The sequence below is a fragment of the Polaromonas sp. CG_23.6 genome (genome assembly GCF_029892315.1).
Taxonomy (GTDB): domain Bacteria; phylum Pseudomonadota; class Gammaproteobacteria; order Burkholderiales; family Burkholderiaceae_C; genus Polaromonas.
In genome coordinates, this window is sequence record NZ_JARXUY010000003.1 from 56,944 (window position 1) to 150,258 (window position 93,315).

At 57.4% G+C, this 93,315-nt stretch carries 85 protein-coding genes and 19 pseudogenes; 44 read left to right on the forward strand and 60 right to left on the reverse strand.

Features of this window, described 5'->3' with window-relative positions; translation table 11 throughout:
• Positions 1-157 precede the first annotated feature (157 nt).
• A complete protein-coding gene (locus H4V98_RS20720) occupies positions 158-3,142 on the reverse strand; it encodes a Tn3 family transposase (protein WP_280757965.1) in 2,985 nt (994 codons plus the stop codon).
• Positions 3,143-3,261: 119 nt separating this feature from the next.
• On the opposite strand from H4V98_RS20720, the gene H4V98_RS20725 reads away from it, so the two are divergent.
• From H4V98_RS20725 to H4V98_RS20735, 3 genes are all read left to right on the forward strand, one after another.
• The gene (locus H4V98_RS20725; protein WP_280757966.1) at positions 3,262-3,882 is read left to right on the forward strand and encodes a recombinase family protein; all 621 of its coding nucleotides are present in this window, start codon (positions 3,262-3,264) and stop codon (positions 3,880-3,882) included.
• A gap of 212 nt (positions 3,883-4,094) precedes the next feature.
• Positions 4,095-5,150: a site-specific integrase gene (locus H4V98_RS20730; RefSeq protein ID WP_280757967.1), complete on the forward strand. Its 1,056-nt coding sequence runs from the start codon at positions 4,095-4,097 to the stop codon at positions 5,148-5,150.
• 10 nt (positions 5,151-5,160) lie between these two features.
• A complete protein-coding gene (locus H4V98_RS20735; protein WP_280757968.1) occupies positions 5,161-6,231 on the forward strand; it encodes a hypothetical protein in 1,071 nt (356 codons plus the stop codon).
• A gap of 175 nt (positions 6,232-6,406) precedes the next feature.
• Here H4V98_RS20735 and H4V98_RS20740 read toward each other — a convergent pair whose 3' ends face one another.
• Positions 6,407-6,598, reverse strand: a complete 192-nt coding sequence (locus H4V98_RS20740; RefSeq protein WP_280757969.1) for a hypothetical protein — start codon at positions 6,596-6,598, stop codon at positions 6,407-6,409.
• A 111-nt stretch (positions 6,599-6,709) separates the two neighbouring features.
• Here H4V98_RS20740 and H4V98_RS20745 point away from each other — a divergent pair, with 111 nt between their 5' ends.
• Entirely contained in the window at positions 6,710-8,176 is a 1,467-nt protein-coding gene (locus tag H4V98_RS20745) for an MFS transporter (protein WP_280757970.1), read from the forward strand.
• 7 nt (positions 8,177-8,183) lie between these two features.
• On the opposite strand, the pseudogene H4V98_RS20750 reads toward H4V98_RS20745, so the two are convergent.
• Positions 8,184-8,636: pseudogene (locus tag H4V98_RS20750) on the reverse strand (IS630 family transposase); the annotation flags it as partial.
• 65 nt (positions 8,637-8,701) lie between these two features.
• On the opposite strand from H4V98_RS20750, the gene H4V98_RS20755 reads away from it, so the two are divergent.
• The 4 genes from H4V98_RS20755 to H4V98_RS20770 are packed head-to-tail and all read left to right on the forward strand — an operon-like array spanning position 8,702 to position 10,839.
• Positions 8,702-9,259 (forward strand): transposase, encoded by a 558-nt coding sequence (locus H4V98_RS20755; protein ID WP_280757971.1) that lies wholly within the window; start codon positions 8,702-8,704, stop codon positions 9,257-9,259.
• The gene (locus H4V98_RS20760) at positions 9,216-10,289 is read left to right on the forward strand and encodes an IS3 family transposase (RefSeq protein WP_280757972.1); all 1,074 of its coding nucleotides are present in this window, start codon (positions 9,216-9,218) and stop codon (positions 10,287-10,289) included. Before H4V98_RS20755 ends, H4V98_RS20760 begins: the two co-directional genes overlap by 44 nt.
• Before the next feature lie 23 nt (positions 10,290-10,312).
• Positions 10,313-10,453, forward strand: coding sequence for a hypothetical protein (locus tag H4V98_RS20765; RefSeq protein WP_280757973.1), 141 nt, complete (start codon positions 10,313-10,315; stop codon positions 10,451-10,453).
• Complete coding sequence (locus tag H4V98_RS20770) at positions 10,450-10,839, forward strand: IS5 family transposase (RefSeq protein WP_280757974.1); 390 nt, start codon at positions 10,450-10,452, stop codon at positions 10,837-10,839. Before H4V98_RS20765 ends, H4V98_RS20770 begins: the two co-directional genes overlap by 4 nt.
• Before the next feature lie 303 nt (positions 10,840-11,142).
• Here the strand turns inward: H4V98_RS20770 and H4V98_RS20775 are convergent, their stop codons facing one another.
• From H4V98_RS20775 to H4V98_RS20795, 5 genes are all read right to left on the reverse strand, one after another.
• Positions 11,143-11,877 (reverse strand): succinate dehydrogenase iron-sulfur subunit, encoded by a 735-nt coding sequence (locus H4V98_RS20775; protein WP_196870885.1) that lies wholly within the window; start codon positions 11,875-11,877, stop codon positions 11,143-11,145.
• A gap of 40 nt (positions 11,878-11,917) precedes the next feature.
• Positions 11,918-12,256 (reverse strand): succinate dehydrogenase, hydrophobic membrane anchor protein, encoded by a 339-nt coding sequence (sdhD, locus tag H4V98_RS20780; protein WP_196870886.1) that lies wholly within the window; start codon positions 12,254-12,256, stop codon positions 11,918-11,920.
• Entirely contained in the window at positions 12,253-12,630 is a 378-nt protein-coding gene (gene sdhC, locus H4V98_RS20785) for a succinate dehydrogenase, cytochrome b556 subunit (RefSeq protein ID WP_196870887.1), read from the reverse strand. The genes sdhD and sdhC overlap by 4 nt, the downstream gene beginning before the upstream one ends.
• 128 nt (positions 12,631-12,758) lie before the next feature.
• Complete coding sequence (locus H4V98_RS20790) at positions 12,759-13,085, reverse strand: hypothetical protein (protein ID WP_280757975.1); 327 nt, start codon at positions 13,083-13,085, stop codon at positions 12,759-12,761.
• Between the two features lie 17 nt (positions 13,086-13,102).
• Positions 13,103-14,839 (reverse strand): molybdopterin-dependent oxidoreductase, encoded by a 1,737-nt coding sequence (locus H4V98_RS20795; RefSeq protein WP_280757976.1) that lies wholly within the window; start codon positions 14,837-14,839, stop codon positions 13,103-13,105.
• Positions 14,840-15,133: 294 nt separating this feature from the next.
• Between H4V98_RS20795 and H4V98_RS20800 the strand changes: the two genes are divergently transcribed.
• Positions 15,134-15,757 (forward strand): DUF2231 domain-containing protein, encoded by a 624-nt coding sequence (locus H4V98_RS20800; RefSeq protein WP_196870889.1) that lies wholly within the window; start codon positions 15,134-15,136, stop codon positions 15,755-15,757.
• Between the two features lie 26 nt (positions 15,758-15,783).
• On the forward strand, positions 15,784-16,155 hold the full coding sequence (locus H4V98_RS20805) for a DUF488 domain-containing protein (protein ID WP_196870890.1): 372 nt from the start codon (positions 15,784-15,786) through the stop codon (positions 16,153-16,155).
• Between the two features lie 10 nt (positions 16,156-16,165).
• Here H4V98_RS20805 and H4V98_RS20810 read toward each other — a convergent pair whose 3' ends face one another.
• Positions 16,166-16,618, reverse strand: coding sequence for a CBS domain-containing protein (locus tag H4V98_RS20810; protein WP_280757977.1), 453 nt, complete (start codon positions 16,616-16,618; stop codon positions 16,166-16,168).
• A gap of 168 nt (positions 16,619-16,786) precedes the next feature.
• On the opposite strand from H4V98_RS20810, the gene H4V98_RS20815 reads away from it, so the two are divergent.
• Positions 16,787-17,317: a hypothetical protein gene (locus tag H4V98_RS20815; RefSeq protein ID WP_280757978.1), complete on the forward strand. Its 531-nt coding sequence runs from the start codon at positions 16,787-16,789 to the stop codon at positions 17,315-17,317.
• Positions 17,318-17,704: 387 nt separating this feature from the next.
• Here H4V98_RS20815 and H4V98_RS20820 read toward each other — a convergent pair whose 3' ends face one another.
• Complete coding sequence (locus H4V98_RS20820) at positions 17,705-18,760, reverse strand: transposase (protein WP_036803471.1); 1,056 nt, start codon at positions 18,758-18,760, stop codon at positions 17,705-17,707.
• Positions 18,761-18,831: 71 nt separating this feature from the next.
• Here H4V98_RS20820 and H4V98_RS20825 point away from each other — a divergent pair, with 71 nt between their 5' ends.
• From H4V98_RS20825 to H4V98_RS20835, 3 genes are read left to right on the forward strand one after another with little or no spacing between them, the layout of a single operon-like run.
• Positions 18,832-19,443, forward strand: coding sequence for a DUF488 domain-containing protein (locus H4V98_RS20825; protein ID WP_196870893.1), 612 nt, complete (start codon positions 18,832-18,834; stop codon positions 19,441-19,443).
• 16 nt (positions 19,444-19,459) lie between these two features.
• Positions 19,460-19,675 (forward strand): DUF2945 domain-containing protein, encoded by a 216-nt coding sequence (locus H4V98_RS20830; protein WP_280757979.1) that lies wholly within the window; start codon positions 19,460-19,462, stop codon positions 19,673-19,675.
• Positions 19,675-20,349 carry a uracil-DNA glycosylase family protein gene (locus tag H4V98_RS20835; RefSeq protein WP_196870895.1) on the forward strand — a complete coding sequence of 225 codons (675 nt, stop codon included), beginning with the start codon at positions 19,675-19,677 and terminating at the stop codon, positions 20,347-20,349. Before H4V98_RS20830 ends, H4V98_RS20835 begins: the two co-directional genes overlap by 1 nt.
• 500 nt (positions 20,350-20,849) lie before the next feature.
• On the opposite strand, the gene H4V98_RS20840 is transcribed toward H4V98_RS20835, so the two are convergent.
• A complete protein-coding gene (locus H4V98_RS20840; RefSeq protein ID WP_280757980.1) occupies positions 20,850-21,182 on the reverse strand; it encodes a helix-turn-helix transcriptional regulator in 333 nt (110 codons plus the stop codon).
• 220 nt (positions 21,183-21,402) lie between these two features.
• Between H4V98_RS20840 and H4V98_RS20845 the strand changes: the two genes are divergently transcribed.
• From H4V98_RS20845 to H4V98_RS20860, 4 genes and pseudogenes are all read left to right on the forward strand, one after another.
• The gene (locus H4V98_RS20845) at positions 21,403-21,735 is read left to right on the forward strand and encodes a hypothetical protein (protein ID WP_280757981.1); all 333 of its coding nucleotides are present in this window, start codon (positions 21,403-21,405) and stop codon (positions 21,733-21,735) included.
• Between the two features lie 193 nt (positions 21,736-21,928).
• Positions 21,929-23,485, forward strand: a complete 1,557-nt coding sequence (gene istA / locus H4V98_RS20850) for an IS21 family transposase (protein ID WP_280757982.1) — start codon at positions 21,929-21,931, stop codon at positions 23,483-23,485.
• 23 nt (positions 23,486-23,508) lie between these two features.
• A pseudogene (gene istB / locus H4V98_RS20855) lies at positions 23,509-24,266 on the forward strand (IS21-like element helper ATPase IstB).
• Positions 24,267-24,461: 195 nt separating this feature from the next.
• Positions 24,462-24,935 carry a DUF4268 domain-containing protein gene (locus H4V98_RS20860; protein WP_280757983.1) on the forward strand — a complete coding sequence of 158 codons (474 nt, stop codon included), beginning with the start codon at positions 24,462-24,464 and terminating at the stop codon, positions 24,933-24,935.
• Here the strand turns inward: H4V98_RS20860 and H4V98_RS20865 are convergent.
• Positions 24,920-25,597 (reverse strand): annotated as a pseudogene (locus H4V98_RS20865) (DDE-type integrase/transposase/recombinase); the annotation flags it as partial. The gene H4V98_RS20860 and the pseudogene H4V98_RS20865 sit on opposite strands and share 16 nt — an antisense overlap.
• Before the next feature lie 92 nt (positions 25,598-25,689).
• Between H4V98_RS20865 and H4V98_RS20870 the strand changes: the two are divergent.
• Together H4V98_RS20870 and H4V98_RS20875 are read left to right on the forward strand one after the other, a co-directional pair.
• A complete protein-coding gene (locus tag H4V98_RS20870) occupies positions 25,690-27,027 on the forward strand; it encodes an IS1182 family transposase (protein WP_280757984.1) in 1,338 nt (445 codons plus the stop codon).
• Between the two features lie 208 nt (positions 27,028-27,235).
• Positions 27,236-28,368, forward strand: a protein-coding gene (locus H4V98_RS20875) for an IS630 family transposase (protein WP_280757962.1) whose coding sequence is annotated in 2 segments (ribosomal slippage) — positions 27,236-27,668 and positions 27,668-28,368 — 1,134 coding nt in all. Because the reading frame shifts where the segments join, the coding sequence is not laid out codon by codon here.
• An 81-nt stretch (positions 28,369-28,449) separates the two neighbouring features.
• Here the strand turns inward: H4V98_RS20875 and umuD are convergent.
• The 7 genes from umuD to H4V98_RS20910 form a co-directional block, all read right to left on the reverse strand.
• On the reverse strand, positions 28,450-28,890 hold the full coding sequence (gene umuD / locus H4V98_RS20880; protein ID WP_280757985.1) for a translesion error-prone DNA polymerase V autoproteolytic subunit: 441 nt from the start codon (positions 28,888-28,890) through the stop codon (positions 28,450-28,452).
• 156 nt (positions 28,891-29,046) lie between these two features.
• Complete coding sequence (locus H4V98_RS20885; protein WP_280757986.1) at positions 29,047-29,355, reverse strand: hypothetical protein; 309 nt, start codon at positions 29,353-29,355, stop codon at positions 29,047-29,049.
• The gene (gene trfA, locus H4V98_RS20890) at positions 29,352-30,173 is read right to left on the reverse strand and encodes a plasmid replication initiator TrfA (RefSeq protein WP_280757987.1); all 822 of its coding nucleotides are present in this window, start codon (positions 30,171-30,173) and stop codon (positions 29,352-29,354) included. The genes H4V98_RS20885 and trfA overlap by 4 nt, the downstream gene beginning before the upstream one ends.
• Before the next feature lie 426 nt (positions 30,174-30,599).
• Positions 30,600-30,896: a hypothetical protein gene (locus tag H4V98_RS20895; protein ID WP_280757988.1), complete on the reverse strand. Its 297-nt coding sequence runs from the start codon at positions 30,894-30,896 to the stop codon at positions 30,600-30,602.
• Between the two features lie 30 nt (positions 30,897-30,926).
• On the reverse strand, positions 30,927-31,559 hold the full coding sequence (locus tag H4V98_RS20900; RefSeq protein ID WP_280757989.1) for a ParA family protein: 633 nt from the start codon (positions 31,557-31,559) through the stop codon (positions 30,927-30,929).
• Positions 31,560-31,791: 232 nt separating this feature from the next.
• Positions 31,792-33,618 carry a tyrosine-type recombinase/integrase gene (locus H4V98_RS20905; RefSeq protein WP_280757990.1) on the reverse strand — a complete coding sequence of 609 codons (1,827 nt, stop codon included), beginning with the start codon at positions 33,616-33,618 and terminating at the stop codon, positions 31,792-31,794.
• A gap of 506 nt (positions 33,619-34,124) precedes the next feature.
• Complete coding sequence (locus H4V98_RS20910; protein ID WP_280757991.1) at positions 34,125-35,039, reverse strand: LysR family transcriptional regulator; 915 nt, start codon at positions 35,037-35,039, stop codon at positions 34,125-34,127.
• 120 nt (positions 35,040-35,159) lie between these two features.
• Between H4V98_RS20910 and H4V98_RS20915 the strand changes: the two genes are divergently transcribed.
• From H4V98_RS20915 to H4V98_RS20930, 4 genes and pseudogenes are all read left to right on the forward strand, one after another.
• On the forward strand, positions 35,160-36,536 hold the full coding sequence (locus H4V98_RS20915; protein WP_280758037.1) for a DUF1446 domain-containing protein: 1,377 nt from the start codon (positions 35,160-35,162) through the stop codon (positions 36,534-36,536).
• Entirely contained in the window at positions 36,533-36,898 is a 366-nt protein-coding gene (locus tag H4V98_RS20920) for a hypothetical protein (RefSeq protein WP_280757992.1), read from the forward strand. The genes H4V98_RS20915 and H4V98_RS20920 overlap by 4 nt, the downstream gene beginning before the upstream one ends.
• Positions 36,899-36,929: 31 nt before the next feature.
• Entirely contained in the window at positions 36,930-37,898 is a 969-nt protein-coding gene (locus H4V98_RS20925; protein ID WP_280757993.1) for a tripartite tricarboxylate transporter substrate binding protein, read from the forward strand.
• A gap of 195 nt (positions 37,899-38,093) precedes the next feature.
• Positions 38,094-39,279 (forward strand): annotated as a pseudogene (locus tag H4V98_RS20930) (alpha/beta hydrolase domain-containing protein); the annotation flags it as partial.
• Between the two features lie 58 nt (positions 39,280-39,337).
• Here the strand turns inward: H4V98_RS20930 and H4V98_RS20935 are convergent.
• The 11 genes and pseudogenes from H4V98_RS20935 to H4V98_RS20985 form a co-directional block, all read right to left on the reverse strand.
• The gene (locus tag H4V98_RS20935) at positions 39,338-40,030 is read right to left on the reverse strand and encodes an IS6 family transposase (protein WP_280757994.1); all 693 of its coding nucleotides are present in this window, start codon (positions 40,028-40,030) and stop codon (positions 39,338-39,340) included.
• Positions 40,031-40,166: 136 nt separating this feature from the next.
• The gene (locus H4V98_RS20940; protein WP_280757995.1) at positions 40,167-41,117 is read right to left on the reverse strand and encodes a Fic family protein; all 951 of its coding nucleotides are present in this window, start codon (positions 41,115-41,117) and stop codon (positions 40,167-40,169) included.
• The gene (locus H4V98_RS20945; RefSeq protein WP_280757996.1) at positions 41,110-41,418 is read right to left on the reverse strand and encodes a hypothetical protein; all 309 of its coding nucleotides are present in this window, start codon (positions 41,416-41,418) and stop codon (positions 41,110-41,112) included. The genes H4V98_RS20940 and H4V98_RS20945 overlap by 8 nt, the downstream gene beginning before the upstream one ends.
• Positions 41,419-41,445: 27 nt before the next feature.
• Positions 41,446-41,679, reverse strand: coding sequence for a hypothetical protein (locus H4V98_RS20950; RefSeq protein ID WP_280757997.1), 234 nt, complete (start codon positions 41,677-41,679; stop codon positions 41,446-41,448).
• A 68-nt stretch (positions 41,680-41,747) separates the two neighbouring features.
• A complete protein-coding gene (locus H4V98_RS20955) occupies positions 41,748-41,960 on the reverse strand; it encodes a hypothetical protein (RefSeq protein WP_196865059.1) in 213 nt (70 codons plus the stop codon).
• Complete coding sequence (locus tag H4V98_RS20960; RefSeq protein WP_196865060.1) at positions 41,957-42,262, reverse strand: HigA family addiction module antitoxin; 306 nt, start codon at positions 42,260-42,262, stop codon at positions 41,957-41,959. Before H4V98_RS20960 ends, H4V98_RS20955 begins: the two co-directional genes overlap by 4 nt.
• Before the next feature lie 24 nt (positions 42,263-42,286).
• Positions 42,287-42,556, reverse strand: a complete 270-nt coding sequence (locus H4V98_RS20965; protein ID WP_196865061.1) for a type II toxin-antitoxin system RelE/ParE family toxin — start codon at positions 42,554-42,556, stop codon at positions 42,287-42,289.
• Positions 42,557-42,753: 197 nt separating this feature from the next.
• Positions 42,754-42,936 (reverse strand): annotated as a pseudogene (locus tag H4V98_RS20970) (IS3 family transposase); the annotation flags it as partial.
• A 39-nt stretch (positions 42,937-42,975) separates the two neighbouring features.
• The gene (locus tag H4V98_RS20975; RefSeq protein WP_280757998.1) at positions 42,976-43,596 is read right to left on the reverse strand and encodes a DDE-type integrase/transposase/recombinase; all 621 of its coding nucleotides are present in this window, start codon (positions 43,594-43,596) and stop codon (positions 42,976-42,978) included.
• Positions 43,508-44,044, reverse strand: a complete 537-nt coding sequence (locus tag H4V98_RS20980; RefSeq protein ID WP_280757999.1) for a hypothetical protein — start codon at positions 44,042-44,044, stop codon at positions 43,508-43,510. The genes H4V98_RS20975 and H4V98_RS20980 overlap by 89 nt, the downstream gene beginning before the upstream one ends.
• The gene (locus tag H4V98_RS20985) at positions 44,044-44,580 is read right to left on the reverse strand and encodes a transposase (protein ID WP_280758000.1); all 537 of its coding nucleotides are present in this window, start codon (positions 44,578-44,580) and stop codon (positions 44,044-44,046) included. The genes H4V98_RS20980 and H4V98_RS20985 overlap by 1 nt, the downstream gene beginning before the upstream one ends.
• Before the next feature lie 36 nt (positions 44,581-44,616).
• Between H4V98_RS20985 and H4V98_RS20990 the strand changes: the two are divergent.
• The 3 pseudogenes from H4V98_RS20990 to istB (H4V98_RS21625) form a co-directional block, all read left to right on the forward strand.
• Positions 44,617-45,267 (forward strand): annotated as a pseudogene (locus tag H4V98_RS20990) (IS21 family transposase); the annotation flags it as partial.
• Positions 45,268-45,419: 152 nt separating this feature from the next.
• Positions 45,420-46,969, forward strand: a pseudogene (locus tag H4V98_RS20995) (IS3 family transposase).
• Between the two features lie 41 nt (positions 46,970-47,010).
• A pseudogene (istB, locus tag H4V98_RS21625) lies at positions 47,011-47,701 on the forward strand (IS21-like element helper ATPase IstB); the annotation flags it as partial.
• Between the two features lie 457 nt (positions 47,702-48,158).
• Here istB (H4V98_RS21625) and H4V98_RS21010 read toward each other — a convergent pair.
• Positions 48,159-48,491 (reverse strand): helix-turn-helix transcriptional regulator, encoded by a 333-nt coding sequence (locus tag H4V98_RS21010; RefSeq protein WP_280757980.1) that lies wholly within the window; start codon positions 48,489-48,491, stop codon positions 48,159-48,161.
• A 220-nt stretch (positions 48,492-48,711) separates the two neighbouring features.
• Here H4V98_RS21010 and H4V98_RS21015 point away from each other — a divergent pair, with 220 nt between their 5' ends.
• Positions 48,712-49,734, forward strand: coding sequence for a DUF4268 domain-containing protein (locus H4V98_RS21015; RefSeq protein ID WP_280758002.1), 1,023 nt, complete (start codon positions 48,712-48,714; stop codon positions 49,732-49,734).
• A 359-nt stretch (positions 49,735-50,093) separates the two neighbouring features.
• On the opposite strand, the gene H4V98_RS21020 is transcribed toward H4V98_RS21015, so the two are convergent.
• The 3 genes from H4V98_RS21020 to H4V98_RS21030 all read right to left on the reverse strand — a co-directional run bounded on the left by H4V98_RS21020 (position 50,094) and on the right by H4V98_RS21030 (position 51,377).
• The gene (locus tag H4V98_RS21020; protein WP_280758003.1) at positions 50,094-50,369 is read right to left on the reverse strand and encodes a HigA family addiction module antitoxin; all 276 of its coding nucleotides are present in this window, start codon (positions 50,367-50,369) and stop codon (positions 50,094-50,096) included.
• A 258-nt stretch (positions 50,370-50,627) separates the two neighbouring features.
• A complete protein-coding gene (locus H4V98_RS21025; protein ID WP_280757881.1) occupies positions 50,628-50,972 on the reverse strand; it encodes an H-NS histone family protein in 345 nt (114 codons plus the stop codon).
• A gap of 213 nt (positions 50,973-51,185) precedes the next feature.
• Positions 51,186-51,377: a hypothetical protein gene (locus tag H4V98_RS21030; RefSeq protein ID WP_280758004.1), complete on the reverse strand. Its 192-nt coding sequence runs from the start codon at positions 51,375-51,377 to the stop codon at positions 51,186-51,188.
• Between the two features lie 1,308 nt (positions 51,378-52,685).
• Here H4V98_RS21030 and H4V98_RS21035 point away from each other — a divergent pair.
• The 5 genes and pseudogenes from H4V98_RS21035 (at position 52,686) to H4V98_RS21055 (ending at position 56,551) form a co-directional block, all read left to right on the forward strand.
• Complete coding sequence (locus H4V98_RS21035) at positions 52,686-53,753, forward strand: hypothetical protein (RefSeq protein ID WP_280758005.1); 1,068 nt, start codon at positions 52,686-52,688, stop codon at positions 53,751-53,753.
• Between the two features lie 238 nt (positions 53,754-53,991).
• The gene (locus tag H4V98_RS21040) at positions 53,992-54,198 is read left to right on the forward strand and encodes a type II toxin-antitoxin system VapB family antitoxin (RefSeq protein ID WP_280758006.1); all 207 of its coding nucleotides are present in this window, start codon (positions 53,992-53,994) and stop codon (positions 54,196-54,198) included.
• A gap of 373 nt (positions 54,199-54,571) precedes the next feature.
• On the forward strand, positions 54,572-54,826 hold the full coding sequence (locus H4V98_RS21045; RefSeq protein WP_280758007.1) for a plasmid stabilization protein: 255 nt from the start codon (positions 54,572-54,574) through the stop codon (positions 54,824-54,826).
• Positions 54,823-55,254: a type II toxin-antitoxin system VapC family toxin gene (locus H4V98_RS21050; RefSeq protein ID WP_280758008.1), complete on the forward strand. Its 432-nt coding sequence runs from the start codon at positions 54,823-54,825 to the stop codon at positions 55,252-55,254. The genes H4V98_RS21045 and H4V98_RS21050 overlap by 4 nt, the downstream gene beginning before the upstream one ends.
• Positions 55,255-55,413: 159 nt before the next feature.
• A pseudogene (locus tag H4V98_RS21055) lies at positions 55,414-56,551 on the forward strand (IS256 family transposase).
• A 607-nt stretch (positions 56,552-57,158) separates the two neighbouring features.
• Here H4V98_RS21055 and H4V98_RS21060 read toward each other — a convergent pair.
• The 9 genes and pseudogenes from H4V98_RS21060 to H4V98_RS21100 form a co-directional block, all read right to left on the reverse strand.
• Entirely contained in the window at positions 57,159-58,553 is a 1,395-nt protein-coding gene (locus H4V98_RS21060; RefSeq protein ID WP_280758009.1) for an amidase, read from the reverse strand.
• Between the two features lie 41 nt (positions 58,554-58,594).
• Entirely contained in the window at positions 58,595-59,326 is a 732-nt protein-coding gene (locus H4V98_RS21065) for an ABC transporter ATP-binding protein (protein WP_280758010.1), read from the reverse strand.
• Positions 59,326-60,042 (reverse strand): ABC transporter ATP-binding protein, encoded by a 717-nt coding sequence (locus tag H4V98_RS21070; RefSeq protein WP_280758011.1) that lies wholly within the window; start codon positions 60,040-60,042, stop codon positions 59,326-59,328. Before H4V98_RS21070 ends, H4V98_RS21065 begins: the two co-directional genes overlap by 1 nt.
• A complete protein-coding gene (locus H4V98_RS21075) occupies positions 60,026-60,973 on the reverse strand; it encodes a branched-chain amino acid ABC transporter permease (RefSeq protein WP_280758012.1) in 948 nt (315 codons plus the stop codon). Before H4V98_RS21075 ends, H4V98_RS21070 begins: the two co-directional genes overlap by 17 nt.
• A complete protein-coding gene (locus tag H4V98_RS21080) occupies positions 60,970-61,854 on the reverse strand; it encodes a branched-chain amino acid ABC transporter permease (RefSeq protein ID WP_280758013.1) in 885 nt (294 codons plus the stop codon). The genes H4V98_RS21075 and H4V98_RS21080 overlap by 4 nt, the downstream gene beginning before the upstream one ends.
• A gap of 113 nt (positions 61,855-61,967) precedes the next feature.
• Positions 61,968-63,149, reverse strand: coding sequence for an ABC transporter substrate-binding protein (locus H4V98_RS21085; RefSeq protein WP_280758014.1), 1,182 nt, complete (start codon positions 63,147-63,149; stop codon positions 61,968-61,970).
• Positions 63,150-63,623: 474 nt separating this feature from the next.
• Entirely contained in the window at positions 63,624-64,364 is a 741-nt protein-coding gene (locus tag H4V98_RS21090) for a FadR/GntR family transcriptional regulator (RefSeq protein WP_280758015.1), read from the reverse strand.
• Between the two features lie 95 nt (positions 64,365-64,459).
• Positions 64,460-64,657: pseudogene (locus tag H4V98_RS21095) on the reverse strand (IS3 family transposase); the annotation flags it as partial.
• 176 nt (positions 64,658-64,833) lie between these two features.
• On the reverse strand, positions 64,834-65,385 hold the full coding sequence (locus tag H4V98_RS21100; RefSeq protein ID WP_280758016.1) for a PQQ-dependent sugar dehydrogenase: 552 nt from the start codon (positions 65,383-65,385) through the stop codon (positions 64,834-64,836).
• A gap of 51 nt (positions 65,386-65,436) precedes the next feature.
• On the opposite strand from H4V98_RS21100, the pseudogene H4V98_RS21105 reads away from it, so the two are divergent.
• The 3 genes and pseudogenes from H4V98_RS21105 to H4V98_RS21115 all read left to right on the forward strand — a co-directional run.
• Positions 65,437-65,541, forward strand: a pseudogene (locus tag H4V98_RS21105) (IS6 family transposase); the annotation flags it as partial.
• A gap of 237 nt (positions 65,542-65,778) precedes the next feature.
• Positions 65,779-66,400 (forward strand): annotated as a pseudogene (locus tag H4V98_RS21110) (IS6 family transposase); the annotation flags it as partial.
• Between the two features lie 422 nt (positions 66,401-66,822).
• Positions 66,823-67,875 (forward strand): TauD/TfdA family dioxygenase, encoded by a 1,053-nt coding sequence (locus tag H4V98_RS21115; RefSeq protein ID WP_280758017.1) that lies wholly within the window; start codon positions 66,823-66,825, stop codon positions 67,873-67,875.
• A gap of 9 nt (positions 67,876-67,884) precedes the next feature.
• Here H4V98_RS21115 and H4V98_RS21120 read toward each other — a convergent pair.
• Positions 67,885-68,648 (reverse strand): IS5 family transposase gene (locus tag H4V98_RS21120; protein WP_280758018.1). Its coding sequence is split into 2 segments (ribosomal slippage): positions 67,885-68,322 and positions 68,325-68,648, totalling 762 coding nucleotides; the frame shifts between segments, so codons are not numbered across the junction.
• Between the two features lie 525 nt (positions 68,649-69,173).
• Between H4V98_RS21120 and H4V98_RS21125 the strand changes: the two genes are divergently transcribed.
• The 5 genes and pseudogenes from H4V98_RS21125 to H4V98_RS21145 all read left to right on the forward strand — a co-directional run bounded on the left by H4V98_RS21125 (position 69,174) and on the right by H4V98_RS21145 (position 74,199).
• Positions 69,174-69,731: an NTP transferase domain-containing protein gene (locus H4V98_RS21125; protein ID WP_280758019.1), complete on the forward strand. Its 558-nt coding sequence runs from the start codon at positions 69,174-69,176 to the stop codon at positions 69,729-69,731.
• A 288-nt stretch (positions 69,732-70,019) separates the two neighbouring features.
• Positions 70,020-70,196: an isochorismatase family protein gene (locus tag H4V98_RS21130; RefSeq protein WP_280758020.1), complete on the forward strand. Its 177-nt coding sequence runs from the start codon at positions 70,020-70,022 to the stop codon at positions 70,194-70,196.
• 590 nt (positions 70,197-70,786) lie between these two features.
• Positions 70,787-72,086: pseudogene (locus H4V98_RS21135) on the forward strand (IS3 family transposase).
• A 215-nt stretch (positions 72,087-72,301) separates the two neighbouring features.
• On the forward strand, positions 72,302-73,309 hold the full coding sequence (locus H4V98_RS21140) for a tripartite tricarboxylate transporter substrate binding protein (protein WP_280758021.1): 1,008 nt from the start codon (positions 72,302-72,304) through the stop codon (positions 73,307-73,309).
• 20 nt (positions 73,310-73,329) lie between these two features.
• Positions 73,330-74,199 carry an N-formylglutamate amidohydrolase gene (locus H4V98_RS21145; protein ID WP_280758022.1) on the forward strand — a complete coding sequence of 290 codons (870 nt, stop codon included), beginning with the start codon at positions 73,330-73,332 and terminating at the stop codon, positions 74,197-74,199.
• A gap of 210 nt (positions 74,200-74,409) precedes the next feature.
• Here H4V98_RS21145 and H4V98_RS21150 read toward each other — a convergent pair.
• The 3 pseudogenes from H4V98_RS21150 to H4V98_RS21160 all read right to left on the reverse strand — a co-directional run.
• A pseudogene (locus H4V98_RS21150) lies at positions 74,410-74,691 on the reverse strand (DDE-type integrase/transposase/recombinase); the annotation flags it as partial.
• A gap of 83 nt (positions 74,692-74,774) precedes the next feature.
• Positions 74,775-75,038 (reverse strand): annotated as a pseudogene (locus tag H4V98_RS21155) (Tn3 family transposase); the annotation flags it as partial.
• Between the two features lie 285 nt (positions 75,039-75,323).
• Positions 75,324-76,199 (reverse strand): annotated as a pseudogene (locus tag H4V98_RS21160) (IS4 family transposase); the annotation flags it as partial.
• A 63-nt stretch (positions 76,200-76,262) separates the two neighbouring features.
• Here H4V98_RS21160 and H4V98_RS21165 point away from each other — a divergent pair.
• Positions 76,263-77,812, forward strand: a pseudogene (locus tag H4V98_RS21165) (IS3 family transposase).
• A 77-nt stretch (positions 77,813-77,889) separates the two neighbouring features.
• Here H4V98_RS21165 and H4V98_RS21170 read toward each other — a convergent pair.
• From H4V98_RS21170 to H4V98_RS21220, 11 genes and pseudogenes are all read right to left on the reverse strand, one after another.
• Positions 77,890-78,303: pseudogene (locus H4V98_RS21170) on the reverse strand (transposase DNA-binding-containing protein); the annotation flags it as partial.
• 207 nt (positions 78,304-78,510) lie between these two features.
• Positions 78,511-80,067 carry an AMP-binding protein gene (locus H4V98_RS21175; protein WP_280758023.1) on the reverse strand — a complete coding sequence of 519 codons (1,557 nt, stop codon included), beginning with the start codon at positions 80,065-80,067 and terminating at the stop codon, positions 78,511-78,513.
• Positions 80,067-81,080, reverse strand: coding sequence for an NAD(P)-dependent alcohol dehydrogenase (locus H4V98_RS21180; RefSeq protein WP_280758024.1), 1,014 nt, complete (start codon positions 81,078-81,080; stop codon positions 80,067-80,069). The genes H4V98_RS21175 and H4V98_RS21180 overlap by 1 nt, the downstream gene beginning before the upstream one ends.
• A gap of 34 nt (positions 81,081-81,114) precedes the next feature.
• Positions 81,115-82,287, reverse strand: a complete 1,173-nt coding sequence (locus H4V98_RS21185) for an acyl-CoA dehydrogenase family protein (RefSeq protein ID WP_280758025.1) — start codon at positions 82,285-82,287, stop codon at positions 81,115-81,117.
• The gene (locus H4V98_RS21190) at positions 82,280-83,266 is read right to left on the reverse strand and encodes a branched-chain amino acid ABC transporter permease (RefSeq protein WP_280758026.1); all 987 of its coding nucleotides are present in this window, start codon (positions 83,264-83,266) and stop codon (positions 82,280-82,282) included. The genes H4V98_RS21185 and H4V98_RS21190 overlap by 8 nt, the downstream gene beginning before the upstream one ends.
• Positions 83,263-84,120 carry a branched-chain amino acid ABC transporter permease gene (locus tag H4V98_RS21195; RefSeq protein WP_280758027.1) on the reverse strand — a complete coding sequence of 286 codons (858 nt, stop codon included), beginning with the start codon at positions 84,118-84,120 and terminating at the stop codon, positions 83,263-83,265. The genes H4V98_RS21190 and H4V98_RS21195 overlap by 4 nt, the downstream gene beginning before the upstream one ends.
• Before the next feature lie 63 nt (positions 84,121-84,183).
• Complete coding sequence (locus H4V98_RS21200; RefSeq protein WP_280758028.1) at positions 84,184-85,410, reverse strand: ABC transporter substrate-binding protein; 1,227 nt, start codon at positions 85,408-85,410, stop codon at positions 84,184-84,186.
• A gap of 49 nt (positions 85,411-85,459) precedes the next feature.
• Positions 85,460-86,161: an ABC transporter ATP-binding protein gene (locus H4V98_RS21205; protein ID WP_280758029.1), complete on the reverse strand. Its 702-nt coding sequence runs from the start codon at positions 86,159-86,161 to the stop codon at positions 85,460-85,462.
• Positions 86,161-86,928: an ABC transporter ATP-binding protein gene (locus tag H4V98_RS21210; RefSeq protein WP_280758030.1), complete on the reverse strand. Its 768-nt coding sequence runs from the start codon at positions 86,926-86,928 to the stop codon at positions 86,161-86,163. Before H4V98_RS21210 ends, H4V98_RS21205 begins: the two co-directional genes overlap by 1 nt.
• A gap of 216 nt (positions 86,929-87,144) precedes the next feature.
• Positions 87,145-87,852, reverse strand: coding sequence for a TetR/AcrR family transcriptional regulator (locus H4V98_RS21215; RefSeq protein ID WP_280758031.1), 708 nt, complete (start codon positions 87,850-87,852; stop codon positions 87,145-87,147).
• Positions 87,853-88,131: 279 nt separating this feature from the next.
• Entirely contained in the window at positions 88,132-89,235 is a 1,104-nt protein-coding gene (locus H4V98_RS21220; RefSeq protein ID WP_280758032.1) for a PQQ-dependent sugar dehydrogenase, read from the reverse strand.
• Positions 89,236-89,246: 11 nt separating this feature from the next.
• Here H4V98_RS21220 and H4V98_RS21225 point away from each other — a divergent pair, with 11 nt between their 5' ends.
• Positions 89,247-89,717 carry a hypothetical protein gene (locus tag H4V98_RS21225; RefSeq protein ID WP_280758033.1) on the forward strand — a complete coding sequence of 157 codons (471 nt, stop codon included), beginning with the start codon at positions 89,247-89,249 and terminating at the stop codon, positions 89,715-89,717.
• Between the two features lie 327 nt (positions 89,718-90,044).
• Positions 90,045-90,758 (forward strand): annotated as a pseudogene (lexA, locus tag H4V98_RS21230) (transcriptional repressor LexA); the annotation flags it as partial.
• A 185-nt stretch (positions 90,759-90,943) separates the two neighbouring features.
• Here the strand turns inward: lexA and istB (H4V98_RS21235) are convergent.
• Positions 90,944-91,708, reverse strand: a complete 765-nt coding sequence (gene istB, locus H4V98_RS21235) for an IS21-like element helper ATPase IstB (RefSeq protein ID WP_280758034.1) — start codon at positions 91,706-91,708, stop codon at positions 90,944-90,946.
• 22 nt (positions 91,709-91,730) lie between these two features.
• Positions 91,731-93,263 (reverse strand): IS21 family transposase, encoded by a 1,533-nt coding sequence (istA, locus tag H4V98_RS21240; protein WP_280758035.1) that lies wholly within the window; start codon positions 93,261-93,263, stop codon positions 91,731-91,733.
• Positions 93,264-93,315: the final 52 nt, after the last annotated feature.

The window sequence follows — 93,315 nt, forward strand, 5'->3', positions numbered from 1 at the left end:
TAGCCCCCAAATACATCCCCCTGCCCGACCTCCCAGCGCCGCGCCCTTGAGGGAGCAAAGGAAGACATCAGGGGGAGGGTTGATCAATAGGCGGGGTTGGGTAGGCGTAAGGATTAGTTCGTAAATGAGTAAGATCGCCCGCAAACCCGCGCCAGGCTTAGGTTTCGAACCCGACTCCATAGTCCACAGGCAGGGGATGGCGCTCTTTCATTTCGTAAAGTCCGAAGCGATTGAGGTGATGCGTGCGGTACGGGCTCAGTCCTGCGAGCAGCTCAGGCGTGAGTTTTATGCCATCCGTTTGCAGCTCCTTCAACGCCCGCGTGATGGTGTGGCAATTGTGGAAGATCACCAGGTTGGAGACCAGGTGGTTGTATTTGATGATCTTGAGTTGATCGTCGCGAACGTTCCGGGTGATGGTGTCGGCGCCGAAATAGGCCCACTGGGAAAAATTGTTGAAGCCTTCGCACTTGTTCTGCGCGGCTTGGATGATGCCGCGCAAGTCCTCATCGCCAATGTAGTCGAGCAAGAACGTGGTGCGAACCACCCGTCCGAGCTCGCGAAACGCGAAGTACAATTTGTTTTTGCGGCTGGCCGTGCCCAGTTTTCGCAGCACCGTCGAGGGTGAAATCCGTCCGGCCCGGATGGATTGGGCCACTTGCAGCATGTCGGGCAAATGGCAGGCGATCAGGTCCCAGTCGATCGCTTCCCTGGTGAACAAGGTGTCGATATGCTCATACGCATCCTGGGGCGTGGGCCGGAACCATTTGAGGTCTTTCCAGTTGCGTATGCGCGGCATCAGCTTGATGCCCAGCAGGAAGGCCAATGCGTAGACCGGCGCACTTTGCGCCTGCGTGTCGCCGTGCAAGATGTCGGGCTGAATGTCCGATGCGTTTTTGCTCAGGCCATCGAGGATGTAGATGGCCTCCCAAACCCCGCACGGAATGAAGTGCGAGAACAAGGCGATATAGGTATCGCTGACGTGGTAGTAGGCGATGCCGCCATGACCGCCGTAGCGGATGTGCCGCTCGGAAAGCAGGTTGTTTTCGTACAGGTTCCACTGGGTGCCGTCGGCCGCAGCGCGCCGCGTGTCGCCCCAGTACCGGGGCAACTGGAACTGGTTATAAGCGTTGATGGTGTCGGTAATCGCCGCCTCCAGTTTTTCAGTGCTCGCCTGGCGCTGATCGACGAAAGAGATCTGCCGCGCGCTGATGTCGGCGATATTGCGGGCAGTCTGGGTCGGCCCCAGTCCGGTTCCGTACGCAAACGTGGTCAGGATTTTTCGCCGCGCCTCTTCCTTGAGTTTGCCCTGGTGTCCGCTGAGCGGTCCAAGATGCCGGTCCCAGCCGATCCATTGCGACGTATCGGCAAGGACATCGAGCAGCGACAGTCCCAGCCCATCGAGCTTGGCCGTCAAGGCCTGGTCCAGCAGCGCGAACCCTTCGGGGGGCGGCGCTTTGGCAGGGCGCCCCAGCTTCGCACGGCCATCAATGATCCTGAAGAATGGATTTTCAGGATACATATCGTCGGCCTTGCGCGCGGCCACTTCCAGCAGGCCACGAACGTGCTGCACGAACGCATTCTCCTGAACCGGCAGGCCGACCTCTTGGCCATACACCTCGCGGGTGCGCGCGCACTCGTCCAGCGGCACCAGCTCATCGCGAAAGTCGGCGTATGCATTGGCGCCCACCACGCACATATCGCCCGATTTAAGCTCCCGAACCATCTGCGCGCAAACACAGGCCTCGAACTGGCGCCGATGCAGCCGCGTGGGCGCTTCGCGCTGGGCCATGCCCGTGATGAGTTTCCACCATTTCTCCGGCACCCAGGCCAGCTCTAGCAAGCTCAAACCCCCAGCCGTAGCGCTTTGCAGCACAATCCACTCACCCGAGCGTGCCCGCTGTGCGAGCATGAAGGTGAAGGCGCGCTTGAAGCTGGCATCCTGGCTGGTCGAGACAAATTGCAGTGCGCCCAGGATGCGCAGCAATTCGCTGCGCCGGTTGGCAAAGACAGGCGCCATGAAGCGGCATTCGTTCTTGCCACCGTATTCGGCATGCAAGCGCGAGAACTCGCACAGGTCGGGCCGCGAAGCGATGGTCTGGCGAACTGCCAGCAACTGCGCCTGGCCCGGCTCGGCCGACTTGAGCAAGGCGTCGAGCGAGGCGTAGCGGCGCAAAATCTCGTCGGTCTTTGCCTGGTTGTCCACCAAATACTGCTGCAATGCTTGTGCAGCCGCATGCGATACCCGGTCCATCTGTTTGCAAAAGATGATGCACAGGTCATCGGTCACGACGCCGAGTCGATGGTGCAGCACGGCCAGTGTCACCGCGTACCGCTTGGAAGCTGCCAGGTCAGCCATGCTGGCGGCATCCAGCGCACTGCCCTCCAGCGCCCATTGACTCACCTTGATGAGCGGAACCGATTTGAGTATGGCGTTGTAGCGGGAAAGCCCGCTCAACTGATCAAAGCGTGCCAGCAGCTCGCGCATGCCGTGAACGGTTGGCTTGACGGGGTCTTGCTTGAGGTCGTTCCAAGGACTGACCCGTCGGGGATTGTCCCCGACGACAAACAGCGCATCGAGAAATGCCTCGCCAGCTTCGTCCAATGCGCCATGAACTTGCCCGTACAGGGTGTGATTGGCCGCTGCGCGAGCCGCGCGTGCTTGCCGGACCAGGGTGTCGAATGCGGGCAACTCGTAGCGGCTTCGCACCAGCATCTCGATGCCGACGTTGACGATGTCGGCCACATCCTCCTTGGTCATCGCCGCATCGTTGACCGCCTCACGCAGCAGCGCCTGGCCGGCGGCGGCAAAAGGCTTGACGTTGAGAAATTTTCGCACGGCCGCCAGATGCTTTCGCCGCGCCTGGGATGCATCGTAGCGGCGCAAATCTTCTCGATCAATGCGCCGCCCAATGGCCGTGGCGATATGCTCGACGATCACTTGCGGGATCTGGCTCGACACTACGAAATATCCCAGGCGCTGGAAGGACTTGAGCAAAAGCAAAAAACCCAGTCGCGTCGTGGGTGCGCGCGCAGCGAGGGCGCCATAGGCTTGCTCCTCCTCCGTTGGCGTATAGAAGCGCTCCAGCTCCGCAGGCGATGGGCGACTTTTAAAGCGTGGATAGGCGGTATCGCTGGGTTGCAAGTGGGCGGTCCTGGCAGTTTGAAATCCAAAGCTGTATCGTTTAAAGTAAACTTTATTTGCACTGCCATTCTGGCACGGCCCCATGCGCCCTGGCGGGCGGTTTTGCGCGAAGGATTCAATTGGGACAGCGAGCGGCCATTTACTGCCGGGTTTCCACGGCCGACCAGACCTGCGAGCGCCAGGAGGCGGATTTGCGGGCGTTTGCCGCAAAAGCGGGCTTTGAGGTCGTCGGGGTCTGGAAGGAAACGGCCTCGGGCGCTAAGGATGATCGCGCCCAGCGCAAGAAGGTCATGGCGCTGGCCCAGGCGCGCGATGTCGACGTGGTGCTGGTCACCGAACTGACCCGCTGGGGCCGCTCGACGATCGATCTGTTTCACACGCTGGGCGAACTCCAGGCGTGGGGCATTTCCCTGATCGCCCAGACGGGCCTGCAGTTCGATCTGGGCACGCCGCAGGGCAAGCTCATCGCCTCGCTCATGTCCGTGCTGGCCGAGTTCGAGCGCGACCTGCTGCGCGAGCGGGTGCGCTCGGGGATTGCCGCAGCGCAAGCGCGCGGCGTACGCTTCGGGCGCCAGCCCGGCCAGCGCGTGAAAGCCGACCGCCATCAAAAGCGTGCGCTGGAGCTCGTCGCTGCTGGGCAGTCGTACCGGGAGGTCGGACTGCGTCTGGGCATCAGCAAAAACACGGTCTTGGACATCGTCAAGCGCGACCGCGCGAAACAAGCCGCGATTACAGGCTGAAGTTCAGTGGATAGTTTCACCAAAACGCATCTCTCAAATCCCTGAGATCCAAGCCGGGCGCGGGTTTGCGGGCGATCTTACTCATTTACGAACGAATCCTTACGCCTGCCCGGGTTGGTTCTTGGCGCTTGGGGGTGGGAATGGATTGGTTGTAAAGGTAATATAATGGGGTTGTTGGTTAGATTGTTTGCTTTGACCAGGACCCTTGTTGCATGCACCCTGCTCCTGCGCTTTTTGTTGATGCTGCTGCTCCCGAAGACCTGGGCGGCATGGCCTTTTTCGAGGGTTGGCAGTCAAGCCGGCTTCTTGACTCGCACCGCAAGCCCATGGGCGCTGCGGGCCTGGGCCAGGCCGGGTTCGTCTGGCGCAAGTGGCTGGCGTTTTGCACTGGCCGCGATGTCTCCTGGCAGGCGGCCAGCCCGGGCGATGTGCAGTCCTTTGCTGGCGACATCTCGCCTCGCAAGCCCGGCGCCCGAGCGGTCTCGCCCGTCACGCTCAGGCGCTACTGGCGCATCTTGAATGACCTGTATGCGCATGCGGTGCTCTCGGGCACTCTAGCGCACAACCCGGCCTCGGAGGTGATGCCGGCCACCAGCGAGAAAACCGCGTCACTCGCCCTGCCCCCGCATCTATGGGCGCTGCTGCAGGAGGGCTTGCCCTGCGGTTACCAGTTCAGGGCCAGGCGGAACCGACTGGTGCTGCTGCTCATGATGCGCTGCGCGCTAACGGTCAGAGAGGTCATCAGCTTGACCCTTGGCAGTGTGCAGGTGCATGAAGGAACGCCAGGGGAGATTGCTCAGCGCCTGGCGCTGGAGGGCCTGCCCCTGCTGCAGCCCGAAAGTGCGTTCTGGACGCCGCTGGCCTCGTCTTCCCCTCCCCCCGTCTACAGCTTGCAGCTGGCAGGCGCCCGCCCGGTTCAGACGCGTCAGCTGATGCTCGACAACCGCACCAGCGCCGCCCTGCACGACTGGCTGGAAGTGAGAAAACTGGGCAAGGCGGGCGCTGGCGACCGGCTCATTGTCGGCAGCGCCGAGGGCGCGGCCATCACCCCCAAAAGCCTGTACAACCTGTGCCAGGCGCACATGGCACGGTGTCTGGTGGGTTTTGACATCGGCCAGATGGGGCCCAACACGCTGCGCAACACCTGTATCAGCTGCTGGCTCAACCAGGGCGTGCCGTTAAATGAGATCCTGCGCCGCTGCGGCCTGAAGGACGATCAGGTGCTCATCCGGCTGCAAAAGCACCTTAATCCCGCTGTCATTCTTTGAGGCCGCCGCCATGCCAAAAAGCCAGCCCAACGGGCAACGTGGGGAGTCAATGAGGACGCGGTGGCTGCAGGTGTGCCGCGCGCGCGGCACGCCGGCGCCCGATCCGGCCCGGGTCGTCCCGTTTCTGTCTGGCTTGGACGAGCAAGCGCACGAAGCACTGGCGCAGGCATTGGTGCTTTGCCTCAAGGGCCAGGAAAAGCGTCGGGAACTCGAAGTCCTTGCCTGGGCTGCGGGCTGCACCCGGCCGGCCTTGCTGGCGCAGCTGCAGGCGCAGGGCATCGTGTGCACTGGACATGATCTTTTCAGCGTCGGCCTGGACCTGATGGCCTCGGGCTGGGACATGTCGGCGCGCCTGGCCCAGCTGGCTCAGCATCCGGATGACGTGACGTCGCTTCGGCAAGCCCTTGAACTGCAGGCGTCAGCAAACAGTACGGCGCTTGAGGCCCAGACGCTACCGACAATGGACGACGCGGCAGCGACCCTGGATCCGGATCAAGAAACGGCTCCGGACTGGGATCAAGGAGCCGATACCCCACCCGAGCCGTCAGAACTTTCCGGACCGTTCATTGGAACCCGGCATGCCCGAATGGACGAACCTGCGCCGACCCGCGCGCCCGAGCGGCTGCAGGTCAAGCTCTTTGGCAGCCAGGCGGCGCACACGCTGGAGACAGTACCGCACCGCCGCAGCAGCAGTTTCATGGGCGTGCAGGTGGTCACCATCGAGTCGGCCCGCGCCTTAGGCAAGGATGGCAGTGATGGCAGCGGCGGCTACGACTGGGGCCGAAAACTCACCGTGCAACTCACCCCGGAAGAAATGCCCGGGGCCATGGCCGTGCTGATGAACCTCAGTGCATCAGTGCGGTTCGGCCAGCATGGCGCGGCCAGGGACAAATTTGTCGAGCTGCGCCGCCAGGACGGCGGCATGGTGCTCGTCACAGGCCAGGGCAGCGCGGTGTACGCGGTGCCCGTCAAGACGGGACAGTTGTACTACCTGCTGGGCCTGTTTGCGCAGGCCATGGCCCGGGGCCTGCCGGGCGGCTCCGTGGCCGAGGTGCTGGCGCTGGTCAAGGCCAGCCAGTAAAGCTTTGGCTGAGACTTTGTTGTCGTCAAGCACGATGGGCTCGCACATGTCTTCCCACACAAGACGGGAGTTGTCGTGATCGCTGCGAAACCACCGAAAAGTTGCTTGACAGAACTTTCTGGACCCGGCTCCACCAGGGTTCGAAAAGTTTGATGCCCTGATACCACGCATGTCATCAATTAACCCCTTCTCCAGCAGCAGCTAAAGGGAGGTGGCGCCCAGGATCCTGCACGCGGTTTTTATCAAAGTGTGTGGCGATGGCGAGGGACTGCTTGAGCCGCGCAAAGAAGTTAGCGTTGGCGCCAGCAGTTGTTTCACAAACCAGATTGGCGATGTGCGCGACCAGATTTTTTTGCAGCGGCGCCAAGTGGTGATGCTTGAGTTCCTGCTGGATCGGGCTAAGCTGTCACCCGCTTTGTGGGCGGTGTTTGCGCAAAGCTTCAGCGCAATGGGTGCAGGTGGTGTTCAATGACGCGACATGACTCAAACGATGCACCCCGCCTGCGACAAAGCCATCGCCCAAGGCGCGCCACAGCAGGCCGCTGGCGTTACTCGAACACCTCACGCCAACTGGGTGCTGGCAACCTGCATCCTGGCATCCAGTCTGGCGTTCATCGACGGCTCGGTGGTCAACGTGGGCCTGCCTGCCATCGGGCAAAGCCTGTCGGCCGGCGGGGCCGGTTTGTCGTGGGTGGTCAATGGCTACACCTTGCCCTTGAGTGCGCTGCTGTTGATTGGCGGTGCCCTGGGCGACGTGTACGGGCGCAGGCGCTTGTTGATGCTGGGCGTGGTCTTGTTTGCATTAGCGTCTGTGCTGTGCGCCGCCGCGCCCAGCCTGGGCTGGCTGGTGGCCGGCCGGGTGCTGCAAGGCCTGGGCGCGGCCCTGCTCATGCCCAACAGCCTGGCGATTTTGGGGGCCAGCTTTTCCGGGGTGGCACGGGGTCGCGCCGTGGGCACCTGGGCGGCGGTGGGCGCTGCGGCGGGCGCCGTGGGGCCGCTTCTGGGTGGCTGGTTGATTGATACGATGGGCTGGCGGGCAATTTTTTTCATCAACCTGCCAAGTGCCGCTGCAGCCTTGGCGCTGGCTGCCCGCTATGTGCCAAACGAACTCGCCGCCAGCCACCCGCCGCTGGACTGGCGCGGTGCAACACTGGCCGCTGCGGGCCTGACGGCAATGACTTGGGGCCTGACAGTCGCCTCGTCCTCCTCACCAGAATCTTCTTCGGGCGGCTCTCAAGCCATGGCTGTAGCCGCGCTCGGGGCGGGAGCGGTCCTGCTGGCGCTGTTTGTGTGGGCTGAGAACCAGCGTGGCAATGCGGCCATGATGCCGCTCGCCTTGTTCAGCTCAGCGCCTTTTATTGGCTTGAGTTTGCTCACCTTACTGCTGTATGGCGCACTGGGCGGCTTGCTGGTGCTGGTGCCGTATGTGCTTATCCAGGCCAGCGGCTATTCGGCCACGCAAGCCGGGGCCGCTTTGCTTCCGCTTCCGCTGGTCATTGCGCTGACCTCGTCGCGGATGGGCCAACTGGCTACCCGCAGGGGGCCGCGCCTGCTGCTTTCAGTGGGGCCGATGATCGTCGCGGTGGGCTGCGTGCTGGCCACGCGCATTGGCGGGCCGGGCAGCTATTGGCTGACCACCTTGCCTGCGATGGCCTTGATTGCCATCGGCATGGCCTGCGCCGTGGCACCGCTGACCACGGCGGTGCTGGCATCGGTATCGGCCCAGCACACGGGCGTGGCATCGGGCCTGAACAGCGCGCTGGCCAGGCTGGGCGGTTTGATTGCAACCGCCGCGATGAGCGCTGTACTGGCCGCACAGGGGGCAGAGTTGCTGGCCTTGTACAAGATGGCTGCTTGGGTCGCGGCAGGGGCGGCTGTGGCGGCGGGCTTGAGTGCATGGATGTTGCTGAAAGATGCAACTGGCGCTGTCAAGCCTTCTAACTAGTGTCGCGTCATGATGTAGTTGTCGGGTAAAGCCTTTTGCGCTTGGTGCGGGCATCCTTGGTCGTGAACTGCCAGTTGACTTTGGCCTGAAGGTTGTCGCGGCGGCTCTGCCAGGCGGCGACCTCGCTTCGCACCATCTCGATGCTGTCGATGCGCCGATCCAGGCACTGGCTCACCATGACGTTGATTTCGATCTCGGCCATGTTCAGCCAGCTGCCATGCTTGGGCGTGTAAACGAATTCAAAGCGGTCCCACAGCGCCTTGGCCTCCTCGGGGGCAAACGCCTCATACAACGAGCCCGGCGTGTGCGTGTTCAAGTTGTCCATCACCAGCGTGATGCGCTCGGCGTCGGGGTAGTTCGCAGCGATGTCCTGCACGAACACGGCCCAGTCTGCTTTGGTACGGCGCTCGGTGACCTGGGTCAGGCGCCGTCCGGCCAGCGGCTCACTGGCCATGAACACCCCGGGTGTCAGAATAGTTGTCGCCTCCGATTTTCCGCGGATTATCCGCACCGGAGCAACATTTCATGCCCAGAAAACCTCACTCACACCACTCTCCCGAATTCAAAGAGCAGGCCCTGCTCAAAGCACGGCATCGCGGCGCGCATTCACTTTTAAGCCTTGCCAGCGAGTTGAACATGTCGCCCGGCACCCTCAAGAGATGGGTACTGGACTCAGGCAAGGCGGCCGGACAGGCACGCGGGGAGCCAAGCCTTGCACTGGACGGCCTGGCTATGGCTTGGTCGCCATTGCAACGGCTGACGGCCTTGCAGGAAAGCTATGGGCTGAGCGATGCAGCGCTGGGGGCGTGGTGCCGCGAGCGCGGCGTGTTCGAGCACCAGCTGACGCAGTGGCGCGAAAACTTCTGCACCCCGATCACGCCCGCCTCGCGCGAGGCCAGCGGGGCCTTTCGCGAGCTGCAGCGCCAGCACGATCAGTTGCAGCGCGAGCTGCGGCGCAATGAGAAAGCGCTCGCCGAGGTGGCAGCGTTGCTGGTGTTGCAAAAAAACTTGCCAAGGCGCTGCTGGAGGGCGCGGACAAATGACGTCCGTCCAGCAGCGCCAAAAGTTGCTTGGCCTGATTGACAAGGCTTGCGCCGACGGGGCGCGCTTGAAGCGGGCTTGCCGTCAGATCGGCCTGTCGTGCCGCAGCGTGCAGCGCTGGCAGCGCATCAGTGCGCCTGAAGGGGACCAGCGCGAATCAGGCAAGCGGCGCTACGTGTGCCCGCCCAACAAGCTGTGCGAGGACGAACGCCAGACCGTGATGGCCACGCTCAACAGCGAAGCGTTCAAGGACCTGCCGCCGAGTCAAATCGTGCCTCGCCTGGCTGACACAGGCGTCTATGTGGCCTCCGAGTCCACGATGTACCGACTGCTGCGACAAGAGGGCCAGCTGGCCCATCGGCGCTCGGAACGTGCCGCGCAAAAGCGCAGCCGGCCGCGCGCTTTGGCCGCGACCGGACCCGATCAGGTGTTCTGCCGGGATATCACGTATCTGCCCACCCAGGTGCGCGGCCAGCACTTTTACCTGTACCTGTTCGAGGACCTATTCAGCCGCAAGATCGTGGGCTGGCAGGTGTTCGATCACGAAAGTGCTGCTCTGGCGGGTCAGTTGCTGAGCGACATTTGCCTGCGCCATGGCATTGCGCCGGGTCAGCTGACGGTGCATTCGGACAATGGCGCGCCCATGAAGGGCGAAACCATGCTGGCCACCATGCAGCGTTTGGGTGTGGCCCACACGCGCAGCCGACCGTCCGTGAGCAATGACAACCCTTACGTGGAATCGGCCTTCAGAACGCTGAAGTATCGCCCCCAGCTGCCTGTCAAGCCGTTTGAGAACTTGCTGGCCGCGCGCCGCTGGGTGACGGACCTGGCGCACTGGTACAACCATGAGCATCGCCACAGCGCCATCGGCTTCGTGACACCGGCGCAGCGCCATGCCGGCCTGGACGGAACTCTGCTTGAGCAGCGTGCCCTTGTCTATGAACGGGCCTGCCAGGAAAACCCTCAGCGCTGGTCAAAGCTGGCTCGCCAATGGGCACATGTTGATGTCGTGCATCTCAACCCGGAAAACACACACATCAAGGAGCCTCAACACACGCAAAAAACAGCCTGACTCACTTCACTTTAGGCGACAACTTGCTTGACAGCCACCGGGATGCAGACAACGAGTACGTCCTGATCGATTCGACCATCGTCAAAGCCCACCAGCACAGCGCGGGGGCTAAAAAAAAGGGTCCAAAGATAGCCAAGCCATCGGGCGCAGCCGTGGCGGCTTGAGCACCAAGATCCATGCCACGGTCGATGCGCTGGGGAACCCGACCGGTTTTCATTTGACGCCCGGGCAGACCCATGATCTGGACGGCGCAGACGTGTTGCTCAAGGACACGGCGGGCGCCACCGTCATCGCTGACAAGGCCTATGACGCACAAGAGCGGGTGGTTGAACCGCTGGAAAAAGCGGGCAAGGCGGTGGTAATTCCGTGTCTGAGCACCCGCGCGCATCAGCGCATCTATGACCGCCATTTGTACAAGGCGCGCCACCTGATCGAGAACTTTTTTGCCCGGCTCAAGCAGTACCGTGCCATAGCCACGCGCTACGACAAAACGGCGCGTAACTTCCTTGGCGCCATTCACTTGGCTGCAGCGGTAGTTTGGCTTAATTGATGACACGCCCTAGGCAAAGCCGAGTTCTACAATCTTTGAGCAGATCATGCGCAGCGTCCATTGGTCATGCCCATCGGGCGCCTTGGAGCACGCAATGGCCGTGATCATCGCTGCCTGTTTCGCATTCAGCTTGGGTTTGAGGCCTGGGCGAGGCCGCTCACAAAGCGCGGCCTCCAAGCCACCTTAGGCCATGCGCGTGCGGGTCTTCAAAACCGTTGGCAACGTCACGTCCAGGGCCAAACAAACCTCCTGATGGGACAAGCCCTTGACCAGTTTGGACAAGATGCGTGCGCGGGTGAATAGTCACCTGATTGGCGGCACGCGGTGGGTTTCCAGCCCGCTGTCCTTTTCCACGCCCAGCATCCTCAGGCGGATCATTTCGATCGCATGCACCGGCTCCAGGCCCTTGGGGCAGACCTCGGCGCAGTTCATGATGGTGCGGCAGCGAAACAGGCGGTAGGGCCCGCTCAGGTTGTCCAGCCGCTCCTCGGTAGAGCGGTCGCGGCTGTCGGCAATGAAGCGGTAGGCCTGGATCAGCCCGGCGGGGCCGACGAACTTCTCCGGATTCCACCAGTACGACGGGCACTGGCTGCTGCAGCAGGCGCACAGGATGCATTCGTAGGCGCCGTTCAGCTTGTCGCGATCGGCCGGCGACTGCAGCCGCTCCTTCTCCGGCGGCGGCTCGGCGTTGATGAGGTACGGCGTTACCGAGTGGTACTGCCGGAAGAAGTTGGTCATGTCGACCACCAGGTCGCGAATGATCGGAAAGCCCGGCAGCGGGTGCAGCACTACCGGCTCCTTGAGACCGGCGACCCGCGTGATGCAGGCCAGGCCGTTGCGGCCGTTGATGTTCATCGCGTCCGAGCCGCAGACGCCCTCGCGGCAGGATTTACGGAGCGTCAGCGTCGGGTCCTGCGCCTTCAGCCGGACCAGCACGTCGAGCAGCATGTGGTCGCTGTGACCGAGTTCGATCTCGTAGTCCTGCTGATAAGGCTTGTCGTCCGTCTCGGGGTTGTAGCGGGAAATGGAAAGTTTCATGAAGCGCTTTCGATCATTGTTTTTGGGTCCGGCGACGCACTCAGCCCTGCGCCCGCCAGAGGATCCAGAGCAGCCACGCGGCCAGGCCGAGAAGTCCCGCGATCAACACGCCCAGCATCACGGGACGCAGCCGGGCCGGCCGCACATAGTCGAACAGCACATCGCGCAGCCCCACCCCCATGTGCCCGAGCAGCGCCGCGAAAAAGACAAACAGCGCGATCGACACGCCCGGATGAGCGATCCAGGCGTGCCATTCGCTGTACGTGCGTAGCGGACGCAGCGACAAGGCGCCCACCACGAACACGATGAAGAGCAACATATAAACGGCACTGACGCGCTGCACCAGCCACGCCGACAAGCCGGAGGTGCGCGCCTTCATAACCACACGCTGGCTGCGACCAGCGCCACGGCCAGGCCGCCGAGGTTCACCCACCAGGCGCTGCGCCGCGCGGTCACAAAGGTCGAGCCGACGCTAACGTCGGTCAGCAGATGGCGGATGCCGGCCAGCATGTGATGGGCCAGCGCCCAGAGCTCGATGAACAGGATCGCCTTGACAGCCGGATGGCCGAACAGCCGGGTCGCGTCGTCGAAACCCTGCTCGCTGCGCAGCGAAAGCTCCAGCAGATAGACGACGACGGGAACACTTGCCGCCAGCAAGACGCCTGTCACCCGGTGAGTGATGGAAGCGAGCGCGCCCACCGGCATCTGGATCTGGACCAGGTTCAGGAAAACAGGACGGGAAGAGCGTTTCACGCGCATACCTTTAATTGAACCCTGACAGCGCCGCCGCATTGCAAAATGTAGCCGCAGCGTTCGGCAGCAGCTCGCGCGTGCAATGTTTCTACGTTAGCATCATTTGCCCTGCGACGAATCCAATTCACCTATTCCGGATGCAGAGGGCCGCCGTAATGGCCCGTCTGCATCGCGCCGCCCTCGTTCTCCCAGCGGGCAGCTGAACGCCGGTCCGATGTGCTGTCCCGCAGGGCGCGCTGCCCCGCCGCAAGGCACGCGGATGCCGACAGCCGCCGGCCAAGGTAACGCAGGGCGTGCCAGCCCGCCAGCAGGCCGCCGGCGCATAAAAGCAGCCTCATGGCCAGACTCGCGCGAACATCCCCATTTCCGGCGCCGAACTCGTGTTGGTTTTTCGGCTTCCTCTTGCAGGTCAGCATGGTCGAATCCTCACAATCGTCTTTTTTAACGTCATCCATAACGATTTCCATTTCATTCAAATCGGCGCGCGGTATCCGTAGAATTCGTGGTCCTCGTTGTAGCCGCCTTGGCCGGCACCCAGGTCGGCATAGTCGCGCACCACCTCGATGGCTGCGATCCACTTGACCATCTTGAAGCCGAGCTCGTTCTCGCAGCGCAGCCGCAGCGGCGCGCCGTGCAGCACACTGACCGGCGCACCATTCATTTCGTAGGCCAGGATCGTCAATTGGTGACGCATGTTGGCCATGCTGTGCGCGTCGTAATAGCGTCCCCCGTCGGCGCCGTCGGCGAACGAGTAAAGCACCACATAGCGGGCCTCGGCCGTCGGCTTGACCAGATCAAGCAGGTGGCGCACCGGCACGCCGCCCCATTTGGCAACGCCCGACCAGCCCTGAATGCAGAAATGCGTGGTGATCTGCTCCTGCTTGGGCATCGCCTTCAAGTCGGCGATTGAAAGCTCGACCGGGTTTTCAACCAGGCCGCCAATTCTCAGCCGGTAATCGGCAAATTCATTCTTGACCAGCTCGTCGAATTCTTCAGATTTCGGCATCGTGCCGTTGGGCCAGAAGTGCGGCGAGATGTCCTTCTCAGTGAGCTGGGCCGTCGGGTCCCACGATCGCGTCGCGCGGCCGAACGGCCAGCTCAGGAACGTGCCGATTCGCTGGACCTGACGCGCATGGCTCAGCGTGAGGGGCGAGGCCAGCCACCAGGTCACTGCCACCAGCAGCATGGCGGGGATGAAAAAAGCAAAACCGCTCCAGGAAGCGTCCTGCACGCCGGCCCACATCATGTTGAGGTTGACGCGCGCGCCCGTGATGAACACCAGCGTCACATGCGCCAGGATGAATAGCAAAAACCACCACAGCGCGATGAAGTGGATCGAACGCGCCTTCTGCCGGTTCAGCACCCGGCCGAACCAGCCCAGGTGGTTCGATATGGCCGGGCTCTGCATGAGGCCGGTCAGGATGGAGGTGGGAGCAGCAATGAAAGTAGTAATGAAATAGCTGAGCTGCTGCAAGCTGTTGTAGCGTGTCCAGCTCTCGTCGTCGGGGAACGTCAGCGAAAGGTACTGGAGCGCCGTCGAGGCCGCGTTGGGAAAGACCTCCCATGTCGTGGGCACCAGCCTCTGCCACTGACTGGTCGTGAACAAGAGGACGTAAAAGGCGGCGCCGTTAATCATCCACAGCAGCGTGAACGAAAAGTGCCACCAGCGGGCCAGCCCAATCGAGTGGCGCAGGCCCGGTATGCCAAGCCACGACGGCAGGCTGACCGAGTCGTCTTTGGAGGTCCAGATGCGGTCGGCCGGCACCGCCTTCTGGAAACGAAACCATTCGGTGCCGGGCGTGCAGTCGCGCCGCCAGTACAGGCGCGGATGGTCGGCCAGAATCTGAACGCCAGAGCGGATGATGAATACCATGAAAAAAAGGTTAAGAAAGTGCAGCAGTCGCAGCCAGCCGGGAAACCCAGTGGTAACGGCCGTTGCCGCCGATGGAATGCCTGGGTAGCGCACCAGGAAGCCCTGCACCGCCGGCATTTCCCGCAGTGCCTGAGACACGGCCACGCCGATTACCAGCAGCACGAACAAGAGCGGTAATGCCCATAAAACGTTCACCCAATGCTGGCCGATCCGAACCCTTGGAACCACGCCCGCTTGTGGCGGGAGCCAGTGGCTCAGCCGTACCCGATCGTCGGCTGCGCTAAGGCGCATCGCCAGTGGATCGTGCGCTTGTGGCATCGGACGAGGACTGATCATGTGCGCTCTCTTATCCTTTGGTCAGGGAGTCAAGCCCGTTGCTCCGGCGAAGACAAAGTCTCCCACAGCGCCCGATGCTGGGCCGTAGGACATAGCCTATGGCTCTTCCCCGAACATCCCCTATAGCAGCGGGTAACGGCGAAGAAGAAGATCAAAGTTGTTTATTTCCTAACCTCTTCGCGCAGGGGGTTGCGGGTGGCAGGCACATGCGAAATCCGCGCAAATACCCCGGCGGCAGAGCGACCCGGCGGCAAACGCCGCGAGACTTTTATCCAACCTTCAGGAGTCGACGCCATGGCTATACGCCTGCAACAGATGCACCCCGCCCTCGTTCACCTGCCGATCACCCTGCTGCCGCTGGCCATCGGCGCCGACCTGCTCGGCTGCCTGACTGACAACCGGTCGCTCCATTCATTCGGCCGCAAAGCCATCGCGGTCGCGGCCGTCGGCGCCGTCGCCTCGGCGGTTACCGGGCTGATCGCCGGTGAGGAGGTCAATGTCGAGGGCGACGCGCGTGACATGCTGATGACGCACCGCAACCTGAACTTCGTCGCCACGGTAATCGCCGGATGCATGGCGGTGCGGCGCTCGCAGAGTGAGAAGCCGGACGCGCTCTACCTCTGCGCCGGTGTCGCGGGCGTCGGCATTCTGGCGTATACGGCGTACCTGGGCGGCAAGCTGGTCTACGAAGCCGGCGCCGGCGTCGAGCCGGCGCACGGCGTCTACCGGTCCGACGCGCCGATGCTGGGTGACGGGCCAGTGGGGCCGTTCTTCAAGACCGCTGCCATCGACCTGTGGCACGGCGTGCAGCACATGGTCGAGGAGGTGCGGCAGGGCAAGATCGTCCCGACACTCATGGCGCTGTGCCGCAAGAAGTCCGCTACTCAGCCAGACGCCAGCACCACAACGCCCGCCTGAGCGAAGCCGGAACGGAACATTAACTAATGAGCGCGACACGCATTCCCGCCCGCCACGTCGTCCTGAAGCGGGCCTACGAGCCCGCCGCCGCCGAGGACGGCAACCGCATCCTGATCGACCGGCTATGGCCGCGCGGCGTCTCGAAGGCTGACTTGGCGGTGACGCAGTGGATGAAGGAGATCGCGCCCAGCACCGAGCTGCGCCAGTGGTTCGGCCACGACCCGGCGCGCTGGGACGAGTTTCGTCGCCGTTACCGGGACGAGTTGCACCGCAACGCCGGGCTGCTCGGCCAATTGCGTTCCTTGGCGCGGGCCGGCCCGGTCACGCTCGTTTATTCCGCCCATGACCAAGCGCACAACGACGCGGTGGTTTTGCGCGACGTGCTGCTGTGGCGCTGACTGCCGGCCTTTACTGGTAGCCGATCCCCATCACGTAGTCGCGCAGCAGCGATTCTTCGTACTGCTCTTGCGTCAACAGCTCGCGCAACGCATCCCGTGCGTTGATGACACCCGACGGGATGGCGTGCTGATCGACCACGGGGACATGGACAAAGCCCCGCGCTTGCATCATCGCCAGGACATCTGCCAAGCCATCGGCGGGATGGCAAAAAGCGACATCGCGCGTCATCACGTTGACGGCCGTCATGGCGCATGCGCTGCCCGCGCAGTGGCCGAGGCAGCGAACGACGTTGGTCTTGGTGATGACACCCGCCATGCGGCCATCGGCTTCGCAGACGACTACCAGGCTGATGTGGGTGTTGGACAGCAGCGTGGCCACGTTCACCAACAGCGCGTCGACGGGAACCGTGACCAGCCGCGAACGGGCGACGGCTTCGATGCTGCTGACAAGCTTGGTGTTCATTTTTTGCTTCCTGAGGCCACGGTTTCAGGGATGCCAGCGACCTTCATGCAGACAGTAGCACGAAGTCGAGCGTCGATCGGCCCCGCCTTCAGTGGGGTCGGCCAAGGGCCAGCTCACAAGGCGATTCACCGCGTCGCAAAATGCAAAATTAATGCCAAGGAACACCCGATGATAAACAACCAGGGCAACCCGCCATCGCACCGATCCGGGTTGCCCGACGACCCCCCCCAGTCGATGCTGGGCGAGGAAGATCCGCAGTCCGCCCTTGATCTGTGTATCCTGGCACACCCGACGTTCGCTGTCGAATCCGGCATGGATGTCGAGACGAAGGAGGACGATGCCGTCATGGCAGCGCGCGCACTGCAGCTTCGCGAGGCGCTTTCACGGTGCGACAACAACGGGGGCGAAGGGCTCGCCTGCCCGCAGGACACCTTCATCGCGGGCGAGGTGCAAACCGAAGTGCATCTCACCAACGCCGAACTGAAGCAACTGCAACTCCGCGTGATCGCGCTGGAGAACCTGGTGACGGCGCTGCTGGCCGAAGCTTCCGACCGGCAACTCGACTTGGCCGGCGCCCTGGCGGCCTACATCACGCCGAAGCAGGGTTTCACGCCGCACCACCTGACGACCCACGCGGCGCGCCAAATGAAGCACCTGATCCGCCGGGCCGGCGTGCTCAAGGCGATGCCGCCTTCCTGAACCTAAAGTCGCTGCGTGGGCGAAGGGCAGCGGTAACGCGTCCGGACCGCTGCATCGTGCCCTATCGTCATGCGTTGTCCACGTCGTGTGAAATTGCATTGAATCGGCCCTGTCGCACGCCGGGCGTGCATCGATACCGCTCATTTTGATAGCATCATCGGTAGCCAGCGCCGTTCCGGCCAAGGCCAGATCGTAGCGCGTCAGCGCGATGCCGGTGCCCTCGGTGGTGCCCTCGCCGACCATCGCGACGACGTGGCTGCCTCGCGCAGCCACGCCACCTCGGCGCGGTAGTGGCTACCCGAGCGCGATGCGGTGATGGACTACAAAAATACGCGAGGACTGCCGACGTCTGGATAAGAACTTGTGAAGGAGCATTACTCACTGACCTTACGCAGCCGCCTGAAATTTCTGAAGCTGGTCAAAAGCGCTGCGGGTGGCATTGATGAGAAGTTTGAACCTTAAAGCGAAGGAGTTGATCTTGCTTTTAACGCTCAAGCATTCGAGCTTGAAGACGGCATAAATCGCCATGAAGACGTGGTTGCTTTGGGTTCTCAACGTCTGCGTTGGGGATTTGGCCATGCCCGCATTGGACTTCAAGGATTTGTGAAACACCTCCACTTGCCACCGTTTTTTGTAGGTCGTGGTGATGGCGTCGTAGTCGCACGTGAGGTCGCTGCAAACCAGGTGCAATGTGCCGGTGCTGCTGTCTTTGTTTTTAAAGACCTGGCGGACCAAACGGACTGCTCTGGCAGACCCCTTGAGCCAGCCTTGCACCGTGCATTGCTCTGAAAATTCCAGCTCGTCTACGCGCACGAAGCGCTTTTTCTTCCAGTCCTCCTGGCTCAACGCCACCAGCCGGTTGTCCTTCAGTGCTGCGATGAAGTGCTTACCCCGGCTCGTAATGAAATCAAAATTCTCCTCGGAGGAAAACCAGCTGTCCATCAGCACGAAACGAAATCGCAAGGCGTTTTGCAGGCAGGCATGGATCATCTCGCGCATCATTTCGTTTTTTGTTTTCTCACTTTTGCGTTTGACTTGGCGGCTCGCAACGTCGCATTGAAGAGGCTTTTGCACCAACTCGAACGCCACCGGAATAGACCTGCCGCCGCAGTGGTACAGCGCGTTGAGCAGGTTGATGCCCTTGACCGTGCGACCACTGCAATGATCGTAATGCCAGCAGATCAAGTCACTCTCGTCCGTCCAGGCTTTTTCCTGGATGGTGTCGTCAAAAATCAGCACGCCTTCAGCCGTTTGCACTTCCCGCACCATCGCCTTGACTTGCCGCCACAAGTCCTTAGACGTGTAGTCCTGCCCGGATAAAAACCTGGTAATCCGGTCGTGGCTGACATCGCCCTGCACCATGGCCGAAAGCCCTGTCGCTGTTGTCGCGCCAAAGCTGCTCAGCAGGTAATCCGTGTACAACTCCAGTTCAGAATTTTTCATGCGCGTAGGCTAACAGGACAGGCGGCTGCGTAAGGTCAGTTACTCATACGCGTTTTCGAAAGTTTTTTTGAATGAATATCCCCGCCGTGTCGCACAAGCCTCTTGTCTGCACGATTGGTCATTCCAACCGGTCGATAGAAGATTTTGTCGATTTGCTTCTGGTCAACGGTATTGCGCATGTGCTGGATGTAAGAACCGTTCCGCGTTCGCACCACAACCCGCAGTTCAATTTAGACACGCTGCCCGCAACACTGGGCAGCATTGAAATTGCCTATTCCCACCTCCCCGGTTTGGGTGGCTTGCGCCATACGCGTGCTGATTCTCCCAACACCGGTTGGCACAACCGCTCGTTTCGCGGCTATGCCGATTACATGCAAACTGCTGAGTTCAATGACAATATTCAACAGGTGGCGGAACTGGCAAACCGTGAGCTTTGCGTGCTGATGTGCGCCGAAGCGGTTCCCTGGCGCTGTCACCGGTCCCTGATTAGCGACGCACTTCTGATACACGGCATTCGCGTCGAAGACATTGTAGGACCCAAGGGACGCAGACCCCGTATTCTTACCGCGTTCGCCCAAGTGGAAGGCCTGCAAATCACCTATCCACCGCCAGCAGGCATAGCCAGACAGTCCGATCTCGTGGACCAGGCTGAAGAGGTGGGTAAATCCGGCACAAGTGCCTGACCTGGAACGGTGCAGCATGGCGCACAAATTCAAAGTCGGCGATCACGTGACCTGGAATTCAGAGGCCGGGCGCGTCAGCGGAAAAATCGTCAAAGTGCATACAAAAAATGCCGTCCGCAAAGGCTACACGCACCACGCCAGCGAGGATGAGCCGCAGTATGAAATCAAGAGCGACAAGAGCGACCACATCGCCATGCACAAGGGGGCCACATTGCAACACGGCGGGGCATAGTGAACGAAACGCACCACGCCACCCTGGACGGCTTGCTGACGGCCGTGCGCAAATGCCGTGCGTGCGAAGGCCAGCTGCCACTCGGCCCGCGACCGGTGCTTCGCGCCAGTAAAACAGCGCGAATTCTCATCGTCGGCCAAGCGCCCGGCCTGCGCGTGCATACCTCGGGAGTCCCGTGGGATGACCCCAGCGGCGAGCGCTTGCGCATGTGGATGGGTCTGGACAAAACCAGCTTTTACGATGAGTCCCAAGTTGCCATCATCCCCATGGGTTATTGCTACCCGGGCCGGGGCAACGGCGGCGACTTGCCACCGCGCCGGGAATGCGCAAAGTTGTGGCTTGATCACTTGCTGGCCAGGCTTCCGCAGATTGAGATGACTTTGCTCATCGGCCTTTATGCACAGCGCCACTTCCTGGGAAACCGGCGTAAGTCTTCATTGACGAACACCGTCAAGGCATGGCGCGAGTTTGCACCGGACTATCTCCCCCTGCCGCACCCGTCGCCGCGCAACACCCCGTGGTTCAAGCGCAATCCATGGTTTGAGCACGAACTCCTGCCCGGTTTGCGCGAACGGATCAAGTTCCTGCAACATCCCGCTGCTGGCACTTCGCCAGATCAGCGCGCCATATTACTGCCGGCAGCAGTTTTCCTCAACAGACAAAAAAATGCATAAATTGGTGTTTTTCAATCTGCCCCAGATTCAGATGCCTGTGGGTGCGCTGACCTCGATTACCCTATAGAGTCACGCGCATCTTACTGGCCTGCGGCCATTCCACTGAGCGCCTGGATTCTTGATCTGTCGTCTGCAACGGGACCGTTGTGGATCGCCACGAACGACCGCTGACTGGCAAGTCAACCAATAAAATTCAACATTCATAAAGCTGCTGCCCGCGAATACCGGCTCTGTCGCATTAAGCAATTATCAAAAAAAATCTTCAATGAAATCAACGTCATTTGATGATAAAAACCGCTTAATGCGACAGAGCCTGGCGGTCGTCAGTGGGCTTGTCAAACGCGACCCAAAATGCCATGCATTCGCCACTGCTGCCCGTTTGTGAGCGAGGAGTTTCGGCATTGCCCCTTGATGGGCCACTCCACCTGGGCGACGACACGGGCGCAGCGGGCAGCCCAGCTGGCCGGTGCTTTTTACGGCCAGGGCAAACGCCCAGCCGGTTACTCGGCAACCGAGCGCAGTTCCGAGGCAAGGCACAGCAACTGGTTTTTCTGCCCTTCACCCAGGGCGGCGTAGTCAATCAGAAAATCGGCCAGCCGCTCATCATCGCAATAGAAATACGCCACAGGCACGTGCAGCGCAAGGGCCAGGCGCGCCGCCGTGTCGAATGGCGGCTCATGAACACCGGTCTCATAGCGGCTGATCCGCGCGCTGCTTGAGCCCTCATCCATGCCGATGATCACGCCCAGCTTGTCCTGGGCAATTCCTGCACGGCTGCGGGCCGCGCGCAGGCGCCTGCCAAAAAGCGTGGTAGAAATGGAGTGCCTGGGCATTCAACGATATTCGTAGAAAGAGCTGTTCTTTTCTCTACGTTATTCGTAGAATAAAGAGATCATCGAATCGCCGGCCAGCCTGATGTGCGTCCAGGATTCGGATGCAACCAGAGCCGTTCACAGTCCGGCTGCGCGCCAGATACACCGCGCAAACGACTGCCGGGAGCCTGCAGTGGCCTGGATGACGGATAAAGCAAAACACAACCAATGGGAGTGATCAATGGCCGAACTGGGTGTACTTCAGCGCGTGGAGCTTGGCGGCGTGTGGCCGCACGAGGCGCATCATTTCGCAGCCTGGCTGGCCCAACCGGGCACCCTGGCAACGCTCAGTGGCGTCTTGGGCCTTGAGCTCGAGCTGACGGGCCAGGAGCTTGCCGTCGGGCCCGTCGGGCCCATCGGGCCTTATGCGGCCGACATCGTGTGCAAGGACACGATGAGCAACGCCTTGGTGCTGATCGAAAATCAGCTTGAGAACACTGACCATCGCCACCTGGGCCACCTATTGACCTATGCGGCGGGCTTGATGAGTATTCCGGACCAACGTGACCGGTGATTCCGGGATCGTGACCGACGTTCCGGTGAACGTGACCGGGAGGATTCCGGCAACGTGACCGCTGATTCCGACGAACGTGACCGATGTTTTTGGTCACGCCTGTCGGCACGGCGGTATACGCTGTCGGCACGGTGTTGCGCATAAACGAAACCGGGCGTGGCGTGTAGCTTCGATGCTTTTTGCAAAGAAACACATGCCCGCCTTAAGGATCAATATGCGCAAACTCAAAGACGCCCTGCGTCTGAAATTCGAGGGTGGACAGTCCCACCAACAAATCGCCGGCGCCCTGGGGCTCTCCAAAGGTGTTGTCACCAAATACGCGGGTCTGGCCGTCGCCGCCGGGCTGGACTGGCCGGCCATTTCAGCCCTGGACGAAGCCGCGCTGGAGCGACGCCTGCTGACGTCCTCTCGCGCCAGCCAGACCTATGCGCAAGCCGACTTCGGACGGCTTCACCAGGAGCTTGGCCGCAAGGGCGTGACGCTCATGCTGCTGTGGGAGGAATACTGCGCCCAGGTTGGCGACGAGCACCATGCGGACTTGCCCCTGAAGCCCTGGCGCTACTCGCAGTTTTGCGAGAACTACCGCCAGTTTGCCAAACGGCTCAAACGCTCGATGCGCCAGGTCCATCGCGCTGGCGAGAAGATGTTCATCGACTATGCCGGCCCCACCATTGCACTCGTGGCCGGTGGCCAGGAGGTGGGACGTGCCAACCTCTTCGTCGCTGCCATGGGCGTGTCGGGCTACTGTTTCTGTCTGGCAACGCCCGCGCAGACGGCACGCGACTGGCTGGGCGCCACCGCGCAGGCGTTGACCTTTTATGGCGGCGTGCCCCAGCTCATCATCCCCGACAACCCGCGCGCCCTGGTGACCAGGGCCGACCGCTACGAGCCGCTGCTCACCGACAGCGTGCAGGACTTTGCCTGTCACTACGGCTGCAGCGTGCTGCCTGCACGCGCTTATCACCCACAGGACAAACCGAAGGTCGAGTTGAGCGTTTTACTGGTCGAGCGCTGGATCCTGGCACGCCTGCGCAAGCATCAGTTCGCCAGCGTGGAGGAGGTCAACGACGCCATCACCCCCCTGCTGCACTGGCTCAACCAGCGTGCCTTTCAAAAGCTGCCGGGCAGCCGCGCCAGCGTGTTCGCGCAGATCGACGCACCGGCCCTGATGGCCCTGCCGCTGCAGCCCTGGGAATGGGCGGTCTTCAAGACGGTGCGCGTGCACATCGACAGCCATGTCGAATTTGAAGGCCACCGCTACAGCGTGCCCAACGCCCTGGTGGGCCTGGCGCTGGAGCTGCGCGTCACCGCCCATGCGGTGGAGGTCTTGCACCGTGGCAACCGGGTGGCCAGCCACACGCGCTGCGTCCACAAAGGCGGTTTCACCACCGTGATTGAACACCTGCCCGAGCGCCACCAGCACCAGGCGCGGTGGACGCCCGAGCGGCTCATCGCCTGGGGCGCGCGTATCGGCGTGGCCTGTGCGGCGACGGTACAAAAGATGCTGCAGCGCCAACCCCATCCCGAGCACGCCTACCGCGCCTGCCTGGGCCTGCTGTCGCTGTCCAAGCGTTATGGCGAGGCCCGGCTGGAGGCGGCCTGCACCATGGCCCTTGCCCTGGGCACCAGCAAGTACACCCACATCCGCGACATCTTGCTCAACCGGCGCGACCTGCTGCAAGCCAGCACCACGCCAGAGTGGACATCTCCCGCACACGCCCATGTGCGTGGCGCGAACTACTACCAATGAAACCCCTTACAGAGAATTCCAAAATGATGATGCACACCACCTTGAATCAACTGCGCAGTCTGCGCCTGGAAACCATGGCCCAGGCGCTGGAGCAGCAGCTCACGCAAAGCGGCATCGGTGCCATGAGCTTTGAAGAACGGCTGGCCTTGCTGGTCGACCGTGAGGTGCATGGCAGACAGGACCGGCGCTGTGCGCGGTTGCTCAAGACCGCCAAACTCAAATACCCGCAAGCGGCCATTGAAGATTTGGACAGCCGCAGCACCCGGGGCATTGAACGCAGCGCGGTGATGAGTCTGGCCCTGGGGGAGTGGGTCAATGCCGGGCACGCCGTGCTGATCACCGGGGCCACCGGCGCGGGCAAGTCCTGGCTGGCGTGCGCACTGGCCCAGCATGCCTGCCGGCGTGGCCACAGTGCGTTGTACCTGCGGGTTCCCCGGCTGGGCGAGGAATTGCGCATTCGGCACGCCAACGGCACGTTTACGCGCTGGCTGGACACGCTCAAAAACACCGACGTGCTGCTGCTCGACGACTGGGGCATGGCCGCCATGGACAGTCAAACCCGGGCCGATCTGCTGGAGATCATTGACGACCGGGCCAGCCAGCGCGCCACTATTCAATCACCAGCCAGTTGCCGATTGAGCACTGGCACGAGTGGATAGGCGACCAAACTGTGGCCGATGCCATGCTCGATCGCCTGATGCAAAACCATCACCGTTTCACGCTGACCGGCGAATCTCTGCGCAAAAAAAGCCTGCCAGCGCAAGGGAGCACCGACCACTAAGCCACCACGCTCAGGGGCCTCCGGCGGCTTGGCAGGGGCCTATTCGTTTAAAAATTTCAATTCCAGAGAAGGACAAAACAGCCGGAAAAGCAAGCCGGCATAAAATCAAAACGCGCAACACCGACCCCCGGTCACGTTCGCCGGAATGCCGGTCACGTTGCCGGAATCAGCGGTCACGTTCACCGGAATACGCACTTGAAGGCGCAGACGGTCATTTGGATTGCCTCGAAGTTCTCGGATGAGCATCGCGCGGCCATGGACTGGCTCAACACCATCACCCAGGACGAGTGGCGGTTCTTCGGCCTTGAAATTGAACTCTGGCGCATTGGCACGTCGCCGCCAGCGCCCAAGTTCAGCATCATCTGCCAGCCCAACAAGTGGAGCCGAGCCGTTCGCGATCAAGCCGCCAAGGCCGAGGCCAGCAGTCCAACCCAGGCATTGCAGCTCAGGTTCTGGAGCGGATTTCGTGACCGTATGCTCGCCAAGGGCCAGCGCGCGCCCAAGCCTTCGGCGCAATCGTGGCAGTCGTTTGGTGTGGGGCGCACCGGGTTTTCACTCCAGGGCGTGGTCCGGCGCGCAGAGCAGCAGCTCACGGTGCGGCTCTACATCAATTGCGGTGGATGTCAAGGTAGTTGTCGCAAAAAGTTTGATGCTCAGGCGATAAGTTGAGTTGGTTGATTCTGGTTTTTTTGTGTTTGCGGATTGAGGTGTACTTCTGTGATTCGGGTCCAATTGCGGGCTGGGCCGGACCAGCGGTTTGGGTTGGCATTGCGCGCTGCGGCATACACTTTGGCGCGGTCATCTAGAAGGGCTTGATCGATTTGCATGTGCCTTTGGGCAGGCGTCACAAAGCCAATAGCGCTGTGCCGATGCTCGTGGTTGTACCAGTGCACCAGCTCTGTCGCCCAGCGCCGCGCCTGTAGCAGGCCGTTAAACGGTTTGACGGGCAGTTCAGGCCGGTACTTCAGTGTCCTGAACAAAGCCTCCGAGTAAGGATTGTCGTTACTGACCGCCGGTCGGCTACGAGAAGCCGCCACGCCCAGGCGCTGCATGGTGGCTAGCATCGTTTCCCCCTTCATCGGCGAGCCGTTGTCGGAGTGAACGGTGAGCTGATGGGGCGCGATGCCCTGGCGCTCGCAGATGGCCTGCAGCAGCCCGCTGGCCAGCTCGGCACTCTCACAGTCGTAGACCTGCCAGCCAACGATCCGGCGGCTGAACAGGTCCACGAACAGGTAAAGGTAGAAGTAGATGCCGCGCACCTCGGTGGGCAAGTAGCTGATGTCCCAGCAATAAATCTGATCGGGCCCGGTGGCCATCAGTGCGCGTGGCTTGCTGCGTTTTTGCGCCACCCGCTCTAGGAGTCTGGGCGGCAGAAGGGATTTTCCTGATGCGGGTTGTTGAAGTTTGAGATCCAATATTGGGCATGAGTGCGAGCTACATCCCCTACCACCCTGAACAGCAACAACTCTTGCCCAGCGCCATCCAAGACTGGTTGCCCCCAAGCCATCTGGCCTACTTCATCAACGACACCGTAGCCAGCCTGGAGCTGAGCGCCTTTCATGCCCGCTACGCAGCAGGTGGCCCACGCAACCAGCCGTTTCACCCGGCCATGATGGTCAAGGTCTTGGTTTATGGGTACGCGACCGGCGTATTCAGCTCACGCAAGATCGCCAGAAAGCTCCACGAAGACGTGGCCTTTCGCGTGCTGGCAGCCGAGAACTTTCCCGCCCACCGCACGATACGGGAGTTCCGTGCCTTGCACCTGAGCGAGTTCACCGAACTGTTTGTCCAGGTCGTGCGCCTGGCGCGCGAGATGGGCTTGGTCAAGCTGGGCACCATTGCCGTGGACGGTACCAAAATCAAGGCCAATGCCAGCCGCCACAAGGCCATGAGTTACGCCCGCATGCAAACGACTGAAGCTGCACTCAAAGCCCAGATTGCAGCCTTGCTGCAAAAAGCGGCCAACACCGACGAAGCCGAGAAGAACGAGCCCGACCTGGACATCCCCGCCGAGCTTGAACGCAGGCAAGCGCGCCTGGCGGCGATTGAGGCGGCCAAGGCACGATTGGAGGAGCGCCAGCGCCAAAGCGACGCGCAGCGTGGGCGCAGCCCGGATGACGAGCGCCAACCCAAGGACAAAAATGGCAAGCCCAAGGGTGGCAAACCGTATCAGCGCGACTTTGGTGTTCCTGCTTCCAAAGCCCAGGACAGCTTTACCGACCCCGACTCACGCATCATGAAGCGCGCCGGTGGCGGCTTTGATTACAGCTACAACGCCCAGACCGCAGTCGATGACGCGGCGCACATCATCGTAGCCGCGGAGGTCGTGAACACCGGCTCGGACGTGCAGCAACTGCCCATGGTGCTGGCGGCCGTCAAAAACCATACCGGTTCAGCAGCGGGCCAGGTATTGGCCGATGCGGGCTACCGCAGTGAGGCGGTGATGGCCGAATTGGCAACAACCCAACCCGATACCGAGTTGGTGATCGCGCTGGGGCGCGAAGGCAAGGTATTGCTCAAGCCCAGGGATGCCATGCGTTACCCGCACACGGTGGCGATGGCCGCCAAATTCGAGACCGCACGAGGCAAGCATGACTACCGCAAACGCAAGTGGATAGCCGAGCCGCCCAACGGCTGGATCAAGAACGTTCTGGGGTTTCGCCAGTTCAGCATGCGGGGTCTGGAAAAGGCGAAAGCCGAGTTCAAGCTCGTTTGCCTGGCGCTCAATCTGCGCAGAATGGGGGCGATGCGGGCGAGTTGAGGAGCAAAGTACAACGATTTTTCCAAAATCACGCACTTGGGCCTGATGGAAATGGTCTTTGCAGACTGTGCCGGCGATGTTGACGGACACGTTCATCATCGGCCAGACCGCATGAGTGGTCTTTTAACCCATTCGTGACCGTTTAAATCCTTCTGGCGCCCAGACTCCTAGTGTCGCGTCACGAGAAGTTTGACGCGGACAATGGGGAATGGAACATTACAAAGTCACCTTGTCAGAGCAGGAAAGAGCCGAGCTGCAGGGCATCGCAGGCAAAGGCACGCACGCAGCATCCAAAGTCATCAATGCCTTGATACTGCTCAACTGCGACCAAGCGGGGGAGCGCACTGAACGCCCCCGCACCTGCGACATCGCAGCCATGCTGTGCGTGAGCGAGCGCAAGGTGGACCGGGTCAAAAAGAAGTTTGTTCTCGAAGGCCTGGAGTTGACGTTGAACCGCCAGCCCGCCAAATGCGAGTACGCGCTGAAGATCGATGGCCGGCTGGAGGCGCAACTGCTGGCCCTGAGTTGCTCGGCGCCCCCTGAAGGCCAGGCCCGCTGGTCGCTGCGCCTGCTGGCCGATCGGCTGGTCGAGCTCGAATTGGTGGACAGCGTGTCCCACGAGACGGTGCGGCGGGCGCTGAAAAAAACGAACTCAAGCCCTGGAGGAAGATCGGCTGGGTGATTGCCCCGCAGGCCAGCGCCGCCTTCGTGGCTGCCATGGAACAGGTGCTGGACATCTACAGCCGCCCCTACGACCCAAAGAACCCGGTGGTGTGCATGGATGAGACGCCGCGCCAGCTGATTCGCGAAACGCGTGAGCCCATTGCAGCGGCGCCCGGCAGGCCCGAGCGCCATGACTATGAATACGAGCGCTGCGGCGTGTGCAACGTCTTCATGGCCAGTGAGCCGCTGGCCGGGCGGCGCCTGACCAAGGTCACCGAGCGCCGAACGAAAGCAGACTGGGCTTTGTTCGTGCAGGACATCGCTGCGAGATACCCCGATGCCGAACGCATCACGCTGGTCATGGACAACCTGAACACGCACACCCCGGGCTCGCTGTACGAGGCGTTTGCCCCCGAGCAGGCCAAGGCGCTGTGGGACCGCTTCGAGTTTGTCTACACGCCCAAGCATGGCAGCTGGCTGAACATGGCCGAGATCGAGATCAACGTCATGGTCAAGCAGTGTCTGGATCGGCGCATCGACAGCATCGAGATGGTGCGAAGCGAGGTCGCCGCCTGGCAGAGCCGCCGCGACAACCTTCAGGCCAAAGTCAACTGGCAGTTCACGACCAAGGATGCCCGCACCAAGCTCAAAAGGCTTTACCCGACAACTACATCATGACGCGACACTAGGTTGCTTCGTGGTGGGCGTGCGGCCGTGCCGCCCTTGTATCCCCTTGTATCGGTACCTTCGCGGCTTTCGCTACGGGCGCATCTTGCGGATCGTGTACGTGACCACGCCGCAGATGGTCAAGGTCTGGCCCTCCTTGAGGAGGATGGGCGGGAACGTCGGGTTGGCCGCGCGCAGCGAGACCGAGCCGCCTTTGCAGCAAAAGTGCTTGACCGTGAACTCGCCATCGACTTCGGCCACCACCACGTCCATGTGCTGGGGCGCGAGCGCCCGGTTGACCACCAGCAGGTCGCCGTCGCAAATGCCTGCCTCCACCATCGAGGTGCCGCGTACATGCCAAAAGAACGTGGCCGCCGGGTGCGTGACCATCAGGTCGTTGAGGTCGCAGCACTTGACCGCGAAGTCGGCTGCCGGCGAGGGAAAGCCCGCCCAGACCGTGCCCTCGACCATGGGAAGCGGCAAAGGACCGCTCGATTCAAAGCGTGTGGCGGTGGGCGGCAAATTACTGTACATATACACAGTAGTGTAACCCTGGCGCTTTCAGGGACATACACGGTGCAATCCCGGATGCCAACGAATCACGACTTGGAGTAGGAAAGGAAATCCGCGCCGGCCCATGCCGGCAAACCCAAGGGGGCCAGGCTGGGTGCTGTGCCACGCGCTATCGGGTCAGCTGCTCAGCTTGAACTCGAAGTAGGCCTCGGCCGATTCGCCCAGCGAGCGAAAGCCGGCCTGCCGGGCCAGGTCCGAGGCCTTTTGCCATCGGGTGGCCTGGGACACCTCTTCCTTGCCCACCTGATCGTTGCCGCTTTCGCTGACGCTGAGCCAGGCGCGGTAGGCGGGTATCACCTCATCGGGTCCGCCCAGGGCTTTTTCCAGGGCGCGGCGGTACTGCTCCTCGGCTTTCGCACGGGTATTGTCTGGAATCTCAGGGAAGTCTTGAAGGGTGATGCGGTAGGTCATGCTGTTCAAAGTCATGCTTCGATCTGATGCTTGCGCACAACCTGCACGGTGTCTGTACGGGGGTCTATTACTGCGCTGATAAAAAAGCTCTTGTCGACGAGCAAGCCCAAGGCTTTCTTCAAGTCGGCTCGGAAGTGCCACAACTCTTTGGCATCAGAGTCGGTCAACCGGTGAAGTGTTTCTACCTTCATCGGAAATGGCATCGAGTGCGTTTGATAGAAGGTATGCAGCCACTTGGCCAGTGGCGGCAAGGACATACGCAATTCCCAATCTAGCCGCGAATAGCTGGAAGGCAAGAACAGAGCTGCAATTTTTGGCTCCAGCAAGACAGTCCAATTTCGCAGGGCTTTGCCAGTGGAATCATCACGCCAAAAAAATGAACGTATGAGTGACCCTGCGTAGCCCTCTCGCAAGCCTTCACGGTCAGTGATACTAATGTCCAATGTCGTTGCAGACAGTCTGGACAGGCATGAAATCAGCCGCTCCTTGCTGGCATTGTTGATGCTCCATGTAAGCGACTTGAGCAAAGAGTGCCCGGTAAATGAAACGTTTGTTCCGAGGTCATGCGGCCTGGCCAAGTGCAGGATTTGTAGCAATACGTCGGCATCATCTTGGCGCAGTTCGAAACCGGTGTAGGTGATACCAATACCCCCTACTGCTGCGATAACCCTTCTTTCATAGCTCTTACGCGCCCCTGCCCGAAGGTTCGTTACGTTGAACAATGCTGAGCGAGCCATTGCATTTGGAATGCCCCGCTGCTTGTTGGGCCACAGCGGTAACTGCAGAGGCAGGACCATCGGTGTTGCACTAGTTTGGAGTTTGCTGGAAGGCATAAAAGTAGTTTCCGCTAGGTGAACCCGCACTGTCTAGTGTTAAAACATAGTGCAAGACCGATGAATAGCAGTCCAAGACCGATGAATACTAGTTCAACGCCGTTGTGCGTACGATTCATCCAAAGCTGGGCTGATAACTAGTCCAAGACCGAGAGCCGGCATAGTGCAACACCGAGCACTCATTTTTCCAACTAGTTTATGACCGATGTGATACATAGTCCAACACCGTGGCAAACATAGTGCAACACCGTGGAATACATTCTGATTAGCTGAATAAAATCAAGCAGTTAAGCCAGTTTTCCACAGCCCTCTAATCTTTCTCTAATCTTCTTTTAATAAGAAAACAGTTCATCGGTCTTGCACTATGTTATGTGGATAACCCAAAACCAAACAGCCGTTTGTCAATGCGATACGGGTTCATTAGCACTAATCTGCACTCTGGGCTGCAAGCCACATATCGATAGCTTCACTAATGCAGTCCTGTGAGCTCTTATTAAGTTTTACGCCATGAATTTTCAGATCCACATATTGATCACGATTTAGCTTGACTGTCATTGCCTTCCAGTAACTCTGTCCGCCTTTCGGTTGCGACTTTTCCGGCATGGGTTTAAGCAAAGGTGCTGGCTCTATCTTGACCAGCTCGGGCTTCGCTGGTGTAGCTGCGGCAGCACTTCCTTTGATAGAAATGAGGCCAGACAAACTGCTTGATGGCTTTTCACTCATCTTTTTACCTATAAATTTTTATTTACGTACTTATTTACGTAATTGCGCAGATACGTATTCCCATAATTCCGCCACCTCTTTGGCTGAATTTCCGTTCGGCTCGACTTCCTGAGCTGTGCGTCCGTCAATTCCGGATGTAGCAAAGACAGTTCGCTGAAACAACATTACGGGCGCAACGGTTCCATGCTGAGATAACTCAATTGCTACCTTGCTGGAAATACTTGCTCGATTAGCTGCACCGTTGATAACGAAGACCATCTTTTTTTTAGCTTGCTCAACCAGTTGAATAGTGGCACCCACTGAGCGCAAATCATCTGGACTTGGCCGGACGGGAATAAGCACTAGGTCGGCATTGGGCAGCACTGCTTCCAGGGTAGCCGTGGACTCGCTGTTCAGGCCGGGCGGTGTGTCAATAACGACAAGCTTGACGCCAGCGTTACGCAGACCTTCTAAATGGCTTTTGAGGTTGTCGATGGTGACGGATGCGAAAACAGGCGTTTGACTTTCTCTGGCATTCCACCACATAGCCAAGCCCGCCTGTTCGTCGGTATCAATCAGCGCCACAGGGCCGGCACCGCTAATTTCTGCCATAACGCCAATGCTTCTGCTTAGCGTCGTTTTTCCTGCGCCTCCCTTGCGTGAAGCAATTACCAATGTTTGCATAGCAAATCCAATACTAAAAAGACAAGTCTAGTCTTATTGCATCATGAAAAACTATCTTTCTTAAATTATTTATTTACGTACTTATTTACGTAAATACGTAAATATTTTTCATGTAGTAGCGGTGGCACTTGGTCGTGTTCGCTCTTCTGTGGTGTCATAGCTCTGCGCGAGTATATGAAGGCATTTGCTTATCAACATTCGGGGACCTGATTCAGGCTTTCACTGCGAACAGTTACCCGAACGCCTTACCCAGTTCATCCACACGCCGCTGGATGGGCGCCCGGCCATAGATCGCCGTGGTGGTCTGGATCGACGCATGCCCCATCTGCGCCTGGATGACATCGAGCGGCACTTGCCTAGCAATGGCCCGTGTCCCGAAGGTGTGGCGCAGCCAGTGCGTCGTTGCCCCGGCCAAACGCTCACGTTCGTTTGCCGGCAGGTTTGAGGCCCGCACGGCCCGGGTGAGCCAGCCCTTGACATGCTCGTAGATGGCCTGGTAGCCCACCGGTACCATCGGGTCTACTGCGCTGCCCAATAGTGGCGCAGTCTGTGGTGCGGCCTGGATCGAGCCCAGGCCGCGCACCGCGAGGTAGTCCTGCAGCGCATGGAGCGCCTGTCCGGGCACGGCCGCAATCCGGTTTTTCGAGCCCTTGCCATGCACCTGCATCACCCACCCTTCGGGCTCCATCCTCAGATCGCCGAGGGTGGCTGAAAGGAGCTCGGCCGAGCGAAGCCCGACGGCTTCGACAAACAGCAGGATAAAACGGATGCGCGCGCGGGAAGGCGAGGGCGCCTGGGCGTCGATGAAGCGCAGGACCTCAAGCATCGCTGCCTCGCTCAGCGCCTTAGTGTCGAGCATCTTCTTGCCTGGATCGTCACCCGTCGCCTGGTTGACCAGCACCCAGGGATTGGCGCTCAAATACTGCGCAGACTGCAGCCAGGCAAAGAGCGAGGCAACGATCGTGATCGCCTGGCGGCAGCTGGCGTGCGAGAGCGGGCCGCGAAACGGCGCCCAGCCGGGCTGCCCGGGGGCGGCGCGCGCCCGGGAGATCCAGCGCGGCGGGATGTTTTGCAAAAACGCCATGAACGCGGCGCAGTCTGCTACCCCCATCTGCGCGAGCGTGGCGCCCTGGCGCTCATACTGCAGCCACAGCAGGAGCCGGTGCGCTTCCCGCTGATAGACGCGCACGGTGGCCAGAGACCCGGCCCGCGCCTGGATCCAGCTTTGCACGGCCTGCAGGTCCGAGGCCACGTCCAGCAGCGGGCGCGCCAAGAGAGTAGTCGTCCCATTCTCCACAACAACGTCGCCTGGTGCCGAACCAGCGACCCCACTTGAAGCGCGGGACACCTGAGAAGGCGAGGGCGCTCCAAACAGCGCCGGCGTGGCCGACAACGCAAACAGCGCCCTGGCGGGCTGCACGTCCCTCGGCAGGAGCGTGGCCAAGTGGCGCTCGAGGCGCCGCGCCTTGGCAATGCCGACCGCCGGCAGCGCAGCGAACCAGCGCCCGCCCCCCGAGATGCGGGCATTCAGTGCCCCCAGCGTCAAGAGGCCCGCCGTGACTAATTTTGCTGCCAAGGCCTCGTCGAACCAGCCGGCGACAAGGTCCGAGGGCTGCGGGGTTTCGGCGGCCAGGCCCTCCAGGCGGCGCAAGAGCGTGAGCTGGCGCTCCCGCAGGCGCTGCCCGCGCGCGGTTTTTCGCTCCAGCGCAAAGGCTTCAGCGTAGAGCTTGACCACCTCGCTTTCGCTGAACCCGTCCAGGCCGTGCTGCGCTACAAATGACTCCAGCGACGGGCGCGCCTCGCCTTCCGGGGTCCGGATCGTGAGGCCCACCAGGCGCCAGGCGGACTCGCCCCGGCGCCTAGCCACCGCGCGCACGGCGTCAACGGCTTCCTGGTGCGCCGTTTTCGCTTCATGGCCGTGCTCGATGCCCAGGTAGCGCCGGGCGCAGTCGCCCACGTCCAGGCCTTCGGCAACGGCCCGCAGATGGGCGAAGTGGTGCGGGCCCAGGCGGCGCACGAAGCGCGCGCCAGGCGCTGCAGAGGAGGGGGTAGGTGGCATGGGCGGGGTGGGCAGGGGGAAGCTGGTGGCAGTGCTTGGAAAAAATCACATTGTCATACCAAACCCAGTTTTGACCGGGTTATTTTAGCCTGAGATAATGCATCTTATCTTAGGGCAGTAGGCCGAGACAATCCTAAACACTCGTTCATTCACATCGTTCATTCACATAAAACCGTACCCAGATTTCACATAAAACTGTACCTGCGTTTACCAACGCTCTGCTGACCAGCAAGGATGCGCTCATCCCTGGCTAATTTCGTTCAGTTCGAGAACGGTTTTAAGTGAAACTCCATGCGGGGAACGTTATTGTGTGAAAGAACTTCACACAATTTTGGTACTGGATTTTTGGAAATGCAAGCAAATCAACGGCCAATGCCCACTGCGCTGGGAACAGTTTTATGTGAATGAACGATTGATGGTGCTACTCAATTTGGTATTGCGCAAAGCGCATCAGCTCGTCGAAGGACAATAAACTCGCACTTTGCTTTCTCGTGTTGCCCACCGCGTTAACTCAGCGCGCGTTTGCCGATCCGCTCGACAATCAGGTCATGCAGTGCCTGCGCTGCCACCGACAGGCTGGCATCCTGCCGCTGTACCAGATGCACGCTGCGCGTGAGTGAGGGCAAAAGCAGCGGTCGCGTCACCACCTCGCCCTGAAAGTGAAAAAGTGTCAGCGTTGGCACGACGCTAATGCCCAGTCCGGCCTCGACCAGGCCCTTGACGGTTGCCAGGTGCTCGACCTCGAAGACGGCATTCAGTCGCAGCGGATACAAGGCCGCGTCCAGCGCCTGGCGCACGCTGCTATTGCGCGTCATCTGGATGAAGGGCCAAGGAGCCAGTTTCGCCGCCGTCAGGCGCGCCTGGCCGGCCAGCGGATGATCTTTCAGGCACACCAAGTGAAACCCGTCGGAGCACAGCTCGTGCGTGCGCAGGTCGCTCAGTTGGGCACTCACGCCAGCGCCGGGCACAGCCAGCGCAAAATCAACCTGGCCGCTACGCACCAGGGACAGGCACGGATCGGACAGCGCATCGTGCAAATCGAGCGTGATGCTCGGCCAGGCCTTCATGAATTCAGCAAACACCGCTGGCAGCCAGCCTGCGGCCAGGGATGGCAAGGCGGCCACGCGCACACGGCCCTTGCGAAGCTGGACATGGCTGGCCAGATTCTCAAGCGCATTGCCCATGTCATCGAGCAGCTGGCGCGCCGAGTCTTCAAACAGTTCGCCCTCTGGCGTGAGGCGCACGCTGCGCTTGTCCCGGTCAAACAGCCGCGTGCCCACGCTTGATTCAAGCGTTGCAATGAGCGCGCTGAAGGCCGGCTGGGACAGGTGGCAGGTGAGCGCCGCACGCGTGAAGTTGCGCTGGTCAGCCAATGCGGCGAAAGCACGCAGTTGGCGCGAGGAAAGGTCAGGGATTCTCAAAAGTTCTCCTTGAGCAGTTATTTGAATTACAGATCATGCCATCTGAACTTTCGATTTTGCGTATGAACTATATCCATCTAAAGTGTGCTCCACAAAAGAGAAATAGGAGACAACAGACACATGAACGCCATCGTTCGCCCATCAATTCTTGTCGGTTGTGCGGCCGGTTTTTCCGGTGACCGCACCGATGCGGCGGGGTCCGTGGTCGACACGCTGATCGCGCGTCTCGCACAAGGCGCGGCCGAGCAGCGCGCCTTCCTGATTTTCGAAACGCTCGCCGAACGCACGCTGGCCCTGGCCCAGTTGCGCCGGCGCGCCGACCCTGAAGCGGGCTACGAGCCCTTGCTCGATGCCATGCTGCGCCCCGTGCTGGCGCGCTGCCTGACACACGGCATCCGTATCGTGAGCAACTTCGGCGCGGCCAATCCCCGCGCGGCGGCGCGGCACATTGCCCGCATGGCGCGCGAGCTCGGCGTCCCTGTGCCCCGCATTGCCGTGGCCGAGGGCGACGACCTGTCCTCGCCCGAGCAGCGCGCCCTGATGCGCGAGCAGCTGGGCGAGCGGATGGATGGCCTGACGGTGGTGAGTGCCAATGCCTACATCGGCGCCGAGCCGATTGCGGCGGCGCTCGATGCCGGCGCGCAGATCGTGGTGTGCGGCCGTGTGGCCGACCCCTCGCTCACCGTCGGCCCGGCCATGTCGCACTTCGGCTGGAAGGCCGACGACTGGACCGCACTTAGCCGCGCCACGATGGCCGGGCACCTGCTCGAATGCGGCGCGCAGGTCTGCGGCGGCTATTTCGCCGACCCGGGCTACAAGGACGTGCCCGGGCTTGAGCGCGTCGGCTTTCCGATAGCCGAGATCGAGGCCGATGGCAGCTGCATCATCGGTAAGGCAGACGGCACCGGCGGCCTGGTGACGGAAGCGACCGTCAAAGAGCAGCTGCTCTACGAGGTGCATGACCCGGCCGCCTACCTCACGCCCGATGTGGTCGCCGACATCGGCGAGGCGCGCGTCACGGCACAGGGCACTGACCGGGTGCTGCTGAGCGGCGTGCGCGGCCACGCGCGTCCGACGCACTACAAGGTCAACGTCTGCTATGAAGGAGGCTGGCTGGCCGAGGGCGAGATCTCATATGCCGGCGCCCGCGCCGAAGCGCGCGCCCGCCTGGCGGCCGACGTGCTGCGCAGCCGACTGCCGGGCTTGGCTTTGCGGGTCGACCTGATTGGCGCGCTCAGCGTGTTCAATGATGATGCCGGCCGCGCGCTGGCTGCCATGCCCGACGGCGGCATGCGCGACGTGCGCTTGCGGGTGGCGGCCACGCACGCCGACCGCAGCGAAGCCGAGCGCCTGGGGCGCGAGGTCATGGCGCTCTATACCTGCGGCCCGGCCGGCGGGGGCGGCGTGCGCTCTACCCTAACGCCGCGGCTGAACACGATTTCGTGCCTGCTGGCGCGGGAGGCGGTGCCGGTCCGATTTGAAATGGTGGCCCCATGAACCGCACCACCGTTCCCCTGTACCGCGCAGCGCATGGCCGCACGGGCGACAAGGGCGACCGCTCCAACATCAGCGTCATCGCCTGGCATCCCGAGCTGTTCGCGCTGCTGGTCGAACAGGTCACGCCCGAGGCGGTGGCCGCGCAGTTTCGCCATCGCGCCCCGAGCCAGGTGCAGCGCTTCGTGCTGCCCGGGCTGCACGCCATGAACTTCGTGCTGGACGCGGTGCTCGACGGCGGCGTCAACGATGCGCTCAACCTGGATACGCATGGCAAGGCGCTGTCGTTTTGGCTGCTGGAGTTGCCCATCGACGTGCCCGATCACCTGCAGCACCTGCTCGCAGGCCCCCTTCCCGAAAACTGATTTTTACAACACCCACGGAGACAACCCGACCATGACCCGCTTGCATTCCATTGCCTTCGCCGCTGCCGCACTGGCGCTTGCGCCTGCATTCACCAGCGCCCAGACCTTTCCGGCCAAAACCATCACTTTCGTGGTGCCGTTCGCCGCGGGCACCGCCACCGACCAGATTGCGCGGGCTGTCGCCAATGGCGTCACCTTCGAGACCAAGCAGGCCGTCGTCATTGACAACAAGGCTGGCGCGAGCGGCTTCATCGCCTCGCAGCAGGTGGCCAAGGCCGCACCGGACGGCTACACCGTGCTCATCACGACGAACACGACGCACGCGGCCAACGAGCATCTGTTCAAGAAGCTGCCCTATGACCCAGTCAAGGACTTTGCACCGATCGCTGCGCTGGGCAAGGGCGGGCAGATCATGGTAGTCAATCCGGCATTTCCCGCCAAGACCGTCGCGGAGTTCGTCGCGCTGGCGAAAAAAGACCCCGGCAAGTACACCTTTGGCAGCGGAAGCTCCTCCAGCCGCATGGCGGGCGAGCTGCTCCAACAAATGGCGGCCATCAAGCTGCTGCACGTGCCCTACAAGAGCAACACCCTGGCGGTCACTGACCTGCTGGGTACGCAGATCGACATGATGATCACGGACGCGGCCACTGGGCTGCCGCAGGTCAAGGCAGGTAAGCTGCGCGCGCTCGGGGTATCAGGCGCTCAGCGCTCCCCCCTTGCGCCGGAAGTGCCGACCCTCGCCGAGGCCGGTGTGAAGGGCTACGAGATCGGCTACTGGTTTGCCGCCTACGCGCCTGCCGGCACGCCGCCCGCCGTGGTCAGCCGGCTCAACGAGCTGCTGGTCAAGGCCGCCCGAAGTGAAGCGGCCAAAAAAGCTTTTTATGAGCCCACCGGCACCGAAGTGTTTACCACCACGTCCCAGGAGTTGGCCAAGTTTCAGACCGGCGAGTCGCAGAAATGGGGCCGCATTGTGAAGGCCGCCGGCATCGAGGCTGAGTAATCTGGGCAGGGCCTGCGGCGCAATGCGTAGCTTGCAGGTCCTTTATTTTCCTCATGGCGCACGCCGCGCCACCGCACGAGCATTTCATTTCTTATAAAACGGCAGGAGACAAACAATGTATTTCAGAACCCCCTTATTGGCCCTGGTCGCGGCAGCGGCGCAGGCATAAGTACAGGCAGGGCCAGCACGCCTGCCGTCAAGCTCAACGTGACCGCCACCGAAGACTTCACCGGCAGCTACGGCAGCGTCGGCGCGTATGAAAAACTGACCGGCACACTCTCGGGCGAAGTCGACCCTGCTGATCCCAAGAACGCGGTGATCCAGGATCTGGCGTTGGCGCCGCTCATCGCCCGCGGGATGGTCGAGTACCAGGCCGATTTTGTGATGCTCAAGCCCAAGGACATGGCCAAGGCCAGCGGCGTGCTGCGTTACCACGCCCCCAATCGCGGCAACATCCTGACCATGGTGAACCCGGCTGCCACGCCAAGCGACGCGGTATTTCTGGAGCGTGGCTACGTGCTGCTCTACTCGGCCTGGCAAGGCGATGTACCCAAGAGTTCGCCTGCCCGCCTCACGGTCACCGTGCCCGTGGCCAAGAACAAGGACGGCTCGTCCATCACTGGCACTTATCGCAGCGAACTGATTCCTTCTGCTGCTGCGCCGGTCATTACGTTGCCCGGGGGCGTGTTCAATGGCTCCATTGATTCCCTATGCCCCGGCCAGCCTGGACAACACGCTGCCGGGCTACTCCCTCATGCGCCGGATCAACGACACGGATCCACGCGTTCCCGTACCCGCAACGGACTGGAAGTTTGCCGACTGCAACACCGGCAGTAACCCATTCCCGGGCACGGCCGATGGCAGCAAGATCTGTGTCAAGGGCGGCTTCGATCCGAAGTACCTGTATGAAGTAGTTTATGTCGCAAAAGACCCCAAGGTCATGGGCGTAGGGCTGGCTGCGCTGCGCGATACGGTGAGCTTTTTTCGAAAAGCCTCGGTGGACGCTGGTGGCGTTGCCAATCCACTGGCAGGCCGTATCAACAGCGTGATTGGCCAGGGCACTTCACAGTCGGGCAATGCGATGAAGACCTTCCTGCACCTGGGCTTCAACCAGGCGCTGGACGGCAGCAAGGTCTTCGATGGCCTTTTCGCCCATGTGGCCGCTCGCCAGACGAACGTCAACACCCGCTTTGCCGTGCCCGGCGGCGGCGGCGCCATCCGAACTGACCACACCGCGTTTGGGCAGACCGCGCCCCGTGCGCTCGACAAGGACTATGTCGATCCGCTCACTGGCCGCAAGGGGGGCGTGATGACCCGGTGTGCGGTCAGCAACAGCTGCCCCAAATTCTTTCTCGGCTTGTCAGGCACGGAGTTCTGGCAACGGTTCTGTCGCGTTGCCAGTTGATAAACGTGTTTGGGTAGGAACGGATGCCAGCTCCTCAAACTGGACGGATTTTTCCTGCCAATGCATAAAACTGGTCGGCAAACGACAGCTCGATCAAGCCTTGCAGCAGTAACTGACCTTTGCGGATCATGTGCATGAGTTCGATGCCGGTCAGGACATTTCTGGCGGCCCGAAATGACTTGAAGTTGAGCATTGGTTTGGTGACCCGCTTGATGGCCCGATGGTCCTGCTCCACGATGTTGTTGAGGTACTTCACTTGCCGCACGATGATCGGTATTTCGCCTCGGACATTGATCTCATCCATGGCCGCCTTGTTGGCGCCGCTCTTGTCCATCGTTACCTTTTCCGGAACATCGTTGGCCTTCATGGCTTTGTCAAAGAACCGCAGGGCTGCGGCCTTGTCGCGCCTGGCCGTCAGCAGAAAATCGACCGTCTTGCCTTCCTTGTCCACCGCCCGGTAGAGGTATTTCCAGGTGCCCTTGACCTTGATATAGGTTTCGTCCATGCGCCAGCTGCTGCCCACCGGGCGCTTGTTCTTGCGAAAGGCTTTTTCCAGCAAGGGTAGAAACCGGATCGCCCAGCGGTTGATAGAGGAATGGTCTACACACACGCCGCGTTCCTCCATCATTTCCTCCAGATGCCGGTAGCTCAACGGATAAGCCGCATACCAGCGAATGCACACCAGAATGACGTCGATTGGGAAGCGCATTCCTTTGGCAGCCAGCATTGCGTTTCAAGCCTTTTCGTTCAAAGCACCCAGCATAGTCGAGCAGGCTGCTTGATCGTCAACGCGACACAACCCGTTGTTTTCCTTGATTACTAAACCTTAGCCGCGTCGTCTGGCAACCAGACAACTCAGCCACTCACCCGCCCTGTTGCAATGGCGATTTTCCTGTGATCACTCCTACACCATTAACGTAGTTGATTTCAACCAAATCCCCCACTACCAGCATTTTTCCCTGCAGCTTGTCCAGACTGTGCCAAACGACGAAATTTGGATCGCGACCGGTCTTTTGAGCGATACGATTTGGTTCTACTGCGACTACCGGGCCGACATGCAGCCCGGATGCTTGAATAGCGGTCGAAGACGCTTCATACGAATACCCGCGCTTTTCTTCAAGTTTTCGGTACTTCTCTGCAATGGCGGGATCAGAAAGCTCCCCGTCAATCTGGTTGACATCACCGAGCCCATCCAATCCCTTCATCCCAAGAATGTCAGCACCCCATGCGCTTCGATCCAACACTGGACCCTTGAACTGCAACAAGTAGGCGTCAAGAAAACCTTGACCAGGCGTCTCGATTTCTTTACTAAGAGCGCCGAGATAATCAACCTTGTTCGTTTTTTGCCAAGCGATAGAGAAACCTGCCCTGTGACATAACTCGATATGAACGGGCAGCATTGTTCGACCATTGCCATCCAGAAACGGGTGCCCATAAGCAAACAAGCCCATAACCTCGCCAGGCTTTTGAGCCATCGATGCCGCGTCTTGTCCCAGACTCAGACCATGCTCCACAGCCAGCCGAGACGATTGCGGATGCGAGAAAAGCACGTCACCCTTCTTGACTGCACTGTTCGGAAGCGTCATCAATCTATCCTGCCCAGCCCACGGGTAATAGTCGGCGAACAAGATGCGATGGACAGCAAGGAAGTCCTTGTACGTCAATTTTTCACTTGACGCCAGATGAGCAAATGCAGCATCAATATTGGCTTCAAACAAGTCATGCTCGAAGCGCTTGATGTCCCGTGCGTCCTTGTCTTTTCGGACGTTACGGAGATACCCCTCCGTGTCGAAATCATTGAAAGGGTCAAACATTGCGCGTCTCATCAAAGTAACGCCCGAGAAGCGTCACCATGATCCGGCCATTGATGACGTTTGCGCGGCGTAGTGCGATGACGAGCCTCTCAGTTTCGTCAGGCTTTACATCGTCGCCAGCCAAACGCGTTATCACCTCAGCCAAAGCACTGCTGCCGGTCTTCACATACGCAATGCCATGTCGCTTGGCCAAATCTCCAATGTAGGCGCTTAGCCCAGTCATCGGAATATCAGCCTGCGGTGTTGCGTTGATACTTTGCACGATGCTTTCCTTGTTAAGCGGCGACTGCCGCCAGGACATGCTTTTCCAGGAATTTTTTGATGGCCGTCACGTTTTTTTCGCCCGCTTCTGCTGCACTGGACCGTGTTCACCGCACCATTCTTCATGCTGCTCAAAACCCTCTGATCCATCAACAAACTTGGACAGCACGTACTTCGCTTCGTGGATGATGGTGGTATCCGTAATGTCCTCAACTGCGCACTTGTCATTGACAGCGATCACATTTTTCAGATGGTGCTCAAGCTCATCACTTTTGAATGCGGCAACAAGAATTTTCTTCACGCTTTTTTCCTTGAAATAGTGTGTTCACCTGCGTTTACAATAGTACGCATTGCGTACTATTGTAAGAGCTATTCAACATTCTTTTTTGAATTCTTTTCAAGCAACAAATCAAACACCTTTTTCACGGGGTTTGGCATCCCCCGGTACTCACCAGAGTCATCGGGCATCCGGTACGTTTTAAGCGCACGCGGGGCCACACCCGCCATCTCTGCCAGGGCATCCCATGTCTTCGCCCTCAAAGCCTTTTTGGTGGCTTGCAGGTAGTCCTTTTGTGTGCTCATGCAGCAAGTGCCATGGGCACAATGGCCTTGGCAATGGTCTTCGCACTAACCTTCTGAGCTATCTTGAGGTCATAAGCAGTTTGCATGTTTAACCAACCCTGCGCATCCGAACCAAAGTAACGCTCAAGGCGCAACGCCGTATCTGCTGAAACCCCACGATGCTCTTTCACAATGTCGTTCATGCGCGACGTGGGAACGCCCAACGCCTTCGCAAGCGCATTAACGCTGAGTCCCAAGGGCTTTAGGTAGTCCTCTTGAAGAACTTCGCCAGGGTGTACTGGCCGCATTCCATTCTTAAACATGATTTAGCTCCTTCAAATTTGTTCTCAATGAGGGTCATCTATCCGCACATCAAACGGACCGCTCTCGCCCCATTTAAATATCAATCGCCATTGCCCATTTATCCGCACATGCCAAGCTCCGTCATACTCTTTTAGATCGTTACCTGGCGGCGAACCCATGAATGCAATCGACGGCGCAGCATCCAGTTGAGCCAATTTACGCTCGGCCACCTTCTTGATGTTGACGAATCGCGCAGACTTGCCTGCGGTAAATAGCGCCTGCGTGTCGGAACAACTAAATGATTGGATTGACATGACATATATTAACCGTTATCCAGTTATCGGTCAACTAAATAGCGTCTGCAAACATCGCGTACAGAACACCGGGCTGCACGTCCGCGTAGCGCTGGCTGCACTCAATATTGGAATGCCCTAACAGGCCCGCCAGAATATCCATGTCGCCCGTACTTGCCAGTGACCTTACCCCTGGATTGCGTATCCCATAACCGAGCTCATGAGTTGGCTTGCCTGGCAAGCCATTCGCTTTCGAACTGCATCGGGCTGACGTAAGCCAGCGTTGAATGCAGCCGGGCTTTGTTGTACCAGAGCAGCCACGCGATGGTTTCATCCTTGGCCTGGCGCCGGGTCACGAAGCGTTGCCCGTGCAAGCGCTCGACCTTCAGTGAGCCGAACAGCGGCGGCTGTCAAGCTAGTTGTCGCATGAAGGTGGTGTATCAGGCTGCTTTTTTGAGAGTTTCAACCTCCTTGTTTTGCGGTGTGTCCGGATTGAGGTGAACCTGATCCACACGGCGCCAATTGCGGCACTGTTTGGGCCAGCGCTGAGGGTGAGTCTGGCGGGCCAGTTCATAGACCGCAGCACGCGCATCAAGCAAGTGCTTGTCTTGCTGCGCGTGGCGCTGGTTTGGCGTCACGAAGCGGATGGCGCTGTGCCTGTGCTCGTCGTTGTACCAGTGCACCAGATCCGTGACCCAGCGGCGCGCCTGGAGCAGGCATTCAAAGGGTTTGACGGGCATGGCCGGGCGGTACTTCAGCGTTCTAAACAGCGACTCCGAATACGGGTTGTCATTGCTCACCGACGGGCGGCTGCGACTCGGTGCCACACCCAGGCGCTGCATGGTGGCCAGCATGGTCTCGCCCTTCATGGGAGCGCCATTGTCTGAGTGCACAATGAGCTGGCCGGGCACGCAGCCTTGCCTGGCAAAAATGTCCTGCAACAGACCACTGGCGAGTTCTGCGCTCTCGCAGTCATACACCTGCCAGCCCACGATCTTGCGGCTGAACAGATCGACAAACAGGTACAGGTAGAAGTAGCTGCCGCGCACTTGCGTGGGCAAGTAGGTCCCAGCAGTAGATTTGCTCGGGAGCGGTGGCCGTCAAGGCACGCGGCTTTGTGCGCCTTTGAGGCGCACGTTCGAGCCGGCGGTGCTTCATCTGACCGGCTTGGTGCAGCAGCCGGTAAAGGGTCGATTCGCTGGCAATGTAGCGCCCCTGATCGGCCAGGCGCGGCACGATTTGGCTCGGTGGCAGGTTTTTGAACTCCTCGCCGTTCAGAAGTGCCATGGCTGCTTGACGCTCGAACGCGCCAAGCTTGTTGGGCGGCTCAGCGCGCTCGTGCAGACCGCTCGCGCGGCGGTCACCATCTTGGCCATCCGAATGCTGCCAGCGCTGCACGGTGCGCTCGGACAGGCCAATCTGGGTGCGGGCCCGCGCTAATCGCGCACCGCCCGTACAGGCCTGCTCAATCAGCTGCAACAGGTCTTTGCGTTGTTGGGCGTCGCTCATCAGTCCTCGTCCCCCAACAGCGCCTGGAACTTTTTTTGCAGCACCAGCAGGGCTGCCGCTTCCGCCAGTGCCCTCTCTTTTCGCCGCAGGTCGCGTTGCAGTCCATCGTGCTTGACTTGCAGTTCACGCAACGCCGTTTTGGATTCACGTGAGTCGCTTGCAGGGACACTGCAAAATGCGTCACGCCAGGCCTTTAGCTGGTGCTCAAACACACCCTTTTCCCGGCACCAGGCATGAAGCTGCGCCTGGGACAAGGCGTGCGTTTCAAGCAGGGCCTGCAAACGTTGGGCAGGTCCCCAAGATTGCGCTGGCAGGTCATCAGGCAGTTGGACTGCTGGCTCACTCACTTCGCCCTTTGTCCGGTTGGACTTGCTAAGCCACTTCCTCAGCGTGCCGACAGCCATATGCAAATCATTGGCTACGTCCAGCACGCTGCGCGTGCCGCGATCCCTCACTTTGATAAGGGCTTGCTCTTGGAATTCAATTGAATGTAAATTTCTGCTCATAGATGGTGCTCCTATGCGGGTCTTCCGCAATCATGATGGGGCGACATCTAGTCTGACACGGGGGGCCAGCGTGCCTTTCAAAAGCTGCCGGGCAGCCGCGCCAGTGTGTTCGGGCAAATCGACGCACCGGCCCTGATGGCCTTGCCGGTGCAGCCCTGGGAATGGGCGGTGTTCAAGACGGTGCGCGTGCACATCGACAGCCATGTCGAATTTGAAGGCCACCGCTACAGCGTGCCCAACGCCCTGGTGGGCCTGGCGCTGGAATTGCGCGTCACCGCCCATGCGGTAGAAGTCTTGCACCGTGGAGAGCGGGTTGCCAGCCACATGCGCTGCGCCCACAAAGGCAGCGTTACCACCATGATTGCACACCTGCCCGAGCGCCACCAGCACCAGGCCCAGTGGACGCCCGAGCGGCTGGTGGCTTGGGGCGCGCGTATCGGCGTGGCGTGCGCGGCCACGGTGCAAAAAATGCTGGCGCGCCAACCCCATCCCGAGCACGCCTACCGCGCCTGTTTGGGCCTGCTGTCTCTGTCCAAACGCTACGGTGATGCCCGGCTGGAGGCGGCCTGCACCATGGCCCTTGGCCTGGGCACCAGCAAATACACCCACATCCGCGACATCCTGCTCAACCGGCGTGACCTGTTGCAGGCCAGCACCACACCCGAGTGGACCAGCCCGACTCACGCCCATGTGCGTGGCGCGAACTACTACCAATGAAACCCAACACGATAGAGCCCAACATGATGATGAATACCACCCTGAACCAGCTGCGCGGCCTGCGCCTGGAGACCATGGCCCAGGCGCTGGAGCCCCCTGTGTCAGACTAGTTGTCGCCTCTAAAAAATACTCTTTTAGACGCACCGACAACAATGAAGCAAAAATATTCCGAAGCATTTATCGAACAAGCAGTGGTCAAGTTGCTTTCCCGTGGCAAGCGCACCGTGCGCGAAGTCGCGCTGGAGCTCAACGTCAGTTACCACACGGCCAAGAACTGGATGAAACGAGGGCATCCCGACAGGGCCGGCACCTTGTCCGGCAAAGAAAAGCGTCCCCAGGACTGGAGCGCTTCTGAGCAGCTGCAAGCCTTGAACGAAACCCATGGCTTCTCAAGCGAGGCGCTGCAGGCGTGGTGCCGCGAGCGCGGCGTGTTCGCCCACCATCTGGCGAGCTGGAAAGCGGCTTTCTGCGCGCCAGCCAAAGCGCTGGCGGATACGGGGCCATGGCGCAGCCTTAAGGACGAAAACGAGCAGCTCAAGCGCGAGCTGCTGCGCAAGGAAAAGGCGTTGTCGGAGGCAGCAGCGTTGCTGATGCTACAAAAAAAGTTCCGGGCGCTGTGGGAGGACGAGGTCAAATGACCAGCCTCTTGCAGCGCCGCCAGGTCATTGCGCTGGTGGCCCAGGCGACGCAAGCGGGCGCGCGCCAGGAGCGCGCCTGTGCCGTCATTTGCCTGAGCCGGCGAACCCTGCAGCGCTGGCAGCGCGAGCAGTGCCGGGCAGACCGGCGCCCCGCGCGGGTGCAGGCACCCACCAACAGGCTCAGCCAGGCCGAGCGCCAAGCCGTTCTGGCAGTGGCCAACTCGGACGAGTTCGGCCACTTGGCGCCCAGCCAAATCGTTCCCCGGCTGGCTGACCGTGGCGAATACATCGCCTCGGAGTCGAGCTTTTACCGCGTGCTCAGGGCTGCCAGGCAGCTGGGCCACCGCAGCGCCCAGCGGCCCGGCCAGCCGCGCAGCAAACCGCGCGCGCTGTGCGCTGCGGCACCCAACCAGTTGTTCAGCTGGGACATCACCTACCTGCCCACGCTCGTCACGGGGCACTACTTTTACCTGTACCTGTTTCTCGACATCTTCAGCCGCAAGGTCGTCGGCTGGCAGGTCTATGAAAACGAAAGCAGCGAACTGGCCAGTGAGGTCATGCGTGACATCTGCCTGCGCGAGCGCATCGCGCCCGGCCAGGTGGTGCTGCACTCGGACAACGGCAGTCCGATGAAGGGCGCTGCCATGCTCGCCACGCTGCAGGCTCTGGGGGTGATGCCTTCGCTTAGCCGTCCGTCGGTGAGCAACGACAACCCGTATTCGGAGTCGCTCTTCAGAACGCTGAAATACCGGCCCGACTACCCCGCCTGCGCGTTCGAGACTGTGCTGGCCGCACGCCAGTGGGTGAACGCATTCGTGAATTGGTACAACCTGGAACATCGCCACAGCGCCATTGGGTTCGTCACCCCGCACGAGCGCCATACGGGCCAGGACAGCGCGCTGCTGTCAAAGCGCGCCGACGTCTATGAAGCGGCCAAGGCGGCCAACCCCCGGCGCTGGAGCGGCGCCACGCGCAACTGGCAGCCCGTGCGTGAGGTGTACCTCAATCCCGATCAAAAGCATGACCAAAAGGAGAGCAGCAAGGAGTTCAACAAAGCCGCTTAAATTCAAGACTCACAGGCGACAACTAGCTTGACATTCACCGGGAGCAGCAACTCACGCAAAGCGGCATCGGCGCCATGAGCTTTGAAGAACGGCTGGCCTTGCTGGTCGACCGTGAGGTGCATGGCAGACAGGACCGGCGCTGTGCGCGGTTGCTCAAAACCGCCAAACTCAAATACCCGCAAGCGGCCATAGAAGATTTGGACAGCCGCAGCACCCGGAGCATTGAACGCAGCGCGGTGATGAGTCTGGCCCTGGGGGAGTGGGTCAATGCCGGGCACGCTGTGCTGATCACCGGAGCCACGGGCGCGGGCAAGTCCTGGCTGGCGTGCGCGCTGGCCCAGCATGCCTGCCGGAGTGGCCACAGTGCGCTGCGCCTAGCGGGTTCCCCGGCTGGGCGAGGAATTGCGCTTTCGGCACGCCAACGGCACGTTTACGCGCTGGCTGGACACGCTCAAAAATACCGACGTGCTGCTGCTCGACGACTGGGGCATGGCCGCCATGGACAGTCAAACCCGGGCCGATCTGTTGGAGATCATTGACGACCGGGCCAACCAGCGCGTCACCGTCATCACCAGCCAGTTGCCCATTGAACACTGGCACGAGTGGATAGGTGACCAAACTGTGGCCGATGCCATGCTCGATCGGCTCATGCAGAACCATCACCGCTTCACGCTCACGGGCGAATCGCTGCGTAAAAAAAGCCCGCCCGCAAAAGGTATCGCCGACAAGTAGGCCCCCACGGCCAAGGGGGGCCTCCGGCGGCCTGGCAGGGGCCTATTCGTTCAAAATATTCAATTCCACACAAGGGCAAAACAGCCGGGAAAGCAGGCCGGCATAAAATCAAAACGCGCAACACCGACCCTCGGTCACGTTCGCCGGAATGCCGGTCACGTTGCCGGAATCAACGGTCACGTTCACCGGAATACGCACAAAGTTTGGAAACTCACTTTAATTCCGCCACCAGTCTTCGTACAGGGTGGCCGGCTAGATGATTTTCAGAGCCTGGCGGTCGTCAGTGGGCTTGTCAAACGCGACCCAAAATGCCATGCATTCGCCACTGCTGCCCGTTTGTGAGCGAGGAGTTTCGGCATTGCCCCTTGATGGGCCACTCCACCTGGGCGACGACACGGGCGCAGCGGGCAGCCCAGCTGGCCGGTGCTTTTTACGGCCAGGGCAAACGCCCAGCCGGTTACTCGGCAACCGAGCGCAGTTCCGAGGCAAGGCACAGCAACTGGTTTTTCTGCCCTTCACCCAGGGCGGCGTAGTCAATCAGAAAATCGGCCAGCCGCTCATCATCGCAATAGAAATACGCCACAGGCACGTGCAGCGCAAGGGCCAGGCGCGCCGCCGTGTCGAATGGCGGCTCATGAACACCGGTCTCATAGCGGCTGATCCGCGCGCTGCTTGAGCCCTCATCCATGCCGATGATCACGCCCAGCTTGTCCTGGGCAATTCCTGCACGGCTGCGGGCCGCGCGCAGGCGCCTGCCAAAAAGCGTGGTAGAAATGGAGTGCCTGGGCATTCAACGATATTCGTAGAAAGAGCTGTTCTTTTCTCTACGTTATTCGTAGAATAAAGAGATCATCGAATCGCCGGCCAGCCTGATGTGCGTCCAGGATTCGGATGCAACCAGAGCCGTTCACAGTCCGGCTGCGCGCCAGATACACCGCGCAAACGACTGCCGGGAGCCTGCAGTGGCCTGGATGACGGATAAAGCAAAACACAACCAATGGGAGTGATCAATGGCCGAACTGGGTGTACTTCAGCGCGTGGAGCTTGGCGGCGTGTGGCCGCACGAGGCGCATCATTTCGCAGCCTGGCTGGCCCAACCGGGCACCCTGGCAACGCTCAGTGGCGTCTTGGGCCTTGAGCTCGAGTTGACGGGCCAGGAGCTTGCCGTCGGGCCCATCGGGCCTTATGCGGCCGACATCGTGTGCAAGGATGCGATGAGCAACACCTTGGTACTGATCGAAAATCAGCTTGAGAACACTGACCATCGCCACCTGGGCCACCTATTGACCTATGCGGCGGGCTTGAAGGCGCAGACGGTCATCTGGATTGCCTCGAAGTTCTCGGATGAGCATCGCGCGGCCATGGACTGGCTCAACACCATCACCCAGGACGAGTGGCGGTTCTTCGGCCTTGAAATTGAACTCTGGCGCATTGGCACGTCGCCGCCAGCGCCCAAGTTCAGCATCATCTGCCAGCCCAACAAGTGGAGCCGAGCCGTTCGCGATCAAGCCGCCAAGGCCGAGGCCAGCAGTCCAACCCAGGCATTGCAGCTCAGGTTCTGGAGCGGATTTCGTGACCGTATGGTCGCCAAGGGCCAGCGCGCGCCCAAGCCTTCGGCGCAATCGTGGCAGTCGTTTGGTGTAGGGCGCACCGGGTTTTCACTCCAGGGCGTGGTCCGGCGCGCAGAGCAGCAGCTCATGGTGCGGCTCTACATCAATTGTGGCGACTTGCCTGCGAAGATTGTCTTTCGCCATTTGAGGCTCAGGCAGCACGTCATTCGCGCAATGCTGGGCTTTGAACTCATATGGAATGACCTGCCAGGCAAGAAGGGCAGCGTGGTCTGCGTTGCTTGCGCCCATTGTCCTTTGGACGATGAGTCTCGATGGCCTGAATACCAAGCCTGGATAGCAACCATGGTGGCTAAAATGGACGGTATCTTTCGAGACATGATCAAAACGTTGCAGCCAGAAGACTTGCTCGACGTCGCGCAAAACGATGTGGACGGCGGCAGTGCAAGTTCCGTTGCGCATTAGTTGTGGCGCCCTGCATTCAAAAACACAGTGCGACCCGCAATCAACCACGTTTTCGACCAGAATGAACTGCGTCTGGCGGGCCCCTCAAGCCCGAGATTACTGCGAATGCACATGCATTCAACTGCCGACCTGCATTTCATGGACACGAAGCGGCAATAATTGAGAATGAATTTCAGCTCAGACATGCAAAAGCAGGCACCCTGCGATTTACTTCGAACTGCAGCCTGGCAGCGACTCTGTTGAAGAGCGCAAATGGCTGGCAATAGCTCCGATGAATACCTGAGCTCGACTTTCAAATCGGATGTGGCCACTGGCGCGTCACCGAGTGACATACGTGAGCCGATGTGGGGTTCATGCCTTTAAATGCGGCTTGAGGTGCACCGCCCGCCTTCAGCAATCCAAAAATCGTAAGCGCTTTGCATGCCCATCCACATTTCCCGGCGGGTGCCCAACGCATTTTCCAGGCGGACCGCCAGATCGAAAGTTATCGGTGCATGGCCATTAATGATTTGCAACAAAGTAGCCATGGCGAGATGAATCTCCTGAGCAAACCGCGTGATCGCCAAGTCGTCCAGACCGTCCAGATACTCAACCAGAACGGCTCCTGGATGAGGAGGGTCATGCATGTGAGTCATGGCACTTCCTGGTGATTTTCTTGTCCTTGTTTTACAAATCCGTTTATTGGCACTTTATGCCCAAAATAAACCGAGCTGAAACTTGGGTTTTTAAATTGCCAACTAAACGGCCGCTTAACGAACACTAGCGAACACGATCTCATCGAAAGGATTTGACCTGGTTCAGTCAGCAACAGACTGAGTCTGGCAAGGCATGTAAAAGGCAGGCAACTCAATTTCTACTTTAAGACCAAATTCAATACTGGGTGAAGAAAGTCATTAACTTTTGATGAGAAAGTCGTCTTTGGTATAGCCCGCTGCCAGTTGAGCCGCCAGCCAGGCAGGAGATTTTCCGCGCCCGGTCCAGGTTTTTTCGCTTTCGTGGTCCTGGTATTTGGCCGCGACCACGCCGCGTTTGTCACCAGCTGCACGCTTGGCGGGTAAACCTTTGCCCGATAAACCTAAATCAGCAGCAGTCAATTCATGATTTTTGATCAGTTCTTTGGCTGAAGCAATGGCCTGCATGCGTTCGCCTTTTTGCTCTTCATCCAGCTTTTTACGCAATTCATTGAGGGCAGCTTGAGCTTCCTGGATTTTCTGTTGCAGTGTGGAATCTTGTGTCACTGGTATATTTCTTAAAAACGTAAAACTCAATTATAAATACCTGCCGAGGTATCAGGAATCAATGGAACGTAAATCCAAGTTAAAGCAGCGCTTGTCGCACTTGCCAGCCGTTTCGTCACGAAAGGAAAATGCGTACAGGTCATCGGTTTCCATGACAGGCACCGATAACATCACGCCAGTCGTTGCTTCAGGAAATCGCCAAAAAGAGGCGCTTCAGATTGGTGGTCGGAGTTCCTGACCCAATGCAAGTGCTTTGATGACGCTGGCATGCGTGGCCATCACGCGCTGGGCAGCGGCCATCACCACCCGGGAACCCTCTTTGCCAGAGAGGTCCATTTTCACTGGGCGCACCGGTTCTCGTTTCTCTTTGATAACCAAGCCATAGGTGTTTTTCATCGTGTACATACCCCTGACTGCGCCAGCTTAAGCCCTTGTTTGATTAGCGCCCCATCATCTTCGCGCCCAAGACGCGTCAGGGATGCCGCGTGAATTCTCCATTATCAATGACCGCCACCGGAAACAGTTAGGAGCGCATCAGATTGGCTGCCAGTTCTTTCCTAATTCGGTTTCAACTCCCTGCCAGAGCGCTGTCAAAGCCTTTTCGATCCCCTGCCAAACCTTTTCCAATCGCCTGCCCATCGGCTTTTGATTGCCTGCCAATCGCCTTTGAATCCCCTGCCGATCCGCTGCCAAACCCTTGCTGATCCCCTTCCAATCCCCTTCCAATCCCCTGCCCATCGGCTTTTAATCCCCTGCCAATCCCCTGCCAGATTACCCCGAATGAACAAGGACAGGATGCCAGATATGTGCCTGTCGGCCCAATCCAGTCTTTCGCCCGCTCGGTCGCTGCGCGCCCTTTGCCGTCCCCTCAGGGCTTCGCCCCTAGACCCGGTGGTGATGACCCCTGTGCAAGATCGCCCATGCACAGGCTTCTCAAAAAATGACAAATCCTGTGTCAGGCCCGGCCGATCCAAAAGCCAGGCCTGCCTGCACTCCAGGGCCGACAGGGCCGTGCGGGTCGACGCGCAAACCCATCAGGGTCACACACCAGAGCTGTCATAGGCCAGCTTGCGCATTTCGCATTCCCCCTTCCAGTCTTCCTTGCACTGACCACCAGGCGGCGTGAGCGCGCCGCCAAGAGATTGAGGCTGTCCACCCCTTGACTTGCCCGGCATCGTTGCGAGAAGGCCCGTTCAGGGCATTGCACAGGCCTATGCACCCGCGCTGCTTGCCCACCACGTCTGCGCTGGCGCCCTCCCCTTGATTTACAGCAGGCTGCGGCGGCGCGGGCTGGGCGCGGCTTCTTTGCTGGGGAGCCGTGCGGTCCTGCCCAATCGGGCTTGGGATCTGCACAACCAGGTCTCGGGGCGAAGCCCTGAGTGGACGGTGACGGGTGCGCAGCAACCTAGCGGGCAATAAAACGGATAGTGCCGACAGGCACATATCTAGCATCCTGTCCTTGTTCATTCGGGGTAATCTGGATACGTTTTGGATACGTTCTGGAAATGAATTCGATGCGGTCTGGATATGGGCTGGAAGGGGCCTAGATGCGGATCGGAAAGGGTTTGGCAACCGATGGGATGTGGATCGAATAAGGGCTGGCGACGGATGGAATGCGATTTGGAAGCAGATCGAATAGGGTCTGGCAACCGATGAGATGCGGTCCGGATGCGGATCAATACGGATTCGAAGTGACTTGAATTAAAATTATCAATGTCATTTAATAAATTTAATGCTTGTATTGATCAAAATAAGAATTTTGAAACTGGAAAAAAGATGGGAGTCACATCGCGCCAAGGCCCTCAGCACAAATTAGCAGGGGGAGAGCTATCCGTAGCAAAAGGACTGCTTGAGGCGGCTGCCTTGCTCATGACGCCTGAAAATTTAAAGCAACGTAAAGCCTTTGAACAACTGATGCCCCGTATTTACGTTCTTGTAGAAAAGGGGTTTTCCATGCTTCAAATAACCAAGTTGTTGAACGAATGTGGCTTTAAATATCAACCGTCAACGGTAAAGGTTTATTACAACCAAATGCTTTCTTCTCGAATGGAAATTTGCCAACAGCGAATGACTGAGCAAATACTCTTAATGGCTGAGATACGGAAAGAAACCATAAATGTAGGCGCCGCCAGCGAAATAGTAAGCCGTGTTCAAGCCATGCTCGATAAACAACGCGCATCCGTTACTTCAAAGATTGACTCCCTAATAGGGCCTGTTGCTAGGCCGGTATCGGTTGTGAGTGCATCACCATCAGCAATTGCGCACTCAAAATCGCCATTTTCTTTGGTAGATAGTCCTATGTCCGCAAAGCCAGAAGTTGGAAATAAAAAAACAGGGCTTCACCCTGCCCCACAAATTCAAGCAAAGCCCGTAACCATACGCGACAACGATATAACGCCCACTGCGTCGGGCATCAAACTCGATTGGCAAAATAAGGTTGTATCTCAGAAGGAAGAGATTCCTTCTGTTAATTTACCTCTGCGCTGTTCGGTTTTGTCAGCTGACGTTGAATCATTTAAACGCCGCGATGACGTTGAAGAATATGTTTACCTTCCTGGAGATTTAGAGCATCCCTGTTTACCTGGAGTCATGCTTTCGCTGGAGCAGCGCATGTCCAGTGTTGCCCTGGAGTTCGTGAATACTGAAAATGGCGAAGTCAGGAAGGAAACGTCTCATGAAAAACGGTTTCGAGTTTTATGGCGAAAACCCATTCCAATGACTATATCCAGCTCAAGTCATGAGTTCACGAAGATGGACATGAGCTTGTTCCGTCAGCGATGAACAATCAAACCGATCAATCGGCAGGAATAGCCGCGGTAAGGATTTCATTTTATTGATATTCAGTCGGGCGATCATCCCGCACTGCCCTAAGATAATATGCAACGCCCAAGGCCTTCACTTGTTTCGCTCCTGCGCGCGACCTCCCTGCCCTCAGCGCCGTTTTTCAGTCCCACTTGTTTTGATGTATTTTTTGATGCAGAATAGAATCTATTTTAATGCTTGCTGCGGAGACTTGCTTGTGCGTACTACTGTCACCATCGAGGATTCTCTCTACGAAAAAGCCCTGGAAATGGCAGACCCCACCATGGACAAGTCTGACATTTTTCGAGAAGCCATCAAGACCTTCGTGCGAGTGCAAGCGGCCAAGCGACTTGCCTCGTCAGGTGGCGCGATGCCTGAAATGCCGGAAATACCACGTCGCCGTGGGGAGCCCGTGCATTCATGAACGTGCTTATCGACACCTCGGTGTGGGTAGACCATTTCAGAAGTAGCAATGAGGCGCTCGTTGACTGGGGGTGCGGACAAAAACTTGGACTACTTGAAAATAGTTAATGTACTCTTACGAAGACCGCATTCGAGCCGTCAAGCGCTACATAAAACTCGGCAAACGCACTGGCGCGACCATTCGCAAGCTGGGGTACCCGACCAAGAAAGCGCTCAAGAGCAGATGAAGTTTCACGAAACGTAGGTTTCATGGAATCTTTCTTAATTCGGTTTACTGTTCCATTGCTCCCTGAACCCAATATACCAGCGCTTGCAAGGTTTGCATTCAATTGGTTAAAATGACTGCATTGAATGCAATTTTATGAGGTGACGACATGGCCATGCTGACAGTACGCAATCTGCCCGACGATGTGCATCGCGCGCTGCGGATGCAAGCCGCGCTTCACGGGCGCAGCACCGAGGCCGAGGTTCGGGAAATCCTGGCCATCGCCGTCAAGCCAGAGGCACGCGTTCGCCTGGGCGAGACGCTCGCGGCGTTGAGCCGCGATATTGGACTGACCAACGAGGATTTCGAGGTTTTTGAGCAGGTCCGCGATAAGGTGCCGGCCCTGCCGCTGGGGTTTGAATGATCGTTCTTGATACTAACGTTGTCTCTGAAGCGATGAAGCCACAGCCGCACCCGGCCGTGCGCGCCTGGCTGAACGCGCAAGCCGCCCCAACGCTGTACCTGTCCAGTGTGACGCTGGCCGAGCTGCTGTTTGGCATTGCGGCGCTACCCGACGGCAAGCGCAAGGACATGCTGGCGAAGGCGCTGGACGGTTTGCTGGGACTGTTTCGGGATCGGGTGCTGCCGTTTGACACCGATGCGGCCAGGCGCTATGCCGAGCTGGCCGTGCTGGCCAGAACTAGCGGGCGAGGGTTCCCAACGCCTGACGGGTACATCGCCGCGATCGCGGCCTCACGCGGCTTCATGGTGGCTTCGCGTGACACGGCGCCTTTCCAGGCGGCCGGCGTGCCCATCATCAATCCGTGGGAAGCGTTAATCGGGTGCGAATGAATTTCGGAGACTGGCCGAAAAGATCATCGGCCCGATGCAATTCGAAAGCGAATGGCTTGCCTCGGCGTTGTTGCACGGATCACGCTGAAGACGAGGTTACCCCAACCCCAGAGCGGCTTATGCCGCCACGGTTGAAGTGCGCCGACAACCAGCCACCCGCTGCATGACGCTTACGCCTGCCTGCTCGCCAACGGCCTGGACGGCGCCGGCGAAGCCTTGCGTATCCTGGTCAATGAAGCGTCCCGCATTGAGCGCGCCCAGCACCTTCAGGCCACGCCCTACGAGCGCTCGGCCCAGCGTGTCGATTACGCCAACGGCTACAAAAACAAGACCGTCCTGACCCGCATGGGCGAAGTCACCTTCGAGGTGCCCCAGGTGCGCTCGGGCGGCTTTTACCCCAGCGCGCTGGAGCGGCAGCCGTTCGGAGCAGGCCATGAATCTGGCGCTGGCCGAGATGTACGTGCAGGGCGTCTCCACCCGAAAAGTCATTGAAGTTTTGCAAAAGCTGGTGGGGCCCGAGGTCAGCATCTCCAGCACGCAAATCAGCCGCTGCACGGCGCTGCTGGACACGGGCCTGCATGCCTGGCGTACGCGGCCTCTGGATGAGACACCGTACGTGATTCTGGACGCCCGGTATGAACGCGTGCGCGAAGCGGGCCGGGTAGTGGACTGTGCCGTTTTGGTGGCCATTGGCGTGACGGCTACAGGGCATCGCCGGGTGCTGGGTGTCTCGGTGGCGCTGTCAGAGGCCGAGGTGCATTGGCGGGCCTTTCTGGACAGCTTGATTGAGCGCGGCCTGCGCGGGGTCAAGTTTCTCGCCAGCGATGACCATGCCGGTTTGAAGGCCGCGCGCAAGGCGATGTTTCCCGGTGTGCCCTGGCAACGCTGCCAGTTTCACCTGCAACGCAATGCGCAAGGCTACGTCAGCCGGCTGGACCAGCGTACGCCGGTGGCCCGGCAAATACGCGGCATCTTCAATGCGAGCGATGCGATTGAAGCCCAGCGCCTGCTCAACGCATCACTCAAGGACTGGCGGGTCAGCCACCCGCAACTGGCCGCCTGGGCCGAAAACAACCTGCCCGAGGGCTTTGCCGTCTTCGACTTGCCCGAGGCCCACCGGGTGCGCATGCGCACCACCAACGGCCTGGAGCGTTTGAACAAGGAACTCAAGCGCCGCACGCGCGTCGCCACGTTGTTCCCCAACCCCGACAGCTGCCTGCGCCTGGTCAGTGCTTTGCTGGCCGAACAAGACGAGGAATGGATGACTGCAAAAATCTACCTGTCCATGAAACCCTGAGCCCTGCCAATCACCAACACCCAAAACCGAATCTCGGAAATTTACAGAAAAGAAGTTGCTTTATCCTCAAAAGACACTGAAACAGGTATCGAACCTGACCTAGATTTGGCGTCATATCTTTGACCTCAAAAATGAGCAAATCGGAAACTAACTCGTTTTTCTGCTGCTTGTAACTTGCAAACTTTTGCGTCTGCCAATATGAATGATAAAGGACGTTATCATTTGTGATTGAACGTGTCTGAACTTCAATCACCAAATACGACAAGTCTGGCCCTATCTGGACTGGCGAGCCTGCCGGCGCTGTTTCGGTCGATGCCTGCGGCAGCACCAGGGGGGCGGCTGCACAAAAACGCGCTAAGGAGCACGACATGCCCTGCCATCACAACCTGGACGAGTACCTGCATGCGGATATCGAACAAGCGCTGCACGAGAGCAATAAAAAGGGATTCCTGTTTCGCTCAGCCAAGGCCGCTCGGGCCTCCTGACTGAAAATACCGCAACAGCCAACAAACTGAAAAACAATAATAAATTTCAATCCTATAAAGTCAGATTTTCTGAGTTTTGAATGAAAATATGAATTCACTCAATAAATAATATAATAAAACTTTTAATTATCTTTCTTATAAGTTTTTATCGATCTCTCAAATTCAACAGCAATTTCTAATAATCTAAAATCAGAATTAGGTGAACCCATGAGTTGATAACCAATTGGTAATCCGTCAACAGGCAAAGATAATGAGATAGCGCATAGGCCTAAATAATTAGCAGGCTGAGTATTTTGCGTCATACCCAATGCTAATTTCAAAGCTTTTTCAGAGTCATCCAAATCGGATAAAAGCGGTGCAAAGTCAGCAGTTGTTGGAGTTGCCCATGCATCAAAACCAGCAAATTTCTGAGTTACTGAATAAATACTTTTCATTCTTCGATTTTCTAAAGAAAGAAAATCATAAGCTTTTGATTCCAAACCTGATTCTATTCTTTTTGCAATAATAGGATCAATCAAATGTTTATTTTCAAGAAATCTTTCTTTTCCTAAAATTGAAATCAACGAAGCAGGCATAGATACAGGAAAATACTCGGCGCGCTCTGCAGCTTCAGGAACATAAATATTTTCAAATTTGCATCCTTTGCTAGCAAGATAATTATTTACCTCTGTAAAAGAACTACTAATTTCACTATTTAGATCATTAAAAAAATGATTTGATGGAATACCAATATTTAAGCGATCTAATCTAACTCCTGAAGATTTAGGATCATATTTATAACCGAATATGATTGATGAAATAGCTTTAAAAGCAATCATCGCGTCTGCAGCAGATTTTGTTAGTAAACCAATGCTATCCACTCGTGGATCAAGTGGAAATGCACCGTCTGTAGGCCATAATCCAAATGTTGTCTTTAATCCAAATATTCCATTGAATGCAGCAGGTACACGAACGGATCCACCTGAATCTGATCCAATTGAAAATGCACATAAACCTGCCGCAGTTGCTACACCAGAACCAGAGCTCGAGCCTCCAGGCACACGACGGTTCTCTAAATCAGTTGGATTCCAAGGAGTACCCCTGGTTTTAGAATTGCCAGTTATTCCTAAACAAAATTCAACAGATTTAGTTGTTCCAAGAAGTACGCAACCAGCTTTGCGCAATGCTTGAATAAACTCACCTTCATTCACTCCTAAAATGCCACTGAGTTCAAGATCTGATCCTGCTTTAGGCGCAGGCATTTTATTAATATAAAAAACATCTTTAATCGCAATTGGTACACCCATTAGCGGGCCCAAATCTGTACCAGCACGTATTAGCAAATCCATAGCACGTGCTGTGCGCAAAGCATCTTCGAAAGATATATGCTCAAAAGCCTCTAATTTTGGATTAAGACGATTTATACGATCTAGGTAAATCTGCGTTACAGATTCAGAAGATAATTCACCACTTCTAAAGCGTTTAGCAAATAATTCGATACCACCTTGTCTAATAGGATCAGAATTTAATTCAAGCATAAATTTTCCTTATCAATTTTATTAAAAGATATATAAAAATATTACAATCCCAAATAGGCTTTTTTAATCATTGGGTGCCCTTGCAATTCTGCAGAAGGACCCTCAAGCACCAGACGACCGTTTTCTAAAACGTAAGCGCGATGGCTAAATTGTAAAACTTGTTTTATATTCTGCTCTACTAATAATACGGGAAATCCTAAATCAGCAATCTTTCGAATAGCATGCATGACCTGTTTCACGTATAGAGGTGATAAACCTAGACTAGGCTCATCCAAAATCAGAAGATCTGGTTCAAGCATCAATGCTCGACCAATCGCTACCATTTGTTGCTGGCCGCCAGAGAGTGAGCCTGCAAGCATTGGAGAAAAATTTTTAATATCGGGAAATAAAGAGTATACTTTTTCTAAATTATTATTTCTTCTAGGACGTAGTTTAGGTAAATATGACCCTAATAATATATTATCTTGAACTGTTAGATTTGGAAAAAGCTGACGTCCCATTGGGACATGTGCTAACCCCCTCATTGCCATTTGATGAGGTTCAAACCCAGAAATTTCTTCGCCTTTAAAAAGAATTTTTCCAGATATTGGTTTAATCATTCCTGATATTGCACGCAAAATAGTTGATTTACCACTTCCATTACCTCCTACTAAACCTATCAATTCACCTTTACGCACATTTAAAGATGCTCCAAAAACAACTTGTAGCGAACCATAACCTAAATTAAGTTCATTAACTTCCAGAATAATATTAGGCAATTCATCAACAGTCATTAGTCCGTTCCCAAGTAAGCATCAATGACTTGAGAGTCATTGATAACATCAATAGCTGAGCCCTCTGCAATTTTATTACCGCTTGCAAGCACAATAACATGGTCAGAGAGTTGTATTATGGCCTCCATAATGTGTTCTACCATTACTATTGAGATACCAGTAGAGGTCAATCCCTGTATTAGATTAATCATCTCTTTTAATGCAGGAGGATTTAAACCTGCCATTATTTCATCAAGAAATAAGATTTTCGGTTCTAGTGCCAGTGCTTTTGCAAGTTCCAAACGCCTGAGTCTAGCAAGATTCAAATCCGAGGATAATTGGTTGGCTCTGTCAAGCAATCCTACTTTCTCTAATACTTTAAGAGAAATCTTTTCAGCATCATTTTTTTTTGAATGATTCAAAAAAGCGGCTACTAAAACGTTTTCTAGAACGGTTAATTCTTCGTAAGGACGCTCAGTTTGGAAGGTCCGACCCATACCAAGTCGGGTTCTAATATACGCTGGCTGTGAAGTTATATCTTCATCAAAAATTGTCACTTTACCTGCTGACATAGGGGCGAATCCAGTAATCGCATTGAACAGAGTCGATTTACCTGCTCCATTCGGCCCAATCAAACCTAATATCTTGCCATGTTCTAAGGACAAAGATATATTATTAACTGCTATGACACCACCAAACTTAACAGTAATATTTTCGGCTTTAAGTACGATTTGCATATTTTTTCTTAATCAATCTGTGAGCATATTCACCCACAATGCCTCTAGGCATCGCTAAGATAACAACAAGGATGAGAACACCATAAAGCAACATATTGGCTTGTGCAAATGTGATTCTAAATACTTCACCCGCTACTACCAAAACTAAAGCACCTACTGCAGGGCCCCATACTGTCCCTCTACCGCCAATAATAACAGTTAAGGCTATTTGAATAGACAATAATAAATTAAAAATTATATGTGGCTCAATAAAGGATAAGAATATTCCATATATTCCACCTCCGATTGCAGTTAGTACACCAGAAATAACGAATGCTTTTAATTTTATAGATAATGGATTTATTCCTGCAGCCATAGCCGCCTCTTCATTATCACGTACAGCTCTTAATTGATATCCAAATTTTCTGCTAGAAATATATATGGTAATTCCGATAGTTAGTGCTGCATAGCATAATGCTAGGTAATACTGTGTTTTTTTACTGAATAAATCTATTCCAAAAGGCTGCGGTAAAGTATCTATAAATACACCACTTGCACCACCAGTTAGCCAACCTTCATTAATCGCAATCAATCTAAAGACTTCAGCGATAGCAATTGTTGAAAGTGAAAAATATGGTCCACTAAGACTAAAAGTTAATCTCCCCCACACCAAGGCAAGGATTGCCGCAAATACTATTGCAATTAGTATTGACCACCACGGCGCAAGATTGAACTGAGAGGAACCAAGAGCTACAAAGTATGCTCCAAGTCCAACAAAACTCGCATGTCCCAAACTTAATTGGCCAGCCCATCCTCCAAGTAAATTCCAGGATGTAGCCCAACCAGCAAATAGTAAAACTGTAATGCCAACGGTTACGTACGCAAAAGGCAAATTTGGATAAAATACACCTAATACTAATAGGACAGCAAGTAAAATGTAGTTCTTATTCATACTCGCTTCACCGTTTTTCCAAAAAGACCTTCAGGCTTAATTAACAAAACAATTAGAAATGCAAGCAAGCCATATGCATCTCTATAAGCAGAGCTTAAATACGAAGCACCAAAGACTTCAACTATACCTAGTAATAATCCACCAGCAATGGCTGCTCCAATATTTCCTAAGCCACCGAGAACTGTTACGACAAAAGCTTTAAGTGTGAATGAAGCACCAGAAGTGACAGGAGATGCAAACAATAGGGGAATCAGTGCAACGCCTGCAGCAAAAGCAAGCGACATTCCTAATCCAAAAACAATGGCTTGTATCTTTTTTGTATTTACGCCTACGATTTCTGCGCCTATACGATTCTCTGCAGTAGCACGTATAGCCCTACCGATTTCTGTTTTATTCAATATAAAAAATAAGCCGCCAATTACAATAAAAGTAATTGAGCCTGCCAAAATCAAAACAATTGATATTTTTATATCACTTATTGCAATCGTACTTGATGCGTAAGAGACATTGACTGACTGAGGTTCGCCACCAAAGACAAGAAATAGCATATTTGCAGCTACCAAGGAAATTCCAAGTGTTGCCAACATCATTGCTTCAGGCTGGGCGTCGATAATTCTACTCAATATAAATTTTTGAATAAATGCACCCAATGCAAATCCCACTGGAACAGCGAATATCAGTGATATGTAAGGATCCCATCCTAGTACACTATTAAAGACGACCGCAAAATACATTCCCATAACGACAAAATCACCATGAGCAAAGTTAATGGTGCGCATAACCCCAAAAACTAAGGTTAGTCCCACCCCTATAAGCGCATAAACTGCACCAATAAGAACTCCATTAGATAAGTTTTGAAAAAATGAAATATAGTCGATCATTGTCCAACTTTAGCCTTATATGTTTGTATTAATAATAAATACTATTATATTTTTAGAAGGATTCAAATATTAATTGAATTTATATTTAAATCCTTATTTCTATAATTTCATATCTATTTGTTTAGACGAGGCTGTTTGGAACCGAGATTTCCAGGATATACAGTTACATGCTCTCCGTTTTGTATTTGTATTATCAAACTTTTAATAGGATTTTGGCCTTGAAATCCATCATAAGTTTTGAACGTAACATCAGTGACAGGAGTTTTCATATCAGTTTTCTGAAGAGCATCGCGCACCACTGTGCGGTCCATCGATTTGGCTCGTCGTAACGCATCAGCAGCGATTTTCAAAGTAAGATATCCTTCAGCCTCATAAAAACTAGGCTCGCCATTGATTGAGGCTTTCAAATTTTTGTATAACTGGGAAGCACCCTCATATTTAACGTCAGGGCTCCAACTCACTGCTGATACTATATTTTCAGAAGCACTTCCTACTTGCTTAATGAAGCTCGATACAGAGGAAGCTGTATCGATAGCAACTACTTTTGGATTTAGACCAACTTCTTTAAGTTGACGTGCTATTGCAATGCCGTCATCAGCATATGAACTTGTGAGCAGAATATCTGGATCAGCTGAACGAAAATTATTTAATATAGGTCTAAAATCTGTTGTTCCTTGATCATAAGATTGAACACTAATTATTTCATAGCCACGTTTTTTTCCTTGTGCTTCTCCTTCTTTTGCGATGGAGGTTGGCCAAGCACCATTACCATGCATAATTGCTATTTTAGTTAACTTATTATTTTTCTTGTTTAAGTCATCAAAGTAGTCAAAGTAGGCATTAGCAACAATTGTTGAATTGTGTTTTGCCCTAAATACCCAAGGTGATCCTGGTTTTGTAATAGAGTCATCTGCACTCCCTAGAACAATCAATGGAATTTTTTGTCGTGTAGCTACTTTAGACAATGGCCCTGTAATTCCAGATGCATATGATCCAATAATCAAAGATACGTTATCTTTGTTCAATGACTCAAGTGCGGCCAGCGCGCTTTGAGCATCAGATCTATCATCTTGGGTAATAATTTCAAGTTTTTGACCGTTGATACCTCCATTTTCATTAATTTCTTTCAATGCCAATTCCATTCCAGCTTTATAACGCTCACCAAACGATGCGAAGTTGCCTGAGAGACTATTAATGACGCCAACTTTTACCTGAGCCGTTGCAGGAAATACTAACGTCGAGCTCGAAATTGCTAACATCCATGCTGTGACAACTGAAGTTGATTTCAATTTCATTATTTATCCTAATAAATTTTTACTTAATAATACTACTTTTCAAAGATATATATAACATTAGATTTTTTAATTTATTAATTCCTTTTTACATTTAATAAAACTTAAATTTTTTTGAATTGACAATCATTTTTAAATTTTTGTATTTGTTTTAATTTTTTATAAAGATGTTTTTTTATATCTGATGGTATTTATTTATAAACAGTCATTTAATATGAAATAAGTAAGCTTATATTTTAATAGTATTAGTTAATTAATATAATATTCTTGTAGTGTATATACTATTTCCTAATAAATTTATTGAGGACTCTAGCTTTAATTTTTGATTTACCAATACTAGGATAAATCATATATTTAGTTTTTACGAAGACTTTATATGTGATTTTTTTATCCATTTATTAATCAGTAAATATATTTTTACTTCAGTTAAAGCACCAAAGCAAAATTATTAAATTAATAAATCAAAAATATTTGATTTTAATTTAATTCATTTGAGTTCTCGTCCTGCAAGAAGATATTCAGTCGTTTTTGCAAAGCTTTTAGATGCTTACATGCTATTTTCCGTGCACCTTCTTCATCTCGCAAACGGATAGCATTTAACAATTCTTTATTATCAGTTTGAGCATAATTCAGGTTATATATATTTCGTCCAGATTTCTGCCAAGCTTGCTCTAGTAGAATATTTAGCTTAGCAGTTATTAAATTTAATAAATCTACTAAATACGGATTTTGAGTTGCCACAGCTATAGCTTGAAAAAAAGCCATATCTGCATGCGACGCTTGATTTTTCGTACAGACGACTTTTGTAATACCGGTAAAAGCACTTTCGATGGAAATGAGATCAGATACCGTATGACGTTTCGCTGCTAAACCGGCAGCTTCAATTTCAGTCATTTGCCACAACTCAAAGAGATAAGTCCATGTGTCTGATTTTTTTAAATAAGATTTGGACTCAAGTCTTAGTGTCAACGGCGTCTTTGACATCACAGCGGCACCACGGCCAGGTTTCGTGGATACCACTCCGTCAGCCCGCAACCTTGCTATAGCCTCTCTAACCGTTGCTCGACTCACGCCGAATTGACTGGCCAACACCTGTTCTGAAGGTAGGCGCTGACCAGTAACCAAATTACCACTATCCAACAAACCTAATAATGTTCGTTCAACTTGACAGCTTAGTGATTTGGTAGAAATTAATGGCAAGATCTGAAAAACTCGCATGAGCTTCAGTCTATTAGATAGTCTGACAATCTTTGTCAGGGTTATCCAGAGTGACCTTGCCCTTGGATTCCGTATTCCGTGTTCCATAACCGAACTCATAAGTTGGTTTTTCTGGCAAGCCATTCGCTTCCGAACTGCGTCGGGCTGACATAAGCCAGCGTTGAATCCAGCCGGGCTTTGTTGTACCAGAGCAGCCAGGCGATGGCCTCGTTCTTCGCCTGGCGCCGGGTCACAAAGCGTTGCACGTACAAGCGCTCAACCTTCAACGAGCCGAACAGTGTCTCGCTGCAGGCTGGTGTGGTGGCCTAATTTAAACGGGCACAACGATGGGTTTTTTCCAAAAAACCTGAATGGCATCAGACGTGAAGAATCAGAAATCCAGAAGAGCCTTTGATGCGAGTTTTAAACTCCAGGTCATACTTCAGTGGGCCCAGCACACAACGCAAGGCCTGAGCCCAGAGGGCATCCCTCATCGGCTCGGAACCACGCGCAGCACCCGCCCATTGGCGCTGTCGGTCAGCAGGTAGATCGCGCCCTCCGGCCCGGCGCGCACGTCGCGGATGCGCTCGCCAAGTTCCTGGAACAACACCTCCTGCGGCCCGGGCGATCCTTTGGCCAAAGGCACACGGCGCACGCTGCCTTCCTTGAGCGTCGAGATGAACAGACTGCCTCGCCACGCCGGAAACAGCGCCCCGTCGTACCAGGCCATTCCTGACGGGGCGATTGACGGGGTCCAGTCCACCAACGGCGGCTCGATGCCGGCCCGGGTGCGGTAGGGTGTGATGCGGGCGTAGGTGTAGTCGATGCCCCCGGTGGTGATAGGCCAGCCGTAATTGGCCCCAGGCTCGATGCGGTTCAGCTCATCGCCTCCCCGGGCGCCGTGCTCGTGGGCATACGGCACGCCGTCCACCACCACCACGCCCTGCGGGTGACGATGGCCCAGGGTGTAGATCTCCGGCCGGGCGCCCGGGCGCGTGAGAAAGGGGTTGTCGGTGGGCGGTTCTGTCGCGTTAGCGGTCAAGCTGCCTGCTGGTCTATGCTGGGTGCTTTGAACGAAAAGGCTTGAAACGCGATGCTGGCAACCAAAGGAATGCGCTTCCCGATCGACGTCATTCTGGTGTGCATTCGCTGGTATTCAGCGTATCCGTTGAGCTACCGCCATCTCGAGGAAATGATGAAGGGGTCACTTCAGGAAACGGATCGCAGAGTACGTTAACGCGGTTTTCAGCCTCTTAAAATCGGCTTCCTATAGCCGTACGGCATTCTCAAAACTCATGTTTTTAAGCCTTGGTTCAGAGAATGATTTTTGAGAAGGTTTGAATAAACTTCCACCCTCTGGAGGTCTAATTTCTCAAGAAAGCTGCTCAAAATCACCGTTTTCGATAAACGTCGATGCGGGCTATATCGCCAACGTACGCTGCGATCCGTTTCCTGAGGCGACCCCATGAAGGAACGCGGCGTGGTTGTCGACCATTCCTCAATCAACCGCTGGGCGATCCGGTTTTTGCCCTTGCTTGGAAAAAGTCTTTCGTAAGCACAAGCATCCGGTGGGTGGGAGTTGGCGCCTTGATGAAATCTATATCAAGGTCAAAGGCGCCTGGAAATATCTTTACCGCGCCGTGGACAACGAGGGAAAGACGGTCGATTTCCTGCTGACGGCCAGGCGCGACAAGGCTGCAGCCTTGCGCTTTTTTGACAAAGCCATGAGGGCCAGCGGTGTTCCCGAAAAGGTCACGATGGACAAGAGCGGCGCCAACAAGGCGGCCATAGATGAAATCAATGGCCGAGGCGAAACGCCAATACTCGTGAGGCAAGTGAAGTACCTCAACAACATCGTGGAGCAGGACCACCGGGCGATCAAACGCGTAACCAGGCCAATACTCAACTTCAAATCATTTCGGGCCGCCACAAGCGTTCTGGCTGGCATCGAACTCATGCACATGATTCGCAAAGGTCAGCTCATGATGGATGGCTGTAACGAGAGGTCGTTTGCCGACCAGTTTTATGCGTTGGCAGGACAAATCCGTCACGTTTGAGGAGCTGGCATCCGCTCCTACCCCAAACACGTTTATCAACTGGCAACGCGACAGAACCCGGCGTTCTGGGGTGCACTATAGTTTCACTCTGGAGCTCCCTGAAAACGCATCGATGCGCACGTCCAAAGTCATTCATGTCGTGTCTTGCCGAGCTGCGGTGGCTGTGTGTGGGGCAAGCGTTGTGGCACACCACGGTTTTAAAAATTTTCTGAATGATTGGGAATGAAAATGGTACTCATTGAAATTAAGGTCCCTGATATCGGCGACGTCCACACCAATCAGTGCTTTGATATTAGAGGTCGTGCGACGCTAACCGGTTTGCCATATCTCGGTGCGGCATGGCGTCGACATGGTTCCCCGGCTCCCGCTGACCTCGACACCGACATTTGCCACAGTGTGGCGGCACACCTTTTGGAGGCCTCTTGATTGATACGACCTTACCCCCCGTCCTCACCGGTCCCGCGGCCTGGGTTGGCTCAGACATGCAGGCCCGACCCGAAGATTGGCTGATTCACCTTTCGCAGCAGGATATTACCGAGTTGGAAGCGGCTGCACGTCACTATCTTTCGCTGGATCGCGACATCGGTGAAATCACCATGGCGGACTTTCCGTTGGGTGGTTTCGCAGGGCATCTGCAAGGGTTGAGGGACAAACTGATCCACGGCAACGGGTTTGAAGTTATTCGTGGCTTGCCCACTGAGACGTACCCCCAGGAAGTGGCCGCGACGATTTTCTGCGGCTTAGGCGCACATCTTGGGTCCGCCCGCTCTCAAAATGCGGCGGGGCACATTCTGGGGCACGTCCGCAACGTGGGCGCGGACCCGAACGATCCCACCGCCCGCATCTACCAGACCAATGCGCGCCAAAGCTTTCACACCGATAGTGCCGATGTGGTGGGCCTGCTTTGCCTTCGTGAAGGGATGGAGGGCGGGGACTCGCTGCTGGTGAGCGCCGAGTCCATCTACAACCAGATGCAAGCCGAGCATCCTGACTTGCTGGCCAAGCTTTTCGACCCCATCGCGACCGATCGACGTGGGGAGGACCCCGAGGGCATGGCGCCCTTTATGACCATCCCGCCACTGTCTTGGCACGCCGGCAAGTTGACCGTTTTTTACCAGCGCCAGTACATCGACAGCGCGCAGCGCTTCGAACATGCCATGCGCCTGACGCCGGAGCACATCGAAGCGCTAAACCTATTCGACAAACTCGCCAACAACACCGATCTCAACCTGACTATGCGTTTGCAGGCGGGCGATATGCAGTTTATCTACAACCATGCCCAACTGCACGACCGGACCAGCTTCACCGATTGGCCCGATTCGACGCGGCGTCGCCACCTGTTGCGACTCTGGCTGTCCATTGAGGGCGATCGTGAACTGCCCGAGTGCTTCACACAACGCTATGGCAGCATCGAGATTGGCAAACGAGGCGGGATCGTTACCAGCGGTACAAAGCTGCACGCGCCATTAGACTAGGGCGTGTCATCAATTAAGCCAAACTACCGCTGCAGCCAAGTGAATGGCGCCAAGGAAGTTACGCGCCGTTTTGTCGTAGCGCGTGGCTATGGCACGGTACTGCTTGAGCCGGGCAAAAAAGTTCTCGATCAGGTGGCGCGCCTTGTACAAATGGCGGTCATAGATGCGCTGATGCGCGCGGGTGCTCAGACACGGAATTACCACCGCCTTGCCCGCTTTTTCCAGCGGTTCAACCACCCGCTCTTGTGCGTCATAGGCCTTGTCAGCGATGACGGTGGCGCCCGCCGTGTCCTTGAGCAACACGTCTGCGCCGTCCAGATCATGGGTCTGCCCGGGCGTCAAATGAAAACCGGTCGGGTTCCCCAGCGCATCGACCGTGGCATGGATCTTGGTGCTCAAGCCGCCACGGCTGCGCCCGATGGCTTGGCTATCTTTGGACCCTTTTTTTTAGCCCCCGCGCTGTGCTGGTGGGCTTTGACGATGGTCGAATCGATCAGGACGTACTCGTTGTCTGCATCCTGCGCCAAGACCTCAAACACGCGCCGCCATACCCCGGTCTTGCTCCAACGCGAGTGACGCAGATGCACCACCCGAAAGTCGCCAAAGCGCTCTGGCAAGTCCCTCCACGGGATGCCAGCGCGGTAGCGATACAGCACGGCTTCGACAAACAGCCGATTGTCCCGGGCGCTCACGCCAACAGTTTCTTCGCGTCCGGGCAGCGAGTCCTTGATGCGTTCCCATTGATCATCTCGCAGTGCATATCTTCTGGTCATGTTTACGAGATAAGGGGCAAATCGTGCTCTTCAATAGCGTTGATGCCGTTTTCAATTGATGACACGCCCTAGCGGAACGGTTGCCTTTCGGTTTCCAGAATTTGGGGAAACCCAAATACGCCGCAAATGAATGAAACATCGGGTCCAGCACGGATGATGTCGATGTCACAGGCATAGACACAGCCGAACCAACAATGTTCCCTGAGACTCGCGTCCGTTCAACAATCCCGAGGCAAGCCACCGACCACGCCATGGAAGCACGCAACTCACGAATCCTGCGCACTGTGACGGCATGGCGCTTGAACGGCGAGCCGGCGGTCGTGATCTCCCTTACGGGAAAATTTCGACCTGCCAGATGTGGAGCCATCGACACCGCACCGGCCAACGAGTCGGCGCTTAGGCAACAAGTCACGGACCGCGACCGCGTTGTCAATGCTGTCCAAGGGGGTGGCTGTGAAGAGTAGTGCCGCCTGAAACCCTGCGGCATCAATCGTCAGCGACAAGGCAGATGCCGATGCGTTGGGCGTGCCGTCTTCGGAAGTCCGCCCTGGGCGCTTAGACATACGCAGACCGGCGGCCATCATTCTGAGCGCTGGCCTGGGCCGACGGATGGGTGGCCTGGCCAGGGCGGCGCTGCAGGTGGGTGAAACCAGCATACTTGAACGCCTGGTGCAGGCGCTGCGCACGTCTGACGTCGCTCAGATCAGCGCGGTCATCGGACCCTACCGCGAGCAGTTGCTGCCGCTGCTCGACCTTTGCCAGGTCCAAGCTATCGCACATTCCAGGTTCGAGCCCAGCCTGATCGACTGCCAGCGGCTCGCACTGAAATCGCACCAGGCGCCGTTTCCCGATCGTGATTTGTTGCTGGTGCTGGGTGACCTGGCGCTGCTGACCGGGGCCGATGTGTCGACTTTGATCGCGCATTGGGACCAGCGTGACGACCATGTTCATGCGCAGGTGCCTATGGTCAACGGGGTGCGCGGTCATCCGGTGCTGTTGTCCTGCCATGCCGTTGCACGGATCAATGCAATGCCCGATCACATGGTGTTCGCGACTGGCTGTGCGACCATGCGAACGCTGTGACGCAGTTGACGTCATCCGCAACGGGCTTCGTGCGCGACCTAGATACCCCGGATGATCTGGCCGCGGTTCAGTCAAACATCCAAGACTGACGACGCGGCATTGTTCAGATGGTGGTCGTGAAATAGCGAAATATTCCCTCTGCCGGGCTTCGAAATGGCGTGTTTTTCACCCATTTATATGAGGTGTGATGCACAAAGCGTCACTATCACCCCTCACTTTTGACCTTTGCGGCCGGCTGCCTCAGCATCAGCAAACCCATTGATAACGCTGCCGCCAGCAGCCTTCGCCGTGAATACCGCTGTATTTGTGATCGACGTACAACGGGGCCTGTTCGAGTCTGCACCCGCGCCAGACGAAGCCAATGCGGTGCTAGAACTCATCAACGGGCTGACCTGTCGGGCACGTGCTGCGTCCGTTCCGGTCGTGTTTATTCAACATAAGGCCGCCGGCACACCATTGCAATAAGGCGCAGAAACTTGGCAATTTGACAGCCGGCTGGCGGTCGATCCAGCCGATTTGCGGATCAGGAAGACAACACCAGACTCGTTCTTGCGTACGGAGTTAGGGAATAGGAAAATCAATCGGCATATTTTCGTGCCCACCGGGACGGACTCACCCGCACTAGTTGGTACACCGGGGAGTTCTTTGGGGGGTGTTGGCTTGGCCGGCCACACACTGCGCAACTGCGGCCCCGCGACCGGGCCTGAAGATCGCCTGGACATCGGGTAAACCCGCACTCTTCGTGGCCCCTCACCGGGCTCGACCCGAGTCAGGCGCAGCCTGTCCCCGCAGCCCTTGGGGGGGCCGGACCGCGATCACGCCGCCTGCTGAAGATCTCCGCGCGCCGGCACACGGGGTGGTGCCCGGGCCTCCAGCCCCAGGTGCCTGAGGATTCGCTCTATCACGGGTGCCTCTAGCATGGCGGCAATAATCTTGAGCTCGCCGCTGCAGTTCGGGCAGTGTTCCAGGTCGATCTGGAAAGCGAAGATTCAGCGAAGTGAACCGCCCCGGTTTTGAACTGACCCTTTGAAGTTGAACAAACTTCAAAGGGGTTTATGAAGAAGTACAAAACGGAGTTCAAGCTTCAGGTCGTGAATAGCTTTTTGGCTGGTGAAGGCGGTGCAAAGCTACTGGCACGGCGGTGGTCAGTGCCCGAGGAGAAGATTCGCACTTGGGTGAGCCACTACCGCCTCCACGGCATCGATGGGTTGCACCCCAAGCGCAGCACGTACAGTTTGGAATTCAAGCTGCAGGTACTGTCCCATCAGGACCGCGAACAACTTTCGAGCCGCTAGGTCGCGGCAGTCTATGACATCCGCAATCCCAACCAAATCGTGGTCTGGAGACGCAATCTCGACCAATGCGACGTGGAGGCTCTCAACAGGCGCCCCAACATGAAACCAGAACGACACTGCCCGGCGTCATCCAATATGATCGCCATCGATTCGGCGCAGGCCCTGCGCGAAGAGAACGAGCGACTGCGCGCGGAGGTGGCCAACCTAAAAAAATTACAAGCCTTGATCCGGTCCAAGAGATCAGTTGCGCCAACAAAGCGCGCCTGATTACCGGGTTGAGGCATTACCATAAATTGGCCGATCTACTGCAGGCTTGGCGCGCAGCACCTTCTATTACCAGTGCCAAGTGGCCCAGCGAGCCGACCAACACAGCGCCATGGAGCCCAGGATCCGCTCCGTTTATGACCAGCACAAGGGCCGCTACGGGTACAGACGAATCACGGCAGCGCTGTGCAATTCAATGGCAGAACCCGTTAATCACAAGTGCGTGCAGCGTCTGATGCAGAAGATGGGACTGCGCGCGTTGATCCGTGCGCAAAAGCGTTCCCGACATGCCCCTGGCATTAACGATGCGCACGTGCCCAATGTTCTGCAGCGCGATTTCTGCGCGACTGCGCCAAACCAGAAGTGGGTGACGGATGTCACGGAGTTCAATGTGAACGGCCATAAGCTGTATTTGTCGGCCTGCATGGACCTTTACAACGGCGAGATCATCGCGCACCGCATGGCCAAGCGTCCCAATTTCGAGCTGGTCTCCGGCATGCTGGAGGCGGCACTTTCGCGGTTAGGAGACACGCATGGACTGACCGTGCACTCAGACCAAAGGTGGCATTACAAAATGCAGCCGTACCGGGCGATGCTTGCGCATCGCGGGGTGACACAAAGCATGAGCCGCAAAGGAAATTTCTTTGACAACGCGGTGATCGAAAGCTTCTTCGGCACCCTCAAAGCCGAGTTTTTCCACCTTGCAACGCTCGATAGCATTGAGATGCTCGAAGCAGGCGTGCATGATTACATCTACTACTACAACCACGAGCGCATCAAGCTCAGGTTAAACTGACTCAGCCCGGTCGAATACCGGCTGAGAAACGCCCCCTGATTGACGGGATAGCAATCGTCCAACTTCTGAGGGTCAGTTCAAAGCCGGGGCGATTCAAGCTAATTATTTGGAGTCATAGGTGTCCGATTACGATATCCATCGATTGACTTCAGCGTGAAGAAGAGTATAAATACGCAAGGTAATTTAGCAACATCTAACAACAAAACAGGAGAGGAATGAAAGAATTCAATAATCGGCGTGATTTTTTAGTTAGCGCTATGAAATTGAGTGCCGTCATTTGTTCAATGGAAGTGCCGTTCCGAGCGCACGCCTCTCCACTTAATCCTTTAGCAGGACAGACTGCAACCATCATTGTTCCCTTCGGCCCGGGTGGGACCGCTGACATACTGGCGCGTATCATGGCTGACTCCATGTCCAGATCGCTGGGCATGAACATCATCGTTGAGAATAAGCTTGGTGCAGGCGGCTCGATTGCGGCAGCGCAGATTGCACGTGCCAAACCAAACGGTTTGACTTTCGGTATTGCCTCACTCAGTACGCATGCTGCCTCCCCGGCGGTTACGGCTAAACCATCCTACGATCCTGTCAAAGACTTTTCCGCCATCGGCCTAATCGCCAGGGTGCCACTGGTGTTAGTGGCCTCACCAAAATCGGGTATCACATCAATAGCTGATATTAAGGCCAAGCTAAAGGATAAGCCTGGATCATTGGCCTTTGGCTCTCCAGGTGTTGGCTCATTGGGTCATCTTATTTGTGAACAATTCCAGCAATTGGCCGGTGTTCAAATGCTACATGTGCCATATAAAGGTGGAGCAGAGGTGTCTCACGCGCTACTAAGCGGAGAGGTAGATATTTCGATTACTAATCTGCCGAACGAACTGGCCCATATTAAAGCCAAAAAGCTCACTCTTATCGCTATCACAGGTGAAACACCTGATCCTCAATTTCCTGATACGCCAACCTTGGCGCAGGCTGGATACCCGACACTAAATGATCAATCATGGTTTGGTTTCGTGGCGCCCAAGGGTATTGCTCCCTATATTCTGGCTGCGTATACCGACGCCTTGAATTTCGCACTGGAACAGCCGGACATGAAAGAGCGTATATCGACACTCGGCGGTACTGCGGCTCCCGGATCGGCGCAGAGCTTTTCACTCGAGATAAATCGGGCATACAAGCAGGCCAGTGATATCGCCAAATCACGAAATATAGCAATTAACTAATTTAGCAGAAGCGTTTTAAGATGATGCCCTTTCAGTTGTTTTCACCCCCCACGTCTGAGCAACGAACCGTCCCGGTATTTCTAGACTCACCCCACAGCGGTACCTACTACCCTGGCGACTTTAACTATACGTGTCGGCTGGAAGATCTTCGTGATGCTGAAGACACGCACGTCGAAAAGCTTTACGCCGATGCGAAAAGCCTCAAAATACCTTTCTTGTGTGCAAATTTTCCACGGTCGTATATTGATCCCAATCGGAATGAAGAGGATTTGGATTACACAATGATTGCCGACCTTCATAAGCCTGAAGGCATGCAACAGTGGGAGGAAAAACTCAAACTGGGCAAGGGGCTGATTTGGCGCTACCTTGATAGTGGTGAGCAGATTTATGATCAGCCATTGACGGCGAAAATGGTTGATGTGCGCTTGGATAACTTTTATCGACCCTATCGGCGTGCTCTGCGCCAGATTGCAACGGCCAAACTATTAGAGCATGGTACTTATGTGCATATCAATTGCCACTCCATGCCCTGTGTGGCTGGCCCCTTGGCAACACTAACTCCCGGCGTCGTTCATCCTGATGTGGTGCTTGGAGACCGTGGGCTAACAGCCTGTGCGCCCGAGCTGACCGAAGCCCTTAAACAGGTTTGCAAAGATGCTGGTTTAAATGTGATGGTTAATGATCCGTACCCGGGCGGACCCATAACCGGCGAGATGGGGTTAATGGGAATGGGCGGCCATAGCATTCAGATTGAGCTCAATCGTGCGTTGTATATGAATGAGAAAACTCGAGAGCTAGCCAGCGGTTACGAGGCCACCCGAGAGCTTTGCAATAAATTCATGCTATCGGCGATCGAGGTGGCTAATGATCTGTGCGCGAAGCTTAAGTGATGCGAAAGGGCTTAGTTACATATGGCAGTAGGCAGTAGCAAGGGATGGTCTGAATAACTCACCGCGACATTGAGTAGCGGATCGTTAGTTTTCAAGTGGTGGAATTTCACGCGCAATCTCCGGAAATCCCGTCGTTTGTACCGCCCACTCGGGGTTCTGTCGCGTTGCCAGTTGATAAACGTGTTTGGGTTAGGAACGGATGCCAGCGCCTCAAACGGGACGGATTTGTCCTGCCAATGCATAAAACTGGTCGGCGAAAGACATCTCGATACCGCCTTCCAGCAGGAGTTGACCTTTGCGGATCATGTGCATGAGTTCGATGCCGGCCAAGACGCTTTTGGCCGATCGAAATGACTTGAAGTTCAGCATCGGTTTGGTGACCCGTTTGACAGCGCGATGGTCCTGCTCCACGATGTTGTTGAGATACTTGACTTGCCGCACGATGACGGGTGTTTCGCCTCTGTCATTGATCTCATCCATGGCCGCCTTGTTGGGGTCTGAGGTGCAGTGGAACAGCAAAAGCAGTTAAGAGGACAAGATGAATAGCCAAATGAAATTTATCCCCTGGGCTGCCCTTACGCAAGACCGTCAGCCGGATCGCGCAAGGCCCGCAGTTCGCCCTTGGCAACGGCGTCAGGTACCAAGAACGAATACCTCCCCAGCATGTTGATGTGCTCGTGCAACAGCGGCGACAGGCGGGCCACGTCATCGTCGTTCACGGGGTAGCCCTGCGCACGCAGCTGACTCAGCGCGGCCTGCATATAGAGGGAGTTCCACAGAACGATCATGTTGAGCACCAGTCCGAGCGCGCCCAACTGGTCCTCCTGTCCTTCGCGGTAGTGGGTCTGAGGTGCAGTGGAACGGAAAACCCCGTTAAGCCATGCAGGCATAACGAAACATAATTCTCAAAATATATTGTTATGAGCACGCTGCTTTCCAACTACCAACAGCGAATTTATCTGGAATCGTGACCGCCACCTGCACTTTTAGGACAGGCCAAGATGGGTATACTCAATTTGGCTCATTGTAGGAGAGGTAGCCAAGAACAAATTTACTAATGTAAATTGGCTACAACCTATTTGGCTACTTAAATTGACCGCTTAACCCATCCCATTACACACAAGTCACCCATCGTTGAACTGCCGGGCATAACGGGCACCCTCGACGAAGATGGCAATCTCCTGCATGCCCAGCCAAATCGTCCTGGCACCCGGTTCGCCATCGTGCTTTCTGCCCAAAAAGCCGCCGCGCTGAGCAATCAAACGCACCACGGTGTTGAGCGTAGGGGTCTGGCGGGGCACGGGCTTTTTGTTCAGGATGAACGCCGCTCGCCACTCGTCAGGCTCGAACAATAGGTCGGCTGGTAAATCGGGCAACGTGCGCCCCAGCCGCATCAAGCGGTTGATGCGCCAGGCAATCACCATGTACAGCGCCAGAGCGGTCTGTAGCCGCCCAACATCGCTCAGCTGCAGCCGCTCGACCCGACAGCCCTCCTTGAGCACCAGGAAAAAAAGCTCAATTTCCCAGCGCGCGCGGTACCAATCGATGAGTTCGACTGCCGCTGCCAGTGTGCTTGCCACCCGGTTGGTCAGCAGCCGCCAGACCACCGGCTTGGTGCCTGCCGGTGCGTTGACTTCCGAGGCAATAAGGCAGGTCACTTCGAGCTGGCCGCCCTGGCGGTCGGGCAGCATCACGCGCTGGGCGCGCACCTCCTGCTCGACCGCGCGCGCCTTGCGCCCGCGACCGGCCGGCATCTCAAAGCGAATACGCCCCAGCGGCGCGCTGGCCATGACGCCATCCCACAGCTTGCCCCCTTCGGGCAGCACCCGGTTGTGCTGGCAGCGCACCAGGTAATCGGCCGCGTGATTCATCTTGCGCGCCATCACCAGCAACGCCAGGATGTCCGACTCGCGGTCGCCAATGCACACATGACGCGTGCCGGGCAACTCGCCAGCCTGCTCGGCGATGCGCTCGTAGCTCTCCACCCAGCGCACGCTTTCGAGCCCCCTGTGTCAGACTAGTTGTCGCCTCTAAAAAATACTCTTTTAGACGCACCGACAACAATGAAGCAAAAATATTCCGAAGCATTTATCGAACAAGCAGTGGTCAAGTTGCTTTCCCGTGGCAAGCGCACCGTGCGCGAAGTCGCGCTGGAGCTCAACGTCAGTTACCACACGGCCAAGAACTGGATGAAACGAGGGCATCCCGACAGGGCCGGCACCTTGTCCGGCAAAGAAAAGCGTCCCCAGGACTGGAGCGCTTCTGAGCAGCTGCAAGCCTTGAACGAAACCCATGGCTTCTCAAGCGAGGCGCTGCAGGCGTGGTGCCGCGAGCGCGGCGTGTTCGCCCACCATCTGGCGAGCTGGAAAGCGGCTTTCTGCGCGCCAGCCAAAGCGCTGGCGGATACGGGGCCATGGCGCAGCCTTAAGGACGAAAACGAGCAGCTCAAGCGCGAGCTGCTGCGCAAGGAAAAGGCGTTGTCGGAGGCAGCAGCGTTGCTGATGCTACAAAAAAAGTTCCGGGCGCTGTGGGAGGACGAGGTCAAATGACCAGCCTCTTGCAGCGCCGCCAGGTCATTGCGCTGGTGGCCCAGGCGACGCAAGCGGGCGCGCGCCAGGAGCGCGCCTGTGCCGTCATTTGCCTGAGCCGGCGAACCCTGCAGCGCTGGCAGCGCGAGCAGTGCCGGGCAGACCGGCGCCCCGCGCGGGTGCAGGCACCCACCAACAGGCTCAGCCAGGCCGAGCGCCAAGCCGTTCTGGCAGTGGCCAACTCGGACGAGTTCGGCCACTTGGCGCCCAGCCAAATCGTTCCCCGGCTGGCTGACCGTGGCGAATACATCGCCTCGGAGTCGAGCTTTTACCGCGTGCTCAGGGCTGCCAGGCAGCTGGGCCACCGCAGCGCCCAGCGGCCCGGCCAGCCGCGCAGCAAACCGCGCGCGCTGTGCGCTGCGGCACCCAACCAGTTGTTCAGCTGGGACATCACCTACCTGCCCACGCTCGTCACGGGGCACTACTTTTACCTGTACCTGTTTCTCGACATCTTCAGCCGCAAGGTCGTCGGCTGGCAGGTCTATGAAAACGAAAGCAGCGAACTGGCCAGTGAGGTCATGCGTGACATCTGCCTGCGCGAGCGCATCGCGCCCGGCCAGGTGGTGCTGCACTCGGACAACGGCAGTCCGATGAAGGGCGCTGCCATGCTCGCCACGCTGCAGGCTCTGGGGGTGATGCCTTCGCTTAGCCGTCCGTCGGTGAGCAACGACAACCCGTATTCGGAGTCGCTCTTCAGAACGCTGAAATACCGGCCCGACTACCCCGCCTGCGCGTTCGAGACTGTGCTGGCCGCACGCCAGTGGGTGAACGCATTCGTGAATTGGTACAACCTGGAACATCGCCACAGCGCCATTGGGTTCGTCACCCCGCACGAGCGCCATACGGGCCAGGACAGCGCGCTGCTGTCAAAGCGCGCCGACGTCTATGAAGCGGCCAAGGCGGCCAACCCCCGGCGCTGGAGCGGCGCCACGCGCAACTGGCAGCCCGTGCGTGAGGTGTACCTCAATCCCGATCAAAAGCATGACCAAAAGGAGAGCAGCAAGGAGTTCAACAAAGCCGCTTAAATTCAAGACTCACAGGCGACAACTAGCTTGACATTCACCGCGAGCACGCCGCCGCGCGGCGCATCGCCTTGCTTAAACTCGCGTGCCCACGTCCAGGCGTTCATCACCCCCAGCGGCTCGCGCTGGGGCGTGACCACGTAGGTCGGGTGCAGATACAGCCCGCGCTGGGCCTCGTAGCTCAGCGGCCCCAGGCCCGCCGTCGCCTGCCCGTTGTAGTCCAGCTCGGTCGTATCCTGCAGGCACAGCACCACCGCGTGCTCGCGGATGCGGCCCATCGTCGCCTGGCGGTGGGCCGTCATCACGTCTTCACAGCTGACCTGCTCGTTGCGCAGGAAGCGGTAGGCCGCCGCCGTCTCGGCCCAGTTCTCGCACGCCCCCGGAATGCTCGCGCCGGGCTTTTGCCCCAGCCGCTCAGCCAGCAGCACGGCGCGCCGGTTCAAACGCGGGTCGCCCAAATCAATCGTTTCAAATTCTCGTTCCGCCCAGCCCATCGCCTCATCCCTTCAGTGATTCAGCTGCCTATGGTACGGACTTGTGTGTAATGGGATGCGCTTAACCCGGTTTTCCGTTCCACTGCACCTAACACCCCTGTACACATCAAAGCAAAGTTGACACTGGGTCCAGAGCCGGAATGTCACCTTCGATCATTATGATTTCTCGATGAGTAGCTCAGTCAACGTTCCATGCTACATGTGATTTCATATCGTAGTGTTAGGCCAGTAACGGTCACGCACTTGCTTCTTGTAGAGCTTGCCAGTGGGATGGCGTGGCAACTGTGAATCAAAATCCACACTACGCGGGCACTTGAAGCTAGCCAAGCGGGAACGACAGTAACCTATCAGCTCCTGCGCGAGTTCCGGTCCCGCGTCCTGCGAATTCACCAGTTGGACTACGGCCTTGACCTCTTCGCCAAAATCATCGCTGGGCACACCCACCACGGCGACGTCGAGCACTTTGGGGTGGGCTATCAATATATTCTCAACTTCCTGGGGATAGATGTTGACGCCACCGGAGATGATCATGAAGTCGCGCCGGTCTAGCAAGTACAAGTAGCCCTCCTTATCCGTTCGCCCTATGTCTCCAAGCGTGGTCCAACCCTGTGCATTTCGAGTGTGTGCGGTACGTTCGGCATCGTTGTGATAAACGAACGCAGGGCCGTCCGAAAAATACACAAGGCCGGACTCGCCAATTGGCAACTCAATGCCATCATCATCGCAAATATGCAGCTGCCCCTGCGTGGCGCGGCCGACAGAGCCCTGGTGTTGTAGCCACTGCTGAGATGTGATCGAGCAAAAGCCGTTGTTCTCAGTGCCGGCGTAATACTCCTCCAAGATAGGTCCCCACCAGTTCATCATCTGCAGTTTGACCTCAATCGGGCAAGGTGAGGCTGCGTGCACGGCCACCTTCATCGACGACACGTCGAACTGCTCGCGCAGTTCGATTGGCAATTTGAGAAGTCGTACGAACATGGTCGGCACCCATTGGCTGTGCGTAAGGAAGTGGGTCTGAATCAACTCCAATGCGCACTGTGCGTCAAAGCTCTCCATGACCATTACCATACCGCCGAGCTTGATCACCGTCATGCTATGGCGTAATGGCGCAGCATGGTAGAGCGGCGCCGGTGAGAGATAGCGGCAATCCTGGTCATAACCGAACAGCGGCTGCAGCAAATCGACCAGCATGGTGCGCTGACCGGCACCCTGACGCGGCATAGGCCACTTCACGCCCTTGGGTCGGCCGGTCGTGCCCGACGAGTACAGCATGTCTAAGCCCTGCAGCGGATCATCTTGCGGCAGATCACTAGCTTGGTCGACCTGCTGAGTCCATGAAGGCAGGTCAGACGAAAGCAGGTCGATCCCAAAGCATTGCAGTTGCGCCGGCAACTGGGCCAGAAACTGGGCATCGACACAAGCAACCTCGCTTGAAATCAACAGCACCTTAGCACCGCAATCGGTCACGATGTGCGCAATCTCCACCGAAGTCAGGCGGGTGCTGATGGTGGTGTAGTAAACCCCGGCGCGGTCCATGCCGAAACAGGCCTCCAGAAACCGGCGGTTGTTTTTCATCAACAGCGCAACGTGCTCGCCGGGCTTTACGCCACAGTCATGCAACACGCGAGCCACCTGATTGGCACGTTTGTCGAGCTGACCAAAGCTGACCTGCTCGCCGCTCTCAGCCATCATGAAAGCGATCTTGTCCGGGTCCGCTTCTGGACTGTCAATTGGAAACAGCATTCGTTGTGCGCCCGGGATCATCAATGCTCCAGGCAAACTTTACCAAACTGCACGCCACTCTTGAGGTAGTCCATGGCTTCCTTGAGTTCGGAAAAAGCAAATACCCGGTCTACTATCGGCTGAACCTGGTGCTGTTCGATGGCACGTAGCATTGCCTCGAAGCCATCACGGTGACCCACAGTCACACCCTGCAGGCGAACCTGTCGGGTGATGATGTGGCCCAGCGAGGTCGCCATGGTCGAGCCCGACAAAATACCGATCATCGCAATGGTGCCGCCAGGACGGATGCAGCGCAGCGACTGAGGCAATGTTTTTTCACCGCCAAGTTCGACGATCAGGTCGTAGCCGCGCCCGTTGGTAAACTCTCGTGTGGCCTTGGCCCATTCGGGCACAGCACGGTAATTGAGCACCGCGTCCGCTCCTAGCTTTTTCACCTTGTCCATGCGCTCTTCGCTGGAGGTAATCACCGTCACGTGAGCACCCAGCAGCTTAGCAAACTGCAAGGCAAACAGCGCCACGCCACCACAGCCTTGCACTAGCACGCGGTCGCCGGGGCGACAAACACCGGCCGAGGTCAATGCGCTCCAGGCGGTGAGCGCCGCGCAAGGCAGGCCGGCAGCCTGGGTGTCCGAGAGGTGGACCGGTACTTTGACAACGCCTTGCTCTGACAGGCACATCAACTCGGTCATGGTCCCGTCAATCGGTCCTCCAAGTGATTGCGTCAGCCGTTCCAGATCGGGCTCACCCCCAATCCAGCTTTGAAAATAAGTGGGGCAGACGCGGTCGCCCACCGCTACGCGACTCACGCTCGCTCCAACGGCTGCAACTACGCCCACACCGTCAGACACGGGAATCAGCGGTAGTGTGCCGGTGTAACTGCCATAGCCGCGCGCTGGCACCACCAGATCGCGGTAGTTGAGCGACGAGGCCTTCATCCGTACCAGCACTTGATCCGGTCCGGCCACTGGTTCGGCCCTGGACGAGAGCTTCAGATGCTCCATGCCCCAATCGCCCTCTATTTGGAATACGCGCATGACTGATCCTTTGTGTGTTGTGTTGAAAGTCTAATCAGGCCATGCTGGCGCCGGCCTGTCTCTGGATGTCGCTCGCGATGCGCTCAAGCAGCATCTCGGTCGATCCGTCCACCAGCGCTGCGACCTGCGCTGCCGCCAGATGCCGAGTCAGCGGACGTTGCTCGTTCAAACCCTCGGCACCCATTGCGTGGAGTAGCTCGGCAAGATGATGCCGGGCCATGCGCGTAGCAAACACCTTGGCCTTGGCCGCGGCCACTTGAGCGCGTGCATGGTCCCCGTTATCGACAAGGGCGCTTGCATGGTCCACCAGTAAATTGGCAGCGTCAAGGTCGATGGCCGCGTCGGCTAGGCGCCAGCGCCAGCCTTGGTGCGCATGCAAGCTGACGCCAAACGCTTGCCTGGAAAGGCCGTACTCGCTGGTCAATGCCAGTGCACGATCGACCATGCCGCAGCACATCGCCGCCACATAGACACGTGCGCCGTTGAGTGAATTGAGAATGTCCTTGAACGCCACGCCGGGTTCTACAAGCATGTCCTGCCCCTTACAGTAGTAGTGCTCCAGCTTGAAACTACCACTTCCGATGCTGGAGACTGGTCCCTGCGGCAGCCGATCGGTACGCTCAAAACCACTCGCCAATGCATCCACCACAAAAGCGGCGATACCGGCCGCACCGACACCTAGTCGGGTCTGTGCATAGACAATGACAACGTCCGCATGCACAGCATTAGTGATCCAGGTTTTGGTGCCATTGAGCTGCCAGCCATCATCCGCCGCCTGCGCGTGAGTGAGCATGGCAGCGGCGTCGGAGCCGACATTTGGTTCCGTCAAGGCCGTGCAACCGGTCAGCTCACCATTAAGTAATCGGGGCACCCAGCGGCTGATCAAGTCAGGTGAGCCCATGCGCACCAAGTGCTCTGCCACGTTGTGGCTGTTGACTATAGCCATGGCGACGCCAAAATCAGCAGCAGCAAGCAGCCTTGTTAGTTTAACTTTGCTTGAGAAAGGTAAACCGAGACCGCCTAAACTACGCGGTATCTGCACGCCCATCAAACCCAAGCGTCCAGCCTCTCGCATCAGCGCCTGACTGCTGGTGCCCCGTAGATTTCGATCACTTGCCTGTGGCGCCACATGATGATCGAGAAAGACGCGAGCACGCTCTAGCAAGGCCGCTTCAATCGTTAGCATATCGACAAGTTTTTCAGCCACGGCGAAGCCCCAATGCACCGGCTAGGCGCAACCACAGTCTGTGGAAGACCGGTACAAGCCCACGTGGAAGGAAAATGGTTGAAAGCACTAAGATAAACCCGTACGTCACCAGTCTGTAGCTATCGGCAACGCGCAGGTATTCTGGCAAGAAGGTGATAGTAAAGGCTCCCACCACCGGACCAGCCAGCGTTCCACTGCCCCCCAGAATCACCGCCAGGATGGCATTGAGCGACTGGTCCACACCAAACGGCTCAGGATTGAGAAAGCCAATGTAATGCGCGTAGAGCGCACCGGCCAGGCCGGCCAGCCCTGCACTGACAACGAAGGCCAGCAACTTGTAGCGAAAGGTGCTCACGCCAATGGCATCGCTGAGACCTTCGTTCTGACGGATAGACAATAAAATGCGACCCACCCTCGAGTGCAATATCAACGCGCATAGACCCGTACTGAGAGCAGCCATTAACAGGGCCAGCAGGTAGTAATTGGAATTGCTGCGGCCGTCAAAATTGAAAGTCCAGCCCAAAAGTGAAAACTCGGACGGGCGCGGTACGTTCGAAATTCCAGCTTCGCCGCCAGTCAGTGAACTGAAGGTCAGAAGCACCGTGAAGATCACCATGTTGTAGGCCAGAGTGACAATCGCAAAGTAGTGTCCCTTGACCCGAAGGCTGGGGTAGCCCACTACGATGGAAACAAGCCCAGTGAATAACGGGGCCAGCAACATCGTCATCCAAACCGACCAGCCGAAATTGACCGTCAGGAGGGTCGAAAAATAAGCGCCTATGCCCATGAACCCAGCCTGAGCAATAGACACATAGCCGACCAGCCCTTGAATCAAGTTTTGGCCTTGCGCAAGCACGATCCAGACCAACGCGAGAATAATCAAATGGATGAAGTATGGAACCTTGATCAACACCGGCATTGCCGCTGCTATCAGGATTAGGACCGCCCAAGGGGTCATGTGTATGAGAAGTTTTTTCATCGTTTGCCCAGCAAGCCTTCAGGCCGAAACAACAGCACCACGATCATCACCATAAAGGCAATGACATCCTTGTAGGCTGACGAGATAAAACCGGCCGCCATGGCCTCGCTCACCCCCAAAATCAAACCGCCTACGATGGCCCCGGGTACTGAGCCAAGCCCACCCAGGATCAGTACTGCAAAACCCTTAACCGCCAGCCCTTCTCCAACACCGGGAGCGATGGCCAGCAGTGCACCAATGAGCGCGCCGGCTGCCACGCCCAACGACGAAGATATACCGAACACCACCAGCGAGACCAGGTTGACGTTGACACCCATCAAAACGGCTGCTTGGCGGTTTTGCGCCACAGCGCGCACCGACTTACCGATCTTTGTTCGGCTCATCAGAAGCGCAATCACGGCAACCAGTACGCAGGCCGTCAGAATCACCAGAAGGCGCAGTTCAGTCACCGCGATGCCACCTACATTGAACACACCGCGATACGGCGTCTGGATCACCACCTGATCGGCGCCGAAAGTCAGCAGGTTTAAGCCCTCAATCATCATGGTCAGACCCAAAGCAATGATGAAGGAATTGATGTGCGGCGCGTCGCGCACCGGTCGATAGGCCAACCGCTCAATCACTAATCCGACCATCGCGCCAACTACCATTGCCAGCGCCATAGCCGCAAAAAATGGAAGGCCAAAACGCTCACTGAAGGTAAATGTTAGATAACCGCCGAACATCGCTACCGAGCCATGCGCAAAATGCGCAATGCCAAGAATGCCGAACACCACCGTCAGGCCCAGCGCAATCAGCACGTAGACTGAGCCGATAGCTAGGCCGTTGACGACTTGTTGAAGAATCTCGATCATGGTTTGTCCCGATGTTCATTGCATTGCATTGCATTGCACTGCGCTTCGCGCGGTGTCATCGCGTTATTTGTAGAGACTGCGAAGGAAGGAGGAATAAGCCGCATTGTCCGAGGGCAACTCGGAGACATACACCCACTTGCCCTTTTGCCACTGGAATGCACCATTGGATGTGTACGCTTGCCCATTGACATCGAACATGGTGCCATTGGTGGGCAAGTACTTCATCACCGCCTCCTTCGGAATGGTCAGCTTCCGAATAGCTGCGGCCACCTTCTTCGCATCGCCTGCGCCTCCGGCCGCTTCGATGGCATTCTTCAGCACATAGACTTGGTCATATGCATACGGCGAGCTTGGAGCCGGTGCGCTACCGTATTTTTTGGTGTAGTTGGCCACGTAGATCTTGGCGTTGGCGTCCAGGGCTTCGACAGTCAATTCAGTCGGGCGCAGGTCCCAGACCCCTTCCATCTGCTCGCTTGATGCCACGCGCAAAAACTGCTCTTCACTGCCACTGGTAAAGCCATAACGCGGCATCTTCATACCCAACTCGGTGGCTTGGCGGTAAACAAAGGCAGCTGGCTCAACATAGCCCAGCACGAGCAGCGCGTCCGGATTGAGCGCCCGCACCTTTGTTAGCTGGGGCGTCATATCCCGGTCTTTCAGACCAAACGTTTCCTTGGCAACGATCTTTCCACCGGCCTTGACCAGCTCGCGCTCGAAGGCTTCAAGGTACTGGGAGTAGAACGACACATCCAACGAGCCAATTACGGCAATGTTACGAGCTCCGCGCTTGGCAACAAAGACACCGGCAGCTGCGCCTGTGAAGTCTGCTGGTGGTCGTGTTCGGAACAGATTGGGAATGCCCTGGGCAGTGATGGCACGCTCGGCGGCATTGCCTACCAGCATTACAGCGTCTTCCTTGTCAATAAACGAAGCCACCGCGCTGGTCGTCCCGGAGCAGCAGAAGCCGAGTAGGTATTTGGCGCCGTCGCGGTCGATCAGCTTGCGTACACTGTTGGTGGCATCGGTCGGGTTCGCCTTGTCGTCGTAGTCGGTGACCTTGATTTTGTAGGTATCTCCGCCAGCATGGATGCCACCCTTGGCATTGATCTCGTCTGCTGCCATCTTCACCCCATTGGCCTGCGGCAGACCATAAACCGCACCCGGCCCAGTGAGCGCGTCGTTGATGCCCAGCACCAGTTCTTTGTTGGCCGCTTGTGCGGACCAGGTCATACCCAACCCCATTGCGACTGACACCGCCCCCATTACCACTTGTTTATTGAACCGCTTCATACTTGTCTCCTGTTGATTAACTGACAAAAGTTGATTGCCTTGGCCGCGCTTAATAGCCCAGGTAGGCGCGGCTGACTTCGGGGTGATTCTGTAGTTCCTTGCCCGTACCGTGCAGAACAATCTCGCCGGCTTCAAACACATAGGCCCTGTCAGACAGGCGTAGCGCCATCGCTGCGTTTTGCTCGACTAGCAGGATAGTGGTGCCACGAGCCTTGATGCGGGCAATGGTCTGCTCCACCTCATCGACGATTTTGGGCGCTAGGCCCAACGAAGGTTCGTCAAAAATGCACAGCCGTGGGCGCGACATTAGCGCCCGTGCAATAGCCAGCATCTCTTGCTCTCCGCCGGACAGTGTGCCGGCACGCTGTCGCGCCCTCTGGCGAAGCACCGGAAACAGGTCTAACATTTCGTCCAAATCAGCGCGCTGCTGACTGTCGCGCCGAGTGTGTGCGCCCATCTCCAGATTCTCGACCACCGACATCTCGGCAAATACCTGACGACCTTCCGGGCACATCGTGATGCCACGCTGGACAATCTTGTGACCTGGCAAACCATTGATCCGTTTGCCCTCAAACTCGATGATGCCGCCGCGCACCTCGTTGAGACCGCAGATGCACTTGAGCGTCGTACTCTTGCCGGCGCCATTGGCGCCCACCAGGGCCACGCACTCGGCGGCATTAACTTCTAAGGTGATGCCATGCAAAACATCGACTTTGCCGTAACCGGCCCGCAACTGACTGACTTTGAGCATCAATGTGACCCTCCCAAATAAGCATCGATCACTGCCGGATTTGCCCGAATTTCTGCTGGCGTTCCCTCGGCAATCTTCTGCCCGAAGTTGAGCACCACGATACGCTCGCACACCTCCATGATCAAACCCATATGGTGCTCGATCACCAGCACCGCAACGCCGCGAGCTTGAATACGCTGTATCAGGCCGGTAAGCTCCTTGCGCTCCTTGGCCACCATGCCTGCTGCTGGCTCGTCCAGCAACACCAGCGCGGGCTCGCTGGCCAGGGCAGTGGCAATCATCAACAGGCGCTGTTGCGCCGATGACAGTGAGGATGTAAGTTCTCTCGCGACATCGCTAAGGCCGACAAACTCTAGGATCTCATCGGCCCGCGCCTGTTGACGCGCCTCTTCGCTGCGTGCGGCCGACAGCCTGAACACTGCCGCCCAAGGTGCGCTACAAAAGCGGCTGTGGCAGGCTGTTAGTACTTGGTTGCGCACACTGAATTCCGGAAACAGGCTGGTGGTCTGGAACGTGCGCGCCAGCCCTAACGGCACCCGAGCGCTGATAGCAAGGTCGTTGACATTTTTTCCGTCAAACTCGATCTCCCCACTGCTAACAGGTAAGGTGCCCGAGATCAGGTTGACTGAGGTGGATTTTCCTGACCCATTGGGTCCTATCAGGCCCAACACCTGACCGCGGTGCACGCTGAAACTCAGGCCGCGCACCGCCTGCACGCCGCCAAAGTTCTTGCGAACCTCGTGCAGTTGCAGCAAAGGCGTGCTCATACCTGCTGCTCCATGGTGTGGCTGTAAGCGAAACACTCGCCGGCAGTGGCTACGTTCACAGCACCGCTAATCTCGCAAGGTTTAGGGGCAAGCGCGTGGAAAGAGCGGCTTACAAATCGGCCCGGTGCATTTGAAGAATTCATACCCTCATTATTTTCATAGACCGGTCGTCTATAAAATAGGTACTTACCCTTCAGCACCGCTATGGATCAATTGTCAGACCGCGATCTTGGAGAAGTACAGGTCGACAAAGTGGTCTATAGGGGCAAGGCTGCGCATCAACTTAGAGCGCAGGATCGCTCCTTCCCAGCCAATCCAGAAAAAGCGTGACAACACGTGGGCGTCGTTGCTACTGGCAATGTCGCCCACGTCAATGGCTTCTTGCAGACAACTAGTCACGCGCTCCTCCCAAGACACCAGAACGGCTTCTAGCGTCTGGCGAAATTTGCTATCAAGGCTGGCCAGTTCTTGGCCCAAATTTCCGATCAAGCAGCCCCGGCGAAAGTCGAACTTGCTCATGCCGCACTTGGCATTGTCTACGAAGGCCTTGAGCCGTTCCAGCGGTGGGCGCGTCGGATCGTTAAAGATCCGGTCCATCTTGCGGGAGTAGTATTCAGCGTAGTTCTGGATGACGGCAGCGCCGAAATCGTCCTTACTCTTAAAAAAGTAATAGAACGAGCCTTTGGGCACCCCTACGCGCTTGAGTATCTCGTCGATACCGGTGATCTGAAAACCGCGCTCCGTCAATAGCTCAGTGCCGCACCATACCAGCGCACGCCGCGTGTCTGAACGAGCCTCGCTCCGCTGCTGACGGTTACGGGGCCCTGGAAGCTCGGCGGGACGAACATAGGAAAAAGTATCAGACATAAGCGAAATAAAAGTTGGATTGTTTACAACAATAGACCAGTCGTCTATGAAAGTCAATTCCAGTACTAATCCCTACTAATGTCGAGTTATCCCAAAAATGTCGGTGTGTCTTGCTCTAAAGAGATGCAACGATACGCCCTTAACGCGACACTAGGCAAAAACATCACGATTGACAACACGCGACGAAGCATCCAATCGGGTCAACGCATTCCGGCAATCTGGCTCAAAACGGCATCAGCACGCGCTTGCAAATAGGCCAGCGCCAGTAGTCGGTAGAAATGAAAGTATGCAATAGGCCCAGCGCACAACCCAAGGCTTGAGCCCAGAGGGCATCCCTCATCGGCTCGGAACCACGCGCAGCACCCGCCCATTGGCGCTGTCGGTCAGCAGGTAGATCGCGCCCTCCGGCCCGGCGCGCACGTCGCGGATGCGCTCGCCAAGTTCCTGGAACAACACCTCCTGCGGCCCGGGCGATCCTTTGGCCAAAGGCACACGGCGCACGCTGCCTTCCTTGAGCGTCGAGATGAACAGACTGCCTCGCCACGCCGGAAACAGCGCCCCGTCGTACCAGGCCATTCCTGACGGGGCGATTGACGGGGTCCAGTCCACCAACGGCGGCTCGATGCCGGCCCGGGTGCGGTAGGGTGTGATGCGGGCGTAGGTGTAGTCGATGCCCCCGGTGGTGATAGGCCAGCCGTAATTGGCCCCAGGCTCGATGCGGTTCAGCTCATCGCCTCCCCGGGCGCCGTGCTCGTGGGCATACGGCACGCCGTCCACCACCACCACGCCCTGCGGGTGACGATGGCCCAGGGTGTAGATCTCCGGCCGGGCGTTGGGGCGCGTGAGGAAGGGGTTGTCGGTGGGTACGCTGCCGTCGGGCTTGATGCGCAGCATCTTGCCCAGGTGGGTGTGCAGTCGCTGCGCATCTGTGCGCTCGACGTTTCCATCCCCCATGCCGAGCAGCAGCGTGCCGTCGGCCAGCCAAGCCATGCGCCCGCCGAAATGCTGCGTCTCAGCTTTTGCCGGCTGGGAGGTGAAGATCGGCTGCACCTCCCGCAATTGACGGCCGTCGAAGCGGGCCCGCACCACGCGCAGGTGGTTGGCCTCGGGCGTGCCATAGGCGAAAGACAGCATGACCTGGCCGTTGACCGCGAAGGCCGGATCGACCACCACGTCGAACAGACCGGCCTGGCCGCGCGCCAGCACCGCCGGCACGCCAGCAACCGGTTCAGGGCGTAACCGCGCACGGCCATCCGGGCCGGGCTCGATCAGGCGGAGCCGGCCGGCACGCTCCGTGACCAGCATGCGCCCGTCGGGCAGGAAGGCCAGCGACCAGGGGTGATCAAACCCACTGGCCACGGTCTCGACGCGGTAGTCGGCAGCGCGGGCAGACATCACCACCGCCAGTGCGCCTGCAATCAATGCAGCCATGTGTTTCATAATTTGTCATTATGAGAGACGCCAACGCCATAAATTCCCCGGACCGTCGCTGGACGCGGCATCTGGCGCCGCTGCTGCTGGCCTGGCTGCTGGCGGCGGTGTGGGGTTCGGTGGTGCAAACGCATTGGAACTTGCAGGCCCTGGTGGGTATGGATGTTGACATAACCGCTGCCGAGCGAGCCCGTACGACCTGGCAGGACCTGATCGGCTTTGCCCCCGTGTATGCCGGCATCCTGGCCGCTGGCTGGCTGCCAGCTTTGGCCGCAGCCTCTTTCCTGGCCCGCCGCTGGCCAAGCGGGCGCAGTCTTTTGCTGGCGGCAGCCGCCGGGGCAGGCATGGTGGCCGCAGTGCGAGTTGTCGACGCAGCCGCGCCCATGCCGGTGTTCATAGACGCCACACGCCACCTGCCCGGCCTGCTGGCGATGGCGTCTGGTGCCGTTATCGCCGGTCTGCTGTACGCCAGGCTCACCGCGCGTCATTGACCGGGGGTTCTTGCGAAGACCGTGGCGGCGGCTTTGCGGCTACTGCCTGCTTCAAAAATAATCGCGTTCAAAGGCATCAAGCCGCCCATCTGGTGCACTGAACACTTCCACCCCTTGATTGCTTGGCTTAGATTGGCTTGGCTTGGCTTGGCTTGGCGATGGGCTACGTGGTACGCAAACGACCTGACCCTGAAGTTTTATAGCTCGTCCTTGCTTTTTTCTAAAAGCTGTATGAAACTACAGTTACTGTATATTTATACACAGCTTTTCTGGATTGGCATCACAGCGCCAGTTTCAAATAGCCCTGACCCCAAGGAGACCTGACCAATGAACCCCTTCAATGATTTTTCCGGTCTCCCCCCTGATGGATCCCGGCTGACCGCCCGGCAGGCACAGATCCTCGAGCTGATCCGCAACGCGATTGCCCGCACGGGCGCGCCGCCCACCCGCGTAGAAATCGCGACCGAACTGGGCTTTCGCTCGCCCAACGCTGCTGAAGAACACCTGAAGGCTCTGGCCAAAAAGGGCGTCATCGAACTGGTCAGCGGCACCGCGCGCGGCATCCGTCTTCGCACGCTCGCCCGGCAAGCCACCGATGAAGCGCGAAACGAATCGCGATCAAATCCTTTGTTCCTGTCCTTGCAGGGCCTGGGCCGGATTTTCTTGCCACTGGTCGGCCGCGTCGCCGCCGGCAGTCCAATCCTGGCGCAAGAGCACATCGAGCGAACCTATCAGGTGGAAAGCCGCCTGTTTTCGCAAACGCCTGATTACCTGCTCACCGTGCGCGGCATGAGCATGCAGGGCGCCGGCATCCTGGACGGCGACCTGCTGGGCGTTAAAAAGGCCAAAGAAGCCTCAAACGGCCAGATCGTTGTGGCCCGCCTGGGCGACGAGGTCACCGTCAAGCGCTTTCACCGCACCCGGCGCGGGATCGAGCTGCTGCCCGAAAATTCCGACTTCCAGCCCATCGTGGTGCAGCCCGGCGAGCCGTTTGAAATCGAAGGTCTCGCCGTCGGCCTGATCCGGACGCGCATGCCGCTGCGTATTCCAGCGAACGTGAACGCTCATTCCAGGATGGTGAACGGCGATTCCGGGCAACGTGAACGCTGCGGCGGTGTTGATGTGTTGTTACGCGCTCAAATTGTAGGCTGAGGTGGTTTTTCAGCTTGGTGAATCCTTTCGTCGTGTGTGTTTGTCGGTTTTTTGGCGCCCCGTCATTAGCCCGTCTACTCCTTCAAATCGGCCGCATTGGGTTTTCCTGCGGCCAGCTTTTTTCTCAAAGACTCCCCCGTGATCGTCAAGCGGTGATGGTTCTGCATCAGCCGGTCAAGCATCGCGTCGGCCATCGTGGCGTCGCCAATCCACTCGTGCCAGTGCTCAATGGGCAGCTGGCTGGTGATAATCGTGGCCCGGCTTGATGCCCTGTCATCAACAACCTCCAGCAAGTCTGCCCGGGTCTGGCTGTCCAGAGCCGCCATCCCCCAATCATCCAGAAGCAACACATCGGTCTTGCGAATCTGCTCCAGCCACTTGCCGAACGTGGCGTTGGCGTGGCGAATACGCAGCTCTTCACCCAGCCGGGGAACGCGCTGGTAATGCGCACTGAAGCCGCGCCGGCAGGCGTGCTGCGCCAGGGCACAGGCCAGCCAGGACTTGCCGGCCCCGGTGGGGCCCGTGATCAAGACGGCATGGCCGCTTTGTACCCAATCGCCCAATGCTAGAGTCATGACAGTGCTGCGCTGGATGCCGCGCCCGGCGCGGCCGTCAACATCTTCAATGGCCGCTTGCGGGTATTTCAGTCGCGCCTGCTTGAGCAGGCGTACCTGACGGCGGTCTTGGCGCCAGTGCATTTCACGGTCGACCAGCAGCGCCAGGCGCTCCTCAAAGCTCATCGAACTCACGCCTGCCTGGCTGAGTTGATCCTGCAGGCCCGCAGCCAGTCCTTCGAGCTTCAATTCGCGCAGTTGCGCCAAAGTGGTGTTCATCATCATGGTGTTTCTTTCAATTTGTTGCTTACTGGTAATAGCCGGGGCCGCGTACATGGGCGTGCTGAGGGCTGGTCCACTCGGGTGCCTCGGCTTTTTGCAACTGATCGCCGCGGTTGACGAGGATGTCCTTGATATGGCTGTATTTGCTGGTGCCCAGTTGCAGCGCAATCAGGCACGCTGCCTCCAGACGGGCTGCGCTGTAGCGCCGGCTCAGTGAGAGCAAACCCAGACAGGCCCGGTAAGCGTGTTCAGGGTGGCGCTGACGCTCCAGCAGATGACGCACCGTGCGCGCTGTGGCCACCCCGATCTGCTCGCCCCAGGCAATCAAGCGGTCCGGGCTCCACTGTGCGTGGGCCCGGTGGTTCTCGGGCATGTGCTCGTCGGTGGTGGTAAAGCCGCCGCGCCGGCTGTTCCTGGCGTGGCTGGCCACACGTTGACCACGATTGAGGATTTCCAGCGCGTTGCGGGTTACGCGCAATTCCAGCGTCTGGCCCACCAGCGCGTGGGGCACGCTGTAGCGGTGGCCTTCGAACTCGACGTGGTAATCAATGTGCACCTTGACCGTCTTGAAGATCGCCAGTTCAAAAGCCTCCAGCGGTAGCGCCATCAGAGCCGGGGCGTCAATGGCTGCAAACACGCTGGCTCTGGAGCCCGGCAACTTCTGAAACGGCTTGTTGTTCAAGTGCTCCAGTAAAGGGGCCATGGCTGCGTTGACTTCATGCACCGTATGAAACGCTTGATGACGCAGCCGTGCCATGATCCAGCGCTCCACGATTTGCACCGTGGACTCGGCCTTGGCCTTGTCTTGCGGGTGGTAGGCGCGAGCCGGCAGTATGCTGCAGCCGTAGTGCACCGCAAAGTCCAGCACGGTGTCGGTGGCCCGCGGCTCGTAGCGACTGGCCTGTGCAATGACGGCACGTGGGTTGTCCGGAACAATCAGCTGCGGCACACCGCCGTAGAAGCCGAGCGCCCTGCAGCACCCTTCGAGCCAGTCGGCGGTGGTTTGCGCTGGCGTTGCCCAAGCAAACGCGTAGCCCGAGGCGCCCATGGCCGCCACGAAGATGTTGGCCTTGCCCCCACCTGACAGCGCAATGGTGGGGCCGGCATAGTCGATGAAGAGCTTGTCGCCAGCGCGGTGCACCTGGCGCATCGAGCGCTTGAGCGTCCTGGCAAAGCGGCGGTAGCTCTCGCAGAACTGAGAGTATCGGTAAGGCTTGACCTCACCGTCCTCGGCCCATTGGCCGCAGTATTCCTCCCACAGCAGCATCAACGTGACGCCTTTGCCTCGCAGCTCCACGTGGACCTGGCCGTAGTCGGGCGGGGCGTAGACGACCGGGCTTCTTGCCGGGCCCAGCAGTTGGCGCTCCAGCGCTCCTTCGTCCATGGCCGCGATGGCTGGCCAATCAAGCCCGGCAGTGCTGGCGAGCTTGACGTATTTGGAGATGACGCCTTTGGAGAGCTGAAGCGACGCGGCAATCTGCTCGTAGGGCAGCTTGGCGTCCAGGGTCAAACGGAGTATTTCCTTGATCTTGCGCATGGTGATCTTTCGGGCGGGCATCTGGCTTCCTGCAATTAAATGCAGTGAGGCTACCTACCCGCCAGGGTGGTCT

What these genes read in the sequence shown, in the direction of transcription:
- H4V98_RS21195 (WP_280758027.1), bottom strand. Translation starts at nt 84,120, where the DNA reads ATGATCGAGATTCTTCAACAAGTCGTCAACGGCCTAGCTATCGGCTCA.
- H4V98_RS21030 (WP_280758004.1), bottom strand. Translation starts at nt 51,377, where the DNA reads ATGTACACGATGAAAAACACCTATGGCTTGGTTATCAAAGAGAAACGA.
- H4V98_RS21085 (WP_280758014.1), bottom strand. Translation starts at nt 63,149, where the DNA reads ATGAAATTGAAATCAACTTCAGTTGTCACAGCATGGATGTTAGCAATT.
- H4V98_RS21180 (WP_280758024.1), bottom strand. Translation starts at nt 81,080, where the DNA reads ATGCGCGTATTCCAAATAGAGGGCGATTGGGGCATGGAGCATCTGAAG.
- H4V98_RS21080 (WP_280758013.1), bottom strand. Translation starts at nt 61,854, where the DNA reads ATGATCGACTATATTTCATTTTTTCAAAACTTATCTAATGGAGTTCTT.
- H4V98_RS20755 (WP_280757971.1), top strand. Translation starts at nt 8,702, where the DNA reads ATGCCCAGAAAACCTCACTCACACCACTCTCCCGAATTCAAAGAGCAG.
- H4V98_RS21060 (WP_280758009.1), bottom strand. Translation starts at nt 58,553, where the DNA reads ATGCTTGAATTAAATTCTGATCCTATTAGACAAGGTGGTATCGAATTA.
- H4V98_RS20825 (WP_196870893.1), top strand. Translation starts at nt 18,832, where the DNA reads ATGAATATCCCCGCCGTGTCGCACAAGCCTCTTGTCTGCACGATTGGT.
- trfA (WP_280757987.1), bottom strand. Translation starts at nt 30,173, where the DNA reads ATGCCTTCCAGCAAACTCCAAACTAGTGCAACACCGATGGTCCTGCCT.
- H4V98_RS21220 (WP_280758032.1), bottom strand. Translation starts at nt 89,235, where the DNA reads ATGAAACACATGGCTGCATTGATTGCAGGCGCACTGGCGGTGGTGATG.
- H4V98_RS20920 (WP_280757992.1), top strand. Translation starts at nt 36,533, where the DNA reads ATGAACCGCACCACCGTTCCCCTGTACCGCGCAGCGCATGGCCGCACG.
- H4V98_RS20900 (WP_280757989.1), bottom strand. Translation starts at nt 31,559, where the DNA reads ATGCAAACATTGGTAATTGCTTCACGCAAGGGAGGCGCAGGAAAAACG.
- H4V98_RS20915 (WP_280758037.1), top strand. Translation starts at nt 35,160, where the DNA reads ATGAACGCCATCGTTCGCCCATCAATTCTTGTCGGTTGTGCGGCCGGT.
- H4V98_RS21190 (WP_280758026.1), bottom strand. Translation starts at nt 83,266, where the DNA reads ATGAAAAAACTTCTCATACACATGACCCCTTGGGCGGTCCTAATCCTG.
- H4V98_RS20980 (WP_280757999.1), bottom strand. Translation starts at nt 44,044, where the DNA reads ATGAGCGACGCCCAACAACGCAAAGACCTGTTGCAGCTGATTGAGCAG.
- H4V98_RS21010 (WP_280757980.1), bottom strand. Translation starts at nt 48,491, where the DNA reads ATGCCCAGGCACTCCATTTCTACCACGCTTTTTGGCAGGCGCCTGCGC.
- H4V98_RS21050 (WP_280758008.1), top strand. Translation starts at nt 54,823, where the DNA reads ATGATCGTTCTTGATACTAACGTTGTCTCTGAAGCGATGAAGCCACAG.
- sdhD (WP_196870886.1), bottom strand. Translation starts at nt 12,256, where the DNA reads ATGAAGGCGCGCACCTCCGGCTTGTCGGCGTGGCTGGTGCAGCGCGTC.
- H4V98_RS20845 (WP_280757981.1), top strand. Translation starts at nt 21,403, where the DNA reads ATGGCCGAACTGGGTGTACTTCAGCGCGTGGAGCTTGGCGGCGTGTGG.
- H4V98_RS20955 (WP_196865059.1), bottom strand. Translation starts at nt 41,960, where the DNA reads ATGAGCACACAAAAGGACTACCTGCAAGCCACCAAAAAGGCTTTGAGG.
- H4V98_RS20960 (WP_196865060.1), bottom strand. Translation starts at nt 42,262, where the DNA reads ATGTTTAAGAATGGAATGCGGCCAGTACACCCTGGCGAAGTTCTTCAA.
- H4V98_RS20905 (WP_280757990.1), bottom strand. Translation starts at nt 33,618, where the DNA reads ATGCCACCTACCCCCTCCTCTGCAGCGCCTGGCGCGCGCTTCGTGCGC.
- H4V98_RS20870 (WP_280757984.1), top strand. Translation starts at nt 25,690, where the DNA reads ATGAGTGCGAGCTACATCCCCTACCACCCTGAACAGCAACAACTCTTG.
- H4V98_RS21045 (WP_280758007.1), top strand. Translation starts at nt 54,572, where the DNA reads ATGGCCATGCTGACAGTACGCAATCTGCCCGACGATGTGCATCGCGCG.
- H4V98_RS21015 (WP_280758002.1), top strand. Translation starts at nt 48,712, where the DNA reads ATGGCCGAACTGGGTGTACTTCAGCGCGTGGAGCTTGGCGGCGTGTGG.
- H4V98_RS21065 (WP_280758010.1), bottom strand. Translation starts at nt 59,326, where the DNA reads ATGACTGTTGATGAATTGCCTAATATTATTCTGGAAGTTAATGAACTT.
- H4V98_RS20810 (WP_280757977.1), bottom strand. Translation starts at nt 16,618, where the DNA reads ATGAACACCAAGCTTGTCAGCAGCATCGAAGCCGTCGCCCGTTCGCGG.
- H4V98_RS20730 (WP_280757967.1), top strand. Translation starts at nt 4,095, where the DNA reads ATGCACCCTGCTCCTGCGCTTTTTGTTGATGCTGCTGCTCCCGAAGAC.
- H4V98_RS20760 (WP_280757972.1), top strand. Translation starts at nt 9,216, where the DNA reads ATGACGTCCGTCCAGCAGCGCCAAAAGTTGCTTGGCCTGATTGACAAG.
- H4V98_RS20735 (WP_280757968.1), top strand. Translation starts at nt 5,161, where the DNA reads ATGCCAAAAAGCCAGCCCAACGGGCAACGTGGGGAGTCAATGAGGACG.
- H4V98_RS21175 (WP_280758023.1), bottom strand. Translation starts at nt 80,067, where the DNA reads ATGATCCCGGGCGCACAACGAATGCTGTTTCCAATTGACAGTCCAGAA.
- H4V98_RS21020 (WP_280758003.1), bottom strand. Translation starts at nt 50,369, where the DNA reads ATGACTCACATGCATGACCCTCCTCATCCAGGAGCCGTTCTGGTTGAG.
- H4V98_RS21205 (WP_280758029.1), bottom strand. Translation starts at nt 86,161, where the DNA reads ATGCTCAAAGTCAGTCAGTTGCGGGCCGGTTACGGCAAAGTCGATGTT.
- H4V98_RS21225 (WP_280758033.1), top strand. Translation starts at nt 89,247, where the DNA reads ATGAGAGACGCCAACGCCATAAATTCCCCGGACCGTCGCTGGACGCGG.
- H4V98_RS21145 (WP_280758022.1), top strand. Translation starts at nt 73,330, where the DNA reads ATGATGCCCTTTCAGTTGTTTTCACCCCCCACGTCTGAGCAACGAACC.
- H4V98_RS20895 (WP_280757988.1), bottom strand. Translation starts at nt 30,896, where the DNA reads ATGAGTGAAAAGCCATCAAGCAGTTTGTCTGGCCTCATTTCTATCAAA.
- H4V98_RS20790 (WP_280757975.1), bottom strand. Translation starts at nt 13,085, where the DNA reads ATGGATGACGTTAAAAAAGACGATTGTGAGGATTCGACCATGCTGACC.
- H4V98_RS20840 (WP_280757980.1), bottom strand. Translation starts at nt 21,182, where the DNA reads ATGCCCAGGCACTCCATTTCTACCACGCTTTTTGGCAGGCGCCTGCGC.
- H4V98_RS20885 (WP_280757986.1), bottom strand. Translation starts at nt 29,355, where the DNA reads ATGACTTTGAACAGCATGACCTACCGCATCACCCTTCAAGACTTCCCT.
- H4V98_RS20745 (WP_280757970.1), top strand. Translation starts at nt 6,710, where the DNA reads ATGACTCAAACGATGCACCCCGCCTGCGACAAAGCCATCGCCCAAGGC.
- H4V98_RS21140 (WP_280758021.1), top strand. Translation starts at nt 72,302, where the DNA reads ATGAAAGAATTCAATAATCGGCGTGATTTTTTAGTTAGCGCTATGAAA.
- H4V98_RS21070 (WP_280758011.1), bottom strand. Translation starts at nt 60,042, where the DNA reads ATGCAAATCGTACTTAAAGCCGAAAATATTACTGTTAAGTTTGGTGGT.
- H4V98_RS20805 (WP_196870890.1), top strand. Translation starts at nt 15,784, where the DNA reads ATGAGCGCGACACGCATTCCCGCCCGCCACGTCGTCCTGAAGCGGGCC.
- istA (WP_280758035.1), bottom strand. Translation starts at nt 93,263, where the DNA reads ATGCCCGCCCGAAAGATCACCATGCGCAAGATCAAGGAAATACTCCGT.
- umuD (WP_280757985.1), bottom strand. Translation starts at nt 28,890, where the DNA reads ATGTACAGTAATTTGCCGCCCACCGCCACACGCTTTGAATCGAGCGGT.
- H4V98_RS20965 (WP_196865061.1), bottom strand. Translation starts at nt 42,556, where the DNA reads ATGTCAATCCAATCATTTAGTTGTTCCGACACGCAGGCGCTATTTACC.
- H4V98_RS21075 (WP_280758012.1), bottom strand. Translation starts at nt 60,973, where the DNA reads ATGAATAAGAACTACATTTTACTTGCTGTCCTATTAGTATTAGGTGTA.
- H4V98_RS20775 (WP_196870885.1), bottom strand. Translation starts at nt 11,877, where the DNA reads ATGAAACTTTCCATTTCCCGCTACAACCCCGAGACGGACGACAAGCCT.
- H4V98_RS20800 (WP_196870889.1), top strand. Translation starts at nt 15,134, where the DNA reads ATGGCTATACGCCTGCAACAGATGCACCCCGCCCTCGTTCACCTGCCG.
- H4V98_RS20815 (WP_280757978.1), top strand. Translation starts at nt 16,787, where the DNA reads ATGATAAACAACCAGGGCAACCCGCCATCGCACCGATCCGGGTTGCCC.
- H4V98_RS21210 (WP_280758030.1), bottom strand. Translation starts at nt 86,928, where the DNA reads ATGAGCACGCCTTTGCTGCAACTGCACGAGGTTCGCAAGAACTTTGGC.
- H4V98_RS21200 (WP_280758028.1), bottom strand. Translation starts at nt 85,410, where the DNA reads ATGAAGCGGTTCAATAAACAAGTGGTAATGGGGGCGGTGTCAGTCGCA.
- istA (WP_280757982.1), top strand. Translation starts at nt 21,929, where the DNA reads ATGCCCGCCTTAAGGATCAATATGCGCAAACTCAAAGACGCCCTGCGT.
- H4V98_RS20830 (WP_280757979.1), top strand. Translation starts at nt 19,460, where the DNA reads ATGGCGCACAAATTCAAAGTCGGCGATCACGTGACCTGGAATTCAGAG.
- H4V98_RS20945 (WP_280757996.1), bottom strand. Translation starts at nt 41,418, where the DNA reads ATGTCCTGGCGGCAGTCGCCGCTTAACAAGGAAAGCATCGTGCAAAGT.
- H4V98_RS20925 (WP_280757993.1), top strand. Translation starts at nt 36,930, where the DNA reads ATGACCCGCTTGCATTCCATTGCCTTCGCCGCTGCCGCACTGGCGCTT.
- H4V98_RS20820 (WP_036803471.1), bottom strand. Translation starts at nt 18,760, where the DNA reads ATGAAAAATTCTGAACTGGAGTTGTACACGGATTACCTGCTGAGCAGC.
- H4V98_RS20935 (WP_280757994.1), bottom strand. Translation starts at nt 40,030, where the DNA reads ATGCTGGCTGCCAAAGGAATGCGCTTCCCAATCGACGTCATTCTGGTG.
- H4V98_RS20795 (WP_280757976.1), bottom strand. Translation starts at nt 14,839, where the DNA reads ATGATCAGTCCTCGTCCGATGCCACAAGCGCACGATCCACTGGCGATG.
- istB (WP_280758034.1), bottom strand. Translation starts at nt 91,708, where the DNA reads ATGATGATGAACACCACTTTGGCGCAACTGCGCGAATTGAAGCTCGAA.
- H4V98_RS20940 (WP_280757995.1), bottom strand. Translation starts at nt 41,117, where the DNA reads ATGTTTGACCCTTTCAATGATTTCGACACGGAGGGGTATCTCCGTAAC.
- H4V98_RS21090 (WP_280758015.1), bottom strand. Translation starts at nt 64,364, where the DNA reads ATGCGAGTTTTTCAGATCTTGCCATTAATTTCTACCAAATCACTAAGC.
- H4V98_RS21035 (WP_280758005.1), top strand. Translation starts at nt 52,686, where the DNA reads ATGTCATTTAATAAATTTAATGCTTGTATTGATCAAAATAAGAATTTT.